The organism is Streptomyces sp. CNP082 (genome assembly GCF_059570535.1).
Genome location: NZ_JCANSZ010000011.1, coordinates 1 through 113,003, shown reverse-complemented (window position 1 = coordinate 113,003; position 113,003 = coordinate 1). Strand labels below are relative to the sequence as shown.

Genomic DNA, 113,003 nt, shown 5'->3' with positions numbered 1-113,003 from the left:
TCAACCTGCTCGGCGTGCCGAGCACCACGCTGGCCCTGGACGGGCTCGACGTGGCGCCGCTGGACGTGCGGATCGGCGACGAGACACCGCTTCCGGAGCTGATCGCCGCCATCGAGCCGCACAACGTCGACCTCTACCTGGTCGCCCGCGAGGTGGCGGGCGAACTGCGCGGCCTGTGGGTCTACTCGCCGGACTGCATCGCGCCGCCGGTGATGGGCGCGCTCGTACGCCAGTGGCCGCGGGTGCTGGAGCTGGTCACACGGCACCCGGAGCTCACCGTCTCGCAGCTCCGCGACCGGGTGCGGGCCGGCGGGAGCGGGGCGGCCGGCGACCAGTAGGTGCCCTCCACCCGGCTCGGCACCTGTCCATCGGAGCCGTCAGACCGACGGCGGAAGGAAGGCAGACATGACTGACGACGCGAGGTGCCCCATCCACAACGGGCTGCCCACCCTCCGGGAGCGGCCGTTCGACCCGCCGGACGTGCTGCGGGCCCAGGGCCCGGTCTCCCGCATGACCTTCCCGGACGGGTACGAGGGCACGCTCGTCACCGACTACAAGCTGGGCCGGTCGATCCTGTCGGACAAGCGGTTCAGCTCCGCCCCGACGAACAAGCACCTGGCCTTCCCGTCCAACCGCGCGGCGGACCTGGAGGCGGATATCCCGGGCCTGTTCGAGCACATGGACCCGCCGGAGCACACCCGCTTCCGGCGGCAGCTCACCGGCCAGTTCACCCTGCGCCGGATGCGCCTGCTCACGCCCCGGATCGAGGAGATCGCCGCGCACTATGCCGACGCGATGCTCGCCAAGGGGTCGCCCGCCGACCTGGTCGCGGACTACGCGATGCCGCTGTCCTCGCAGGTGATCTGCGAGCTGCTGGGTGTGCCGGTCGACGCCCGCGACCGCTTCGAGGGCGACTCGGAGAAGCTGCTGAGCCTGAACGTCGAGCCGCAGGAGGTCCAGCAGGCGCTGGGATCCCTCGTCGAGCTGACCGGCGAACTGCTCGCCCGGAAGAAGGCAGAGCCGGCGGACGACGTGCTGAGCGTGCTGGTCGCGGGGGAGGAGATCAGCCTGCCGGAGTCGATCGGCGCCACCCTGCTGCTGCTCGTCGCCGGGCACGAGACCACGGCGAACATGCTGTCGCTCGGTACGTACGCGCTGCTGAACAACCCGGATCAGCTGGAACGGCTGCGCGCGGACGAGTCGCTGATGGAGGGCGCGGTCGAGGAACTGCTGCGCTACCTCACCGTCGTGCACGTGGGCGTGCAGCGCACCGCCACCGAGGACGTCGAGTTCGACGGACTGAGCCTGCGCAAGGGCGACACGGTGCTGATCCACCTGCCCAGCGCGAACCGCGACCCGAACCAGTTCCCGGACCCGGACCGCCTCGACATCACCCACGGCGAGATCGGCCACCTCACCTTCAGCCACGGCATCCACCAGTGCCTCGGGCAGCAACTGGCCCGGCTGGAGCTGCGCATCGGCTACACCACGCTGCTCCGGCGGTTCCCGGGTCTGCGGCTGGACGCCAAGCCGGACGAGATCCCGATGCGCTCGGACATGACCGTCTACGGCGTGCACCGGCTGCCGGTGGCGTGGTGACGGGCAGCCGCTGCGGCACCGGCGGCCCGGCACGGGCCGCCCGGTGACCACGGCCGCGCCGGCGAAGCGCTCGCCACTGTGGAGCGGGCAGTTCCGCAGGGTCATCGTCGCGGAGTTCGTCTCCTCGATCGGCACCCAGATGACGACCCTCGCGCTGCCGTGGTTCGTCCTGATGACCACCGGTTCGCCGGCGCGGATGGGGCTGGTGTTCGTCGTCCAGATCCTGCCGGTGCCGCTGCTGAGCATGCCCGCAGGACTGCTGGTGGCCCGGTGGGGCGCCCGCCGGGTGTCCATCGTGGGCGACGCCGCCGGCGCGGTTCTGATCGCGACGGTGCCCACGCTGTATCTGGCGGGGGCGCTGCCGTTCTGGGCGCTGCTGGTCATCGTGGCCCTCCTCGGCTGCATCGCGTCGGCCTACCTGCCGTCGCAGCGGATGCTGCTGGTCGAGACCCTCGGGTCGGACGAGCGCGTCGTCACCGCGGCCAACGCCCTGTTCGAGACGGCGACGTCGACGGCCCGGCTGGTCGGCCCGGCGGCGGCCGGCTTCCTCATCGCCGGGTTCGGCCCGCTGCACGTGCTGTGGGTCGACGCCGCCACGTTCGCGGTGTCGGCACTGCTGCTGCTCGGGCTGGAGCGCCGCAAGCGGGTTCCGGAGCCGATGTCGGCGGGCAAGATGGGGGAGGGCCTGTCCTTCGTGCTCCGGGACCCGGTGCTGAAGCGGATGTCGATCGCCGCTTTCGGGTACGGCCTGCTCATGCCCGTGGTGCTGCTCGCGCTGCCGGTGCTGGCCAGGAGCCGCTACGACTCCGATCCGCACGTGGTCGGCTGGCTGATGGCAGCCTGGGGCGGCGGAACCGCGGTGGGCACCGTCGTCGTCGCCCGGCTGGCCGGCCGGATCTCACCGGTGCCCTTCGCGGCGTGCGGCGGCGTGGGCGCCGCCGTCATGCTGTGGCTGCTGCCGTGGGACCAGCCGGCCGCCACCGCGGCCCTCACGATCGGGGCCGGCTGCATGTTCCTGCCCGGGGTGACCGCGCCCGCCGTCGCCCTGCTGACGCTGCGCCCGCCGGAGCATCTGCGCCCGCACGTGATCCCGCTCTTCGGCGCCGCCGTCTTCGTGGCCAGCCCGCTCGCCTACGGGACGGCGGGCGTGCTGTTCGAGCACCTCGCGGTGGGCACCGTCCTCGCGGCGGTCGCCGCGGGGGCGACCCTGTGCGCGCTGGTCCTGCTGAGCCTGGTCCGCCACCCCGCGGCCGGGTCGCCCCCGCCCGGCGGGGGAGACGCGAGACCCCGCGAGCATGGAGATCACATCAGGGGTGCACCCGGAAGCAGTGAGGTCTAGCCGGCCGGTCCCGCTCTCAGATCGGCTCTTCGCGGGGGGTGTTGAGCTGGGGGAGGAGCCGGGCGCCCGCGCCGCGTCCGGGCCCGGTGGCGCTTGGCCTGCCGGGTCGGATTCCTGCTTCCCGGCAAGCCTGTTCCGCAGCGTCTCGTGCCGGAACTGGTAGTGGGGTCCCTCGGCGCGGAGGAGGCGGCGCTCCGCGTAGGCGTCGTGGAGGAACCTCATGCCGAGGGGCGGGGAGACGCCGAGCAGGAGCGGCGACCGGTGCCACCGCACCTCAATCTGACGGTCCGCCAGCGACCGGTTCTCCTTGGCCAACTCCTCCACCGCGGCCCGAAGGTCCCCGACGGGGAGGTTGACGAGCTTGGTCACCGCGAAGCCGCCGATCGCGGGATTCCCGAGCACGTCGTCCATGAGGCACACGTCCCCGGCCGGGGAGCGCAGCGGGGCGAATCCCGTGTCCGCGTAGTTACCCGTCCCGATCAGGAGGGCACTCCCCGTCCACCCCCAGTGCCCCTCCCGTCGGGCGGTGTCGAATGGCACAATCCTGCCACGCGGCAACAGACAGTGGAAGGGCGGCAACTCACCGTGGCCTTTACGTGCTGCTCGACTCCCGGAACCATGCGATGACGTGGGGCAGCGCGGCGATCTGGGAGCCGAAGTGGCGGGAGGGCTCCGCCACCTCCGCCGCGAGGTCGTACGTCGGCACCTCCGCTCCCTGCGCCGCGAAGTCGCGTACGCAGAACGCCGTGTTGGCGGTGGCGGACTGTTCGTCGCCGCCGGTGAGGTAGAGACGGACGGGTGCCTCCGGCCGCCAGCCGGGGCATGCGCTGTCCGTGTCCCGGAGCGCCGCGGCCATGGGGGCGTTCGGCTCGCGCAGGAGCCGCAACCCTCGCGGAGTGAGGAATTCCGCAAGGGTGTCCGGGGTGGCGAGCGCCAGCTCGTCCCAGGTGTGCGTGCCGTCCGTCAGCTCCTCGATCCCGTCGGCCCAGGGTGCCTGGAAGACCTCGTCCGGCGCACCGTAGACGTCGTAGGTGCGGTCGAAGGACGTGTAGGCGTACGCGGCGCTGAGCACCGCGGGCTTGACCGCGACCTCCTCCGCGAGCATGGCCGGGATCTGCGCGTCGCGCAGGTCGTACGCCCCGCTGACCGCCGCCACCGCGGCCGGCCGGAACCGGGTCCCGCCCGCCGTCTGCAGTGCCCGGCCCACCCCGAGGGCGACGCCGGCGCCCTGGGAGAAGCCCGTGACGAGCACCTCGCTCCGCAGCGTCCTGCCCATCCCCCGCACGAGGCCGTCGGCCGCGCGCAGCATGTCCAGCGCCGCGTCGGTCCCGGAGCGCACGTGCAGATACGGATGGGCGCCGCTGCCGGCGCCCATCCCCAGGTAGTCGGGGGTGACGGTGGCGAAACCGGCCGCGGCGTACGCCAGGGCGGACGTGCCGTCGAACCCGTGGGGATCCGTCGACGGCGCGTCCGCCCGGTGCAGCACGCTGCCGTGCCCGTACACCACGGCCGGGAGCGGGCCGTACCGGCCGTGCGGCAGAGTGAGGAGGCCGCTGGCCACCGCGGGCCGGCCGTGCGCGTCGACTGTCCGGTAGAGCACTTGGTAGGCGTCCACGCCGAACCGGGCCGAGCCGCCGTCGAAGCCCCGGCTCTCCAGGCCGGCGGCGGCTTCTTCCCCGGAGGGCAGGGTGTAGACGTGCTCCACGGAGACCACGGCGCCGCGCTCCGGGCCGCCCGTGGCGGCCACGGCGGGCGCCGCGCCCAGCAGCAGCGCCCACACGGCGACGACTGCTGTCCCGAACGACGTGGTCATGATGCCTTCTCCTTGCGGGCCGCGACCTCGCGCCGGACCACGGGGGCCACCTCGGTGCCCAGGATCTCCAGGGACCGCAGGACGTCCTTCTGCGGCATCCCGCCGAATCCGATCTGGATGAGTGCCCGGTCGAGGCCGTAGACCTCGTGGTAGGCCAGCAGCTTGTCGATGACTTCCTGCGGGCTCCCGACGACGAGGCCGGCGTTCGGAGACGTCTGGGCGTCGAACGCGCTGCGGGAGATCCGGAACCCGCGGCCCCGCTGGTGGTTGTTGTCCATCATGCCGCGTGCGAAGTAGGGGTACAAGGTGTCGCGTGCGCCCTGGCTGGTGGACCCGACGTAGCCGTGGAGGTTGATGCTGGTGCGCAGGAGGAGCCGGATTCACTCGCCCGGGACATCCACGAATTCGCCACCTCGCTCTCTGGCTGAGGGAGGAGCCCCCCGCTCCTGGACGGGCTCCTCAACGCGCTCAGATCTGCGGGCCGGGCACCCGGGCCGCCTGCGGGTACAGCGCCTCGGCCGGCTCGCCGAGGCGCGCGCGCCACTCGCGTGTCATCTCGTCGCCGTACACCTCCATCGCGCCGCTCTCGACGCCGTCGAGTGCCGCCCCGACCACGTCGGCCGGGTCGGCGAGCGACCACCCCTCCTCCTTCTTCGCCCACGCCGACATGTCCGTGTCCACCAGCGCCATGGCCAGGCCGGTGACCTGCGTGCCCTGTCCGGCCAGCTCCAGGCGGGCGCCGTTCGTCAGTTGCCACGCCGCGGCCTTCGCGGCGCCGTAGGTGTCGGCGAACCCGAACGCCCGGAACGAGGTCTGGGAGAGCACGTTGAGGATCGCGCCGCCTCCGTTGGCCTTGAGGATCGGCGCGAACGCACGGAGCATCCGCAGGCTGCCCCAGTAATTCACCTCCATCTCCTGCCGCGCGTCGGCAAGGTCGCCCCTGAGGAACGAACTGAGCGTCGCCACCCCGGCGTTGTTGATCAGCAGCGTCACGTCACCCGCCGCTGCCGCAGCCGCCTCGACAGCGCCGTCATCCGTCACGTCCAGGCGCAGCGGCACCGACCCGGGCACGTCGACCGATTCGGGCCTGCGGGCAGCCGCGTACACCTTCGCTGCTCCTCTCTCCAGCAGCTCCGTGACGAAGTGCCGCCCCAGCCCACGGTTCGCCCCGGTGACCAGGGCGATCTGATTCGTCATCTCCATGTCCACGACGCTAGGACCTGACGCTGACGTCAGGGTCAAGAGCGACCTGCGTCACGCAGGCCCCGCAACGCCTCGCAGGTGTCAGAAGGGATCGACCGCGCCTCCCGCATCCGACGCCGCTCAGCGCCAGGGGCGTACGTCCATGACCGTGCCGGCGCCGAGGTCGATCCGGCCCCACCGGTCGCCGACGGCAACTCCACGGCCTCGTCCGCCACGGTGCCGGCGCTGTCAGACGTTGATGACCTTGATGCCGACGTCGGTGAGGCGGGCGACCGTGTCGGCGGCGGCGGCCTTGTCGGTCACCAGGGTGTCGATGTGGTCGATGTCGCAGATCTTGGCGAACGCGCGCCGTTCCAGCTTCGAGGAGTCGGCGGCGACGATCACCCGGTGGGCACGTTCGGCCAGCAGACGGCTGACCTTGGCCTCGTCCTCGTGGTGGGTCATGAGGCCGGCCTGGGGGTCGACGCCGTCGGCGCCGAGGATCGCGAGGTCCAGCACGACCTGGCCGAGCACGCCGCCGGCCAGCGGGCCGACGAGCTCGAAGGTCTGCGGCCTTGCCACGCCCCCCGTCAGCACGATCTTGATGTGCGGCCGGACGGCCAGATCCCGGGCGATGTTCAAGGCGTTGGTGACCACGGTCAGGCTCGGCGCCGCGGGGGCCGTGAACTGCTCGGCTCCGGCGCCCGCGACGCGCACCGCCAGAGTGCGGGCGACCTCGGTCATCGTCGTGCCGCCGTTCATGCCGACGACGGCTCCTTCGCCGATCAGATCGACGACCGCCGCGGCGATGCGCTGCTTCTCCGTGGCGTGCTGGACGGAGCGGTAGCCAGCGGCAGTTCGTACGAGACGCCATGGCGTACCGCCCCGCCCCGGGTGCGGACGAGCAGCTTCTGGGCGGCTAGTTCGTCGAGGTCGCGCCGGATGGTCGCGGCGGAGACGTCCAGGGCCGAGGCGATGTCCTCGATCTCGATCCGGCCGTGCGTGGCCAGATAGTCCAGGAGCTCACCCCAGCGCTCGTGTTTTCCACTCATGCTGCACTCTGCTCGCAGGGTCCTGCACCTTCACGGCCCATTCACTGCATCTGTCATCAGATATGACGCAACATCACGGCAGCGCCACCGCGCCTCCCGGGCGCCGCAGGCGACTCTTGGAGGTTGACCGTGCACAGTGCTTCGACTCCCGCGCCGGTGAGGGCCCGCCCTCCCGGCCGGATGCATTGCTGGGCAGCGCTGCTCGCCCTGGCGGTGCTCTTCGTGGCGTCGCAGGGATGGCCCCGCGATGCGGCTGCCGCGGTCCCCGCGTACGACGGACAGCCGCGTTTCGACACGGCGCTGTTCAGCATCAAGGGCTCGAACAACGCCGCGGCGCAGGAGTTCGTCACGGCTGACAGCCGGGTGGACAAGGCGTCTCTCTACCTGGCCAGCGGCGCCACCACGGGCACCAGCACGGTGGCGGTGCGGACGGTGCGCGAGGATCCCGCGTCCGCGATCTCGTCCAGCACCCGGGACCTCGCGCAGCTCGGCGGCGGCGGAGCGCGGGTGGCTCGACTTCCCGTTCGGCGTCGACGTCACCCCCGGTGCGGCCTGCTACCTGTTCGCGCAGGCGACCACGACGGAGAACCGGCCGATCGCCTGGCACGGCACCACGTCACCGGTCGAGGGCTCGCTCACCAGTTGGAACTACGACCTCAAGGCTCTGGGAGGCTGGCGGGCGTACTCCACCCGTACCGCCTTCTTCGTCAACCCGGACGCCTACCGGATCCTGACGTACAACGTCTCCACCCAGCGCCCCGACGGCACCTGGGATGCACGCACCACCCTGGACGGCGCCGGGCCGCCCGACAACCGCCACTGGCAGCTCGACGCGAACGGCTGGGTCCCCTGGTCCGCATGGCAGTGGTACCAGGCCGCTCCGCCCGGAACCCGCGACGCGGACCTGGCGAGGCTGTACCCGGCGATCGCGAAGGCGGCCGACTACGCGGCCGGCTCGCTGGACGCACAGGGGCTGCCGCCGGCCTCCCCGGACTACTGGGAGCTCGGCACCGACACGCCGAACATCGGCACCGCCGCACCGCTGCTCAGCGGCTTGAACGCCGCCGCGGACCTTGCCCGGGGCCCTCGGCCATGACGACGACGCGGCGGCATGGGGAGACGCCGCACGCAAACTGTCCGACGCGATCGCCGAGCACTTCGCACCACTCGCCTACCAGCGCACCGTGGACGGCCTGCACGGGCGTGACAGCGCGGCTGCCTTCATGGCACCGCCCTTCAACGCCGCGCCCGCCGATCTGCCGGACGCGCTCGACTCCACCCATGACGCCCTGCTGCGCCCGAACGGCGGCGTCCTCCCGGGCGACGACCCGGGCCACGACTGGGGCACATCGACCTGGACACCGAGCACGTCGTTCTTCGGCCTGGCCTGGGCCGGTCTCGGCGAGCAGGACAAGGCGCACCGCGTGCTCGACTGGATGCTCTCCAAGCGCAACATCCTCGGCGAGCTGCCCGAGAAGGTCGACGACGACGGCAACCCGTCGTCGGTCGTCCCGCTCGGCTGGACGGACTCCCTGTTCGTCCTGACCCTGCTCCAACTCGACCGCGACGACGCCCTCCCGGTGCCGCCCCGCGCACGCTGACGGCCGCACGCCGCTGCCGGGCCGGCGCGCCGGCCCGCAGCAACACGGCGCGGGCGTACGGGAGTTGGCGTCCTGGCCGGTCCGGGCGCCGCCGGGCCGGCGTCAAGCACCCTTGCGAGCAGCCGTTCTTTCGTGGTCCGATGTTGACGACCTTGGTGGTCAAAAGCAGTTCAACCGTCGCAACCGAATCAGCGCCGCCCCAAAGCGAAGCAGAGGTTCGAATGCGCAACGAAAGGCTGGAGAGTCTCGTCCTCGGTGACGTACTCCGAGAGCGGGCCGCAACCCATCGAACAGAGACCTTCCTCAAATTCCGCGAGGGCGAGGTCACGTACGGCGAGGTCGACTCGATGGCCGACCGCGTGGCCCAGGGACTGGCCACCGCGGGCATCGACCGCGGTGACCACGTCGGCGTGATGCTCCCCAACTGCGCCGACTTCATCCACGTGATCTTCGCGCTGGCCCGGCTGGGAGCCGTCGCCGTGCCGATCAACATCAGCTACCGCGGCGAGTTGCTCCGCCATGTCCTGCACACCTCCGACGCCTCATCGCTGATCATCGACGCGCCGTACGCCGACAGGCTGCCGGCGGTGGCCCAGCGCCTGCCCGGGCTGGCCCGCCTCATCGTCCGTACCGAGAGCGCGTCCGACGTCCCGCTCGACCGGCTCGGCAAGCCCGCCGCGACGCTGTCCAGCCTCCTGTCCCACGACGCCGAGGCCCCCCGCGTCGACGTCGGCTTCGGCGACCTCCAGGCGATCATGTACACCTCGGGCACCACCGGCCCCTCCAAGGGCGCGATGATCCCGCACGCCCTGGCGCTGACGTGCGCGCTGGACTCGCTCGACTTCCTCGACCGCTGGGGCAAGACCATCTACTGCCCGCTGCCGCTGTTCCACGCTGCCGGGCTCTGGGACGGCGTGCTGTCGGCGCTCCTGGCCGGCGGGTCCATCGCCGTCGTCGAGCGCTTCAGCGCCTCCCGGTTCTGGGACGACGTGCGCAGGTTCGACGCGCAGGTCGCGATGAGCGTCTTCTCGATGATCCCGATCCTGCTCAACCAGCCGCGCACCGAGCGCGACAAGGAGCACCCGCTGCAGACCTTCTACATGGGCAAGTCGTCCCTCGACGAGCCGCTGATGGAGCGTTTCGGAGTCCGCTCGGTGGAGACCTACACCAGCACGGAGGTCGGGATCGCCACCGCCAGCCCGTACGGCGAGTGGCGGCTCGGGTCGTGCGGGCAGGCCCACGAGGAGCGGTTCGAGGTGGCGGTGGTCGACGAGTGGGACCGCGAGGTCGGGCCGGATGAGCCGGGGGAGCTGGTCGTACGGCCCAGGCAGCCGTTCGTGATCACGACCGGGTACTACGGGGCTCCCGGGGCCACGGCCGACTGCTTCCGCAACATGTGGTTCCACACCGGCGACCGCGTGTGGCGCGACGCCGACGGCTACTTCTACTTCCTCGACCGGATGAAGGACGCCATCCGGCGCCGCGGCGAGAACATCTCGGCCTTCGACCTGGAGTGCGAGGTCAACCTGCACCCGGCGATCCTGGAGTCGGCCGCCACCGGAGTGCCCTCGGAGCTGGAGGACGAGGACGTCAAGCTGTGGGTCGTGCTGCAGCCCGGAGCCTCCCTGGAGCCCGCCGAGCTGGTGGAGTTCTGCGCGGAGCGGCTGCCCCGCTCGATGGTCCCGCGCTACGTCGAGTTCATCGACGCGCTGCCGCGCACGCCCACCGACAAGGTCGCCAAGTACCGGCTGCGGGCCGAGGGCGAGCACGGCCTCACGCCCGCCACCTGGGACCGGGAGGAAACGCTGTGAACTGGGCGGACACTCCGGAGCAGGCGGCCTTCCGGGAAGAAGTGCGCGCCTTCGTACGCGACCGCTTCCCGTCGGCGTACGCGCCCGACCCCGAGGCCGAGCAGAGCCTCGAACCCGAGGACGTCTGGGGCTACAACTGGCCGGTCGACCGGCTCTCCGAGGACCCGGCACGCTGCGACGGGGCCCGCGCGTGGGCGGCGGCGCTCGCCGAGCGCGGCTGGATAGCGCCGCACTGGCCGGCCGAGTACGGCGGGGCGGGACTGTCCGCGCTGGAGGAGTTCATCCTCCAGGAGGAGATGATGCGCGCCCGCGTGCCCACCGTGAACGGGATCGGCGCCTTCCTGCTCGGCCCGACGCTCCTGGAGCACGGCACCGCCGCGCAGCGCGCCGCGCACCTGCCGCCGATCGCCCGCGGCGAGGTCACCTGGGCGCAGGGTTTCTCGGAGCCGGGCTCCGGCTCCGACCTGGCCTCGCTGCGCACCCGCGCGGTCCGCGAAGGCGACCGGGACACCGGCACGTACACGGTCAACGGGCAGAAGGTGTGGACCTCGCTCGGGCAGTACGCGGACTGGCTGTTCGTGCTCGTACGCACCGATCCGCAGGCCGCGCCGCCGCACCGCGGCATCACCTTCCTGCTCGTGGACGCGGCCTCTCCCGGCGTGACCATCCGCCCGATCACCGACATCCGCGGCGCGACGCCGTTCTGCGAGATCTTCTTCGAGGACGTACGGGTGCCGGCAGCCAACCGGGTCGGCGAGGAGAACCGCGGCTGGTACGTCGCGATGACCGCGCTGAGCTTCGAGCGGGCCGGCATCGGCGCCACCGTCAAATACCAGCAGGCACTCGCGGACCTCGTCGGCTACCTCCGCTCGGCGGAGGCCCGCGGGTTCCTCAGGGACGACACGAAGGCCGCGCTGCGCCAGGAGATCGCCCGCCGCCACACCGAGATCCGGGTGCAGTACAACCTCGCCCGGTACACGGTGTCCCAGCAGGCGGCCGGCGGCGTGCCCGGCTACGAGGCGTCGGTCAACCAGCTCTTCGGCGCCGAGCTGCACCAGCGCCTGGCCCGTACCGGCGCCTCGGCCTTCGGCCGGTCCGCCCAGCTCTGGCAGCGCCGCGACGCCCCGCTGGGGGGCGTCTTCACCCACATGTCGCGCGACTCCGTGGCCACCACCTTCCTCGGCGGTGCCTCGGAGATCCAGCGTGACGTCATCGCCACCCGGGGCCTGAAACTGCCTCGCAGCCGCTAACGACCGAGGAGGAAATCTCTCCATGTACGAAACCCTCGACCTGAAGATCGAGGAGCGGGTCGCCTGGCTCACCCTGAACCGGCCCGAGAAGCTCAACGCGCTCACCCCGACGACCATGCGCGAACTGCGCCACTTCTTCACCGAGGTGGACGACGACGAGAACGTCTGCGTCGTGGTGCTGCGGGGGGCCGGCGACCGCGCCTTCTGCGCGGGCATGGACCTCGGCTGGTCTGAGCAGCTCACGAAGCAGGAGCGGGTGGAGCAGGGGCGGCTCGGCGAGAAGACGTTCGCGATGATGGAGCGCCTGTCCGTCCCCGTCGTCGCGGCCGTACACGGCTACGCCGTCGGCGGCGGTCTTGAGCTGGCGCTGGCCGCCGACTTCATCGTCGCCGCCGACAACGCGAAGATGGGCCTGGTCGAGATCACGCTGTCGGCCCGCCCGCCGTACCGGCCGAAGATGACCGAGGACGGCGACCCCGACCAGCCGGAGTTCGGCGGGTCCGCGCCCGGGTGGGGCGGCGTCAAGCGGCTCCCGCGGCGGGTCGGCAAGGCGATGGCCAAGGAACTGCTGTTCACCGGCGTCCGGCTCGACGCCGCGCGGGCACAGCGGATCGGCCTGGTCAACGACGTGTATCCGGCCGATGAGTTCGACAAGCGGGTCGGCGGACTGGCCGAGCGGATCGCGGCGATGAACCGGTACAACCTGCGCCTCGTGAAGGAACTGGTGACCAACGAGTACGACTGGATCGAGCCGCACCCCAGCTGAGCCGCAACCCAGTTGAGCCACAGCCGAAGCGAACGAGGAGGATCTGTGCGGATTTACCGGATCGACCACATCGGACAGGTCGCGCCGGAACTGGAGCCGCAGGTGGCGCTGCTGGAGGGCCTGTTCGGGTTCCGGCGCACGCGGAGCTGGGACAACCCCGCCGAGGGATGCCGCGGCGTACGCCTGGCGCTGCCCGGGAACCCTGGGCACACCTGGGAGGTGCTGGCACCGGCGGGGGAGAGCTCCGCGATCCAGGAGTTCCTCGACGGCCAGGGCGGCCGGCCGGGGCTCCACCACGTCGCCGCCGAGGTGCCGGACATCGCCGCCGTACGGGCCGAGCTGGAGGCTCTCGGCGTCAAGGCGGTGGACGGCGGGGCCGGGGGCTGGCTGGAGGCGTCGCTCTCGCCGCCCCCGCGCGGTCCTGGCGTGCTGTTCCGGCTGCGCGGGCCGGGCGACCTCACCCTGTGCGGCGACGGGCCGGCCGTGCCGGTGACGGCCGACGTACCGGACGCACCCTCGCTCGGGATCGTCGCACTCGACCACGTGTGCCAGGCGTTCCCCGACCGCGACGAGCTGGCCCGGTGGTACGCGCGGCTCGCCGGCTTCGTGCAGGTCTGGCGGACGCCCGAGGACGAGCACCCGGACATGGCGGACCTCGTGCTGAACATCCCCGGATCGACGATCTGCTGGGAGGTCATCATGCCGCGCGGCGAGGACTCGTTCATCGAGCGGTTCTGGGACAAGAACGGCGCCGCCGCGCATCACGTGACGTTCGAGGTCGCCGACTGGGACCGGGCGCTGGCGGCCTGTGCGCACCACGGCGTGCCGACGTTCGGCGAGAACGAGGGCAGCACCGACGGTGCCGCCTGGCGCGACACTTTCATCCACCCGAAGCACACCGGAGGCGTGCTCGTGCAGCTCTTCTGGGAGGAGCGGCCCGGCGTGTGGGTGCGGTCCGACAAGATACCGCCGGGGGACTGAATGGACCTGACACTCACCGAGGACCAGGAGCTGATCAAGTCCACCGCCCGGGGGCTCCTGGCGTCGCGGAGCGCGAGCGCCGGGGCCCGGGCGATGGCGGAAGAGCCCGCCGGCTACTCCGCCGCGCTGTGGAAGGAGATGGCCGAACTCGGCTGGACCGGTCTTGCGCTGCCGGAGGCCCACGGCGGCGCCGGCGCCGGCTTCCTGGAACTGTGCCTGGTCGTGGAGGAGATGGGGCACTTCCAGGTGCCGAGCCCGCTCCTGTCCACGGTGGTGTGCTGCGCGCTGCCCCTCGCCCGCTTCGGGACCGAGGCGCAGCAGGCGCGGTGGCTCGCCGCGATCGTCCGCGGCCGGATCATGAGCGCCGTGCCGGGCCGCTGGGACGGCACCGGCGGCGAGATCGCCGCGGTCGAGCGGGACGACGGGTTCGTGCTGGACGGCACGGCCCTGTTCGTGCCGTACGCGCACGCCGCGGAAGATCTGCTCGTCGTGCCCGCCGAGGGGCCGGCGCTGCTGGTGGACGCCGCGTCGCCCGGCGTCGTGCGCGAGCCGCTCGACGCCATCGGCGCCGACCGGCCGCACCGGGTCCGCTTCGACGGCGTGACCGTACCCCGCGACCGCGCCCTGACCGCCGGCCGCCCCGTCGCGGAGGCGATCGACGCGTACGGCGCCGCCGCCACCTGCGCCGCGATGGTCGGCGCGGCCCAGCGGGTGCTGGACATGACGGTCGAGTACGCCGCGGAGCGCGAGCAGTTCGGCCGGCCGATCGGCGGCTTCCAGGCGGTCCAGCACCACTGCGCGAACATGGCCATCGACGTGATGAGTTCGCGCTTCATGGCGTACGAGGCGATCTGGCGGCTGTCGGCCGGCCTGGACGCCGCGGCGGAGGTGTCGATGGCCAAGGCGTGGGTGAGCGAAGCCTGCCGGCGGGTCTGCGACACGGGCCACCAGGTGCACGGCGCGATCGGCTTCACACACGAGCACGATCTGCATGTGTTCTCCGGCCAGATGGCGGCGTGGGCGCTGGCCTTCGGCGACGCGGACCACCACTGGGACCAGGTGGCCGGTCACCTGGGACTGCCCGTCTGAACACCGGCCGGCTCCCGCCCCCCTGCCCGGTGCGGGCGACGGGCGTTCCACCGCCGCGACCACGCGTGTGAAGGCCGCCGGGACGCGTGGGGTGTGTCTGTTCCGTGGTGTGCGTGCGCCGTCGGGTGAGCCTGTCGTGCGCCGGTGCACGGGGCCGCGCGGGCGTCTGCGGCGGTGTTCGTGGTGATTGCGGGGATCCGGGCATGACGACCCCGCCGCCAGCGGCGCTTACCGGGACGGTCCGGCCGGCGGCGTCGAGCGAGCTGCCGCAGGCAGCCTGTCCGGCCTGCTGAAGCCCGGCTAAACCTCAGCGCTCCCGCGAACACCCATCGTGTGATGTCCATGCTTGTGGGATCTAAGTGGCGGGCGGGGTGGGAACACCGACGTTGGTGCAGTGAGCCGGATGGGCCACCACCGGCTGCACCCGTCGCGCTTGTCCCTGCGCGGCGTACTCACTCCACTCCCTTCGCACTCCGCGAGGGGAAGACTCTTGGAGGCAAGATGTCCGTACAGACGACCCCGGTGCTTTGCCCCGTCCGGGCCGGAGTGGCCGAGAGGGCTGCGCTCACAGCGCTGGTCGACGAGCCGGAAGCCCCGTTCAGCGACGCACCCGTCTACTCCCCGCAGGGCGCCGGGGCCCTTCTGCTCGGCCTGCTCCTGTCCCCGAAGCTCCCGAAGGAGCCGCGCTCCTCGTAACGGTCTCCGGACCCCCGTCCGGAGAACAACGTCCGTAATCGACAGCGGAAGGTGAGCGCCCGATGCCGAATGCCGCACTGCGGGCCGACTACGCCCAAGCGGTGGAGCAACTGGCCGGGCGCGTCCTGGGTGCCCTTCGGGGCACCCGGGTTCCGCTGCCGGCCGTGTCCGAGTCGGACCGGCCGGCAGACACCGCCGCGCTGGCGGCCGTGCGGGTGCTGGGTCCCGACGTCTTCGCGCCCGCGCTCTTCCGCCGCCAGCCGCTGCCGCAGCCCGACAGGGAGACACTCGGCTCGGCCCCGCGGGTCTTCCCGCCCCGCCCGGGGGACAGCACCGAGGCCCGCTGGCGGGACCGCACCACCGCCGCGCTGCTCGCCCGCGGCGCGGCACAGACGCCGGCAGCAATGCCGTACGCCGGTGAAGACGCCGAGCACGACCGGATCGCCGAGGCGGCCGGGATCGACGGGATCGACGGGATCGACGGGATCGACGGGATCGACGGGATCGACGGGATCGCGGGGATCACCGGGATCGACGAGGACACGGAAGACACCGGACTGCCGTGGCAGGAGCGGTCGCTGCGCATGGCGCGGCTCGCCCCGCTGGCGCTTCCGGACGTGGACGGGCCCTACCAGCAGCGGGCCTGTCAGCACGTCCGGGAGCTCAGCCGGGGCGCCGCCCGCTCGGTGATGCGCCGCGACTACCCCACCGCGGCCCGGCTCGTACGCTGGCTCGCGCTGGCCCGAAGCCGCGGCGCCTCGCCCGCCCTCGACGTGCCCACGGTGCTGGACCACCTGCGCCTGTGGGGCGCGTCCAACGCCCGTACCGCGCTCGACCTCGCCATCGCCCGAAGACTTCTCGCCGCTACGCCGGGAGACCCGCGATGAGCGCCCCCACACCGGCGGAGCCGGTGCGTACCACCGCCTTCCGCACGGGCACCCGGGCGCTGGGCTGGCTGCACCGCAACCGCGCGTACGGCAGGTTCGCCGACGGTGCGACAGCCGAACTGGCCGAGCCCGACAGCGTCTACAAGCCCCTGGCCGAGCTGGCGCTGACCGCGTCCCTGGTGCTGCGCGACGCCGTGTTCCCCGCCGCCGAGTGCGACGCCGCCGGCGAACTGCTCGACTTCGCCTGGGACCAGCTCCGCGGCGGCGACCTGCTCTACGAGCGGCAGTTGCGGTTCCCGGCCATGACCGACCCCCTGGAGACGTACGTCCACTTCCACCGCGCCGGCTACCGCCACGAGCCGCTGCAGGCGCTGCTGGCCCACCTGACCACCCTCACGTCATTCCGCGAGTACAAGCACGCACCCAACCGCCGCATGGCGGTGGCCAACGCGACCCGGGCGATCGGGGTCGAGGACCGGACCGACTGGCCCGCGCGCACCGCGGCCACCTGGCTCGGAGCCACCCCCGACCCGTGGGCGATGGACTGGATGACGGCCTACCGCATGACGCACACCGTCTTCCACCTCACCGACTGGGGCGCCCAACCGCACGCCCTGCCGCCCCGCCTCCGCGACTACCTGGCCACCTGGCTGCCGGTGTGGACGGACGTGTGGCTGGAGATCGAGGAGTGGGACCTCGTCGCCGAACTCCTCGTCGTCGACGCCTGCCTGCCCGAGCCGGCCTGCGATCCGGCCGCCTGGCGGCGGCTGGCCGCGGCGCAGCACGAGGACGGGCTGCTCCCGCGCGACGGCCGTACCGCCACCGACGACGAGAGCCGGAACTTCCAGGACCACTACCACACCGCCGGGGTCGCCACGATCGCCTCGACCCTCGTCCTGACGCGCCTGGGCGCCTAGCCGGGCGGCGGCGACGTGAACCTCCGCGACGAGCCCCTCAAGGCGGTGGCCGCCACCGCGGAACGGCGCGCGGCGGTGGCCATCGCGGTGTCCGCGACCGGCACGTACCGCACGCTGTGCCGCGGCGGCATCGACCGCGCGGGCACCGCCTCGGTCACCGACCGCACGCGCTTCGAGGTCGGCTCGGTGACCAAGACCTTCACCGCGCTGCTCCTCGCCGACACGGTCGCGCGCGGCGAGGTGAGCCTGACGGGCCGGATCGCCGAACGCCTCCCCTACGCGGCCCTCCCGCGCGGCCACGGCCGGGCCATCACCTACGAGCACCTGGCGACCCACACCTCCGGCCTGCCCCGGCTCCCACCCGGGCTGATGGTCAGGAGCCTGACGTCCTGGTTCGCCAACCCGTACCGCTCGTTCACCCCCGACATGCTGCTGCCCGCCCTCGGCCGCGCCGTCGTGCACTACCCGCCCGGCACCCTCACGCGGTACTCCAACCTCGGCGTCGGGCTGCTCGGCCGGCTGCTGGCCGACGGCGCCGGCACCGACTACGGGTCGATGCTGCGCGAGCGTGTGCTCGACCCCCTGGAACTCACCGACACCGGCACCGCGTCCCCGGACGCCCCGGATACCCCGGACCCCGCCTACGCCGTCGGCTACTGGCACGGCCGCCGCCGCCCGCCCTGGTCCATCCCGGCGCTCCCCGGCGCCGGCGCGGTGCGCGCCAGCGCCCGCGACCTGATCCGCTTCCTGCGGGCCCACCTGGACCCGGCGGACTCCGACGTCCCCGGGGCACTGCGGGATCCGCTGGCGGAGGTCGTACGGATCCGCGAACTGCCGGAGCAGAACGAGGAGAAGTCGGGCCTGGCGTGGAGCGTACGCACCCTCGCGGGGGCGACGCTGTATTTCCACACCGGCGGCACCCGCGGCTGCACGGCGTTCGTGGGCCTGAGCCCGGAACGGGAGGTGTGCGTGGCGGCGCTGACGAACTCGGGGGCGACGCTGCGGGGGCGGTTCATCCAGTCGGCGTACATGCTGCTGCGGGGGCTGGCGTTGGGAGAGACGAAGTGACGCTGCGGGCGGCGGCGGGGTCAGGGGGTGCGGGGGCGGGGGGTGCGGGTGATGGTGCTTCGGGGAAGTGCTCGATGCCTGTGACGGTGGTGGCCTTGTGAATCCGGATGGAAGTCAGGCGCTGCATGTCCCGAAGAGGTGTGAGGTCAACCGTTCGGTGGTCGGAGGGGCAGTAGATGAGGAGGGATGTAAGTTCAGGCATTTTGGCGCACACCAGAGATAGATCACCAACGGCGCTCTGCGGGATCAGTGGGAACTGGCGGATCTGCGGATATGGTGACAGAAGTTCGAGCAGAGACAGGTTTGCGTCAAGCTGCACCGCGGACGGCCGCGTGGTGACGACGTACGCGGCCCGGGGGTAGACGGCCAGCAGGTCGTCCAGCCATTGGCGGGCCTCGCGCCGGCCTGGGGGACCTCGTCCAGGCCGTCGATCAGCAGCACCGCACGCCCCGCCCACAGCAGCCCGTCCGCCCAGCCGGACGGCTGCGACGCCGCGAGCGGGCAGCGAACTGCGGCCAAGTACTCCTCCGGGGCCGGCAGTTCGCCCCGGCGTACCAGCGTGCGCAGCGGCAGCCAGAAGGGTACGCCCCCGCTGAGCTGGTCCAGCCGGCCCGGCAGCGTGCCACCGGCGGTGGACACCGCCAGCCACTGCAGCAGCGCCGTCTTGCCGCACCCGGCCAGGCCCCGGACCAGCACCCGCCGCAGCCCCGCCAGCGCCTGCTCAGCCCGCTCCACCCGCACTTCTGTCCGGTGGCCCGGGCCGGCCGTCATGGCGCCGCCGTCGGTGACGGCGGCGTGCACGGGGGTGGCCAGTTCGAGGCTGAGGTAGGCGGCGTCCAGCGGCCAACGGGCCCGGTCTGGCCGCGACAGGTCCAGCCCGATCACCGAGAGCATGCCGTGCCGTTCGGACACGTACCGGCGGTAGCGCTCCTCGAATCCCGCCGCTTTGCCGCCCGAGCGGGTTGCCGGAGCCGTCCGTGGGGCGTGCGGCAGCGCCCTGGCGCGTAACTCCAGCAGCTCGTCCGCGTCCGCGCCCAGCGCCCGCGCCAGCTCCACCACCGTGGTCTCGCTCGGCACCCCGGAGCCGTTCAGCGCCCGGCTGACCGTCGTGTGGCCCAGCCCGGCACGCCGCTCCAGCCCGCCCATCGTCAGCCCCCGCTTGGCGCGCAAGACACGTAACCGGCGCGCCAGTTCCGCCAGCGCCTCGTGCTGCTCCCCGCCGTTCGCCCGCACGCTCTGTCCCTCCCTACGGCACGTACGCCCGCGTTCATCTTCGTACGCCCCGAACGCCGGTGTACGTCCCTCCGGCCATTTTCGGTCCCCGGATGCACGCTCCGTCCTGAAGGGACCACACCCATGTCCGCATCGCCGACCACCCTGACGATCCTCGCCCTCGCCCTGCTCGCCGCAGGTCTGGCTGCTCTCCTGGCCGCCGTCGTCACCGGGCTGCTGGCGCGCTGGGACGGCGCCTCGGCTCCCGCCGCCCTGCTGCGTGCCGGGGCCGCCTTCGGTACGGCCCTCACCGTGGCGACCGCGCTGCTCGCCCTCGCCGCCCGCGTGCTGACGTGACCGCTTCCGCTACGGCTCCGACGCCGCCGTCAGCCGTGCCCCTAGCGCCGCGACGGCCGCGCGGAGTTCCGGGCCGTCCTCGACGCGGAAGGCGAAGGGCATCCGCGCCAGCCAGTCCCGCGCGTACATCGTCGGGGTGCTGGTGCTGCCGACGAGCACGCAGCCGTCGCCCAACGGCGTCAGGCGGCCCATCGGGGGCCGCACCCACCGCGCGACTTCCGGCAGCGGGGCGTCGAACACCACGCGGGTGGGGTACTCCCAGCCCGTGCCGAGGTTCTCCTCCAGGACCGCGACCGGGTCGAGGCCGGCCGGCGGGGTGAAGGCGCGGGCCGTCCGGTGGACCGCGCCGATGCGGTCGACGCGGTACGTGCGGATCGCGTCCGCGCGGTGGGAGCGGCACAGCAGATACCAGCGCCCGTGGCGTACGACCACCGCCCACGGGTCGACCAGTCCCTCCGACTCCCGCCCCGACTCGCTGCGGTACGTCACCCGCACGCTCCGCCGCTCCGCGCACGCCGCGACCAGCGCGCCGGTGGTGGCTGGGTCGGGGCGGGCCGAGTCGGGGTCGGGGGCGGCCGAGGCGTGGTCGCGCAGCGTCGCCGCCTGCCGGCCGACGCTCTCCGGCAGCACCCGGATCACCTTGTTCAGCGCCTTGCCCACCAGTTCGTCCGCGTCGTCGAGCGCCGCCATGACCAGCGCCAGCGCCTCGGCCTCGGTGAAGACCACCGGCGGCAGCCGCGCGCCGCGCCCCAGCCGGTAGCCGCCGTACGGGCCGCGGGTCGATTCCACCGGGACGCCCGCCTCGCGGAGGATCCCGACGTAGCGGCGCGCCGCCCGCTCGGAGACGCCCAGGGCTTCGGCGAGTTCGCCGGCCGTCGCGCCGGGGCGGGACTGGAGGAACTCCATCGTGCGCAGGGCACGTGCGGTGGGGCTGAGGTCGGTCGGCACCCGGGCAGGGTAGGCGGCCGTTTCCGATTCCGGAAGTGGATTGTCCGGAACCGGTCGTAGCGTGTCGGGACACCCACCGCACGGATCACCGCACGGAAGAGGGAACCGATCATGAACGTCCCGCAGGCTTCGGCCGCGGCACGCCCGCGCGTGCTCGTCGTCGGCGGCAGGCCCGCGCTCGTGCGCAAGGCCCGGGCGCTCGGGCTGGACGTGGCGCACGTCCAGTACCCCGACGCGTACGACCGCGGCCACTGGCCGCACGTCGACCAGGCGCTGCTCCTCGACTACGGGGACACCGACCGCCTCCTGCCGCTGGTGCGGGCGCTGCACGCGGCGTATCCGCTGCGGGCGGCGGTGTCGCTGTTCGAGCTGGGGCTGCTGCCCGCGGCGCGGATCAACGAGGCGCTCGGCCTGGGCGGCGAGTCCGTCGAGACGGTGGAACTCCTGCTCGACAAGGGGCGGATGCGCCGGCGCCTGGCCGAGCGCGGCATCAGCCCGGTGGCCGCCGCGGTCGGCCGGTCGGCGGCGGACGTCCGGGAGTTCGCCGACGCGCACGGGCTGCCGGTCATCGTCAAGCCGGTCCGCGAGTCCGGCAGCCTGGGCGTGTTCCAGGTACGGGACCGGGCCGGCGTGGCCGCCGTCGCCGAACGGTTCCGGGCACTCGACGGCGCGTGGACGGCACGGGACCTGTCCGACGGCGGCCGGTTCGAGGAGTTCCTGATGGAGGAGTACCTCGACGGCCCGGAGATCAGCGTGGAGACCCTGAGCTTCGACGGCCGGCACGTGGTGGTCGCGGTGACCGACAAGGAGACCGGCGGCGCCGGCTTCGTGGAGGTCGGCCACACGCAGCCCAGCGCGGTGCCGGCCGGCACGCTGCGCGGGGCCACGCGGCTGGTGACGGACTTCCTCGACGCGGTCGGGCTGCGCAACGGCCCCGGGCACACCGAGGTCAAGCTGACCTCCCGCGGCCCGCGGATCGTCGAGTCCCACAACCGCGTCGGCGGCGACCGCATCAACGAGCTGACCGAGATCGCCTACGGCGTCGACATGGAGCGGTACGCGCTCGCCGCCGGGCTCGGCGTCCTGGCGCCCCTGACCGCCGCACCCGAGCCGCGCGGCGGTGCGGCCGTACGGTTCCTCACGCCCGAGCCCGGCCGCGTGGCGGAGGTGACCGGCGCCGACGAGGTGCGCGCGGACCCCGCCTGCGTCGAATTCCGGCTCGGGGTGCGCCCCGGCGCCGTGGTGTCCCCGCTGACCTGGAACGAGGACAAGGCCGGCCACGTCCTCACCCGCGGCGCCACCGCCGCCGAGGCCGCCGCCCACGCCCGCCGCCTCGCCGCGGCGGTCAGGATACGTACCGAGCCCGCGACGTGACCGCGGCCCCGCCGGGCCGGCCGGACGCCGCCGAGCAGCGGTTCCGCGACGCGCTGCGCGGCCTGCCCGGCCGGGTGTGGATCGTCAGCCTCGGCATCCTGGTCAACCGGGTCGGCAACTTCCTGCCCGTGTTCATCGTGCTCTACCTCACCGAGCGCGGCCACTCCGCCGCCGCCGCGTGCCTGCTGTTCGGCGTGGTCGTGGCGGCGCTGCTGCGCGACGCGCCCGGACCGCGGGAGGAGGGGGGAGCGGCGGGGCGAACGGGCCGCCGGATACCGGCAGGCGCTCGCCGACCGCACCCTGCTGCGCTTCCTGCTGATGACCGACATGGCCCTGCTGGCGGCGACAGTGGTGGTGTGGACGTGCGGGGAGATGATCACCAGCTCCGTCGCGTACGCCTGCCTCGGCAGCCTGACCCCGCCCGGCATGACCGGCCGCTACCAGGGCCTGCACGGCGCCGCGTACACCGTCGGCACCGGCGCGGGGCCGCTCCTCGGCGGCGCGGCGTACGCCGTCGGCCCCTGGGCGCTGTGGACCCTGGTCGCCGTTGCCGGCGTGCTGTCCGCCCGGCTCTGCCTGCCGCGCCGCCGCGCCCCGGCCGGCTGAGGAAGGGCGGCCGGCGTCAGGAGCGGCGGGGCGCGAACTCCGTCGTCGCGAAAGTCACCGCGTCCCGCGCCGAGGCGCCCTCGGTGATCCACCAGTACGAGGGCTGCTCGCCGTACAGCGCGAAGAGCGGGTCGGGCGCCCAGTTGAGGATCAGCTCGTCCTTGCCGTCGCCGTCGAAGTCCGCGGCCCCCGCGGGGCGGGCGTTGCGGTCCTTTGCGGGCGTCTTCTTGCCGTCCGCGGTACGTGCCGGGCCCTCGCGCAGGACGGAGGTGCGGGTGTCGCCGTCGAGGAGGGTGGCGTCCTCGTACGTGGAGACGAGCAGGGCGTCGCGGCCGTCGCCGTCCGGGTCGGCGGCGGTGAAGCCGCCGGGGCCGTAGTCGGTGGCCTCGCCGTCGGGCGGCTCGGGCAGGGTGAGGAGTTCGGCTTCCAGGCCGTTGCCGGGGTAGACCGTGGCCTTGCCGTCGACCTCCGGCTTCTCGGTCTCGTAGCCGGGCTCGTCGTTGCGCCCGCCGTCGTCCCCCACGGCGACGTCGCGCCACCCGTCGCCGTCGAAGTCCCCGAAGGCGTGGGCGTTGCCGAGGCGCAGCTCGCGGCCCTCGCCGGTCAGGCCGGTGCCCTTGCGGGCCGGATAGAACGTGTTGGCGGCCTGCTCGCCGTCGCTGAGACCGGTCAGCAGCAGCGAGGTCGCCCGCGGCTTGCCGGTGGGGTCGATCGCGTCCACGAGGAGGCTGCTGCTCTCCTCCAGCGGCAGGTTCGTGTCGATGCGCGCCGGCTCGCCCGCCCGGGAGAAGGGCCCGTACGCCACCACCAGTTGCGACGTGGTCTGCTCCTGCAGGACCAGGTCGTGGTGGCCGTCGGCGTCGAAGTCCCCGCGCACCGGCGAACCGAAGGCCACACCGGTCACGCCCGGCAGCCGCACCGCGACCGCCTCGGGCCCGGGCAGCGGATGCTCGGGGCCGCCGAAGCTCACGTAGACCTTCTCCGGCTTCGCCGCCTGGTCTTCCTGCCGCTTCGCGCCCTCGGTGGCGGTCGTGACGAAGTCGGGGAAGCCGTCGTCGTCCAGGTCGGCGGTGGTCAGGGAGGCCGCGCGGAGGACATCGGGCCCGGAGACGCCGGCGGACGGGGGCGGCAGGCCGAGGTCGCGGCGTCCGTAGACGGTGCGGGTCGCCGGGTCCAGGCCGTCGGCCGAGCCGAAGACGACCGCGGTGCGCTCCTCGGCGGTCTGCGGGTCGTCGCCGAGGAACACCGGTACGAGGAGGTCGCGGTGCCCGTCGCCGTTGATGTCGTCGGGGTCCTGCGAGCCCTCGCCCGGCTCCGGGGCCCGGCTCTCGGCCGGGGGCGCGGGCACGCCGCGGTCCGACGCACCGCCCGCCGACGGCGAAGGACCCCCGCTCGCGCCCTCGTCACCGCAGGCGGTCAGGGCGAGCAGGGGGCACAGGACGAGCGCGGGGAGCGTGGCGCGACGGGTCATGTGCGCCACTGTCGCAGCGCGCGGACGGCCGCCAGCGCCTCGAACGGGCAATCGTTGCACGTTCGTTGGCGTCCGCCGCCCGCGCGGGGGCGGGCCCTCAGCGCGGCAGGACGGACTCGACGGCGGCGATCAGCGCGGCGTCGTCCGGCGCGGTCTGCGGGCGGAACCGGGCGACCGGCTTGCCCGAGGTGTCCAGCAGGAACTTCTCGAAGTTCCACTGCACGTCGCCGGCCGTCCCGCCAGCGTCCGGCGTCTGCACCAGCTCCCGGTAGAGCGGGTGCCGGTCCGGGCCGTTGACCTCCAGCTTCTCGAACATCGGGAAGGTCACGCCGTACGTCGCCGAGCAGAACGTCGCGATCTCCTCGGCCGTGCCCGGCTCCTGGCCGCCGAACTGGTTGCACGGGAAGCCGGCGACCGTGAACCCCTGGGCCGCGTACTGCTCGTGCAGCTTCTCCAGGCCCGCGTACTGGGGCGTCAGCCCGCACTTCGACGCCACGTTGACGGCGAGCACCGCGGTGCCCCGGAATTGCCCCAGCGAGAAGGGTTCGCCGGCCAGAGTGCGCAGCTCGATGTCGTAGACGCTCATGGGCAGGCAGGTCCTCTCCGCGTTCGGTCATCGCCTCGGGTACGGCATCACCCGTACCCGCCGCAAGTCTGCCATCTGCGGGGGAACGGGAGGGCACCCGGTGGCCCTACGCTTCGGCTGATCGGCACGGCACGGCACGGCGACAGCAGATGGCACACGGCACCCGGCGGGCGGTCCGGACGCGGAGGGGGCGAGGCGCGTTGGCGGACCTGGAGCGCGGGGATCAGCGGGAGATCGGCGGATACCGCGTGCTCGACCGCCTCGGCGCCGGCGGGATGGGCGTCGTCTACCTCGGCCGCTCGCCCGCCGGGACGCTCGTCGCGGTCAAGGTCGTACGCCCCGGGCTCGTCGGCGACACCCGCTACCGCGCCCGCTTCCGCCGCGAGGTCGCCGCCGCCCGCACGGTCGCCGGCGCGTACACCGCGCCGCTCGTCGACGCCGACCCGGACGCGGAGCCGCCGTGGCTGGCGACCGCGTACCTGCCGGGACTCTCGCTCGAAGAGGCCGTCGGGAGGTTCGGCGCGCTGCCCGCCGCCGCGGTGCGCCTGCTCGCCGCGGCACTCGCGGAGGCGCTGGCCGGGATCCACCGCGCCGGTCTCGTGCACCGCGACTTCAAGCCCGGCAACATCATGCTCACCCCCGGCGGCCCGCGCGTCATCGACTTCGGCATCGCCCGTCCCGAGGACTCCGCGACCCTCACCCACGACGGCGCGCTGATCGGCACACCCGGGTTCATGTCGCCGGAGCAGGCCGCCGGCGGGCGCGCCGGGCCGCCGGCCGACGTGTTCGCCCTGGGGTCGGTGCTCGCGTACGCGACGGCGGGCAGGGCACCGTTCGACGCGGGCGACCGGATCGGCACCCTGCAGCGGATCCAGCGCGGGCAGGCCGACCTCGCTGGAGTGACGGACCGCCGGCTGCGGACCGTCGTCGCGGCCTGCCTGCGCGCGGAGCCGCGCCGCCGGCCGGCCGCCGCGGCACTGCTCGACCTGCTGGGGGAGCCCGCGGTGAGCGTGCACGGCACGCGGTGGCTGCCCGCCGCGCTCGCGGAGGAGATCGACGCCCGCACCGCCCGCGCGCCGTGGCCGCAGCCGGGTGCGGCCGGGGCGATACGGCCCGGGGAGGTGACCGCGGACCCCTTCGCCGAGACGGCCGCGACCGCGGGGACGGGGGAAGCGGAGGAGAACCAGGCGGCGCCGGACGGCCGCCGCGGCCCGGCCGGCGCCCCCGGCGACGACGCGCCCCGCACCCGCCGCCGCGCCGTGCTCGTCGCCCTGACCACCGCCGGCGTCGCCGGTGCGGCGGCCCTCGCCCGCCCGCTGCTGGACACGTTCGACGACTCCCCGCCCGGCGACCGCCGCCCCCGGCAGGACCCCGGCACCCGGTCCACGCCGCCCCCTCAGGCCCGGGAGGGCTGGCGGGTACGGGCCCGCTACCGCGGTGACAACCCCGTCGCCCTCCACGTCACCGGCGGCGTGCTGTTCGCCTACGGCGGCGACGAGGGCGGCGTGCAGGCTCTCGACGCCCGCACGGGCAAGGAGCTCTGGCGGCGCCGCTGGGGCTCCGGCGACGACGGCGGCGCCGGCGAGTTCGCCGCGTTCGACGGCACGGCCTACCTCGTCGGCCCCCCGGGGGCCGCGACCCAGCGCGTCCGGGCCGTCGACCCCGCCTCCGGCGACGAACGCTGGACGTACGGGCAGGAGTTCGGCGTCATCGACGCCGTGGCCGCCGCCGGCGGGCTCACCTACGTCGCCGGCACCGGCGTCGTCGCGCTGGACAGCGGCAGCGGCGAGCAGCGCTGGTCCGCCGAGACCACGGCCTTCTCCCTCACCACCGGCTCCGGGGTGGTCCTGGCCGACAACGGCGAGGAGGTCACCGCGCTCGACGCCGCCGGCGGCGAGCCCCGCTGGCGCCACCGCGCCGAGGACACCACCGCCGTACTCGCGGCCGGCGGGCTCGTCTTCGTCTGCGACGCCTACCTCCACCTGGCCGCGCTCGCCCCGGGGGACCGCGCCGTCGCCTGGCAGGACGATCTGACGTACCCCAGCACCGTGCACGCCGCCGGCGACGGCAGGCTCTACGTCAGCGGGAACCGCGGCCTGCGCGCCCTGCGCGCGGACGACGGCAGGCCCGTCTGGTCGTTTCCGGACGCGGAGTTCGCCGGCCTCGCCGGCGGCGCCGTCCACGTCTGGGGGAGCGGTCCGGAAGACGGCGCCACGGGCGGCCGGCGGCTGTACGCTCTGGATCCGGCCGACGGAGAGGTCCTGTGGACCTACGGCGGCGCCGAAGGCGTCCACGCCGTCAGCGCCGCCGCCGGGCTGGTGTTCGCCGTCCTCCCGGACGGGTACGTACAGGCACTCAGACCCCCCACCGCACGCCGGCCGAACGGAGGCACGAGTGGAGCCCCTTGAGCACGATGACCCCCGCTCCCTGGGCGGACACCGCATCCTGGCGCGCCTCGGCAGTGGCGCCACGGCCGTCGTCTACCTCGGCCGCTCCCGCGGCGGGCGGCTGGTGGCCGTGAAGGTCGTGCACGCCGAGCGGGCGCGCCGCCCGGAGGCGCGGGACCACTTCGTACGCGAGGTCGCGGCCACCGCCGCCGCGGGCGGCGTGCACAGCCCGCCGGTCGTCGGCGCGGACCCCGGCGGCCGGGTGCCGTGGATGGCGACGGAGTTCGTGCCGTCCGTCTCGCTGCACGAGGCGGTGGAGCGGTTCGGGCCGCTGCCCGCCCACTCCGTGCGCCGGCTGGCCGCCGGGCTGGCGGAGGCGCTGGCCGCGGTGCACCGCGCCGGGGTCGTCCACCGGGACGTCAAACCCGCCAACGTGCTGCTCACCGCGGAGGGCCCCAAGCTCGTGGACTTCGGCATCGCCGCCGCGGCGCAGCCCGCCCCGGTCGCGGGCACCCCCGGCTTCATGTCGCCCGAGCAGGTCGCCGGGGCCGAGGCCGGGCCGCCCACCGACGTGTACTCGCTCGGCTCCACGCTCGCCTACGCTTTCGCCCGCGGCGGCACCGAGTCCGACGCGGCGCCCGGGACCGGCGGCACCGGCGGCACCGGCGGCACCGAGGACGACACCGCCCTGCGTGAGCTGATCGCCGACTGCCGCCGCCTCGAACCCGCAGAACGCCCCACGCCCGCCGCGCTCGGCGCCCGGCTCGCCGCGGACCCCGGCGCGGACACCCCGCCGCCGGGTACCGGCTGGCTGCCCGCGCCGGTCCTCGCGGCGATCGACGCGCGCGCCGGCCAGGCCGCCAACCCGCCGCTTGCGCCGACCGGCTCCCCGCGCCGCCGCCTGCTCCTCGGCGGCGCGGCAGCCCTCGTGGCGGGTGCCGGCGCCGTCGTCCTGCTCGCCCTGCGCAAGGACACCGCGCCGGCTGAACCGCGGGACAACGCCCGCCCCGCGGACGAGAGTTCCGCCCCGCCCGCGAAGAAACCCGAGCCCGAGCCGCAGCCGCTGGAGCCGGTCGCGGTCGAGTTCGCCCTCACCGGCGACGGACCCGTCGAGGAGCTGACGTACGCCGTCAACCGCAAGCCCGAGACGCTCAAGGACGTCGCGCTGCCCTGGCGCAAGACCGTGGAAGTCCCCCGGGAGACCGGCTCGGTCGCCTGGAGCATCGACATGTCCCACTACGGCGAGGTGACCTACGAGATCCACGTCGACGGCCGCAGGACCATATCCCAGCGTTCGCCCGGCCCCGGCATCCCGGCCGCCGTGCGCGGCCCCGGCCCGTACAGCGCGGAAGGAGGCGGCGAGGTCGCCTTCGCCGTCCCGCCCGCCGATTCCAGCGCCTAGTCTCCCGGGCTCGGGACCCCTCCTGGGCGGGCATCGTTACGGTGAGGCGCAGTCACCCGGAGAAGGGGGTAACCGCCATGGCGAGCAAGATCATTCTGCTGCCGAAAGAAGTCGGCAGCCTCAGCCGCGGGCTGCCTCCCGCCGATGTGCCGCCGCAGCCGGAGACGCTGTTCGTGCTCGGCTCCAACGGCGGGATGAGCGTGGCCCCGGACGCCGGCTTCACACTGGTCTTCGGGCGCAACGAGCCCGAAGTCCACGTCTGCGTCGGCGGCGGCGACAAGCACGTCAGCCGCCGGCAGGGGATAGTCACCCGGCAGTATGCGCGCTGGGTGCTGACCAACACCGGGAAGCGCCCGATCCGCTTCCCCGACTCCCGCCTGGTGCACGGCGGCGACCAGGCGTTCCTGCCCGCCGGATACACCCCGCTGTTCGTCGTCTCGCCCCGCCAGGACCATCTGCTGGAGGTACGGGTCTCCGCGGGAAGGCCAGGCGTCACGGCCGGGGGGCCGACCATCCAGGAGGAGTCGACCCTCGGCGAGGAGCGCGACCTCGACGACGAGCAACTGCTCGTGCTCGTCTGCCTCGCCCAGCGCTATCTGCAGGGCGACCCGCAGCCGCAGCCGCTGACCTGGGCGCAGGTCGCGTACGAACTGAGGCGGCTGGACCCGGCGCGCAACTGGACGGAGAAGCGCGCCGCACACATCGTCGCCGGCGTGCGCAAGCAGCTCAGCCGCGACGGAGTGCCGGGGATGCTGGCCAAGGACGTGCCGCCGCCCGTGGGCAACGCCCTCAACCACAACCTCATCACCGACCTGCTGCTCACCGCGACGATCGAGAAGAAGCACCTGCGGCTGCTGGGGGAGTGAGCCGGCACCGGCCCCCGGGCTACGCCGCGCCGGGGTCGAACGGGATGCCCGGGGGCAGGGCCTTCTCCAGGTGGGAGACGTAGGAGGAGTCCTTCAGGCCGAAGTTGGCGCTGCCGAAGTCCGTCGTGACGAGCACGTCGCGCAGCCCCGGGGGATAGCCCTGCCAGCCCACCAGGTCGGGGAACTGCCAGGTGCCCTGGTGGTTCTCCGGCGGCTCGTCGTTGCCGGTGGCGGGGCGGAAGGCGTGGGTGCCGAGGCCGTCCTTGTGGTAGACGACCTTCGGGTGGGTGCCGTCCCAGCGGATCTGGTCGCGGGGGTAGGCGGCGAAGTCGCCGTGGGCGGAGGTCGAGACGTATTGCGCCTGGTCGTTCTGCACCCACACCACGACGTGCTCCCAGTCGTGCCGGTGCCCGAAGAGGCTGGTGCCGGGCAGCGCCTGGTCCTTCTCGAAGTACAGCCCGTAGACGATGGCGCACCAGCCGTTGTTGCACGTCGCGCGGGAGTAGCCGTTGGTGTTGTCCAGGTCCGCGGCGTCGTGGCAGTCGCCGTCGAGCGCGCCGCCGGGCTCCAGCCCCGGGTTGACCGTGCCGTCGGGGCCGATGGCCGGGGTGGGGTAACAGCCGTCGGTGTCGTAGTCGTACGCGGGCTGGAAGGTCTGCTCCAGGCCGTCCGCGTTCGCCGGCAGCGCCTGGGGCGGAGCGGCTGCCGCCGAGGCGGCGTGCGGTAAGGCGACGACGAGCGCGAACGCACAGCCGAGGACGGCGGATGCGCGGCGGATCGGGCTGCTCGACCTCATGTGGCCTCCGTAGGACGGCTTCGCGGAGCCCCGACGCCCGCCATCCTCCGGGTGCGGACACCGGCCGGGCAACAGTGCAAAGCAGCCCATGGGCGACATGTGACCGGGCACTTGGGAGGAGTCGGTGGCCGTGCTGAAGGGAGTTGCGTGGTCGCCGCGGTGCGCGCGGGTCAGCCGGCCAGCCGGACCAGACCCGCGGGCGTCGGCCGGAAGCCGCAGCCGTCGACGTAGAACGGGCGCAACCCGTCGTCGTAGTCGACGTGCAGCCACTCGCACCCGGCCGCGCGGGCCCCGGTCACCGCCTCCGCGACGAGCGCGGCACCGATGCCCTCGCGCCGCCGCGCCGACGCCACGACGGTGTCCAGGAGGAAGGCGTGCACGCCGCCGTCCCAGGCGACGTTGACGAAGCCGACGAGCGAGCCGCCGCCGCGGGCGCACACCCAGCCGAGGCTGTGGCGGTCCAGTCGGGCGCGCCAGTCGGTCTCCAGGACCCGGTGGCGGAACCCTTCCGCGTGCAGGGCGTTGACGTCGGCGTTGCCGAACTCGCCGCGCCACTCGTACGTGATCGTCATGGGGCGAGCGTACGGTCACCGGCCGGTGCCGGGCGCCGCGCGGTGACCGTACGCCCTCGTCACTCGGGTGTCAGAGCGCGCCGGTGTCGATCGCCCCGGCAATCGCCCGGTACCCCGCGTCGCTCGGGTGCAGATGGTCGCCGCTGTCGTAGGCGGGCAGCAGCCGGTCCGGGTCCGCGGGGTCGGCGAGCACCCGGTCCAGGTCCACGACCGTGTCGTACGCGCCGGAGGTGCGGATCCACTCGTTGAGCGCGTCGGGCTTGGCCTCGCCGCGCTCGGTGTAGTACCCCGCCCCCTTGAACGGCACCAGCGTCGCGCCGGCCACCGTCAGCCCCGCGGCCCGCGCCTGCCCGACGAGGTCCCGGTGCGCGGCGATCAGCTGCTCCACCGACACGTCGGAGATCTGGCCGCCGGCCGGGATCGTCACCGACTCCGCCCCCGTGACCGGGGCCGCCAGCGGGCGGCGGATCGCGCACGAGCCTCTCGCGTCGTACGGCACTACGTCCCCGCGGCGGCGTCCACAGCGCCTCGCCGGCGCGCGTCGCGAATCGGCCACGCACCGGCCGGGGCCGGCGCCCTCACCCGTGCGGGACGGCGGCGCCCTCCCGGGCCGGTGCGGGGCCGGGGGAGAGGCCCCGGGGGCGCGGCCGTAGGCTGCACGGGTGACTGGGAAGCTGTGGGAGATCGAGCCGTCCGGACCGCTGCGCGGTGACGTCACCGTGCGCGGGGCGAAGAACGCGGTCAGCAAGCACATGGTGGCCGCGATGCTCGGCTCCGGGCCGAGCACCATACGCAACGCGCCCGACGTCGGCGAGGTCGGCATCACCGCCCGGATGCTGGAGCACGTGGGCATGAAGGTCGAGCGCACCGACGGCGAGGTCACCGTCGTGCCGGGGCCGGTGGCGGACCCCAGCGTGGACAAGGCGTTCACCGGGCTCAACCGCATCCCGATCCTGCTGCTCGGGCCGCTGCTGCACCTGACCGGCGAGGCGTTCGTGCCGATGGTCGGCGGCGACCCCATCGGCCGCCGGCCGGTGGACTTCCACCTGGACGCGCTGCGCCGCTTCGGCGCCGAGGTGGAACTCGCCGAGGACGGCATCCACGCCCGCGCCGCGAGGCTGCGCGGCACCCGCATCGACCTGCCGTACCCCAGCGTCGGCGCCACCGAGACGGTGCTGCTGACCGCCGTACGGGCCGAGGGCCGCACCGTCATCCGCAACGCCGCGACCGAGCCGGAGATCGTCGAGCTGGCGCTGTTCCTCCAGCGGATGGGCGCGCGGATCTCCCTCTACCCGGACCGCCGCATCGTCGTCGAGGGCGTAGGCGCGCTCGGCGGCGCCACCACCCGGCTGGGCGGCGACCGCATCGAGGCGTTCTCCTATCTGGTCGCCGGGCTGGTCACCGGGGGAGAGGTGCGGGTGCACGGCTGCCCGCAGGACCGGCTGGTGACGCCGATCACCACGCTGGCGCGGATGGGCGCCCAGTTCGAGATCACCGACGAGTGGATCACGGCGTCGGCGCCGCGGACGCTGCGCGCCGCGGCCGTGCAGACCGACACCCACCCGGGGTTCGCCACCGACTGGCAGACGCCGCTGATGGTGCTCTTCACGCAGGCCGAGGGGATGTCGGTGCTGCACGAGACGGTGTACGAGAACCGGCTGGCGTACGTCTCCGCGCTGCAGGGCATGGGCGCCGAGATCGAGGTGTACGACACCTGCCTGGGCGGCCCCGCCTGCCGCTACCACGACACCGGCGCGCTGCACTCCGCCGTCGTGCGCGGCGTCAGCGGCCTGCGCGGCGGGGACGTCACGATGCCCGACATCCGCGCCGGGTTCTCCGCCGTGCTGGCGGCGGCCGTCGCCACCGGCGGGTCGACGCTGCGCGGGGTGCACCACATCGAGCGCGGCTACCACCGGCCGGTCGAGCAGTTCCGCGCGCTCGGCCTTGAGCTGCGCAGCCGCGAGGAGTAGCGCCCCGGGGCGGTGCGCGGACCGGGCGTGCGGTGTGCTGCGTCCGGTGGCCGGTGATCGCCGGCCGGAGGCCGCTGGCCGGCGGCCGGTGTTCAGTGTTCGGTGTTCGGGACGGGAACCGGGAGGGGACGGACGTGGAGTGGTGGTGGGTGGCCGCCGCCGTGCTGCTGGGCGGGGCAGGGGTGGTGGCCGCGGGCTTCCGGCAGGCAACCGACTCGCCGCGGCGGCTGTCGGGGCGCTCGCAGCGCGCGGCGCGCGGTCTTTCCGTGGTGCTGATCGGCGTCGCGGTGTTCTTCGGGCTGCTGGTGGCGGTGGGAAAGTTCCTGCTCACGACGGGGAACGGCGGGCTCTGAGGTCCGCCAGTATCCGCCGCTGGTGCCGGTGGCCGATCGTCTCGTAGCCGACGACGGTGACGAACGGGGCGAGCATCACCACCAGCAGGCACACCGCGACCGGCACCCCGGCCGCGGAGAGCAGTACCGCCGCGCCAAGCACGGCCAGCGTCAGGCAGATCAGCAGCAGGTGGAAGGGGTCCCTGGCGGACAGCAGCAGGGTGTGCAGGACGTAGACGACGAGCAGGTACAGGCCGACGGGCAGCGCCAGCGACAGCACCACGGCGAGTTCGCCGATGTCCGCGTGGTGCTCCAGGGACAGCCCCGCCACGTGCAGCCCGGCGCCGGCGCCCGCGATGCCGGCGAACACCGGGAAGTGCCCGTAGCCGAAGAGGTAACCGCGGGCGCGCCGGTGCACCAGGATGGCGCCGAAGGGGGTGCTGAAGTACACCCACCACATGCCGAAGGTCAGCCCGACGCCGGCGACGACGACGGCCACGGCGTCCGCCGTCCACTGTGTGCCGTGCGGGCCGCCGAGGAGGTCGCCCGAAGTGGCGACGGTGCCCACCACGCCCTCGCCCAGGGTGATGATCGCGAAGAGGCCGTAGCGCTCGGCGACATGGTGCGGGTGCCACGGTGTCCCGCCCGCGCCGCCCTGGGTCAGCACCGGCAGCAGCAGCTCCAGCACCGCGAACACCCCGAATGCGACGAGCACCGGCCCGAACGACAGATGGGTGAACGCCACCACGAGCCAGCCGGCCTGGGCGATGGCGGTCCAGCGGATGTTGCCCATAGCCACGGCGTGGTACTCCGGGGACTCCCGGGCGGCGCGCCACCACTGCGCCACCATCGCGATCCGTATCACGACATACCCGATCACCATCGCCCGGATCTCCAGGTGGTCGCCCTCCTCGACCGAGTGGAACATCGCCGGCAGGCCGAGTGCGAACACGACGACCCCGATCATCTGCACCATCGTCAGCGACCGGTAGAGCCAGTCGTCGGTGGCGAACGCGGACGCGAACCAGCTGTAGTTGATCCACGCGTTGGTGATCGCAAACATCGCCAGCGCGAACGCCACGACCGCCTTCCCGGCGTGGTCCGCGGCGACCATCTCGGCGAAGAACGACGCGGCGGTGCCGATGGCAACCACGAACGTCAGGTCGAACAGCAGCTCCAGCGGCGTGGCGGACCGGCCGCGCTCTTCGGGGTCGCGACCCCGCATCGGCACCCGTCCGTGCGCCACCCGCCTGCCGCCTGCCGCGGTGTGTTCCGAGTCGGTCATGGCTCTAGATGATGCCTGATCAGGCGGCGTCCGCCGAAGGGCTCGCGCGGGCTGCCCGCGGCCCGTACGCCCGCAGTACTACGGACCGCGGTGCACCCGGCCGCGTGCGGCGGGCCCGCCCCGGGAGGCCCGTGACACTCTGCGGGCACCATTGACACCAACCAGAGCCCCGCTAGCCTCGTTTCACGACCGCACGTGACAACGATGTCAGGCGCGTCGGGGGGCGCGTCCACACGCGAAGGGGCAGCATCGATGGGCACCGCCGCACACCTCCGCACCCCTCTCTCCCGCCGCGGGCTGCTGGCAGCCGCGGCCGCCACGTCCGCCGCCGGAGCCGGCGCGCTGGCGCAGGCCGCACCCGCGCGGGCCCTGCCGGGACCGGCCGCGCACCCCGCGGCCTCCGTACACGTGCCCGCCGGGCCGCAGGCGGCGCGCACCATCCGCGCGGAGTTCCTGCACGCCTGGAACGGCTACCGCGCCGCCGCCTGGGGCCACGACGAGGTACGGCCCGTCTCCGGCACGTCGCACGAGTTCTTCGCCGAGGGCCACCCCGTGGGCCTGTCGGTGATCGAGGCGCTGGACACGCTGTACGTGATGGAGCTGGACGACGACCTGACCCAGGCCGCCGACTGGCTGGAGCAGAACCTCGACTTCGACATCGACGCGGACTTCCACGTCTTCGAGGCGATCATCCGCGTCGTCGGCGGGCTGCTCGCCGGCCACCTCGTCACCGGCCGGCAGTCCCTGCTCGACCTGTGCGTGGACTTCACCGACCGGCTGCTGCCCGCGTTCACCAAGTCGCCCACCGGCATGCCGTACACCCGCGCCAACCTGCGCACCAGCGAGGTGCACGGCACCACCCCGCCGCTCGCCGAGATCGGCACGAACATCCTGGAGTTCGGGATGCTCTCGAAGCTCACGGGCGACGGCAGGTACTACGAGGCGGCCAAGCGCGCCTACCGCGCCGTGCTCGACCGGCGCTCCTCGCTCGACCTCCTCGGCACCCGGCTCGACGTCGAGACCGGCCGCTGGACCGACCCCGTGGACCAGGGTCCCAACCCGCCCGTCGACTCCTTCTACGAGTACCTGTGGGGCGCCTGGGAGCTCTTCGGCGACCGGGACTGCCTGCGCTGGTGGCGGCTGCTGAACGGCGCCATGACCGAGCACCTGGTGGAGGAGGTGGACGGCCACGTCTGGTACCGGCAGGCCGACTTCGCCACCGGCGAGACCACCGGGCGCCGCCAGTCCGAGCTGGCGTCGTTCTGGGGCGGCCTGGTCGCCAAGGGCGGCGACCGGCGCCTGGGCGAGGCGTATCACCGCTCGTGGGAGTCGGCCCTGCAGCGCTGGCCGGTGCTGCCCGAGGAGATCGACTACGGCACGATGATCCCGACCTCGCCCGGCAACCAGTTCCGGCCCGAGTACGTCAACGGCGCCTTCGACCTGTACTGGCTGACGAAGGACGACTTCTACCGCCGTACGGCGTGGCAGTACTTCGAGGGCATGATGGCGCACGCCCGCGTTCCCGGCGGCTATACGATCCTGGAGGACGTGACGACCTCGCCGATGCGCCAGGGCGACCTGTTCCCCGCGTACGCCTTCGCGGAGAACTTTAAGTACCTGTACCTGATGTTCGCGCGCACCGACCGCTTCGACGGGCGTGACTACGTGCTGTCGACGGAGGGCAAGATCCTGCGCGGCTTCTCCCGCGGGTGAACTGCCGGTGAGAGCAGCCGGTGAGCTGCCGGGGTCCGCCCTCCCGCGGGCGGGCCCCGGCGCGCCCGGCGGGGCGTCAGGCCGCGTAGCCCTTCGGTGGGATGAGCGTGGCGAGCTGGTCGAAGGAGAGCCAGTAGATCTGGTTGCCGCCGAAGGACGCCGGGTCGGCGATGAGGACGGTGCCCTGGGCGTCGTCGTAGCCGATCACCGTGAAGTAGTGGTAGATCGTCTGGTCCGGCGGATAGCCGGGCGGCTGGTTCCCGGGCGGGGCGACGATGTTCGCGACGACCGGGTAGCCGTTGTCGATGTCGAGTACGACGTCCTGCCACAGCAGGTCGCGCTGCGCCTGCGTGGGCGTGTCGTCCGGCATCTCCTTCGTCTCGTACCAGCCGGTGCCGAGGTTGGCGTTGAGCACACCGGTGACCTGGCTGATGTGGTCCGTCCCGGCCTCGGTGGTGCCGAGTTGGGCGGCGAGGCCGGCCTGGCTCGGCGGGGTGACGCGTGCGGACAGCGCGATGCGGGTCGCGGCGGGGCCGCACCAGTAACCGGTCTCCTGGACCTGGTAGTCGATGTCCAGGGTGCGGGCAGCCGCGGTCCTTTCGCCGTCCACGTGCAGCCGGGTGCCGGGGCGGTTCTGGCCGCTGACCACGGCGGTGCCGGAGGCCGTGCCGTGGTCCAGTACGGAGGCCACGGCCGGCCCCGGGGCCGGCTCGGCGGCGGCCGGGGCGGTGAGCAGGGCGCCGGCGGCGGTGGCCGCGAGGGCGGTGGCGATCGCACCCGGGACGAGTCCCGGGCGGCGGGAGCGGGGAGAGCGTGACGTGCGGGGTATGCGCATCGGGTCTCCTGGAGTGGGGGGTTGTGTGTGTGTGGGGGGGTCCGTACGGGAGTGCCCGCAGGGCGGTGGTGCCCCTACGCGGCCGTGCTGTGCCGTGCTGCGCCTCGCTACGCCTGGCGCAGCCGGGCGATGATGCCGTCGAGGTCCTGGCGGAACATCTCGGGGCGGAAGACGTGGCCGCCGGGCTCCTCGCGCCACTCGTGCGGGATGCCGGCGCCGGCGAGGGCGCCGCGGAACTCCCGCTGGCCGGCGAGGACCTGGGTCTCGTTGGCGGTGTCGAACCAGTTCACCGGGTCCGGGCTGGTGCCGGCCACCAGGAACACCCGCTTGCCGCGGTAGCTGCCGAGCCGCTCCACCGGGTTGTCGGCGCTGACCCGCGCCTCGTCCCACAGCGGCGCGCCGTAGACCGTGCCGCCGGCCAGCTCCACGGCCGCCGACGACAGGTTCGCCCAGTGCACGACGAGCCCGGCGTCCCGGCGCAGGCTCGCCGGGCCGGAGTGCGAGCTGACCGAGGCGAAGTGCCCGTAGTACTTGGCCGCGTACTTCAGCGCGCCGAAGCCGCCCATCGAGAAGCCGCCGACGGCGCGGCCGTCGTACTCAGCGTACGTGCGGAAGTTGGCGTCGATCCACGGCAGCAACTGGGCGATGTGGAACGTCTCCCAGTTGCGCGGCCCGGCGTTGGAGGCGACCGGGTTGGAGTACCAGCCCGCGTGCCCGCCGTCGGGCATCACGACGATGACGGGCTTGCCGGCGGTCAGTGAGCGGATGCCGAGCCGGTCGAACTGGACGAAGTCCGCGTCGGTGCCGCCCCCGTGCAGCAGGTAGAGCACGGGGTAGCGGAGCCCGCTGTCGTGGTAGCCGTCGGGGAGCAGGACGTTGACGCCGGGGTCCCAGCCGATCGCATCGGTCGCGAACCGGTAGTACCACATGCGCGGGTCGGACTCGTTGCGGTCGGTGATCCGCAGGCCGAAGCCGTCGTCCGCGGCGCCTGCCGGGGCAGCCGCGGCGAGGACGCCGGCGCCGCCGGCGGCCAGCGCCGCCGTGAGGCCGCCCGCGGCCTTGAGCACGCGTCGGCGGGTGGGACGGGTCTCGCTCACCATGACCTCCTGGGCCGTGTCGGTACGTGGCACCGGGCCGCGGTCCGCCGGCCCGGGCTCGTGCGCTCCCGTGTCAGGCCACGGATCGTAGGCGGCGGCCCGCCGGGCGGCGGGCGGGGCATTTCCGGCTGGGTCGAAAAGCGCACGGCGCGCACACCCGCGGGTGCCGCGGCGTCCGCCGTCGATCTCGCGTCGTCCGCCCGGAGGGCGGCGGCACGGCGCTCGTGCGGCCCGGTCCGGGCCCGCCCGGTCGTTCCGGCAACGCGGCGGGGGCGCGTGCGCGCAGCCCCCGGCACACGCGGGAGGCCGACGACAGCCTCTAGCCTTACGGGAATGGGCGGCACCCTGCGCATCCACTTCGGCGACCGCGACTTCCGGCACGTGCAGTTGACCGGGACCGCCGACCCCATGTGGGAAGCGATCCTCGGGCTGCACGTGCTGAGCACGCCCCCGTCCCGGCTGCCCGCCCGGCTGCGCCCGTGGCGGCGGCGCGCCGCCGCGCGGCTGCACGGCGGCGAACTGCTCGCCGCCTGCCGGCTGCTGCGCGACCTGGCGCCCGCCGACGCCGCGTACTTCCCCGACTTCCTCACCCCCGTCGAGTCCGAGGAGGGCCTGTCGGCGGCGCTGGAGACGCTGCTCGCCACGCCGGGCCGGCGGCTCGTCCGCGAGCTGCGCGAGGCCGCCCGGCACCGGCCGCTGCCCGCGTGGACCCGGCGGCTCGCGGCGGGGGACCGGGCGCAGCTCGGCCGGATCGCGGACGCCGTACGGCAGTTCCACGCGCGGCTGATCGTGCCGGAGTGGAGCGAGGTGGAGGCGACCATCGCCGCGGACCGCGAGTGGCGGATGGCCGCGCTGGACGGCGGGATGCCGGCGGTGCTGGGCACGCTGCGGCCGTTCCGGTGGCACGAGGGGGTGCTGACCGCGCCGTACCCGGTGGACTACGACCTGAGGCTGCGGGGCCGGGGCGTGCGGCTCATCCCGTCCTTCTTCTGCCACACCGCGCCGATCGCCATCGCCGACCCCGCCCTGCCGCCGGTGGTGGTCTATCCGGTACGCCGCCACCCGGCGGTGCCCGGCCCCGGCCGGCCGCCCGCCGCGCTTACCGCGCTGCTCGGCACGGCCCGCGCCCGGGTGCTCGACGCCCTGGCCGCCACCGCCACCACCGGGTCCGTCGCGGCCCGCCTCGGCATGCCGGCGTCCACCGTCAGCGGCCACCTGACGGTGCTGCGGAGCGCCGGGCTGGTGCACAGCGAGCGGGCGGGCGCGCACGTCGTCCACCGGCTGACCGGCGGCGGCCGGCACCTCCTCGGCCGCTGACCGCGGCCGTACTCACGCGGGACCCACCCGGGACTCACCCGGGTTCGTCGAGGACGTGGAAGCCGGGGGGCGGGTGCATGAGGAAGCCGTGGTGCGAGATGTTCCAGGCGTACGCGCCCGCCAGCGAGAACACCACCAGGTCCCCGGCGCCGAGACCCGCCGCCGCCACCCCCCGCGCCAGCACGTCCTTCGGCGTGCAGAGCTGTCCGGCGACGGTGGCCTCCGTCCCGTGCACCGCCGGCCGCGGCCACGGGTGCGGCCACGGGCGGGGCGCGGGGCGGAGGGTGCAGGGCTGGTCGTGGCCCTTGGCCGCCGGGGTGCGCAGGTGGTGGGTGCCGCCGCGGACCACGGCGAACTCCTCGCCGTGGCTGCGCTTGACGTCCAGCACCTCGGTCGCGTACCAGCCGCAGTACGCGGTCAGCGCCCTCCCCGGCTCGACGCGCAGCGTCAGCCCGGGGTGCGCCGCGGCCAGTTGCGCCAGCCCCGCGCCGTAGCCGGGCCAGTCGAACCGGTCTTCGGGGGCGGCGTAGTCGACGGCCATGCCCCCGCCGACGTTGACCTCCAGACCCCGGGCGCCGAGCCCGGCCCGCGCCGCGAGCCGCAGCGCCGCGGCCACCACCGCCCGTGCCACGCCCAGCAGCCGCGGCGCGTCGAGCCCGCTGGCCAGGTGCGCGTGCACGCCGCGCAGCCGAAGGCGCGGGTACGCGCCCCGGCCGAGCAGCCGCGCGGCCCGATCGGCGTCGGCGGGATCCAGGCCGAACGGGGACGGACGGCCGCCCATCGCCAGCGCGCTGCCCGCCAGCGAGCCGTCGGCGACGGGCAGGTTGACGCGCAGCAGCACGTCCACGCCCGCCTGCGGTGCGTCGCCCGCGGTCTGCTCGCCGAGCAGGGCCAGCTCGTGCAGGCTCTCGACGTGCACGCGGTGCACCCCCGCGGCGCGGGCGGCGGCCAGCTCCGCGGGCGTCTTGCCGGGTGCGCCGAAGGCGAGGCGCCGGCCGGGCACGGCGGCGGCCACGTGGGCGAGTTCGCCGCCCGAGGAGACCTCGTAGCCGTCGACGTGGGGCGCGAGGGCTGCCAGGACCGCCGGTTCGGGGTTGGCCTTGGCGGCGTAGTACAGCTCGACGGACGGCGGCAGGGCGGCGCGTACGGCCGCCGCGTGGGCGCGCAGGGCCGCCAGGTCGTAGAGGTAGGCGGGCAGTTCACCGGGAGTGAGGGAACCGAGGCGGGCCAGCACGGCGGGTGTCGGGGCGGTCAACGGGGGCTCCGGCGGGGCGGGTCGGCAGGTGGGCCGGCGGGCGGATCGGCGGACGGTTCGGTGAGTGGGGCGGCGAGGGGGTTCGGCAGGTGGACGTAGCCGGCCTCGCGGTCGGCGCGGCGGCCCCAGCGGGTCAGCAGGTTCGCCTTGGCGGGCAGCGGCGCCCCGCCGAGCAGGGCGCGCAGCCGGGGCGGGTCGCCGAGGTCGCGGGCGCAGTCCAGCAGCACGGCTCGTACCCGCGCCCACAGCGCCGCCTCAGCCCGCGGGTACAGGTCGGCGAGGGCGGCGAGCATGTCGGCGACGTGGTTGACCAGCAGGCAGTACACCACCCGTTGCCAGCCGCGGGTCGCGTCGTACGTCATCGGCCCCGCCACCTGGGCGGGCAGCGCGGCCAGGGCGTCGGCGTGCCGGTGGGGCAGCAGCTTGGTGCCCTCCAGGTCGCGGAAGACCACCTGCGCCGGCATGCCCTCGGCGTCCAGGCACACCAGCACGTTCTGCAGGTGCGGCTCCAGCACCACGCCGTGGTCGAAGTAGGCGGCGAGGACGGGCGGGAGCAGCAGCCGCAGATAGGCGGACCACCAGTCGAGAGCCGTCTGCGGACGGCGGGCGGGAGGCAGCCGGGAGAGGTGCGCGGGGCTCGTCGGGTACTCGTCCGCGACGGCGCCGGCGAGCAGCGGCGTGACGCCGGGGCGCAGCACGCCGGTCAGCCCGTCGCGGACGATCACCCCGAAGCCTTCGAGCAGCGCCGGGTCCGGGGTGCCCGCCGGTCCGGGGAGCGCCAGGCTGCGGTACGCCGGTTCGCGCAGCAGGGCGGCGGCGGGGTGGCGGGCCGCGAGGGCGTCGAGCACGGGGCGCAGCACCCGGGTCAGGGCGACCGCGCCGCTGAGCTCGTAGCGGGAGTTCTTGCGCACGCAGTTGGTGATGCGCACGTTGAGGCTGAACTTCAGGAACCCGGACCCGGTGTGCACCGTGCGCACGGAGGCGGTCGGGGTGCACGGCGGGCCACCGGTGCCGAGGTCGAGCACGTCGCCGCGGCCGAGGGCGGCGCGCAGCACCGGGTGGCCGGCGAGGAGTTCGTGCTGCCAGGGGTGGACGGGCAGCAGCCGGTAGCCGTCGGGGACCGGGCGGAGCCGGTCGAGCGGGGCGGCGGCGCCGGGCTGCGCGGTCTCCTCTGCGGTCAGGTGGGCGCGTACCGCGAGATGGCGCAGCGGGAAGGCGGCGCCGGCCTCGGGGGCGTAGGCGGACCAGGCCGCCGTGCCGCCGCCGCGGGCCTTGGGCGTGGGGTGGAAGCGGTGGCCGAGGGGGAGCGACTGCTCGGAGTCCAGATACGCGGCGAGCGGCCCGGAGCCGTCCGCGGGCGCGGGCCGTTCGCGTAGGGCGGCCAGCGCCGCCGCCGTACCGCGGCGGCTTTCGGCGACCTGCTCCAGGAACTCCTCGTTGTGCACTCCCGTACGCGCCGACAGCTCGTCCTGCACATGCTCGGCCAGCCGCCGCCAGCCGACCTCGGCCCAGGCGCCGTCGCGCCACTCGGCGACCGGCCCGCGGAAGCGGTGCGCGCCCAGCAGCGAGGTGCGGCGCAGCGCCACGCGCAGCAGCACGCCCCGGCGGGACAGGCGCAGCAGCAGCCGGCCGCCGTCGACGGTGGCCTGCCGCTCGGGTCCGCAGACCTCGCGCAGCAGGCAGTTGAGCAGGGTGTGGGCCACGGCCTCGTCGGCGGTGGGCGGCCGGGCGGGGGAGGGCGTCGCGGGCACGGTGGCGGGTGAGGCGGTGAGGGGCATCAACGGTTCCAGCCGGGGCGGGGGGAGGGGGCGGACGGGTACGGGGCGGTGTCGGGCGGTCGTGCGGGTGCTGCTGCGGTCAGGAGGTAGTTCGGGCCGGTGGTGTAGTGCTTGTTGACGTCGGCCGCCCCCGAGCGCTCCTTGGACAGCAGCGTCCCGGCGGTGACCATCGCCTTCACCGGCAGGTGCCGGGCGTGCAGCACGTGCGCGCGCAGCACTGCGCCCGGTTCGCCCGGGGCGGTGCCGAGCCGGGCGACGGCCTCGGTGAGGCGGTCGCGTACGAGGGTGAGCAGCACCGCGAGCGGGGCGCGGCCGTGCCGGGCGAGCCCGAACGCGTAGGCGCCGGCGCACAGATGGACGGTGATGGTGGCGAAGACGTCGGCCACCGGACCGTCGCCCGCGCACAGCGTGCGGGCGTCGGCGAAGTCGCCGGGGGCCGGCGCGTCCGGCCCGAGCGCGGCGCGCAGCCGGGCGTGGTGGATGCGCGGCCCGTCGTCGTCCTTCAGCAGCAGCCGGACACGCGGCCGGCCGTCGGCGGTGCGCTCGGGCGGGTCGAGGACGAGCGAGACGTTCTGCTGGTGCGACTCCAGAGCGATGCCGTAGCCGAAGAGCGTGGTCTGGTAGTCGAAGAGGAGGGTGAGGAGGTCGTCGAGCAGGGCGAGCGGGTCACCGCCGTGGCAGCGGTCGGCGAGGTGGTCGACGACGAGCCGGCCGCCGGGGGCGGGGGCCAGCAGGGCGGCCAGGGGCACGACCAGGGCGCCGTCGAGCCCGGCGGGCTGGCGGCGGTACAGCGCGGCGAGCAGGTCGTGGCCGGCGTGCGCGTAGGCGGTCTCGTCGGCGTGCAGCACGGTTTCGCGGAAGCGCGGCTCGCGCCGGACGACGGCCTCCAGCAGCCGCTGGACGGTGGCGCCGTCGGCCAGGGTGGCGGGCTTGATGGTGCGCCGGTTGCGCAGGCCCAGGGTGGCGGTGGGCAGCGGGAGCTTCAGGTGCAGCCCGGGGTCGGCGGCCGAGGCCACGGTGCGCATCGACAGCGTCGGCACCACGTCGAGGTACGGATCCGGGGCGAGCCGCGCCCGGCCGGTGAGGCCGGCGGCGGCGAGCGCGCCGTCCAGCGGGCCGCCGGCGGTCAGCGGGTGGACGGGCAGGGCGAGATGGGTGCGGTCCAGCGCGGCCGGCAGGCCCAGGGCCGAGGGGGCGGGCCACGCGGGCGGCGGACCCGGGGCGGCGGCCGGGTCGAGGGCGCCGTGCAGGGTGAGGGCGTCGTACGGCAGGGCGAGCCAGCGCAGGGCGAAGCGGGGGTGGAACTCCGGGGCACAGGCGCGCAGTCCGGCCTCGCCGAGGCCGGCGCGCCCGCGCGCCGCCGGGTAGACGGGGTGGTCGAGGCGGGCGGCGAGCGTGTCGTACGCGAGCGTGCCGGCGTGGCCGGTCCAGCGCGCCGGGTCAGGCCCGTACCGTCCGGTGAGCGCCGCCGCCGTCTCCTCCCAGGTGGCGGCGTGCAGCCGCGCCGTGGCCAGGGCCTGCCGGCACTCCGCGGCGAGGTCGGCGAAGCCGCCGCGGTCCTCGGGCCCGGCATGCCCGGCGAGGGCGGCGAGGATGGCGTCGAGCCGGGTGATCTCCGTTGCCGTCCCGCCGGTCTCGCGGCGCAGCAGCGGCCGGCGGGCACCGTGAAGGCCCTGGAAGCCGTCCGGCGTGACGGGCAGCAGCAGGGCGCCGGACCCGGCGGGTTCCGCGAGGCGCAGCCAGCGCCCGTCCGCCCGGTCACACGCCGTCGTACGGGTGCGCAGCCCCACCACGTCCTCGCGCAGCAGCGCGCTCAGCACGCGCAGCGTCAGCGCTGCCTCCTCGCCGTCCCCGCTGTCCCCGCGGCCCTCGCCGCCCGCGGTGTGCCCGGAGTCCTCGTCGCCCCCGGAGTCCGGCGCGGTCCCGCTCACGGCGTGATCTCCCAGTGCTGCGCGGCCAGGAAGTCCGCCACCACCCGGTCCACCCGCCGCTGGTCCGTGCCGATGCCCCGGGCCACGCCGAGGAAGTCACGGTTGGTGCGGTGCAGTTCGTGCCGTTCGCCCACCGCGCGCAGCGGCCGGTACGTCAGCTCCACCCCGTCCACCGCCAGCTCCGCCGGCCCCGGCGCGGCGGTCAGCGTCCCGGCGGAGCCGGCGCACGGGTACGCCAGCCGCGCTCGTCCGTCCGTACGCGCTCCCAGGTCCGCGGGCAGCGGCTCGCCGAGGTGCGTGCGCAGGACGTGCTCGAAGAGGGGGATGCCCAGCAGCCGGGCGAGCAGCAGGTCGCACTGGTCGCCGATGGCGCGGTAGTTGACCTCCACGAGCCGCGCCCGGCCCGCGCTCACCACGAACTCGGAGTGGCAGGCACCGAACCCGACGCCGAGCGTATCGAGCCGGGCGAGGACCTGGGCCGTGACGGGCCGGGGGTGCGCGGGCACGTAGGACATGCGCTCCTCGACGAAGTACGGGGGAGGCGACAGCTCGGTGCGGAAGCCGCCGAGGAGATGGCGTACGCGGCCGTCGCCCAGCGTCTCCAGCGTGTACAGCTCGCCGTCCAGGAACTCCTCGACCACCAGCGCCTCGCCCGGCCGCCGCGCCCGGATCTCGGCGCATCTGCGCACCAGCTCCGCCGCGTCGGCGGCCAGCACCACGTCCTCGCTGGCGACGCCCTCGCGCGGCTTGACCACGCACGGGTACGGCGCGTCCAGCGCGGCCGGGTCCGCTCCGGCGGGCAGCTCCGCCGCCCACACCGGGTCCGCACCGGCGGCGAGCCGGCGGCGCATCTCCGCCTTGTCCTTGGTGGCGTGGGCGGCCCGCCAGCTCTTGGCGGGCAGGCCGAAGTAGTCGGCGGCGAGCGCGGCCTGCGTCTGCAGGTGGTCGCTGTTGGTGAAGACGGCGTCCGGCCGGTGGTGGGCGGAGATGCGGCCGATCACGGCGCGGAAGTCGCGTACGTCGCAGCCGAGGGTCTCCGGGTCCGGGGCGCGCCGCCGGTGGGCGTCGGGCTGGTCGGTGAGCACGGTGACGTCGAGGCCGAGGCGGTGTGCGGCGGGGAGGAAGCCGTCCGTGACCGAGTCGGTGGGGTTGCGCGCCAGCAGATATAACCGCACGGAATCCTGACCTGACACCTTCCTGGACGCATCCGCCGACCGGCAGTTGAGGTAAGGCTTACCTTAGCCTGCCGATCACCCGTCGGTGCACGAGGCGCGAAATCCGGCCGCGCCCCTGCCCCGGCACCGTGCGGCCGTACGGTGCCGGCCGGAGTTCACGTACCGAAACGGGCTTGAGTCCGCGGCGGGGCCGGACGACACTGCGGGAGGAGCCGTGCCGCGACACGGTTCCCCCGCCATGCCCGCACGGCCGTCGCCCCGGCGCTGACGAGTCACCGAAGCGAAAGAGAGCCCCGATGGCCACCGCCTCGCGCCGCCGGCGCCTGTCGCTGTCCCTGATGTTCCTCATACCCGGGCTGGCGCTCTCATCGTGGGTGACGCGCACCCCGGACGTACGCGACGAACTGGGGGCGTCCACGGCCGAGATGGGCCTGATCCTCTTCGGCCTGTCCGTGGGCTCCACGATCGGCATCGTCAGCTCCGGGGCGCTGGTGTCCCGGATGGGCGCCCGCCCGGTGATCGGCGGCGGCACGGTGCTGATCGCGCTCGGGGTCGCGGGGGTCGGCACGGGGGCGCTCGCCTCGTCGGCGGCCCTCGTCACCGCCGGGCTGTTCGTGTTCGGCCTCGGCGGCGGCTCGGGCGAGGTCGCGCTGAACGTGGAGGGGGCGGAGGTCGAGCGGCTCCTCGGGCGGTCCGTGATGACGACGCTGCACGGGTTCTTCAGCCTCGGCACGGTGCTCGGCGCGAGCCTCGGCATGCTGGCCACGGCCGCCGGCTTCCCCGTGCGGTGGCACCTGCTCATCATGTCCGGCGTCGCGCTCACCCTCTTCCTTGCCTCCTTCGGCGCGATCCCGGGCGGTGTCGGCAAGCGGTCGGCCGGGGCTGCGGACGTGAACGGGGACGGCGCGGACGACGGGGGCGACGGGGCGCGGACCGGACGGCCGCTGTGGCGGGACACCCGGCTGCTGCTGATCGGCGCGGTCGTCCTGGCCATGGCGCTCGCGGAGGGTGCGGCGACCGACTGGCTGCCGCTGCTGATGGTCGACGGGCACGATCTGGACGCGGCGCTGGGCTCGCTGGTGTACGTGGGCTTCGCCACCGCGATGACCGTCGGGCGCTTCTGCGGCGGCTTCTTCATCGACCGCTTCGGGCGCTACCTCGTGATCAGGACCAGCGCGGTCTCCGCGGCGCTCGGGCTGGTCGTGGTGATCTTCGTCGACCACCCGGTGGCCGCCGGCGCCGCCGTCCTCCTGTGGGGACTGGGCGCCTCGCTGGGCTTCCCCGTCGCCATCTCGGCCGCCGGCGACTCCGGTCCGAACGCCACCGCCCGGGTGAGCCTGGTGGCGATGATCGCGTACGGGGCCTTCCTGGTCGGTCCGCCAGGACTCGGCTTCCTGGGCGACCACTTCGGGCTGCGCTCCGCGATGATCGCCGTCCTCGCACTGGTCGCCACGGCGATCTTCCTTGCGCCCGCGGTCGGCGAGCACCGCCGCGCGGTGGCGGACGTCAGGAACGAGCCGAAGCCGGCCCCCGGCCCCGCCCGGCCGCCGGTGGACGAGGCCGCGAGCGCCGACCGCGACCGCTGAGACTCCGCTGCGGCGGGAAGGCGGGAAGGCGGGAAGGCGGGAAAGCGAGGGGGCGTTCAGCGGTCGCCGAGCAGCCGCAGCAGCCGGGCGGCAGGCAGGGCGTGGCGGGTGCGCCCCCGCGGGCCCGTCGTCGTGGTGGCGGCGAGCAGAGAGTTGAGCACCGCCTCTTCCACGGCGTCCATGACCCCCTCGAAGACCGGGTCGAGGTCGGCGTCAGCCGGCGGCCGGCCACCGGGGTGTACGCCGAAGGCGATCGCGTAGTCCCCGCTGCCGTGCCCGTACGACGCGCCCGTCCGGGCCAGCGCGAAGACCGCGCGCCGCGCCACCCGGGTCAGTTGCCGGGCGTCCAGCGGTGCGTCGGTGGCCGCGACGACCATGCACGAGCCGGCCTCCGGCGCGGCCCCGGGGCCGGGGACGCCGACGTCGGCGGGGGAGACGGTACGGCCGAGTACACGCAGCGTGCCGCCGAAGTTCGCCTGGACGAGCACCCCGACGCACGCGCGGCGCCCGCCGACCGCCACCAGCCGCGACGCCGTGCCCACGCCCGCCTTGAAGCCCAGCGCCGCCACCCCGGTGCCCGCGCCCACGCATCCCTCCGCGACCGGCCCGCCGGCCGCCCCGTCGAGCGCGGCGCGCACGTGCTCCGCCCGTACGGGCCGGGCGCGGATGTCCGACAGCACGCCGTCGTTGCACTCGCCCACCACCGGGTTGAGGCTCGTCACCTCCCCGCACGCGGGCCGCGCCAGCATCCAGCCGACGAGCGCGTCGGCCGCCCGGAACGCCGACAGCGTCGAGGTCAGCAGCACCGGCGTCTCCAGCGCGCCCAGCTCGGCGAGCTGCGTGCTTCCGATCAGCTTGCCGTACCCGTTGCCGGCGAACACCCCGGCGGGCAGCGGCGCCCCCGGATGCACGTCCCCGGGCACGATCGCCGTGACGCCGCTGTGCAGCAGCGGCGGTTCGCGCAGCGTCACGTGCCCCACGCGCACGCCCGGCACGTCGGTGAGCGCACCGTACGGTCCGGACGTGAGCCGGCCGGGCGCCAGCCCCAGGTCCCGGGCGCGGCGCCCGGCCGGCTCGGCGAGTTCGTCCATGAAGCCGCAGGCTACCCGGGCGCCGGCGCCCCGGGCCGGCACGCGGGTCCGGGTGCCTCTCCCGCGACCGGATGGGTCAAGTGACGGTAAAATTTACGGCGATTGGTCCAGTCCTTTACGGCGGCCGGAGCGTGGGGGACTCGTCCGGTCGTCCGGATTGGTACGGTCCAATGCCCCCACCCGTCGCGTTGACATGTCCGCGCCCCGGGGCTCTCTTAGAGGTCTGTACCGCACGATTCGCGTCCGACCACCCGAGCACGTGGACGCCCCGGCGTGCGCGGGTGGACGCCGTCTTCCCCGCAAGGAGAGCCGTGTCCGTGCAGAGAGCCGCACCCTTACGCCTCAGATCGTTCCCCGCCTCCCGGCGCCTGCTCGCCGTCCTCGCCGTGCTGGCGCTGGCGCTCGCCGGCCTCACCGCGCTCGCCCCGGCCGCGCGCGCCGAGGCCGGGCTGACCGCGACGTTGACCAGCTCCGGCAGCGGCTCGTCGTGGACGGGCAAGTTCGTGGTCGCCAACGCCGGCACCGCCGGCACCCGCGGCTACGACGACCTGACCGCCATGGTGCCGAACATGACCGTGCACCACGACACCCAGTCGGTGGCCACCTACGGGTACACCGGCGAGAACGGGCAGTGGTGGTCCTTCGACGACACCTGGTCGATCGACCAGAAGACCGCGTACATCAGAGAGAAGGGGCTCCTCGGCGGGATGGTCTGGGAGATGTCCGGAGACCTGTCGAACGGCACCCTGTTCAACGCGCTGGACCGCGGACTCCCGTAAGTCAGGGAGGGGCCGTACGGTGACGCCACCGGCCGTACGGAACGGGCCCGGCCGCGGCCTTGCGGCCGGGCCCGACCGCCGGTGCCCGCGGCGCGCCGTCCGGGCGCCGCGGACACCGGCGCGTCCCGTGCCCGCGGCGCCCGGGGCGCGCGGTGGTTCCGGCGGGTGCGGCGAGGCCGGCGGCGCTGGTGTTCCCCGCTGTGCTCCCCGCGGTGTTCCCCGTGCCCGGGGCGTCAGCGCGCGAGCAGCGCGCAGTGCCGGCAGGCGCGGGCGGAGGCCGCGAGCCGGGTGTGCGCGACGAGCGTGACCGCGCCGGCGAGCGCGCCCGCAGGCCAGTCCCGCGCGAGCACCGCCCCGGCGGTCAGGGTGAACGCGCTGACCGCGAGCGCCACGGCCGCGGTGGTGCCGGTCCAGGCCACCAGCAGCGGCAGCCGCCGCGGGGCGGCGGTCCGCCGGGAGAGGGCCCCGGTGGCCGCCAGCGACCCGGCGGCGAGCAGCGCGGCCAGCGCGGCGATCCCCCCGAGGTTGGCGGCGAGCACCTGCACGGCCGCGGGCAGCCGCCCGCCGGCGTCCCCGGCGGTGGCGCCGACCACGTACCAGCAGGCCAGGAGGACCGGAACGGTGAGCGCGACGATCCGGGCGGTCTGCCGGGCCTGGACGACGGTCAGTTCGCGCTGGAAAGCGGGGCCGACGGCCGCCACGGTGCCGAACTCGCGCACCGCGCGGGCCGCCGCGGCAGCGCGGGACGGCGTGCCGGCCTCGGCATGCGCGGCGGCGGCGTCGGCGAGCCCGTCGCGAACCTCCGCCAGCATCCGGGACTTGACTCGGGCGGGACCGTGGAGCGCCGCGTCCAGAGCGGCGAGGTGGTCCTCGATGGCGTCGCGTCCCGGGCCGCCGGGAGGCATGCCGTCTCCGTGGCCCCCGCCGGCGGTGCCGGGGCGCGCCCCGCCGGGTCCGCCGGCCCTCACGTCGCCGGCCTCGGCGCCGGGCCCGGGTCCAGGACCGAGCTGATCGCGCTGGTGAACTCCCGCCAGGCGGTGCGCTCGTCGGCCAGCGCGCGGCGGCCCGCGTCTGTCAGCTCGTAGCAGCGCCGCCGCCGCTCGCCCACCGACTCCCACGCGCTGCGCAGCAGGCCCGTGCGCTCCAGCCGGTTCAGTGCCGGATAGACCGTGCCCGTACGCAGCTCCAGCGCGCCCGCGCTGCGCTGCTGCACGGCGGTGATGATCGCGTAGCCGTGCAGCGGGCCGCCTTCGAGGGCGGCGAGCAGCAGTCCGTCCAAGTGTCCGCGTACCGGATCGCCTCTCATGAACGCCCACCCTACCTCCTCTTGTTGGTGTGCTATGTATTGGTAGCCAACATATATTGACCCCAGGGAGGGTGCGATGGCGAAGTTCCTGCTGTCCGTACACGTGCTCGCGGCGATCCTGGCCGTCGGGCCGATCGCCGTGGCGGCCTCGGTGTTCCCGCGCATCGCGCGCCAGCAGGCCGCCGCCGACCCCGTGCACCGCGGCGGGACCGCCGCGTTCCTGCACCGCGTCTGCCGCGCGTACGCCGTGGTGGGCCTCGCCGTCCCCGTCTTCGGGGCGGCCACCGGCGCGCAGCTCGGAGTGCTGACCGACGCCTGGCTGCTCGCCTCGATCGTGCTGACGGCAGGCGCCGCGGGCCTGCTCGCGCTCGCGATCCTGCCGGGCCAGCAGCGCCTCCTTGCCCGGGCGGGCGGGGACGCCCCCGCGGTGGAGGGCGACGGGCTGCGCCCGGAGGCGAGCCGGCTGGCCATGCTCACCGGGGTCTTCAACCTGCTGTGGGCGGTCGTCGTCGTGCTGATGATCGTCCGCCCCGGCTCCACCACGGGGGTGTGAGCCGTGCGCCCGCTGCGGATCGCCGCCGCCGTCGAACTGGCCACGCTCGCGGCCTTGCTGGTCAACCTCCTCACCGTGCGCACCGACGCTGTCGGCACCCTCTGCGGGCCCGTGCACGGCACCGCCTACCTCGCGGTCATCGTCCTCACCTGGGCGACGACCCCGCCGCACACCATCCCCGGCACCCGCCCGCTTTCCGTCGTCCCGGGCGTCGGCGGCCTGCTGGTGCTGCGCCGGCTGCGCCGACTGCGCAGCGGCGTACGGCGTCCCGGCTGACACCGGATCCCGGGCAGTGGAGACGCGCTCGCCCTGGGGAACCCGGGCCGGACTGGATCCCGGCGGAGTGCGGCGCCCGGCGCCGTCGCCGCGGCAGAGCCCGCCGCCCGCGGGCCCACGTGTGCCGTCCGCCACCCCGGCCGCCCTAGAGTGCCCGGAAGATCCCGTCCGCGTCCGGGAAGGGGGTGACACCATGGCCGAGATCGTCCGGGGACTGCAGGAGCGGGCCGCGCGTGCGCTGCCCGCGGAGCTGGTGGAGCACGCGGACGGCTGGTGGCTGCGGCACGGCTCCGGCAGCTCGTGGTGGGTGGCCTCGGTGCTGCCGCACGGGCCCGCCGGGCCGGCGGAGCTGGCACGCCGGGTGGCCCGCGCCGAGGAGTTCTATGCCCGGCACGGGGGCGCGGCGCGGTTCCAGATCACCCCGGCCGCCTGCCCCGCCGGGCTCGACGGCCTGCTCGCCCGGCGCGGCTACCGCCGCGCGCACCCGGTGTCCCTGCAGGCCGCCGCGGTCGCCGAGGTGCCGGGGCAGCAGGCCGGAGGCCGGCTGCGGGCACGTGTCGAAGAACGCCCCGGCGACGCCTGGTCACAGGTCTGGCACGCCGTCCACGGCGGCGGCGCCGACCCCGCCGCGGCGTGGGGACTGCTCGACCGGGTCGCCGGCCCGTCCGCGTACGCACGCGTCCTGGACGGCGGCGAGACGGTGGCCGTGGGCCGTGCCGTCGCCGACACCGGCTGGGCCGGCGTCTTCGCCATGGCCACGCTGCCCGCGGCGCGGGGCAGGGGCGCCGGCGGGCGGGTGCTCGGCGCCCTGGCGGGCTGGGCCCGGGGGCAGGGTGCGGCGCACCTGTACCTTCAGGTGGAGCACGGCAACCCGGCGGCGCGGCGGCTGTACGCGCGCGCCGGCTTCCGCGAGCTGTGCACGTACCACTACCGCACCGCCGGCGCACAGCCCTGATCCGGCCGTGTGGCGACTCGCCCGGCGGGCACCCCATCGCCTGACAGCGGACGGGAGGGCACTGGACAATGGGGCCGGTGTTGTCAGGTGTGTCGACGAAGGAGCCGGCGATGAGCAGCAGTGAGAGTGACGGAGCAGGCCAGGGCAACACGGAGTACGGCAGGAAGCGCTTCAAGCGCTCCCGCAGCCACTTCGCCGACCGGATCACCGCGGCCGGCGAGGACGGCTGGCCCGTCGAGGCCGGGCGCTACCGGCTCGTGGTCAACCGCGCCTGCCCCTGGGCCAACCGCACGCTGATCTCGCGCCGGCTGCTCGGCCTGGAGCCCGCGATCTCCGTCGGCTACACCGACCCGATCCAGGACGACCGGAGCTGGCGCTTCACGCTCGACCCCGACGGCCGCGACCCGGTGCTGGGCATCCGTTTCCTCAGCGAGGCGTACGACGCGCGCGAGACCGGCTACCCGGGCGGCGTCAGCGTGCCCGCGATCGTCGACGTGCCCAGCGGCAAGCTCGTCACCAACGACTTCCAGCAGATCACCCTGGACTTCGCCACCGAGTGGACCGCCCTGCACCGCGACGGCGCGCCCGACCTGTACCCCGAGGCGCTGCGCGACGAGATCGACGAGGTGATCGACGGCGTCTACCGGAACGTCAACAACGGCGTCTACCGGGCCGGCTTCGCCACCACCCAGGGCGAGTACGAGACCGCGTACCACGACGTGTTCCGGCAACTGGACGAGCTGTCCGCCCGGCTGTCCGGCCGCCGCTACCTGGTGGGCGAGACCATCACCGAGGCCGACATCCGGCTGTTCACCACCCTGGTGCGCTTCGACCCCGTCTACCACGGCCACTTCAAGTGCAACCGCAACAAGATCGCGGAGGACCGGGTGCTGTGGGCGTACGCCCGCGACCTGTACCAGACGCCGGGCTTCGGCGACACGGTCGACTTCGACCACATCAAGCGCCACTACTACGAGGTCCACACGGGCATCAACCCCACCGGCGTCGTCCCCGCCGGGCCCGACCTGTCCGGCTGGCTGACGCCCCACCACCGCGAGCAGTTGGGCGGGTACCCCTTCGGCGACGGCACCGCGCCGGCCCCGCCGCCCGAGGCGGACCGCGTCCCCGTCACCGGCCGCCCCTGACCCGTGACGCCTTACCCCTGACCCTGACTCCGGCGCCCGGCCGGCACGCCCCGGCCGGGCGGCCGTCTGCCGGTCATCTTCCCGCCCGCGAAATGCCGTTGGCGGTACGGGGCCGCCTCCGCCATCCTGGGGCGGATGAGATTCCGGCTGGCAGACGGCGTGGTCACCACGGGACGGGCGGCGTGGGCGGCCCGCTCCGGCGCGCCCGTACGCCTCGCGGAGCAGACCGACGCCCCCGCGGGCGCACCCGTGGCGCTGGGCCCGCCGGAGGCGGGCCGGGAGCGGGCCGAAGCCGCCGTCGCCGAGCTGGAGCGGCTCGTCGCGGCCGGCGGCCCGGTCGCCGCGGGCGCGGGCGTCGACCTCGGCGGCGGCTTCCGCTCCGCGCGGCTCGCGGGCGCCCGCGGCGGGAAGCGCGACGCGGTCCTCGCCGCGCTGCGCGCGCTGGGTCCCGCGGACGCGGGGCGCCTCGGCGACCGGGCCGGGACCATGGTGGCGCTCTTCGGCCCCGCCGCGACCAAGCGCGTCGGCGCCGCCGCCGCGCGGGCCGTGGCCGAGGGGCGCTGGGCCGCCGTCCGGCTCGCGTCGGCCGCCAGCGACGTGCTGGGCCCCGAGCAGACCGAGCAGATCCTCTCCCTGCAGGCGCCCGACGGCATCGACCCCGTCGACGGCGCCGCCCCCTCCGTGCTCGCGGAGCACCTGACACGCGTGCTCGCGCCGCTGCCCCGCCCCCGCCGCCCGGCGCTGCTGACCGACCTGTGGGACCAGGTGCTCGACGGCCACGCCCGGCGGGCGCGCCGCGAGCGGCTGCTCGGTACCCAGGCCCGGCAGGACCGGGTGGCCGAGCTGCGCGCCCGGCGCGCCGGGCTCGAAGAGGAGCTGGTGCGCCACCGGTTGTCGTACGACGTGAAGGCCGACGGGATGCCGCTGCTGGCGGCGGCCCGGTGGACGCCGCCCGACGACTACTGGCACGGCGTGCTGAACCGGATCGTCCAGGACGCCCAGGCCGCCACCGTGCTGCTGCGCACCGCCGTCGCCGTCACCGACCACGGCCCGGCCGTCGGACTCGCCCACATGGAGCCGCAGTTGGCCGCCGCCGTCGCGGCCACCGGCGACGCCGCCGCGGCCCGTGCCGCCCGCCGCGTCCCGGGCCTGACCGGCCTGCCCGCCCGCCCCGCGAGTCACGCCCGGGAGCTGCACCGGCAGGTGGCCAAGCACGGCCCCGCGAAGGTCCCGTACGACACTCAGGTGCGCCCGCGCCTGGCCCGCGCCCGCGACTACGCGCAGGTCGTCATCGCGGAGCTCGACGGGCTGCTGGAGTGGGAACTGCCCGTCCCCGAAGGCGTGCTGCACGCGTGGGCGGCGGGCGGCCTGGAGGTATGGCGGCGCCACACCGGCTACACCCCCGTCCGCCCGCCGGAGGAGTGGTCCGAGAACCCGCCGTGGGTGCGCAACCGCTTCGGCACCGCCGACACCCTCGCCGACCGGCTGCGCGACCGGCGCGAGAAGGGCGGACCGGCCGCGCCGCGCGACGTCGAGGTGCTGGGCGACCTGCTCTGGTACGCCGATCTGGCCGACGCGCTCGCGCAGGTGCACGGGCACGAGGCCGCCGCCGTCTCCCCTGACGGCGGCCCCCTCGGTCTTGACTGCGATCCGCCGGTGACCGCCGAGCCGCTGGTGCCGCGGCTGGACTCGGTGAGCCTCGCCGTCTCCGGGGCCGCGCAGCTCGTCGCCCTCGGCGGCACGCCGGGCAGGGGCGCCAGGACCTGGGCGGGGCTGGTCGACAGCCTGCGCGCGGACGTCGACGTCGCCGAGGCGCTGAGCGGGGAGTTCCCCGTACCGCCGCCGCTGGCCGCGGTCGACGCCGTGCTCGTCCCCGGCACCCGCGCCCGCTTCCGGCTGGCCCGCAGCGCCCGCACGCTCGCCGAGTGGGCCGACTACATGGGCAACTGCATCGCCACCCCGCACTACGCCGACGCCGCGCTGAAGGGCCGCAGCGCCCTGGCCGCCCTCCACGACGACAAAGGGCACATCCTCCTCAACGCCGAGCTGCGCCCGGCCCGGCCCGCCGAACGCGGCTGGCTGATCGGCGAGATCGCCGGCCGCTTCAAACCCCCGACCAGAGGCTGGAGGAGCCGTTCCGCCGCTGGGTCGCCACCCTGCCCGGCACCGAGCCGCCCGAGCCCGTTGCCGCGCCGGCCGACGAGGCACCGGCCGGGCAGGCGACCCGACGGCGGCGGGCGGCGCCGCGGCTCGTGCAGGCCGCGGGACCGGAGCTGGCCCGGCTCGCGGAGCGGGCCTGGGCGGAGCAGGTCACCGGCCGGACGGCCGCGGTCTACGCGGCGCTGGCCGCCACCGTCCCCGACGCCCCGGCCGGGGCGGCCGCACGGGCGGGCGGCTCCGCAGGGCGACGTGGCGCGGACGGCGCCGTGCACGGCACCGGCACCCCGAGCGCCGCCCACGTCGGCCCCGACCCCGGCGCCGTGGCCGTGCCCGCCCTGACCCGGCTGCGCCGCCTCGGCCCCGCGTCGCTGGCCCACGCCTGCCGCCGCGTCCTGGACGACGGCAGCGTGAACCCCGCGGAGCTGTGGGCCGCCACCGGCGTACGCCCGCTGACCGCCGCGGTGGCGGCGCTGGACCCGGCGCCGCGCGGGCGTTTCGATCAGCTCGGACTCCTCGACGGCGCGGGGCCGCTGCCCAAGACCCTGCGCGGGCTGGTCCGGCGCCCCGCGATGGCGCCCGCGTACGCGATCGGGGTCGTGGGCCTGCGCGTCCGGGCGGCGCTCGGGCACCTGCTGTACGAGGACGACGCCGCCCTCGCCCGCGCGGTCTCCCGGCGCCCGCAGGCCGGGCTGCTGTGCGCGGCGGCCGTCGCCGTCACCTGCCGCGCTCCGGCGATACCCCTGGCCGCCGTCGCCGAGCCGCGCGCGGTGACCGTGCCGGGCTTCCCGGCGACCGGCCTCGACGACCCCGAAGGTCCCTGGCAGCGCGCCTTCCCCGCGGCCCGCGAACTGGGCGCGGACACCGAGGCGTTCTGGGACCGGGCCGCGGCCGACGGGCTGCGGCTCCCCGCCGCCTGGCTCGGCTCCGCCGACTGGCCCGCCCTGTGGGCCCGCGCCCACCGCTGACGCCACCCGCCCCGACGGGACACCGGCCCCGCGCCGCGGGCCCGGGAGGCGCTCAGGAAGCGATGAACCCCACGTGCGCGAGCGCCTGCTTGAGCAGGTGGCCCTGGCCGCCGGTCATCTCCTGCTGGACCACCGGCGACGCCGCCTCCTGCGGCGTGAACCAGACGAAGTCCAGCGCGTCCTGCCGTGGCCGGCAGTCGCCCGCCACCGGCACGATGTACGCCAGCGACACCGCGTGCTGCCGCGGGTCGTGGTACGGCGTGATGCCCTGCGTCGGGAAGTACTCGGCGATCGTGAAGGGCTGCGGCGACGACGGCACCCGCGGCAGTGCCACCGGCCCGAGGTCCTTCTCCAGATGCCGCAGCAGCGCGTCCCTGACCCGCTCGTGGTGCAGCACCCGGCCGGAGACCAGCGCCCTGCTCACCGCACCGTCCGGGCCGATCCGCCACAGCAGGCCGACGTGCGTGACCTCGCCCCGGTCGTCGACGCGGACGGGCACCGCGTCGACGTAGAGGACCGGCATCCGTGCGCGCGCCGACTCCAGCTCCTCGGGAGCCAGCCAGCCGGGTGTGGTTTCGGTCAAGTCAGCCATTGGCCGATCTTACGACGAACCCTCACCGGGCGTGGACGCCTACCTCATAGATCGAGTAGCCGTAGTCCGTACCCCGCTGAACTCCGGCGATACGGACATAGCGCGCCTCGGTGGCGTCGAACGTCGCGGTGTCGAGCCCGCCGTCGCCGTTCTCCGTCGCCCACACCGTGCGCCAGGCGTCACCGTCCCCGGAGACCTCGATCCGGTAGGCCCTGGCGTGGGCCTGCTCCCAGTCCACCGTGACGCGGCTGAGCGTGCGGGTCTCGCCGAGGTCGAGCCGCAGCCACTGGTCGTCGCTCCACTTGCTCGCCCAGCGGGTGGAGCGGTCGCCGTCCACGGCACGGCCGGGGGCGTAGCTCGTCAGCAGGCTGAACTCGGTGGAGCTCGCCGACGCGGCGGCGCCGGCGGCGAGGTTCTCCGGCCGCGCGTGGTCCTCGGTCGCGCCCCAGGTCGTCAGGTACGACTCGGCGCCGGCCATGAGGTCCTCGACCACGTCGCTGCCGCCGTGCAGCCGCATCTGCTCGATCCAGTCGGGTACGAGGCCCGCGTGCGCGCCGCCGTCGGTGTTGAAGTCCCAGGTGCGCTCGCCGGTGACCTGCCGGTCGAGGACCGAGCCGCCGTCGGCGCTGGTGAAGGGGTACTCGACCTTGTCCGGGGCGTCGTTGCCGCGGGGTGCGGGCCAGCCGCCGACGCCGTTCATGTCGGTGCCGTAGCCGTAACCGGCCCCGTACTTGTCGCGCAGCGCCGCGCCGCTGCGGCCCTGCTCGACGAAGTCCTCGGCCGGGTTCATGTACTGGGCGGAGAAGCCGCCGAGGCGGTACAGCCGCTCGGTCCAGTCCGGGTCCATCCAGCTATGGCTGGACAGGACGCCCGGATACGACTCCGACTCCAGGATGTCCAGCGCCCGGCCGGCGGCCTTGACGCTCATGTGGTCCAGCTCCAGCATCATGTTGCGGTCCATCATCCCGCGCAGCGCGTACTCGCCGAGTCCGCTCAGCCCCCGGGTGTTGCACCGGGCGTCCTGGTCGTACGAGGGGACGGACACCCCCGCGGGCAGCAGCTCGGAGGCCTCGGCGGGCGGGTCGGCCAGGCCGATGGGGTTGTCCTGCTGCGGTCCTGTGCACTTCTCGGTGGTCCAGAAGGTGCCGGTGGACAGGAACTGCCCGATGTTGACCGCCGCGCCGATGGTGCCGGAGTCGAAGCGCACGCCGCACAGCGCGTTGTCGAACTTGTGGCACAGGAACATGCTGCGCACGCCCATGCCGTACAGCTCGTCCAGGCCGCGGTCGATGTCGCCCCTGTCGCACTGCGCGATGCCCAGCACCTGCTTGCAGCCGAACGGCTCGGAGGTCTCCACGCCCAGCACCACGGCGAGCTTGCCCTCGGCGACCACCGCGCGCGCCTGTTCCGCATCGGTGACGATACGGAACCAGCCGCGGCCGGGGCCGCCGAACATCTCGTCGACGTAGTCCTGCATCTCGTAGGTCTTCTCGGCCTGCAGCCGGATCGAGTCCATCTCGTCGCAGCCGCGGTCCTTGGCCGGATAGACCGAGCAGAGCAGGCCGTTGGAGACCAGGTCCTGCACCAGGATCCGCTGTCCGCCGCGCCAGGCGCGCTCCAGCCAGGCGTAGTAGTTCTGCTGGTGGCTGAGCGAGTCGTGGGCCGGCCAGTGCCCGAACGTCGGCCAGCCGACCGGGTCGTGGTGGCCGTCGGCGCCGCCGGTGACGTTCTCGAACAGGGCGAGCGCGCCGTCCGGGTAGTGCTCGGGGCAGTCCTTCAGCGCCTCGGTGACGCCCTGCTGGGAGAACGGCTCGCCGCAGATGATCCGGCCGCCGAAGCCCTCGTTGGACATCACGTGGTTGTGCGCGTCGACGAAGCCGCGGACGTTGCCCTGGGCGTCGGTGCCGCGGAACGGCTCGCCGGTGACGTTCACCCCGGAGTCCGGGGCGGGCCGCGCGACGGGATCCCACCAGTCGTTCGCCGCGGCGGCGGTGCCCGGCCCGGTGCCGAGCGCCGTCAGCGCGGCGAAGAGGACCGTGACGAGGGTGATCAGGCCGGCCTTGCGCAGGTGCGGCTGTCGGGTCATGGGGTCCCGCCTCCGGTGGCGCGAAATCGCGGAATCGCAAAAAGTGAGGGACTTTTCTACGACTGAGTAACCAGAGGATCGCCGCGGATTGACACCCCGTCAAGACACGGGGGAGCGCTTTCCTGCCGCGTACACGTCACGCGCACACGAACGGGCGGGTCCGGGTGCGGCCGGGCCGGATCACGGCCGGGCCGCGGCTCTCAGGCGGCCTGCCAGAGCGCGGGCGCGTTCGGCGGTTCCCAGCCCGGGACGGCCGTGTGCGCCTGGAGGCAGCGGTAGGTGACGCCGTCGTACGTGGCGGTGTCGCCGGCCTGGTACGAGGTGCCGGACGCCCAGGTGCCGTCCGGCGGGTCCGGCGGGTCCGGGTTCTGCCGGACGTTGAGCACGAAGTCGAACACGGACCCTCGGTCTGCTGCATGGTCGGCGGGTCCCCGGGGTCGCATGCCTCCGGCGTCGGGGTCAGCTCCCCGCCCTGCCGCGCCTGGTCGCGGGCGAGGACCGGGGTGGTGCCGCCGACGAGCAGCGGCAGCGGCGCGGCGACGAGCGCGGCCTTGAGCAGGGACTTGCGGCGGATCCCGGACTTCTCCCGCGGCTGTGCGGCCTCGTCCGGCGAGGACCTGTCCTGGTCTGTCACGGCATCACGGCTCCTCGGTCGGGGGAGTGGGGTCGTGAACCCCGCGTCCGGACCGGCGCGGTGACGCCGCTCAGCGGGGCGCCAGTGACGCTATTCGGGCGCGCCGGGGCAGTCGGTGGACACGACGTGCGCAGCGGCAAGCCGACCGTGATCGGCGCGCTGGCGGTCGAGGGCCAGTCGATGGGCTCGCCGACCACGGCCACGTACGCCTGGGACGGCAGCACGGTCTACATGGTGTCGGAGAACGCCCAGGGCCGGGCGGTGCTGCGCGCGTTCCGCGGCACCGCCTGACCCCGCCGGCCCGTTCCGCTACGGCGTGCCCGCCGTGACCTCGGCCGCGGAGGCGTAGCTCCCGCCGCTGGCCGTGTGCGCCTCCAGGCGTACGTACCGGGCGTCGGCCGCCGCGAAGGAGGCCGTCTTCAGCCGCGCGTCGCGCTCCCAGGTGCCGGCCGCGACCTCGGTGAAGTCCCTGCCGTCGGCGGAGACGTACACCTTGTAGGTGAGGATCGTGCCGTCGAGGTTGCCGTCGACCCGCGGCTGGTACGCCACCTGGCTCACCGGCCGCACCTCGCCCAGGTTCAGCGTGAGCGACTGCGGCAGCGGCGTGACCGGGATGTACTCCGAGTGCCAGAAGGTGTTCGGGTCGCCGTCCACCGCGCGCTCCGGCTCGGAGCCGGCGTGCCAGCTCGTGGCGTACACCCGCGGCTCCGTGCACTCGGGGGTGACGGTGACGGGCACGGTGAACGCCTCGTCCCCGACGCGGACGCGCACCGGGTACTCGCCGGGCGGGGTGTCCTCGGGGGCGGTCAGCGAGATCCGCGCGGCGCGCGCCTGCTGGGCGGGCACCTCCACGCTCGCCGCGGCCGGCGTGACCGACAGCGGCGCGTCCGCGGCAGCCGTGACCTCGCGGACGGCGGTCTCGGCCGTGTAGTTGGCGACGCGGGCGGCCACGTCGCCGATCCGCTCGCCGAGCTCGCAGCGCGACATCTCGGCCCGGCCGGGGACGACGGCGGTCGCGATCTGCGGCGGGGCGCCGAGCCGGGCGAAGGAGAAGGGCTGGTCCGCGTAGTACGTCTCGCGGCACTGCGCCGGCGCGCTCGCGCCCTCGCCGCGGTCGAACGCCTCCTTGCACGCCCCGGGGTCGTCGATCGCCTGCCGGTAGGCGGCGTCGACGAAGCCGCCGCGCACGTCGCCGCGGGCGAAGAGGTAGTTGCGGTACGTCCCCCAGGGCTGCTCCCCGCGCTCGTACCCCGTGTCGCGGTACGCCCGCTGCGCGGTCAGGGCGTCCCAGAACGGCGCAGGCGTGCACCCGACCGCCTGGTACGCCAGCGGCTCCGCGCAGCGGCCGGCGCGGAAGTCGCCGCCGAGCACGTCGACCCGGGGTTCGGCGGTCTGCGGGGCGAGTTCACCGGCGACGAAGCCGGCGAGCGCCTCGGCGGCCGGCGCCGGGCTGCCGTTCACGTGCGCGCTGACCAGCGGCGCGCGCAGCGCCGGGCGGGCGCGGGTCTCCACGACGGCGTACGCCTGGTCCTCGCTCTGCACCCGGTGGAAACCGGGGGTGCCGACGGTGCGTACCGTGTCCGCGTTGACGACGATCGCCGACTCCCGGACGGCGCCGTCCGGCTGGTACGGGCTGTCGCCGGGCGCGACGGCGACGCGGTAGCGCCCGCCGGTCGCCTCGCTGAGCTGCTCGGCGACGTGCCGGGCGCCCGGGCCCAGCACCTCGGTCAGCAGCAGGGCGTCGGGCGGTGCGGGGGTGGCGGCGGCCAGCCGCTCGACGAAGTTGTCGAGGTCGGCGGTCTCGGCCGCGTCCGCGGGCCGTACCGCCTCCTGCAGGTTCGCCTGGACGATCAGCAACTCTCCGGCGGCGGCCGGCACCGGCCGCGCCGCGGCGCCGGCCGGCGCGGCCGGGCCGGTCAGCGGCGACAGCGCGGCGAAGGCGGCCAGCGCGGCGACGCCGGCCCCGGCTCGCTTACGGATCCGGTGCATGCTCACGCCTCCTGAAGATCGGGCCGGCCGGACTCCACGACGAAGGAGCGGCGGGTGCTCACCGTGCCGTCGGGCACGGAGACCCGGTCCACCACCAGGTAGTCCGCGCGCCACTCGGCTGGGGAGACGGTGCAGCGCAGGTAGCCGCGCTGGCCGTTGTAGAACGACAGGTGCGGGTTGGCGGCCAGCCACTCGGCGGCCTGCGTCCCGCCGGCGTCGGACCCGTTGCCGCCCGAGGTGATCGAGGTGGTGACGAACTCCGGGGCCACGGCGGGGGAGCCGGGGTCGGCGAAGTCGCGCTTGACGGTGCCGGCGAGGTTCACGTGCATGTCGCCGGTCAGGACGACCGGGTTGGCCGCGCCGCGCTGCGCGATGCCGTCGAGCAGGCGTGTACGGGTGGCGGTGTAGCCGTCCCAGGCGTCGCCGTTGAGCTGCTGCAGACCGGGGTCGGTGAGCCGGTCGAGCTGCATCATCTGCACCTGCTGGGTGAGCACGTTCCAGGTGGCGCCGGAGTCCGCCAGGCCGTCGAGCAGCCAGCGCTCCTGTGCGGCGCCGAGCAGGGAGCGGGCCGGGTCGTCGCGGCGGGAGATGTCGATCGGGTCGCGGAACTGGCGGGTGTCCAGGAGGTGGAAGCGCGCCAGCCGGCCGTAGTCGAGGCTGCGGTGCATCCGCATGTCGGGGCCCTGGGGCAGGGACGAGGCGCGCAGCGGCAGGTGCTCGTAGTACGCGCGGAAGGCGGCGGCGCGGCGGCGGAGCATGTCCTCGGGGGAGGCGCCGCTGAACGACGTCTCGTCGGCCCAGTTGTCCTCGACGTCGTGGTCGTCGACGGTGACGACCCACGGGGCGGCGGCGTGCGCGGCCTGCAGGGCGGGGTCGGTGCGGTAGAGCGCGTAGCGCAGCCGGTACTGGTCGAGGGTGACCGTCTCGGCGTTGTGCACGGCGGACAGGTCGGTGCCGCGGGGGCCGCTGGTGCGGCTGATCGGGTACTCGTAGATGTAGTCGCCGAGGTGCGCGACCAGGTCGAGGTCCTGCTCCGCCAGGTGGCGGTAGGCGGTGTAAAAGCCGTCCGACCAGCTCTGGCAGGTGGCGAGCGCCAGCGTCATGGGCGCGAGCGAGTCGGCGGGCGGTGCGGTCTTCGTCCGGCCCACTCTGCTCAGCTCACCGCCCGCCTTGAACCGGTACCAGTACTCGCGGCCGGGGCGCAGCCCCGTCACCTCGACGTGGACGGAGTGGGCGAAGTCCCGCTTGGCAGCGGCCGATCCGCGGCGTACCACCGTGCGCATCCCCGGGTCCTCGGCCACCTCCCAGCGCACCGCCACGTCCTCCGGCGGCATCCCGCCGAGCCCGTCCTCGGCCAGCGGCACCGGCGCCAGCCGGGTCCACAGCACGACGCCGTCGGGCAGCGGCTCGCCGGAGGCGACGCCGAGGGTGAAGGGGTTGCCGTCGAACCTGGGCGCGGCGGACGCGGGGGCGGGCGCGAGCTGGGCGACCGCGGCCATCCCGGCGAGGCCGCCGGTGAGCCGGAGGACGCTGCGCCGGCTGGGGCGGATGGGCCGCACGGGTCTTTCCGGGCGGCCGGAACGGGGGTGAAGAGGCGAGGAGGAAGACACTCGTGAAGTGTTCGTGCGGTCTGGATCAAGGTCAAGACCCCTGCCGCGAACGGGTGTTGGGCCCGCGGCGCGTACCGCAGAGTAGCTCTGAGCAGCGCAGCACGGCACTGTGCCCGGTGGCGTCCCGGCATGGGCCGGCCGGGACGCCTCCGGGCGGGGAGGATGGATCGTTCAGGCTCAGTGCTCGTGGTCCGCCGAGGTCGCGTCCGGGGGGTTCGCCCCCGGGTACCACTCGGTGGCCGCCTTGCCGTTGAGGTCCCAGACGACCTCGCCGGCGCGGACGGTCGTCTCGGCGACCAGCTTCTCGCTGCCGTCGATCCGGTAGCCGAAGCTGTCGACGAAGCCGAACGTGCCGCGCTCCAGCGAGAAGACCGCGACGTCCGCGGGCGCCCCGACGGACAGGTTGCCGAGCTCGGGCCGGTTGATGGTCTGCGCCGGGGTCCAGGTGGACGCCTCGACGACGTCCTCGAGCGGCATGCCGAGCGTCAGGAACTTCGACATGACGTTGGACATGTCCTTCATGCCGCTGTTCATGCTGGTGATGTGCAGGTCGGTGGAGATGACGTCGGGAGTGAAGCCCTCCTCCATCCCCGGCACCGCCACGTCCCACGAGAAGCTGCCGCCGCCGTGGCCGACCTCGAACACCACGCCGCGGTCGCGGCCCTGCTGCATGGCCGGGTTGAGCTTGCCGTCCGCGCCCAGCTCACCGCGGAGCCCGGAGAACATGTGCGAGTAGATGTCACCGGGGCGCAGCTTCTCGGTGAGCAGTTGCGACAGCGGGCGCTCCGGGGTGTTCGCACCGAAGTCGACCATGACCGGGATGCCGGCCTCCTCGCCGGCCGCGACGGAGTTGTCCACCGGGTCCCACTCGGGGCCGTTGAAGTGCGCCGTCTTGATGCCGACGACGGTCTCCGGGTTCGCCTTGGCGACCTCGGCCGCGGGCCCCGGCTCCATGTCCGCCAGGTCCTGCTCATACGGGTGACCGGCCATGCCCTTGCCGACGATGTTCAGGAACGACAGCACCCGGGTCTTGGACTTGTCGACGATCTCTTCCTTGAACTGGTCGAAGTTGCTCGCGCCCGACGAGCCGGTGTCCACGGCGGTGGTCACGCCGGCGCGGAGCGTGAAGCCGTCGGGCGCCACGCCGCTCCAGCCGTTGGCGTAGTCCTGCTTCGGCCCCGGGAACATGTGCGCGTGCATGTCGATCAGTCCGGGCGTGACGTACTCGCCGCGGGCGTCGATGGTCTTGGCCGCCCCGGAGGCGTCGATGCTCCGCGCCACCTCGGCGATCATGCCGTCCTTGACGGCGATGTCGCGGACGCCGTCGATGCCGTTCTTCGGGTCGATGACGTGGCCCCGCTGGATGACGAGGTCGTACGCGGCACCCTTGGCGCCCTCGCCCTCGGCCCGGGTGTCCGCGGGCGACGTGGCGCCGACGGTGGACGCGCCCAGTACGAGGGTCAGCGCCGCGGGAAGTACGGTCCAGGAAACTCGCGATCTCACGTGCATGCCGGCTCGATTCCCCATCTCTGTGTCAGGTGGTGCTGGCGCGTGCGCTACGGATCGTCAGATGACGGCGATGCAGTCGATCTCGACCAGGGAGTCGCCGGGGATGCCGGCGGCGGCGGCGATGGTGGTGCGGACGCCCGGCTCCTTGCCCCAGCGGCCGAGGAAGACCTCGTTCATGCCGTCGTAGTCGTCCAGGCTGTCGAGGTAGACGTTGACCTTGAGGACCTTCTCCATGGAGGAGCCGACCGACTCCAGACAGCGCTCGACCTCGTTCAGCACATGGTCGGTGTGGGCGCGGATGCCGCCCTCGAAATGCGCGCCGATGCCCGAGATGAAGACCATGTTCCCGTAGGTCACGATCGGGCTGAACAGTGGGTTCTCCGGCGGCTCGCCGCCGTCCGGGTAGTGGACCTCCTTGCGCGGCGGCCGGCCGTGGCCGTTGCCGGTGTCCTGGTCGCTGGCCACTGCCTGGCCGCCCGCGACCACCGGCACGGCGGCCACCGCGGCCACCGGCGCCGCCTTGCGGATGAAGTCCCTGCGGTTGGAGGACATGCGTTTACTCCTCGGTGAATGTTCGGTGCATGACACGTGTGGAGGCGGGGGGTGTGCGCCGGCCGCGGCCGGCGCACACCGGCCGTCAGGACCGGGTCGCGGTCCAGGAGCCCTTCAGGTACTCGCCCATGTCGAGTTCGCCGCTCATCCGGTCGCCGTCCACCGTGCCGGTGAAGGTGTAGCTCAGCGAGTCGCCGTGCTCCTCGCCGTAGCTGCTGCGCACGGAGACCTCCGCGCCGCTGACGCTGCCGGAGGCCGGGCGGCTGACGAACTCGCCGGCGTGCGTGCCGGTGACCTTCGCGCCGTCCTGGGCCAGTTCGAGCCTGTGGGCGCCCGACGTGCCCGCGGCGTACGTGATCTCCACGGACCAGGTGCCGCTGACGTCCACGGACGGCGGCTCGGGCTGCGCCGGCGCCGGCGGCGGGTCGCGCAGCAGCCGGACGATCTCGTCCGCCATGATCCGCCAGTCGCCGGGCTCCATCATGTACGGGGTGATGGAGACCCCGGTCCGGTCCGGGTCGGAGCCGCTGGTGGCGTTGAGCGCGATGCGCGGCTCACCCTCGTACAGCGTGTTCATCATGGTGGTGCCCGTGACCCCCGTGCGCTCCGCGCTCCACAGGATGCGCAGCGAGGGCGTCCGGTTCGACAGTCCCTCGGGCTGGGTGATCTCGGTGGTCACCCCGCTCACCGACGTCACGCGGCGGGAGATCTCCTTGAGCCAGTCCGTCCACTCGGCGTACTCGGCGTCGTGGTCGCGCTGGACCCACATCTCGACGGCCGCGAGCATGCCCATGGCCTCTTCCTTGCCGACCTTGAAGCCGCGCGCGTAGCCGTGGTGCGGGGCGCTGTGCACCCACGCGGCCCGTACGAGGTCCTCGCGGCCCAGGATCAGACCGGCCGTCTGCGGGCCCCGCATGCACTTGCCGCCGCTGTAGCCGACGAGGTCGGCGCCGCGCTGGATGTGCACGTTGGGGATGGTGAGGATCTCCGCGGCGGCGTCGACCAGCAGCGGGACCCCGGCGGGCCTGGTCACCGACGCGATCGTCTCGGTGTCCAGCTCGCTGTCGTCCACGCGCGGCCCGGCCATGAGGTAGACCAGCGCGGTCTGCGGGCCGATGGCGGCCTGCAGCTCCTCCTCCGTCTCGACCTGGACGACCTTGAGACCCACCGCGCTGATCGCGGCCTCGTAGACGTTCCGCGAGTGCCGCGGGATGATCGCCTCGGTCTTCTGGAATCCGGTCAGGTCCGGGATGTTGACGTGCAGGTCCGGGTTGCCGCCGGCGGTGCACGCCGCCGCCGCGTGGGTCAGGCCCGCCGAACACCCGGCGCTGACCAGCCCGAACTCCGTCTTGGTCAGCTCGCCGAGGCGGCGGCCGACGGCGTCGGCCAGTTCGTCGAGCTGGACGTACTGCCGCGCTGCCGCATCGATCGCGTCGCGCACCTCGGGCAGCATGAGCGAGCCGCTGAGCACGGTGAACGTACCGCGCCCGTTGATCAGCGGACGGACCCCGATGCGGCCGTAGACGTCCGTGGGGCGGCCCGTGGCCGGGCTCGCGGCGGACGACGCCCCGGACGTGGCCGCGAACGCTTCACCCGCCAGCGAAGGACCCAGCGCGAGTGCTCCCCCGGCCGCCGCGCCTCTCGCGAGCATGGTGCGACGAGAAAGTGCCTCAGCAGGCATTCCGGCCCCCTGTCACCTCGTATGTTGTGGTGCCGTAGACGTTAGAAAGATCGTGAGGCGGCGTTAAGGCCCTCTTTCCGATGCCGCTATTCGGAACCCGGATCCTGCCCAGTCAGCCGCGGCTTGGGTTTCTTCTGACGGTCCGTCCGCGGGGGGCACCGCCCGCCGCCTGCCGGCTGCCGGCCCGGCGAGACGCAGATCACATGTGACCGGCCATTGACGGCCAGGTGACGCGAGAGGACCATACGTAAACGTTTCCAGCGGCTGTAAACCTTTACAGGGGCGCCCTGTTGGGCCGGCCGCGTACGCGACGCGAAGGGGCGAGTGCGATGTCCTCCGGGGGACCACCCACGATCGTGTCGATCGCCGAGCGCGCCGGGGTGTCCATCGCCTCCGTCTCCCGCGTCCTCAACGGCCTGGGCGCCCGCCCCGAGACCGCGTACCGGGTCCGCCGCGCCGCCACCGAACTCGGCTACGTGCCCAACGCCGTGGCCCGGTCCCTCAAGGACGGCCACACCCGCCAACTGACCTTCGCCGTCCCCGACATCGGCAACCCCGTCTACGTCGCCATGGTCCGCGAGATCCAGGCCGTCGCGAAGTCCGCCGGCTACCGCCTGCTGCTGCACTCCACCGACGCCGACGTGGCGGACGAACTCGGCGTCGTACGCAGCCTCGCCGACCGCACCAGCGACGGCCTCGTCCTCGTGCCCATCCGCATCACCTCCGCGCACGTCGAGGCGCTGACCGCCGCGGCCGGCCCCGTCGTCGTCATCGGCTCGCTGCCCGACGACGTGCCCGTGGACGCCGTCCAGGCCGACTCCGTCACCGGCGCGGAACTCGCCGTACGCCACCTCGTCGAGACCGGCCGCCGCCGCATCGCCTTCGTCAACGGCCCCGTCGACACCGTCCCCGGCGGCAACCGCGGCCGGGGCTACCGCGCCGCGCTCGCCGCCTGCGGCATCCCCTACGACCCGGGCCTGGTCGCCGCCACCGACTTCGGCGTCGGCGCCGGCGCCCGCGCCACGGCCCACCTGCTGGACACCCGCCCCGGCCTGGACGCCGTGTTCTGCGCCAACGACCAGCTCGCCATCGGGGCCGCCCAGGCGCTGCACGCCCGCGGCCGGCGCATACCCGAGGACACCGCCGTCGCCGGCATGGACGACAGCGACCTGGCCGTCGCCGCCTGGCCCCCGCTGACCAGCGTCGACCTCGGCGCCGGCGAACGCGGCCGGCGCGCCGCCCGGATGCTCCTGGAACGGCTCGGGCCCGGGGCCGGCGAACCGATCCCCGCCCGCCGCACGACCGCCGCGCCACGGCTCGTCGTACGCGGCTCCACCTCCCCGGGCGCCGCGCCCGCGGGCTCCGACGAGCAGGAAGGCGCGAAGTCCGCATGAGCGTTGCCGCACCACCACCGAAGGCCGCCGGCCGCGGCACCCCGCCACCGCGCACACCACGCGCCCGCAAGGCCGCCCTCGGCCTCGACGGCGGCGCGTGGTTCCTGCTGCTGCCCGCGCTCATCCCCATCCTGGTGCTGAGCGTCGGCCCGCTGCTCTACGGCGCGTCGCTGGCGTTCACCGACGCGCAGGCCGGCCGGACGGAACCCACCGAGTTCATCGGCCTGGAGAACCTCGCCGACCTGCGGCACGACACCCTCTTCTGGGAGTCGTTCCGCATCGGGCTCATATGGGCGGTCTGCGTCACCGCCCTGCAGTTCCTGCTCGCGCTGGGCCTGGCCCTGCTGCTCAACCAGGACCTCCGCTTCCGCTGGTTCGCGCGCACCCTCGCGCTCGTGCCCTGGGCGATGCCCGAGGTCGTCGTCGGCATCATGTGGCGGCTGGTCTACCACCAGGACGCCGGCATCCTCAACGGGACGCTGAGCCAGCTCCATCTCATCGACGAGAACGTCGGCTGGCTCACCAGCCTGTCGCTGGCCCTGCCCGCGGTCATCGCGGTGGGCGTCTGGGCCGGCATGCCGCAGACCACGGTCGTGCTCCTCGCCGGGCTGCAGAACGTCCCGTACGAGCTGAAGGAGGCCGCGGCCCTCGACGGCGCCGGCGTCTGGCGCCGCTTCACCGCCGTCACCTGGCCGGCGATCAAGCCGGTGGTCATCGCCATCACCGCGCTCAACTTCATCTGGAACTTCAATTCGTTCTCCCTGGTCTTCGTGCTCACCCAGGGCGGCCCGGGCGGCGAGACCCGGCTGCCGATGCTCTTCGCGTACGAAGAGGCGTTCGCCTACGGCCAGTACGGCTACGCCGCGGCCATGGGGCTGGCGATGACCGCGGTCATCGCGGTGTTCCTCACCTTGTTCCTGCGGAAGCGACTGAAGGAGGAGGCAAGCTGATGAGCAGCCTCACGGGACTGCGCACCAAGCGCGCCGCCGGCCGCACCGGGCAGTACCTCGCCCTGCTGGCCTACCTGGTCTTCCTCGCCTTCCCGCTGGTCTGGCTGGTCTCCACGGCCTTCAAGTCGCCGCAGGAGCTGGGGAAGATCGACCCCACCTGGATCCCGCAGGACCCCACTCTGCAGAACTTCCGCGCCGCCTTCGACGCCCAGCCGCTCCTGCGCTCTGCCGCCAACAGCCTCCTGGTCGCCGGCAGCGCCGCCCTCATCGCCCTCGCCCTCGCCGTGCCCGCCGCGTACGCGATGGTCCGCCACCGCTCGAAGGTCACCACGGCGGCCACCGGCTGGATCCTGGTCAGCCAGATGTTCCCGTTCGTGCTCATCATCATCCCGCTGTTCATGCTGCTCAAGGAAGCGCGGATGATCGACTCTCTGCTCGGGCTGATCCTCGTCTACGTCGTGTGGAACCTGCCCTTCTCGCTCTGGATGCTCCAGGGCTACGTCAAGGCGGTGCCCGTTTCGCTGGAGGAGGCCGCCGCCGTGGACGGCGCGAGCCGGCTGCGCATCCTGCGCAGCGTGGTGCTCCCGCTGCTCACCCCGGGCCTGGTGGCGACGCTGATGTTCTCCTTCGTCACCGCCTGGAACGAGTTCTTCTTCGCCCTCGTGCTGCTCAAGTCCCCGGAGAATCAGACGATGTCGGTCATCCTCACCCAGTTCCTGGGGGCCGAGGGCGTCGTGGACCTCGGCCCGCTCGCCGCGGCTGCGACCCTCGCCACCATCCCCAGCCTGCTGTTCTTCGCGCTGCTCCAGCGCCGTCTGGTCAGCGGGATGCTCGCCGGGGCGGTGAAGGGATGAGGCCCGCGGCGCGTATCCGCCGTTCCGTCGCTCGGGCCGCCGCTCGGGCCGGCGCCGCCGCCCTGAGCCTGGCGCTGCTGGCCGGGCTCGCCGGCTGCAGCGGCGACGGCGGCTCGGACGACGGCACGGTGACCCTCGACTACCTCAGCCTCGCCTGGCAGGAGGAGTCGGTCGCGGCCAACAAGCGGCTCGTCGACCAGTGGAACGAGGAGCACCCCGAGGTCCAGGTCCGCTACGTGCAGGGCATCTGGGACACCGTGCACGACCAGTTGCTGACCTCCTTCGAGGGCGGCGAGGCGCCCGACGTCATCCACGACGCCGCCGACGACCTCACCGACTTCGCCTACGGCGGCTATCTCGCGGACCTCACCGGCCTGCTGCCCGAGTCGCTGCGCGCCGACATCCCGCGGCAGTCGTGGCAGACCACCACCATGAACGGCGGCATCTACGGCGTCCCCTTCCTGCAGGAGCCGCGGATGATGTTCGCCAACACCGCGCTGCTGGAGGAGTCGGGGGTGCGGGTGCCGACCACCCGGGACCCGTGGAGCTGGGAGGAGTTCGAGGACGCGGCGAAGGAGCTGACCGCGGACACCGACGGCGACGGCAGGACCGACCAGTACGGCGTCGCCTGGGGCATGAAGGAGCCCGTCAGCCAGTCGGTGAACCTCTCGCTGTCCACCGGCGGCGGACTGTTCTCCCGGGAGCAGACCGACGACGGCCCGAAGAACCGCATCGGCTACGGACCCGAGGACTCCGCCGTCGCCGAGACCATCGACCGCCAGGTCAGCGAGGACCGCACCGCCCCGCGCAGCAGCCTGGGGATGTCCGGCTCCGACACGCTGCCCGGCTTCTTCGCCGGGCGGTACGCGATGGTGCCGCTGAACTTCTCGTACCGCCAGCTCGTCACCCAGCAGGCGCCCGACGGCTTCGCGTGGTCGGTGCTCCCGATGCCCGCCGGCGACGGCCCCGCGGGCGGGCTTGCGCAGGGCGTCAGCCCGCAGACGCTGTCGGTCGCCGAGGACAGTGACCACCAGCAGGAGGCGGCCGACTTCATCGCCTTCATGACCCGCCCGGACCACATGGCCGAGCTGGCCGCGGGCGACTGGATGCTGCCCACGGGGAGGGAGGCGCTCAAGGATCCGGCGCTGAACACCGAGAAGTACGGGTGGCGTACGGGCGTGGAGGTGGCCCGCTCGCTGCGGCCCGCGCCGGTGCTCGGGGTCCGGGGGTACCGCGAGTGGTCGGACAAGATCGCCACCCCGGCGTTCCAGCGGTACTTCAACGGCGACACCGACCTGGACGAGCTGCGCGAGTCGCTGGTCGAGGACGGCAACCTCGTACTCGACCGGTACCAGAGATGACGGCGCCGGCCGGCCGGCGGGTATGGGCAGAAACACCAGGAATGACAGGCACCCGAGGCACCGAAGGCACCCGGCACACCCGACGCACCCGAGCATCCGCACCAGGAAAGAGCACGCACCGCACCATGAACCCCACACCATGAGCACAGCAGCCGGTTCCGCACCGTCCGTCCGTCCGGCACCCGCCGCACCCGCCACCCCCGTCCGCCTGCGTCCCGCCGGCCGCGCCGCCGGGCGGGCCGCCCCGACCGCCCGCGACCGGGCCCGCGGCGCCATGCTCGGCCTGGCGGTCGGCGACGCCCTCGGCGCGCCCGTAGAGAACATGAAGCCCTCGCAGATCCGCGAGCGCTGGGGGCGCATCGAGGACTTCGTGGCCGCCGTGCCGGCGGGCACCGACGACACCGAGTACGCGATCTTCTCCGGGTTACTGCTCGCCGAGCACGGCGCGCGCCTCAGCCTCGCGCACGTGGAGTCCGCCTGGCACGAGCGGATCGCCGACCTCGACGAGGGCCCGTTCCGCGGCGCCGGGTTCAGCGAGCGCGGCACCCTGGAGAACCTGCGCCGCGGGCTGGCCGCGCCGATCACCGCGCAGCACCGGCACGCCTGGAGCGACGGACTGGCCATGCGCGCCGCGCCGTTCGGCGTCTTCGCCGCCGGCCGCCCGGCGGAAGCCGCGCGGCTCGTGGCCGTCGACGGCACCGTCAGCCACGAGGGCGAGGGCATCTACGGCGGCCAGGCCGTCGCCGCCGGGGTGGCCGCCGCCATGGCCGGCGACTCCCCGGACGTCGTCGTGCAGGCCGCCCTGTCGGTCATCCCCGAGGACTCCTGGACCTCGCGCTCCCTGCAGCGCGCGGTCTCCGCCGGCCGCCGCGCGCGCCGCGCCCCCGGCGCCACGCCGCTGAGCGTCGAACGCGCCGTGCGCTCCTCGGTCGTCATCGGCGGCTACCCCTGGTCGGACCTGGCGCCGGAGGCCGTCGGTCTGGCGCTCGGCGCCTTCGCCGCCGCCCGCGGCGACTTCGCGGAATCCGTCCTCACCGCCGTCAACATGGGCCGCGACGCCGACACCACCGCGGCCGTCGCCGGAGCCCTGGCGGGCGCGCTGCGGGGGGAGCCGGCCATTCCCGCGGCCTGGGCCGCGGCCATCGGGCCCGTACGGGGCACGTGCCTGCCGTCTATGGCCGGCCACCACGTGCTCGACATCGCGGACCGGCTCGCCCCCGCAGACGAGGAGGCCGCGTCATGAGCGCGCCGCTGCCCGCCTCCCGCCGCGCCCCCAACGCCGGAGCGGCGCCCGGCGCGCCGGACACCCCGGACGGCGCCGCCCGGGGCGCGGGCCGTACGAACGCCGCGGCGGGTGCGCCCGCGAGCCCCGCCGAGGGCGCACAGCGCCCCGCCGTCGCCGCGCCGCGCGCGGAACGGCCCGCCGCGCCGCCGGGTCCGCAGGCCGCCGGGCGTCCCGTCGCTGCCGCCGGCTTCACCGAGGCGGGCGGCGACCTGCGGCGGGTGGAGGGGCTGCTCCTCGGCATCGCCGCCGGCGACGCCGCGGGCTGGCCCGCCGGCCGGCACCGCGCCGCGCGGATGCCCGAGTGGACCCGCCGGCTCACCCGCGAGCTGGACACCTTCGCCGAGCAGAACGCCACCACCACCCTGCCGGTGCCCATCGCGCTCAACCAGCCGCCGGAGCCGCTGCGCCTGGGCCCGTCCGACGACGCGGAGTGGGCCGCGTTCACCGCGTATGCCGTGCTCTCCGCCGGCAGCGGGCTGCACACCGACCTCACCTCGGACCGGCGCGTCCGCTCCGCGCTCACCCTGGCCTGGAGCGCGCTGGCCGACGAGGTCGCCGTCGCCGCGGAGCGCGCGGACGAGATCGAGTCGGCCGAGATCCCGCTGCGCGCCCGTATCTCCGTACGGGCCGGGCTCGGCAACCTCGCCGCCGGCCTGCGCCCGCCCGCCACCGGCCACGACAACCCGCACTACTTCGACGACGCCGCCTGCGTGCGGGCCGCTGTGCTCGCCGCCGTTCACCCGGGCGCGCCGCAACGAGCCGCCGACCTCGCCGAGTTCGACGCCCGCTACACCCAGGACGGCGACGGCGTGCACGGCGCCCGCGCCACGGCCGCCGCGATCGCCGCGGCGCTCGGCGGCCGGCCCGTCGACGCCTGCGTGGACGCCGCGCTCGCCCAGCTTCCCCAGGGCACCGAGATCCTGCGCAACGCCGAACGCGCCGTGGAGTTGGGCCGTACCGCCGTCGCCACCCGCCCGGGGCTGCCCGGCAACGCCTTCGCGCTCGTGCCCGTGCTGGAGCACGAGATCGTCGACCACGTCTACAGCTACGGCATCGCCGCCGCCGAGACCGTGCCCGTCGCGCTCGCCGTCGCCACCGCCGCGGCCGGCGCCATCTCCGAGGCCGTACCCGCCGCCGCGTGCCTGTCGCGCGTCGCGGACTCCGCGCCGGCGCTGGCCGGCGCGCTCACCGGGGCGCTCGGCGGCGCCGCCGGCCTCCCCGCCACCTGGCGGGACGCCTGCCGGATCCTCTCCGGCTGCGCGCTGCCCCAGTTCGCCGGCGCCGATCTCGTCGACCTCGCCCGGCAGTTGGCCGACAAGCAGTTCAGCACCCCCGCGGAAGGACCCCTCGCCTCATGACCCCCACGACCGCTTCCGCTGTGCCCGCAGCTTCGGGCCTGGCCGACCGCACCGCAGGATGCCTCGTCGGCGCGGCCGTCGGCGACGCCCTCGGCGGGCCCGTCGAAGGCTGGACCCCCGAGGCCATCGCCGAGCGCTACGGCGGCCGGGTGCGCGGCATCGTCGAGCCGTTCCACCGCGACGAGTGGCGCACCGCCCGGCCCATCGCCCCGTACCACAAGGGCGACGGGCACGTCACCGACGACACCCTCATGACCCACGCCCTCGTCCGCGTCTACGACAAGGTCCGCGACCACCTCGACGCCTACGCCGTCGCCGCCCACCTCGTGCCGGACCTGATGGGCACCCCGCGCTGGATCCCCGAGCTGGAGGCCGAGGCGCTGCCGCTGCAGCGGATCTTCCTCGCCGAGAAGTGGATCGTGGCGCGGCTGCACTACGGCCACGCCGACCCGCGCGAGGCGGGCGTCGGCAACATCGTCAACTGCGGCGCCGCGATGTACATGGCGCCCGTCGGCGCCGTGAACGCCGGCAACCCCGCGGCGGCCTACGCCGAGGCGCTGGACGTCGCCGGGGCGCACCAGTCGTCGTACGGGCGCGAGGCCGCCGGCGTCTTCGCCGCATGCGTCGCGGCGGCCTTCACTCCGGGCGCCACGCCGGAGTCGGTGGTCGAGGCGGCGCTGGCGCTGGCGAAGGACGGCACCCGTGCGGCCATCGAGGCCGTCTGCGAAGCGGCGGCCGGCTGCGCCGACTTCGAAGAGGCGCTGGCACCGCTGCGCGCGGCCGTCGAGCCGTTCGACACGGTCGGGCCCGAGTACCGCAACCCCTCGCTCGGCGCCCGGCGGCCCTCGCGGCTGCACGCCATAGAAGAACTGCCGGTGGCGCTGGGCATGCTGCTCGTCGGCCGCGGCGACTACCGGCACACGGTCCTCGGCGCCGTCAACTACGGCCGGGACTGCGACTCGATCGCCACCATGAGCGGCGCCGTCGTCGGCGCCCTGGGCGGCGCCGCGGCGGTGCCGGGGGAGTGGGCCGAGGAGGTCGCGCGCGCCAGCCGGCTGGACCTGCTCGCCCCTGCCGCCACGCTGACCGGGGTCGCGCGCGAGGTGTTCGTACGGGACGTGGCGCGCCGCCGCGCCCACGAGGCCGCGTTCGGCGCGCTGGCGGAGGCGTCGTGAGCGGGGCGCCGGCCACCGGGCACGGGGCGCCGCTCCGGCTGACCTGGGTGCAGCCCGAGGACCTCGTCGGCCACGAGCTGCGGCAGGCGGCGGAGGACGGCCGCGCCGCGGGGCCGCTGGCCCGCCGCTGGCTCGCCGCGGGCGGCCATCCGGCGCCGGACCGCGCGGGCGCCTCGCCGGGCCCGCCGAAGCCGCGGCTGCGGGCCCTGGCCGTGGAGCTGCTGGACGAGCTGGCCGCGCTGGAGAGCCCGTTGGCGGCGATCGAGCCCACGGACCTGGACGAGATCAAGGCGGCCTGCCCGCGCTGGCCCGCGCCGGCGCGGGCCGCGGACGGGGACGGGCCGGCCGAGCTGCGTGCCCGGCTGCACGCCGCGTGGCTCGGGCGCGCCGCCGGGTGCGTCCTGGGCAAGCCGGTGGAGAAGGTGACCCTGGCGGGCATCCGGGCCATCGCGCGTGACACCGGCAACTGGCCGGTGCACACCTGGTTCACCGCCGCCGGACTCGACCCCGCCATCGCCGCCGCGCACCCCTGGAACCGCCGCAGCGCCGCCACGTCCCTGGCCGAGAACCTCGACGGCGCACCCGAGGACGACGACCTCAACTACCCGCTGCTCGCCCTGCTCCTCCTCGACCGCCACGGCCACGCCTTCACCACCGCCGACGTCGGCCGGCTCTGGCTCGACGAGCTGCCCGCGGGCCGTACGTTCACCGCCGAGCGGGTCGCGTACCGCAACCTGCTCGACGGCGTCGAGCCCCCGCACACCGGCGCGTACCGCAACCCGTTCCGCGAGTGGATCGGCGCCCAGATCCGCGCCGACGTCCACGGCTGGACCCACCCCGGCGACCCGGCCGGCGCCGCCGCCTCCGCGCACCGCGACGCCGTGCTCACCCACACCGCCAACGGCGTCTACGGCGCCATGTTCGCCGCCGCCGTCATCTCCGCGGCGGCGGGCGGCACCGCGGCGGGCGGCACCGCCGGCGTGGACGAGGCGCTGCGCGCCGGCCTCGCCGTCGTGCCGCCCCGCTCCCGGCTGGCCCGCGCCGTACGGCACGGCATCGAGCTGGCCCGCAGCGAACCCACCGGCACCCCGGAGGGGTTCGCGGCCGTCGTCGACGAACTGCACGCCGTACACGCGGAACGGCACTGGGTCCACGTCGTGCCCAACGCCGCGCTGCTCGCCGCCGCGCTCACCCACGCCCGCGGCGACTTCACCGGCGCCATCTGCCGCGTCGTCTCCGGCGGTTGGGACACCGACTCCAACGGCGCCACCGCCGGGTCCGTCGCCGGGCTGCTCGCCGGGGCGCCGGAGGCGCTGCCGCGGCGGTGGACGGCGCCGCTGCGCAACCGGCTGGCGACCACGGTGGGCGGCATGGACGGCATCGGCTTCGACGAACTCGCCGCCCGCACCGCCGCCCACGCCCTCCCCCCTCCGGCCCGCGGCCTCGCCGGAGCCCGCGCCGGTGCCGCACCACCGCACTACCCCGGAAGGCCCCCCACATGACGACCACCCCCGCGCCGATCGCCGTGTTCGGCAGCGTCAACATGGACCTCGTCGCCTACGCCGCGACCGCCCCGCGCCGCGGCGAGACGGTCTCCGGCCGCGAGTTCCGCACCGTGCCCGGCGGCAAGGGCGCCAACCAGGCCGTCGCCGCCGCCCGCGCGGGCGGCGCGGTGACGATGATCGGCGCGGTCGGTGCCGACGTCTTCGGCGGCGAGCTGCGCGCCGCGCTCGGCGGCGCCGGCGTGGACACCGCGGGGCTGCGCACCGCGGCGGGTGCCAGCGGCACCGCGCACATCGTCGTCGACGACGACGGCGCCAACTCCATCGTCGTCGTCCCCGGCGCCAACGCCACCGTCACCGCCCTCGCCGCCGGCGACGCGGACCGCATCGCCGCCGCCGGCACGCTCCTCGTGCAACTGGAGCTGCCGATGGACGGCGTCGTGGCCGCCGTCGAGTCGGCCCGCGGGCACGGCGTACGCGCCGTGCTCACCCCCGCCCCCGCCCGTCCGCTGCCCGACCGGCTGCTCGCCGCCACCGACCTGCTCGTCCCCAACGAGCACGAGGCCGCCGCCCTGACGGGCCGGGCCGACCCGCGCCAGGCCGCGGCGGCGCTGCTGGAGCGGGTGCCGGAGGTCGTCGTCACCCTCGGCGGCGCGGGCAGCCTGTACGCGGCGCGCGGGCAGGAGCCGGTCGCCGTGCCGGCGCGCGCCGTCCGGGCCGTCGACACCACGGCCGCGGGGGACACCTTCGTCGGCGCGCTGTGCGTGGCGTACGCCGAGGGCCGGCCGATGCCGGCGGCGATGGCGTGGGCGGCAGCCGCCGCCGCGCTCGCCGTGCAGCGGCCGGGCGCGTCGTCGTCGATGCCGGCGCGCGCGGAGATCGACCGGCTGGCGGACGGGGGCCCGTGACCCGCGTACCGCCGCACGAACCCCGCGGGGCCACGGGCGTACGGCCCGCGCAGGCACCGCAACGCACCACCGAGGAAGGCGCGAGACCATGACCGACACCCCCGACGCCGCCGCTTGTGACACCCCCGCCCGTGCCGCCGACGACTCCGCCGCCGCCGGCGCCTCCGCCTCCCCGCCGCCGCAGGCCCCGCTCGCCGGACTGCGCGTCCTGGACCTCGCGACCCTCTTCGCCGGACCGCTCGCCGCGACCATGCTCGGCGACTTCGGCGCCGAGGTCGTCAAGGTCGAGCACCCCGCCAAGCCCGATCCCTCCCGCGGCCACGGCCCCGCCAAGGACGGTGTCGGCCTGTGGTGGAAGCTGCTCGGCCGCAACAAGAAGAACCTCACCCTCGACCTGTCCACCCCCGGCGGGCGGGACGTGCTGCTGCGGCTGGCCGCCGGATCCGACGTGATCATCGAGAACTTCCGCCCCGGCACCCTGGAGAAGTGGGGCCTGGGCTGGGCGGAGCTGTCCGCCGCCAACCCCCGGCTCGTACTGGCCCGGGTCACCGGCTTCGGCCAGTTCGGCCCGTACTCCCGCCGCCCCGGCTTCGGCACCCTCGCCGAGGCGATGAGCGGCTTCGCCGCGGTCACCGGCGAGCCGGACGGGCCGCCGACGCTGCCGCCGTTCGGCCTCGCGGACTCCGTCGCCGCGCTGTCCACCGCGTACGCCGTGATGACCGCGCTCGCCGGGCGGGAGCGCACCGGCCGCGGGCAGGTGGTCGACATGGCGATCATCGAGCCGATGCTGACCGTGCTCGGCCCGCAGCCCCTCTGGTACGACCAGCTCGGCTACGTCCAGCCGCGTACCGGCAACCGCTCCACCAACAACGCGCCGCGCAACACCTACCGCACCGCCGACGGCCGCTGGCTCGCCGTCTCCACTTCCGCGCAGTCCGTCGCCGAGCGGGTGATGCGGCTCGTGGGGCGGCCCGAGCTGGTCGACGAGCCGTGGTTCGGCACCGGTGCGGGCCGGGCGCGGCACGCCGACGAGCTGGACGAGGCGGTCGGCGGGTGGATCGCGCGGCACGACGCCGCGACGGTGGTGGCCGCGTTCGACAAGGCGCAGGCGGCGGTGGCGCCGGTGTACGACGTACGGGACGTGATGGCCGACGAGCAGTACCGGGCGCTCGGCTCGATCACCGAGGTCGAGGACGAGGAACTGGGCACCGTGAAGATGCAGAACGTGCTCTTCCGGCTCTCCGAGACCCCCGGCGCGATCCGCTGGGCGGGCCGGCCGCACGGCGCGGACACCGACGCGGTGCTGGCCGGTCTTGGCCTGACCGGCGCGGAGATAGCCGGGCTGCGGGACGAGGGGGCGGTGTGAGCGCCCCCGGCACGTCCGCGGCCCCGGCTCCGCCGGCGGGCGGGGACGCCCAGGACACGTATCTGACCTGGCTGTACGTGCCCGGGGACCGGCCCGCGACGGTCGCCAAGGCGCTGCGCAGCGGCGCGGACGTGGTGCTGGTCGACCTGGAGGACGCGGTGGCGCCCGAGCGCAAGGCGTACGCGCTGGCCGCGACCGCCGAGTTGCTGAGCGGCCCGCACCCCGGCCCGGTGCCGGTGCACGTGCGCGTCAACGCGCTCGCCGGGCCGCTGGCGGACGGCGAACTGCGAACGCTGGCGCCGCTGCCGGGCCTGGCCGGACTCCGGCTGCCGAAGACCGGCGGGCGCACGGAGGTGCGGCGGGTCGCGGCGGCCTGCGCCGGCGCGCCCGTACCCGCCGGCACGGCGTGCCGCCGCACACCGGACCCCGGCTCCGCCGCGCCCGGCGGCCGGCGCCGCCCCGCGGGCCCGGACGACGGCCCCGGCACCTCGGACCCCGGTCCCCGCTCCACACCCGGGGCCGCCGCACGGCCGGGTCCGGCGGGCGCGCACGGCGCTCCCGCGCCGCCGCCCGGCCATGCGGCCACCGGCGGCGTCCCGCCCCTGTACCCGCTCCTCGAAACCGCCCTCGGCATCGAGCGGGCCTACGAGATCGCCGCCGCGCACCCCGCCGTGCGCGGCATCGCGCTCGGCGAGGCCGACCTGCGGGCCGAGCTGGGCGTCGCCGACGACGCCGGGCTGGCCTGGCCGCGCAGCCGCGCCGTCGTCGCCGCCCGCGCCGCCGGGCTCGCCCCGCCCGCGCAGTCGGTCTACCCGGACGTCGCCGACCTCGACGGCCTCGCCAGCTCCTGCGCCGCCGGCCGGGCCCTGGGGTTCCTGGGCCGTACGGCGATCCACCCCCGGCAACTGCCCGTGATCGAGCGGGCGTTCCGGCCCTCCGGGCAGGAGGTCGAACGGGCCGAGGAGATCGTCGCCGCGGCGGCCACGGACGCGGGCGCGCTCGCGCTCCCGGACGGCCGCTTCGTCGACGCCGCCGTGGTGGCCGAAGCCCACCGCACCCTGCGCCTGGCCCGCCGGCTCACCGCCTGACACACGCCACCGCCCCGGCCGGACGGGAGTCCTCGGGCCGGGGCGGTGGCGGTGGTACGGGCCCGCGCCGGGGACCCCGCAGTCAGCCCAGCGCTCAGCTCAGCGTCGACAGCGCCTCGTTGAGCGTGTGCGACGGCCGCATGACCGCGGCGGCCTTCTCGGGGTCCGGCTGGTAGTAGCCGCCGATGTCGGCGGGCTTGCCCTGCACCGCCAGCAGCTCCTCGACGATCTTCTCCTCCTGCCCGGCCAGCGTCGCCGCCAGCGGCCCGAACGCCTCCGCGAGCTTCGCGTCGGCGCTCTGGCCCGCCAGCTCCTGCGCCCAGTACAGCGCCAGGTAGAAGTGGCTGCCCCGGTTGTCGATGCCGCCGACGCGGCGGGTGGGCGACTTGTTCTCGCTCAGGAACGTCGCCGTCGCCCGGTCCAGGGTGTCGGCGAGGATCTGGGCGCGGGCGTTGTCCGTGGTCTGCGCCAGGTGCTCGAAGGAGACGGCCAGCGCCAGGAACTCGCCGAGGCTGTCCCAGCGCAGGTAGTCCTCCTTGAGCAACTGCTGTACGTGCTTGGGCGCGGAGCCGCCGGCGCCGGTCTCGAACAGGCCGCCGCCGTTCATCAGCGGGACGACGGAGAGCATCTTGGCGCTGGTGCCCAGCTCCAGGATGGGGAAGAGGTCGGTGAGGTAGTCGCGCAGCACGTTGCCGGTGACCGAGATGGTGTTCTCGCCGCGGCGGATCCGCTCAAGCGACAGCGCCATCGCGTCGGCCGGGGCGAGGATCCGGATGTCCAGGCCCTCGGTGTCGTGCTCCGGCAGGTACGCCTGCACCTTGGCGATCAGGCGCGCGTCGTGCGCCCGGCCCTCGTCCAGCCAGAAGACCGCCGGGTCGCCGGTGGCGCGGGCGCGGGTGACGGCGAGCTTGACCCAGTCGCGGATCGGGGCGTCCTTGGCCTGGCACATGCGGAAGATGTCGCCCTCGGCGACCGGCTGCTCCAGCAGCACGGCGCCGTCCTGGTCGACGACGCGCACGGTGCCGGCCGTGCCGGCCTCGAAGGTCTTGTCGTGGCTGCCGTACTCCTCGGCCTTCTGCGCCATCAGGCCGACGTTGGACACCGAGCCCATGGTCGCCGGGTCGAAGGCGCCGTGGGCCCGGCAGTCGTCGATGACGACCTGGTAGATGCCCGCGTAGCTGCTGTCCGGGATGACGGCGAGGGTGTCGGCCTCGGCGCCGTCCGGCCCCCACATGTGGCCGGAGGTACGGATCATCGCGGGCATCGAAGCGTCCACGATGACGTCGCTGGGGACGTGCAGGTTGGTGATGCCGCGGTCGGAGTCGACCATCGCCAGCCGGGGGCCCTCGGCCAGCTCGTCGTCGAACGACGCCTTGATCTCGGCGCCCTCGGGCAGCGCGTCGAGGCCGGCGAGGATGGCGCCGAGCCCGTCATTCGGGGTCAGGCCGGCGGCGGCCAGCGTCGCGCCGTAGCGCGCGAACGTCCGGGGGAAGAAGGCCCGTACCCCGTGGCCGAAGATGACCGGGTCGGAGACCTTCATCATCGTGGCCTTCAGATGCAGCGAGAACAGCACGCCCTCGGTCTTCGCGCGGGCGACCTGCTCACCGAGGAACGCGCGCAGCGCCTCGACGTGCAGCACGGCGGCGTCGACCACCTCACCGGCCAGGACCGGCACCGACTCGCGCAGCACCTCGGTGGTGCCGTCCACGCCGGCCAGCTCGATGCGCAGGCTGCCGTCGCGCTCGACGACCGCGGACTTCTCGGTGGTGCGGAAGTCGTCGGCGATCATGTGCGCGACGTTGGTCTTCGACTCCGGGGACCAGGCGCCCATGCGGTGCGGGTGGTTGCGGGCGTAGTTCTTCACCGAAGCGGGGGCGCGGCGGTCGGAGTTGCCCTCGCGCAGCACGGGGTTGACGGCGCTGCCCTTGACCTTGTCGTAGCGGGCGCGGATGTCGCGCTCCTCGTCGGTCTTGGGCTCGTCCGGGTAGTCCGGCAGGTCGTAGCCGTGCGTGCGCAGCTCGGCGATGGCGGCCTTGAGCTGCGGAATGGACGCCGAGATGTTCGGCAGCTTGATGATGTTCGCCTGCGGGGTCTGCGCCAGCGCGCCCAGCTCGGCGAGCGCGTCGGACACCTGGCGGTCGGCCGGCAGCCGCTCGGGGAAGTGCGCGAGGATCCGTCCGGACAGGGAGATGTCACGGGTCTGGACCTCGACCCCGGCGGTCGCGGCGTACGCCTGGACCACCGGCAGGAACGAGTATGTGGCCAGGGCCGGGGCCTCGTCGGTGTGGGTGTAGATGATCGTCGATGCTGATTCAGTCACCGGGTGCTCCAGTCCGCGTCGCTGCTCTGCCGGATTGCTTGATATCAAGATATCCCGTGTGCTCCGCGCGCCGGACAGGGCCCTGGGCCGCGGCGGCGGTAGAGATGCGTCACACCTGCCCGGCGGTACGGAAGGCGCACAGGCGACCGGATAAGCTCCCGAAACCGATCTCCCGGGGGGGACCTGGCTCATGCGTGGACTGCGAATACTGCTCGTGGTGTGTCTCGTGCTCGGCGTGCTGTTCGTGGCCGCCGACCGGGTGGCCGTCCTCGTCGCGGAGGGGAAGGTCGCGGACAAGATCCAGGCCAGGCAGGGCCTGGAGGGCAGCACGGAGGTGTCCATCAACGGCTTCCCGTTCCTGACCCAGCTCCAGGGCAAGCACCTCGACGACGTCGACGTCACGATGACCGGCATCCGCGCGGACTCGGCCGCCGGCACCGGGGAGCGGCTGCTGATCTCCGAGTTCAGCGTGGAGCTGAGCGGTGTCGAACTCGACGGCGACTACGGCGGCGCGACCGCGGAGAGCGCCGAGGGCTCCGCCGTCATCGCGTACGAGGCACTGACGGCCGTGGCCGGGCAGCAGGGCGTCACCTTCGCCTACGGCGGCGAGGGCAAGGTGAAGGTCACCGCGAGCGCCGAGGTGCTCGGCGCGCCGGAGCCGGCCGAGGTGCTCTCCACGGTCGCCACCGAGGGCGGCGACACCATCCGGCTGCGGGCGGACGACGTCCCGGCCGCCGGCGTGCCCGGGGCGGAGGAGGCGGTGCGCCAGGCCGTCGATGTCGAGCGGCAGGTCGGCGGGCTGCCCGACGGCGTACGGCTCGACATGGTCACGGCCACCGCGGACGGCATCGTGGTCGACGTGGCGGGCCAGGGGATCCGCGTCGCGGGCTGAGCCGGCGCCGGGCCGCCGCTGGGCGCGCCCGGTTCAGCCGAGGTTCACCAGGAAGTCGCGGCACGCCTCCTCGCAGCGGCGGCACGCCTCGGCCCGCGCCGCCGCCCCCGGTGCCTCGGCGGCCAGCCGCTCGTAGTCCTCGGCGCACGCCGCGCACGTCGCGGCGCACAGCTCGACCTGCGCCCGCAGCCCCGGCGCGTCGTACCGGCCGTGCTGCGAGAGCATCCGGGAGGTCTGCTCGCACACGTCCGCGCACTGCAGGTCCAGCCGCTGCACCGCGCCGGGCTCCGCCGCGCCGGCGGGCTGCAGGCACGCCGTCGCGCACTCCGCGCACGCCTGGGCGCAGACGAAGCCGTTCTCGATGTAGCGGACGAGGGCCTCACGATCGAGCTCGTCGGCCGAAACAGCCACCGGGATCGCCTCCTTCACCGTCAACCGCCGTCCCTCGCGCGTCAGCTCATCGGACCCGGCTGCGGACTGGGCTCCGGCACCGGGTCGGGTCCTGGCGGCTTGGGAATCGGATCCGGCGCGGGCCCCGGCTCCGGCACGGGGCCGGGACCAGGACCAGGGCCGGGACCAGGGCCGGGACCAGGGCCGGGGCCGGGACCAGGGCCGGGGCCGGGACCAGGACCAGGACCAGGGCCGGGGCCGGGACCAGGACCGGGGCCAGGTCCGGGTTCGGGGCCGGGTTCGGGTTCGGGTCCAGGCCCGGGGCTGGGGCGCGGGTCCGGTCCCGGTGGTGCGGGCGGCGGCGGCATCGGCGGTACGGGGTCGGGCTCCCGGTCCGCCGCCGGGGACGGGCGGGTCCCGGTGTCCGCTGCCGGCACCCGGGTCGGCTGCGTCGGCATGTCGTCCTCCCGTGACGGGGCTTGCGCGTGTTTCCGTAGCGGTCAAGGGGGCGGGTGCCCCGCCGCACCCCGCTTCACGCCCCCGCGCCGCAAGATCCGCCCGATTGCCGCCCGGCGGCCCGGTGCCGGACCGGCCCGCCGCCGACGGCCCGCAGGGCGGTACGGCTGCCACGTGGGACACTGAAGTACGTGCGTTTCCTGAATGACTCTCCCGCCCCGTACGACCTGACGTACGACGACGTGTTCATGGTCCCCCGCCGCTCCGGCGTGGGCTCCCGCCAGGCCGTGGACCTGTCCTCCGCCGACGGCACCGGCACCACCATCCCGCTCGTCGTCGCCAACATGACGGCCATCGCCGGCCGCCGGATGGCCGAGACCGTGGCCCGCCGCGGCGGGCTCGTCGTCATCCCGCAGGACATCCCCATCGACGTCGTCACGGAGGTCGTCTCCTGGGTCAAGCGGCGCGACCTGGTGCTCGACACCCCCATCGTCCTCGGCCCCCACTCCACCGTCGCCGACGCGCTGGCGCTGCTGCCCAAGCGGGCGCACGGTGCCGCCGTCGTCGTCGAGGACGGCCGTCCGGTGGGCGTCGTCACCGAGGCCGACCTGACCGGCGTGGACCGCTTCACCCAGCTCGCCGAGGTCATGTCCCGCGAGCTGCTGACCCTCGACGCGGACATCGACCCGCGCGAGGCGTTCAACCGGCTGGACGCCGCCCACCGCCGGCTCGCCCCCGCCGTCGGCCCCGACGGGCGGCTCGTCGGCCTGCTCACCCGCAAGGGCGCCCTGCGGGCCACGCTGTACACCCCTGCCACCGACGCCCGCGGCCGGCTGCGCATCGCCGCCGCGGTGGGCATCAACGGCGACGTCGCCGGCCGCGCCGGGCAGCTCCTCGACGCCGGCATCGACACCCTCGTCGTGGACACCGCGCACGGCCACCAGGAGCAGATGGTCCACGCGCTGCGCGCCGTCCGCGCCCTGGACCCCGGGGTGCCGGTGGTGGCGGGCAACATCGTCGCCGCCGAGGGCGTACGCGACCTCGTCGAGGCGGGCGCCGACATCGTCAAGGTCGGCGTCGGGCCCGGCGCGATGTGCACCACCCGCATGATGACCGGCGTCGGCCGGCCGCAGTTCTCCGCCGTGCTGGAGTGCGCGGCCGAGGCGCGCCGGCTCGGCAGGCACGTGTGGGCCGACGGCGGCGTGCGCCACCCCCGCGACGTCGCCATGGCGCTGGCCGCCGGCGCCTCCAACGTCATGATCGGCTCCTGGTTCGCCGGCACCTACGAGTCCCCGGGTGACCTGCAGCAGACCGCGGACGGGCGGCTGTACAAGGAGAGCTTCGGCATGGCCTCGGCGCGCGCCGTCCGCGGCCGTACCGCCGTGGAGTCCGCGTACGACCGTGCCCGCAAGGGCCTCTTCGAGGAGGGCATCTCCACCTCGCGGATGTTCCTGGACCCGGCGCGGCCGGGCGTCGAGGACGTGATCGACGCCATCGTCGCGGGCGTGCGCAGCGCGTGCACCTACGCCGGGGCGGCGAACCTGGAGGAGTTCCACGAGCGGGCCGTGGTCGGCGTGCAGAGCGCCGCGGGGTACGCCGAGGGCAAGCCCCTGCACGCGAGCTGGCAGTAGCGCGCCCCCGCCGACCGCCCCGCCCGCCGGTCTCCCCCGGCGCCCGGCGTCCGGCAGCCGGGGGAGACCGGCCCGCTGAGCGCGGCTGGTCTCCCCTGATCTCCCCGGCCGGACCGCGCGGGAGCCGCCCGGCCGGCCGTGGTGTACTGCGGATATGCGACTCGACGAGCTGGACGAGCGGATCGTGCGCGCCCTCGCCGAGGACGCCCGCCGCACCTACGCCGACATCGGCGCCGAGGTCGGCCTGTCCGCGCCCGCGGTCAAGCGGCGCGTGGACAGGCTGCGCGCCGCCGGCGCCATCACCGGCTTCACCGTACGCGTCGACCCCGCCGCGCTCGGCTGGGCCACCGAGGGCTACGTCGAGCTGTACTGCCGCTCCAACACCGGCCCCGGCGACATCCGCCGAGCCCTGTCGGGCTACGCCGAGGTGGCCTCCGCCTCCACCGTCACCGGCGACGCCGACGCCGTCGTGCAGATCTTCGCCACCGACATGCGCCACTTCGAAGAAGTGCTGGAACGGATCGCGGGTGAGCCGTTCGTCGAGCGCACCAGATCGGTCCTCGTCCTCTCCCCGCTGGTACGCCGTTACGCCCCTGAGCCGCCGCTCTGAGCCGCCCTCGCGGGCCACGCAACGGATCGGCGCCGAAGCCGGAGAACACGCAACGAATCGCCTGGTCGGACGCAATCGACCGGCCTTGTTCCGGGCCGGTGGCCGGACGTACCGTCGGGAGCAACGACCGACCACCTGCTTAGCGAGGTTGCACATGGCGCCGCTGCGCATCGCCCTCCTCCAGGGGCCGGCCGGGGTGCCCCCCGACCCGCAGGAGGGCCTTATCGCCCTGGAGGCCGCCGCCCGGACCGCCGCCGTCGGCGGCGCGCGGCTGCTGGTGGCCTCCGAGCTGTTCCTCAGCGGGTACGCCAGCGACCCCGCCGGCCGCGCCGAGCCGGCCGACGGCCCCGGCGCCCGCGCCGTCGCCCGGATCGCCGCCGACCACGGCCTGTCCGTCGCCTACGGCTATCCGGAGCGGGACGGCCCCGACGTGTACAACGCCGTCCAGCTCGTCACCCCGTACGGCTATCCGGCGGCCAACTACCGCAAGACGCACCTCTTCGGTGACTTCGAGCGGAAGTTCTTCACCCCCGGGGACACCCCCGTGGTCCAGGCCGACGTCGACGGCATCCGCGTCGGCATCCTGATCTGCTACGACGTGGAGTTCCCCGAGCTGGTGCGGGCGCACGCCGTGGCCGGCACGGAAGTGCTGCTCGTGCCCACCGCGCTGATGCGCCCGTACGAGTTCGTGGCCCGCACCCTCGTCCCCGCGCGCGCCTACGAGAGCCAGCTCTACGTCGCGTACGCCAACCGCGTCGGCGCCGAGGGCGACTACCACTTCGCCGGGCTGAGCCGCCTGGTCGCGCCCGACGGGACGGTGCGCGCCAGCGCCGGGCACGACGGCGAGGACCTGGTGCTCGCCGAGGTCGACCCGGCGCGGATAGCCGCCGCCCGCGGGGAGAACACCTATCTCGCGGACCTGCGGCCCGAGCTGTACGCCTGACGCTCCCCTTCAGACCTCAGCCCTCATCAGCCCGGCCCGCCCGCGTTCCCGCACCCGCACCCGCACCCGCACTCCCTGAGCCCGTACCCCCGCACGCCCGGGCGGCGACCGCGCGCCGCCCTGCCCGCACGACCGAGGAGCCCCGCCCGATGACGTCCACCGTGCCCACCGCCGTCCACCCCGCGGGGGAGGAGACCGCCCGTCGGCCGATCACGATGTTCGGCCCCGACTTCCCCTTCGCGTACGACGACTACCTCGGCCACCCCGCCGGGCTCGGCCAGGTACCGGCGACCGAGCACGGCACCGAGGTCGCCGTCATCGGCGGCGGGCTCTCCGGCCTCGTCGCCGCGTACGAGCTGTTGAAGACGGGCCTGAAGCCGGTGGTCTACGAGGCGGACCGGATCGGCGGCCGGCTGCGCACCGAGACGTTCCCCGGCTGCGACCCCGCGCTCACCGCCGAGCTGGGCGCGATGCGCTTCCCGCCGTCGTCCACGGCGCTGCGGCACTACATCGACCTCACGGGGCTGCGGACCCGCCCGTTCCCCAACCCGCTGGCGCCCGGCACCCCCTCCACCGTCGTCGACCTCAAGGGCGTCTCCCACTACGCCCGCACCATCGACGACCTGCCGCAGGTCTACCGCGACGTCGCCGCCGCCTGGGCCGACTGCCTGGAGGAGGGCGCGGACTTCACCGCCATGAACAGCGCCATCCGCGAGCGCGACGTGCCGCGCATCCGCGAGCTGTGGGCCGCCCTGGTCGAGCGGCTCGACAACCAGACCTTCTACGGCTTCCTCTGCGACTCCGCGGCCTTCCGCTCCTTCACACACCGGGAGATCTTCGGCCAGGTCGGCTTCGGCACCGGCGGCTGGGACACCGACTTCCCCAACTCCATCCTGGAGATCCTGCGCGTCGTCTACACCGAGGCGGACGACGACCACCACGGCATCGTCGGCGGCAGCCGGCAGCTCCCGCTGCGGCTCTGGGACCGCGCGCCGGACAAGACCGTGCACTGGGCGCAGGGCACGTCGCTGGCCGCCCTGCACGACGGCGGCGCCCCGCGGCCCGCCGTCACCCGGCTCGCCCGCGCCGCCGGCGAGCGCATCACCGTCACCGACGCCTCCGGGGACGTACGCACCTACCGGGCCGCGGTCTTCACCGCCCAGTCGTGGATGCTGCTGTCGAAGATCGACTGCGCCGACGAACTGCTGCCCATCGACCACTGGACCGCCGTCGAACGCACCCACTACATGGGGTCCTCGAAGCTGTTCGTCCCCGTGGACCGGCCGTTCTGGCTGGACCGCGACGAGCGGACCGGGCGGGACGTGATGTCCATGACGCTCACCGACCGCATGACCCGCGGCACCTACCTCCTCGACGACGGCCCGGACCGGCCGGCGGCGATCTGCCTGTCGTACACCTGGTGCGACGACAGCCTCAAGTGGCTGCCGCTGCCGGCAGAGGAGCGGATGGAGGTCATGCTCAAGTCGCTCGGCGAGATCTACCCGGACGTCGACATCAGGAAGCACGTCATCGGCCCGCCGGTGACGGTGTCCTGGGAGGACGAGCCGTACTTCATGGGCGCGTTCAAGGCCAACCTGCCCGGCCACTACCGCTACCAGCGGCGGCTGTTCACCCACTTCATGCAGGACAGGCTGCCGGCGGGGAAGCGCGGGCTGTTCCTGGCCGGCGACGACATCTCCTGGACGGCGGGCTGGGCCGAGGGCGCGGTGCAGACCGCGCTGAACGCGGTGTGGGGCGTGATGCGGCACCTCGGCGGCGCCACCGACCCTGCCAACCCCGGGCCGGGCGACGTCTTCGACGCCATCGCCCCGGTGGAGCTGCCGGAGGACTGACGCGGGCGGCTCAGCCGTCGCCGCGCTGCCGGCCGGGCTGCCCGCGCAGCGGGACCAGCAGACAGCGCGAGACCAGCCCCACCGACTGATCCAGCCGCTCGGTGAACTCCTCGTCCACCTCCGGCAGTCCGCGCAGCCGCCACAGCACCCGGGCCGCCGCCCAGGCCGCGTCCCGGGCCCGGTCCAGGCTCCACGCCCCCGCGAGGTGGGTGAGCGGATCGGCCACGTCCAGCAGGTCGGGACCGGGCATGAGCTGTTCGCGGATCCGCTCCTCCAGCCGTACGAGGAGGTCGCCCACGCGCTCGTAGTCGCCCTCGACGTCGTCCGGTTCGCGCCCGAGCGCGCGGCAGGTCGCGACGACGGCGCGCGGGAGGTCGTAGCCGATGTGGGCGTTGATGCCGGCGAGGGCGAACTGCAGGGTGTGGACGCCGCGATGGCGGCGGGCCTGGAACAGCGGGCGCCAGCACGCGGGCGGGCGGCGGCCCGCCGCGGTGTCGTCCACCGCGGCCAGGAACCGGCCGGCGAAGTCCGCGGCGAGCCCGGCGGCAGCGGTCCGGTCGGCGAAGTCGCCGGCCGCCAGGCGCAGCCGTACCTCGTCGGTCACCTCGAGGTACACCGAGCTGAAGACCGCCACCCCGTCGCGCCGGGGCAGCTCGCACGTCAGCGCGCGCATCCGTTCAGCGGCGGCGTCGAGGGCCCCGCGGGCCGCCGTGTCCTGCACAGACATCATGGCCGTCACCCTGGCAGCCGGGAGACCGCGCGGCCACCACCGGCCGTGGCGAGGCCCCGAGTACCCCTCGTACGGGTGGTGCCCGCCGGCCCGCCGTGACCGCCCCGGGCCCCGCGGAGGTGATCCAGCCCACAGGACCAGGCGGGTTGGTCCGCGCCGGAGCGTGGCAGACTGGAGGAGTACCAGTGACGTACGCGCACTCCGGGGTCGGTGAAAATCCGAACCGGCGGTAACAGTCCGCGACCCGGCCGCTGCCAGCGGCCGGTTGACCAGGTGGAATTCCTGGACCGACGGTGAAAGTCCGGATGGGAGGCAGTGCGCGGCGGGATGCCACAGGTGCGCCGCCGGCGGCGGCCCGCTCCTTTCCGGGCGGCCCCCCGTCTCCCGGCCGGCGCCCCGGTGATCGCGTTCCGTAACTGTCGTCAAGACAGGCCCCGGAGTCCGTGCCCGACGAGGCAGGAGGACCCGGGTGGCCACCCCAGCCGAAGCGCAGGCCATGCGCCGCGCCATCGCGCTCGCCTCCCGAGCGCTCGGCGACACCAGCCCCAACCCCGTCGTCGGCTGCGTGATCCTGGACGCCGCCGGCCAGCCGGCCGGCGAGGGCTGCCACGCCCGCGCCGGCGGCCCGCACGCCGAGGTCGCCGCCCTCGCCGACGCGGGGGAGCGGGCCCGCGGCGGCACCGCCGTCGTCACCCTCGAACCCTGCAACCACACCGGTCGTACGGGCCCGTGCGTCCGCGCCCTCGCCGCCGCCGGCGTCGCCCGCGTCGTCTACGCCGTCACCGACCCCACCCCCGCGGGCGCCGGCGGTGCCGCCGCGCTCGCCGACGCCGGCGTCGAGGTCGAGGGCGGCCTGCTCGCCGACGAGGCCGCCGCCGGGAACGAGCCGTGGCTGACCGCCGTGCTCCGCGGGCGCCCCTTCGTGCTGTGGAAGTACGCCGCCACGCTCGACGGCCGCAGCGCCGCCGCCGACGGCTCCAGCCGCTGGATCACCTCGCCCGCCGCCCGCGCCGACGTCCACCGGCTGCGCGCCGAGGCCGACGCCGTGGTCGTCGGCTCCGGCACCGCGCGCGCCGACGACCCGCAGCTCGCCGTCCGCGGGGCGCGCGCCGAGGCGGGCGTCACCCAGCCGCTGCGGGTCGTCATCGACACCGAGGGCACCGCGCTCACCCCCGGGGCCCGGCTCCTCGACGGCACCGCCCCCACCCTCGTCGCCGTGGCCGCGGACGCCGCAGCCGCCGCCGTCGACGGCCTCACCGCGGTCCTCGAAGCCGCCGAGACCCACAGCGGCCAGCGCGCCGACGTGGTGCGCCTGCCGCGCGCCGCCGGCGGCCGGGGCCTGGACATCGGCGCGCTGCTCGCCGCGCTGTACGGGCGGGACGTGCGCTCCGTACTGCTGGAGGGCGGCCCGACCCTGGCCGGGGCGTTCCTCGCCGCCGGCGTCGTCGACCGGGTCGTCTGCTACCTCGCCCCCGTCCTGCTGGGCGCCGGGCCCGCCGCGCTCGCCGACGCCGGAATCGGGACGATCGGCGAAGCGTTGCGTCTCGATGTCACCGCCGTCGATCACCTCGGTCCCGACCTGCGGCTGACCGCCGTGCCGGGGCCCGCCCCCGAGCCGCCCGCCACCAAGGAGAGCTGACGTTGTTCACCGGAATCGTTGAAGAGCTCGGCGAGGTCGTCGCCGTCGAAGAGCTGCCCGACGCCGCCCGCTTCCGGCTGCGCGGCCCCGTCGTCACCGAGGGCGCCCGGCACGGCGACTCCGTCGCCGTCAACGGCGTCTGCCTGACCGTCGTCGACCACGAGGGCCCGGAGTTCACCGCCGACGTGATGGCCGAGACGCTCAACCGCTCCAGCCTCGGCGGCCTCGCCCCCGGCGACCGGGTCAACCTGGAGCGCCCCACCGCCGTCGGCGGGCGTCTCGGCGGGCATCTGGTGCAGGGCCACGTGGACGGCACCGGCGAGATCATGGAGCGCAAGACCTCCGAGAACTGGGAGGTCGTCACCGTCTCGCTGCCCGACGACCTCACCCGCTACGTCGTGGAGAAGGGCTCCATCACCGTGGACGGGGTGAGCCTCACCGTCGTGGACGCCGGCCCCGACTTCTTCACCGTGAGCCTCATCCCCACCACGCTCGCGCTGACCACCCTCGGCCGCAAACAGCCGGGGGACACGGTCAACCTGGAGGCCGACGTCGTCGCCAAGTACGTCGAGCGGATGCTCGCCCCGCACGCCGACCGCGCCCGGGGAGCGCGCGAATGAGCACCCTGGACTCCCTGAACGGGGTGGCCTTCTCGGTGTTCGGCGAGGACATCAAGTGGGCCGACATGACCGGCAACGTGCTGGGCGTCGCCGCCCTCGCCCTCGGCTGGCGCCGCCGGGTGGCGGTCTGGCCGGCCCAGTTGCTCTCCGGCGCGGTGCTCGTCGTCGCGTACGCCTCCGCCGGCCTCACCGGCGGCGTCGGCAAGCAGTTGCTGGTGGTCGGCGTCTCGGTGTGGGGCTGGACGCAGTGGACGCGCGGCCGGCGCGAGAGCGGGGCGGTGCAGGTGCGCTTCGCCACCTGGGCCGAGCGCGGCTGGCTCGTCGCCGCCACCGCGGCCGGCACCACCGCCGTCGCCCTGCTCTTCCTCGCCGTCCCGTCGCTGTCCTGGAACCCCTGGCCGGACGCCTACCTGTTCACCGGCTCGGTCGCCGCCATGGTCGCCATGGCCCGCGGCTGGGTCGAGTTCTGGTTCGCCTGGCTCGCCGTGGACGCCGTCGGCGTCCCCCTCGCGTACTCCAGCGACCTGAAGTTCTCCGCCCTCGTGTACGTCGTCTACGGCGTCGTCGTCCTCCTCGGCCTGCGCGCCTGGTGGACCGCGAGCCGCCGCATCACACCGCCCGCCGCCGGGCGGCCGGAGGCACTGGAAGGAGCCGTCGCATGACCGTTCTGCAGACCCGGCAGCCCACCGGGGACGCGGAGGACCTCCGCCTCGATTCCGTCGAGCGTGCGATAAAGGAGATCGCCGCCGGCCGGCCCGTGGTCGTCGTGGACGACGAGGACCGCGAGAACGAGGGCGACCTCATCGTCGCCGCCGAGCTGATCACGCCCGCGACCGTCGCGTTCATGATGCGCGAGTGCAGCGGCATGATCTGCATGCCGATGGCGGGCGAGGCGCTGGACCGGCTCGGCATCCCGCAGATGGTCCAGCGGAACACCGAGTCCAAGCGCACCGCCTTCACCGTCACCGTGGACGCCTCCGCGGCCCACGGTGTCAGCACCGGCATCTCCGCGTCCGACCGGACGAGGACGATCCGGCGGCTCGCCGACCCCGAAGCCGTCGCCGCGGACTTCGTCCGCCCCGGCCACATCTTCCCGCTGCGCGCCCGCGAGGGCGGCGTGCTCGCCCGCGACGGGCACACCGAGGCGGGCGTGGACCTGGCCCGGCTCGCCGGGCTGCGGCCCGCCGCGGCGATCGTGGAGATCGCCGGCGAGGACGGCGAGATGCTGCGGCTGCCGCAGCTCGTGCCGTTCGCCCGCAAGCACGGCTTCGCGATCATCTCCATCGCCGACCTCATCGCCTACCGCCGTGCCACGGAGCCCGCCACCGGCCCCGCCCCGGCCGCTCCCCGGCGCCCCGCGGACTCCGCCGCCGAGCCGGCCGCCGCGCCCGGGGACGGCCCCGCAGCAGCCCCCGCCGTACGCCGCGAGGCCGAGACCCGGCTGCCCACCGCGTACGGCGACTTCACCGCGTACGGCTACCGCTCGACCGCCGACGGCGTCGAGCACATCGCCCTGGTCATGGGCGACGTCAGCGCGGCCGACCCCGGCGGGGAAGTGCTCGTACGCCTCCACTCCGAGTGCCTGACCGGCGACGTCTTCGGCTCCCAGCGGTGCGACTGCGGGCCGCAGCTCCACGCCTCGCTGCGCCGCGTCGCCGCCGAGGGCCGCGGCGTCGTGATCTACCTGCGCGGCCACGAGGGCCGCGGCATCGGCCTGCTGTCCAAGCTGCGCGCCTACGAACTGCAGGAGCGCGGGCGCGACACCCTCGACGCCAATCTGGAGCTGGGCCTGCCCGCCGATGCCCGCGACTACGCCGCGGGCGCCCGCATGCTCGCCGACCTCGGCGTCACCTCGGTGCGCCTGCTGACCAACAACCCGGAGAAGGTCGACGCCCTGCTGCGCCACGGCCTTGCCGTCACCGGCCGCGAGCCCACCCCCGTCGAGGCCGGCGAGCACAATCTGCGCTACCTGCGCACCAAGCGTGACCGCATGGGCCACGACCTGCCGTGGCTGGACGCCGCGCCCGTGGCGGTGTGCAGCAACCAGTGACCCCGTAACCACCCTGCGGCACTCATGTCGCAGACCCCACCTTCCGTACACCCGCACAGCACGACGAACGAGGAGAGCCGTGAGCGGCAAGGGCGCCCCCGAACTGACCGTGAAGAACTGCGAGGACCTGCGGGTCGCCGTCGTCGCCGCGCTCTGGCACGAGCAGGTGATGGACGGGCTCGTCGACGGTGCCCTGCGCGCCCTCGGCGAGCTGGGCATCGTCGAGCCCACCCTGCTGCGCGTCCCCGGCAGCTTCGAGCTGCCGGTGGTCGCCAAGGCGATGGCCGACCGCGGCTACGACGCCGTCGTTGCCCTCGGCGTCGTCATCCGCGGCGGCACCCCGCACTTCGACTACGTCTGCCAGGGCGTCACCCAGGGCCTGACCGGGGTCAGCGTGGAGACCGGCGTGCCCGTCGGCTTCGGCGTGCTCACCTGCGACACCGAGGAGCAGGCGCTCGCCCGCGCCGGGCTCGCCGACTCCGTGGAGGACAAGGGCCACGAGGCGGCCACCGCCGCCGTCGCCACCGCCGCGGCGCTGCGCACCGTCGCCGAGCCCTGGCGCTGAGCGCCCCCGCGGACCCCGTAGACTTGGGCCCACCATGGCCAGCAAGACATTCGAGGAGCTCTTCACCGAGCTCCGGCAGAAGGCAGCCACCGGCGACCCCGCCACCTCCCGTACCGCCCAGCTCGTCGAGCAGGGCGTGCACGCCATCGGCAAGAAGGTCGTCGAGGAGGCCGCGGAGGTCTGGATGGCCGCCGAGCACGAGGGCGAGGACCGCACCGCGGAGGAGATCTCCCAACTCCTCTACCACCTGCAGGTGATGATGGTCGCCCGGGGCATCTCCCTGGACGACGTCTACGCCCGCCTCTGACGCCCGTACGCACCCCTGAAGCCGACCCGCAGAACAGGAAGAGATACGACCATGCTGCGCATCGCCGTCCCCAACAAGGGTTCCCTCGCCGAGCCTGCGTCGGCGATGCTCCATGAGGCCGGTTACCGGCAGCGCACGGACCGCCACGAGCTGGTGCTCACCGACGCCGCCAACGACGTCGAGTTCTTCTTCCTGCGCCCCCGCGACATCGCCGTCTACGTCGGCTCCGGCCGCCTCGACGTCGGCATCACCGGCCGCGACCTGCTGCTCGACTCCGGCGCCGGCGCCGAGGAGATCATGCAGCTCGGCTTCGGCGCCTCCACCTTCCGCTTCGCCACCCGCCCCGGCACCGCCGCCGGCGTCGCCGACTTCGGCGGCATGACCGTGGCCACGTCCTTCTCCGGGCTGGTCGCCAAGCACCTCGCGGACAACGGCGTGGACGCGGAGGTCGTGCACCTCGACGGCGCCGTGGAGACCGCGATCAAGCTCGGCGTCGCCGAGGTCATCGCCGATGTCGTCGAGACCGGCACCACGCTGCGGCAGGCCGGGCTGGAGATCATCGGGGAGCCGATCCTCACCTCCGAGGCGATCGTGATCCGCGGCACCGCCTCGCCGCGGGAGGAGCCGAAGGTACGGCAGTTCCTGCGCCGGATGCAGGGCGTCCTCGTCGCCCGCCGGTACGTGATGATGGACTACGATATCCGCGCCGAGCACCTGGAACAGGCCGTGGCCCTCACCCCGGGGCTGGAGTCGCCCACCGTCTCGCCGCTGCACCACGAGGGGTGGGTCGCCGTCCGCTCGATGGTGCCCACGGCGGAGGCCCAGCAGATCATGGACGAGCTGTACGAGCTGGGGGCCCGCGCCATCCTCACCACCACGATCCACGCCTGCCGCCTGTGACCGCCGCCGGGCTGCCGGTCACCTTCCGGCCACGCCGCACCCAGGTGGTGCTCGTCACCTGCGGCCTCGCGCTCTTCGGCGTGCTCACCGCGCTCGGGCTGACGCTGAGCATGAACGTGGGGGAGCGGATCAGCTTCATCGTGGTCGGGCTGCTCTTCCTCGGCGGGCTGCTGCTGCTCGGCCGGCCCAAGGTGGTCGCGGCCGACGACGGCGTCACCGTCACCAACCTGACCAACCGCCGGCATCTGGCCTGGGCCGAGATCCTCCGCGTCAACCTGGGGCCCGGCGACCCCTGGGTCTCCCTCGACCTCGCCGACGGCACGAGCCTGCCGGCGATGGGCATCCAGCCGGGCATCGCCCGGGAGCAGGCCGAGCAGGACGCACGGGCGCTCGCCGCGCTGGCCGCCGAACGCGGCACGGGCGTGTCCGGCACCTGAGGCCGCCCTGCGCCTGAGGCTGCCCTGCGCCCCGGGGTCGTGTTTACTGTGGTGCCCAAGGCCCCCCGAGGGACCTTCCCGGAGCCGCGCGCACCGGGTCACCCGGCGACCCGAGGAGTGAGCCCCCCAGGGCGATGGACGGATCCTCCTGCAGTACCGGCGCCGCCCCCCGCGCGGAGGCGGCGCGATGATCACCTCACTGGCCCTGCTCGGCCTGGCGTTCCTGCTGGTCCTGGCCAACGGCTTCTTCGTGGCGGCGGAGTTCGGGCTCGTCGCCGTGGAGCGCCCGCAGGCGGAACGGGCCGCCGCGGCCGGCGACCGGCGCGCCGCCCGCGTCGTGGCCGCGCTGCGGGAGCTGTCGTTCCAGCTCTCCGGCACCCAGCTCGGCATCACCCTCACCTCACTGGTCGTCGGCATGCTCGCCGAGCCCGCGCTGGGCCGGCTGCTGCGCGGCCCGCTGACCGCCGCGGGGCTGCCCGCGGGTGCCGTGCCCGGCACGGCGCTGGCCGCCGGGGTGCTGCTCGCCTCCGCGGCGCAGATGGTCCTCGGCGAGCTGGTGCCGAAGAACTGGGCGGTGTCCCGGCCCTTGGCCGTCGCCCGCTTCGTCGCCGGGCCGCAGACCGCGTTCGCGCGCTTCTTCCGCCCCCTCATCGCGCTGCTCAACGCCGCCGCCAACCGGCTGGTGCGGCTGCTGGGCGTGGAGCCGGCCGAGGAGCTGGCGTCGGCCCGTACGCCGACGGAGCTCGGGTCGCTGGCACGCAGCTCGGCGCAGGCCGGGATGATCGAGCCGGACGCCGCGGACCTGTTCGTGCGCACCCTCTCGCTCGGCGAGCTGACCGCACAGCACGTGATGACACCGCGGGTACGGGTGGTCGCGCTGCAGTCCTCCGCGACCGCCGCGGACGTCCTCAACCTCACCCGCGCCACCGGCCTGTCCCGCTTCCCCGTCTACGCCGGCCGGCTCGACGAGGTCACCGGCGTCGTCCACCTCAAGGACGCCCTCGCCGTCCCCGCCGGGCACCGGACGCGCACCCCCGTCGCGCGGATCGCCGTGCCGCCGCTGCTGGTGCCGGGCACGCTGCCGGCGCAGCCGCTGCTGGAGAAGCTGCGCGGCGGGCAGCCGATAGCCGTGGTCGTCGACGAGTACGGCGGCACCGCCGGCGTCGTCACGCTGGAGGACATCGTCGAGGAACTGGTCGGCGAGGTCCGCGACGAGCACGACCGGGAGGTCGACGGCATCCCCGACCTGCGGTCCGCGCCGGCCGTGGACGGGCGCCCGGCGTGGGACGCCGACGGCGGCTGCCGCCTCGACGCGCTGCGCCGGATCGGGCTGGCGGCGCCGGAGGGCCCGTACGAGACGGTGGCGGGGCTCGTCGCCACGCTGCTCGGCCGGATCCCGGCGGCCGGGGACACGGCGGCGCTGCCGGGCTGGCGCCTTGCCGTACGGCATGTCGACCACCACCGGGCGGCGCTGGTGCGGCTGGTGCGCACCGCGGACGCCGCGCCTGCCGCGCCGGCCCGGGGCGGGGCACGGGGGACGGCCGCGTGAGCGCACTCCAACTGGTCTTCGCCGCGCTGCTGGTGCTCGCGAACGGCTTCTTCGTCGGCGCCGAGTTCGCGCTCGTCTCCGTACGGCGCAGCCAGATCGAGCCGTACGCCGCCGCCGGCTCAGCGCGCGCCCGCCGGGTGCTCCACGGTCTTGAGCACCTGCCGCAGATGATGGCCGCCGCGCAGTTCGGCATCACGGTGTGCTCGCTGACCCTCGGCGCGCTCGCCGAACCCGCCGTCGCCTCGCTGCTGGAACCCGCCTTCCACGCCGCCCACGTGCCCCACGGCTTCGTCCACCCGCTCGGCTACGCCGTCTCGCTGGCCGTCGTCGTCTGCCTGCACCTCGTCGTCGGCGAGATGGTGCCCAAGAACCTGGCGCTGGCCGCTCCCGCCGCCGCGGCGCTGTGGCTCGCGCCCGCGCTCGTCACCTTCGCCCGGCTGTGCCGCCCCGCCACGGCGCTGCTCGGCGCCCTGGCCCGGCACCTGCTGCGGCTCGTGAGGGTGGAGCCGCGCTCCGAGCTCACCAGCACGTACACCACCGAGCAACTGACCGACCTGATCGCCGACTCCCGCGAGGCCGGACTGCTCGGCGACGGCGAGCAGCGCCGGCTCAACGACGCGCTCGGCCTCGGCTCGCGGCCGGTGACCGACGTGCTGCTCGACCCGGAGTCGATGGTCGCCGTCACCGCCTCCGCCACCCCGCGGCAGGTCGAGGAGCTGACGGTACGCACCGGCTACTCGCGCTTCCCGGTGCGCGGCAACGGCGGCGCCGGCACCGGCGGGACGGCCGGCGCCGCCGGGCCGACATACCTCGGCTATCTGCACGTGAAGGACGTCCTCGACCTGGAGGAGCGCGAACGGGCCGTGCCCGCCCGCCTGTTCCGGCCGATGACCGTGCTGCGCCCGGAGCTGCCGCTGGACGACGCGCTGGCCGCGATGCGGCGCGGCGCCTCCCACCTGGCGGCGGTCGCGGACCCGGCCGCGCCGGGCCGGGTGCTGGGTCTGGTGGCGCTGGAGGACGTGCTGGAGCTGCTGGTCGGCGAGGTGCGGGATCCGGCGCACCGGCTGACGGTACGTCAGCGTACGGCGGACGGGAGCACCGGGCAGTCCGTGCCCACCTCGGTCGGCTGACCTGCCAGCCGGGTCAGCCGGGTCAGCCGGGTCAGCCGGGCTCCGGCTCCGCGTCCGGCTCGCGGCCGGAGAGGATCTCGCCGTACGCCTGCATCAGGTCCGGCAGCCGGAGCGTCGCCAGGTCCTCGCGGCCCGGCGGCCCGGGGTAGGCCGACAGCCGCAGGTCGCGGTAGGCGCAGCTCTTCTCGTACAGCGTGCGCAGGAAGCGGCCGTTGCCCAGCTCGTCGATCCAGCCCTGGTCGACGACGTGCCCGCAGATGCTGCGCAGCTCCTCGACCGACTCCTCGTCCCACGTGTCGCCGTTCTGCGCGGCCAGCACCTCGCCGATGGCCGTCAGCTCCAGCGGGCGGTAGCTGGGGAAGTCGACGCGCGTCGTGAAGCGGGACGTCAGGCCCGGGTTGCTGGAGAGCAGGCGGTCCATGCCCTTGGGGTAGCCGGCGAGGATGACGACGAGCCGGTCGCGGTTGTCCTCGGCGCGCTTGAGCAGCACCTGGAGGGCCTCGTCGCCGTACGCGTCGCCGCGGGAGTAGCCGACGCCGGCGAGGCTGTAGGCCTCGTCGATGAAGAGCACGCCGCCGAGCGCGGAGTCGATGAGGTCGTTGGCCTTCACCGCGGTCTGGCCGAGGAACTCCCCGACGAGATCGGCCCGTCCGGCTTCCACCAGCCGGTCGCTGGCGAGCAGCCCGAGCGCGTAGAAGACGCGGCCCAGGATGCGCGCCACGGTGGTCTTGCCCGTACCGGACGGGCCGGAGAAGACGAAGTGCCGCTTCGGCGGCTGCACCGGCAGGCCCTCGCCGGCCCGCAGCCGCGCCATGTTGAGCTGCGCCGACAGCGCCCGCACCTGCCGCTTGACGGGGTCGAGGCCGACCATCCGGTCGAGGTCGGCCAGCGCCTCGGCGAGCATCGCGGGGTCGGCGGCGGCCGGCTGGTGCGCGGAGCCCGCGTGCAGCGGGGCCCGCTCGCGCAGCACGCCCGGGCCCCCAGCCGGGGGCGGCGGGCGCAGCACCTCGTCGGCGGGCACCAGCTCCCGGCCGTCCGGCGCGGGGGGCGCGGGGTCGCCCGGCGCGGTCTCCTGCTCGGCGCCGGCCAGGGACACCGACGCCAGGCCCGGCACCGGGTCGAGACCGTCGAAGTCGTCGAGGCCGTCGATGGCGGCGATCCGGGCCGCGGTGTCCATGAAGGAGGGGTCTATCCGGTGCACCGCCCGGTACAGCGGCAGCGCGGCGGCGCTGCGGCCGGAGCCCTCCTGGGCCCGCGCCAGCCAGTAGCGCAGCTCCTTGCGCTGCGGCTGCTCGCTGCGGCAGCGCATCAGCGCGGCGGAGAGCATCGGCACGGCCTGCCCGTACATCTCCAGCCGCACCCGCGCCATGCCGGCGAAGAGCCCCGCCTCGATGCCCAGCAGCGGGTCGTCCGTCAGCGGCACGGTCAGCCGGACGAGCTGCTCCCAGTCCTTGACCAGATACGCGCGGCAGGCGTGCAGGAAGCGCACCTGCGGGTCGGCCTCGGCCGGGGGACAGGCGGCGAGCGCCTGCTCCAGCTCGGCGACGTGCCGGCCGTCCAGCCAGTGCGAGGCGTGGGCGAGCAGCAGGTCGCGGCCGGAGTCGAGCACGGGCTGCACCCACCAGCCCAGCCAGTACCAGGAGTTGAGGGGACGGCGGTGCCGGGCGCGCTGCTCGCCGAAGCGGTCGCGGTGCCGGTACATCTCCAGCAGCGCCGTTGCCGTGTCCGCCCGCAGTGCGTGCAGCCCGAGCCAGGCGTCGGCCATCTGCGGGTCCAGCCGCACCGCGGACCTGAACTCCTCCTCGGCCCTGGTGTAGGCGCCCATCGTGTAGGCGTCCACGCCCCGCAGCCAGGCGAGCTCCGCGGGGGCCTCGGGCCCGCGCGCGCCGTTGTCCATCACGTAGCCACCAACCGTTCCCCCGCGGATCTCCTCGGGTCGCTGGTCGGCCGTCCACCGCGAACTCCCCGGCGAAACAGGGGAGTTGCGGTGAAGACGGCCTGCTCGCATGGTACCCGCGGCGGCGATGCGGGCCGACGGCACGTATCGGACGCACACGCGGGGGACCCGGCCGCCCGACGCGGTGATCGTGGGTGAGGGGCACCAGGTCCGTAAGTCATCCCATTGTTCCCTCTTTGGACAGAACGAAGCCCCCGATCACGGGGGAACAATCGGGGGCTTCGCGCGTGAGGCGGTGCCGGTGGGGCCCGCTCACTGAGAACGTAAGTCCTGTACTGCCCCCGGGTCAAGCGGAGTTGGGGCGTGGAGGGGTCTATTCCGGCCGGTCCCGGGACCGGCTGCGCACGGTGTGCGCCCCGCGTGGTCACCGGGCGTGCGCAGGCCCCGGGACCAGCCGGTACGCGTCCCCGCGGCGCACCACCAGAAGGCCGGCGTACGGGCGGGACGGGTCGGCCGAGAAGTGCGCCCGCTCCGCCCGCTCCCAGCCGTCCCAGAACTCCGCGAGCCCCGGCCCGTCGCGCCGCCGCCCGCGCGCCCACGCCGCGGCGGCGGGCACGTCCATCCACAGCAGCCGGGCGAGGTGCGGGCGCAGTTCCCGGCGGCCCGCGCCGACCCCCTCGACGAGCACCACGGGCGCCGGCGGCAGGGTGCGGCGCGCGGTGAAGGCGCGGGCCTGCCAGTCGTACGCGTCGTAGACCGCCGGGCGCCCCGCGGCCAGCGGGGCGAGCACCTGGCGCCGCAGCCGCCCCGTCCAGCCGAAGAAGTCCCGGTGCGTCGCGAGGTCGTCAAGCCTGAGGACAGGCGCCCCGCCCAGCGCCGCGGCGAGCCGGCCGGCGAACGTCGTCTTGCCGGACCCCGCGTGGCCGTCCACGGCCACCAGCCGCACGGGTCCGCAGGACGGCGCCAGCCCGCGCAGCTCGCGGGCCAGGGCGGCCAGCGAGGGGTCGGACGCCGGGGCGTGGGTGGCGCTCATCGCCGCAAGGCTACGGCGACCGCCCCGCCGGTCCTTCCTCCACCCCAGGTCACACCAGTGGTATGAACCAATATTCACCCATCTCGTAGTACGGATTGACTTCCTAACGGCAGAGCGAGGGTGAATAGTTGTGGCCTGCCCCCCAGCATGCGCCGCAATCGTCTGGAGAGTCCGCCATGCCCCGAAGTGCGTCACGGCGCGCCGTGCTGGCCGCCGCCCTGGCCGCCGCAGCGGCCGGTGCCGCCCCGGCCGCCCCCGCCGCAGCGGCTGCCTCTGCCGCTGCGCCCGCCACGCCCGCCGCCGCCGGCGGTGCGGCCGGCCGGCCGCCGCTCGGCAGCTCCCTCGTCGACTACCGAGGCTGGGCCTCCGCGCCGGCGTGGCGCGGCGGCAGCGCCCGCGGGACGAAGGTCGTCTCCGGCCCTCGCCCCGGCATCGTGATCGGCCGGCCCGCGGGCCGTACCGACTACGCCGACCCGCACACCGGGGCGACCGCCTCCTGGGAGTACGCCACCTGGACCTCCCCGGTCCACCGGCTGGCCCCGCCCGCCACCGAGGTCATCGCCTCCTGGAACGCCGCCACCCCGGCCGGCACCTGGCTGATGGTCGAGCTGCGCGGCACGTACAACGACGGCGGTCGCACGCCCTGGTACGTGATGGGCCGCTGGGCCGCGGGCGACGCGGACATCCGCCGCACCACGGTCGACGACCAGTCCGACGGCAAGAGCAGCATCTGGACCGACACGTTCTCGATCGACGACGCGGCGAGCGGACTGCGCCTGGTCGACTACCAGTTGCGGGTGACCCTCTACCGCAAGCCCGGCAGCGACCTGACGCCGCAGGTGTGGCGGGCCGGCGCGATGGGCTCCGACGTCCCGGACCGCTTCGAGGTGCCGGCCAGCGCACCGCGGCTCTCCCGCGAGCTGGCCGTCCCGCGCTACTCGCAGAACATCCACGCCGGCCGCTACCCGGAGTACGACAACGGCGGCGAGGCGTGGTGCAGCCCCACCTCCTCGCAGATGATCATCGAGTACTGGGGCCGCAAGCCGACCGCCGGGGACCTGGAGTGGGTCAACCCCGACTACGACGACCCGCAGGTCTGCCACGCCGCCCGCTTCACGTACGACTACCAGTACGAGGGCTGCGGCAACTGGCCGTTCAACACCGCCTACGCGAGCACGTACCGCGACATGCACGGCGTCGTCACCCGGCTCGGCTCGCTGGCCGACGCCGAACTGCTCGTGGCCGCCGGCATCCCGCTGATAACGTCCCAGTCCTTCATCGAGTCGGAGCTGGACGGGGCGGGCTACGGCACCTCGGGTCACCTGATGACCGTCGTCGGCTTCACCAAGGACGGCGACGTCGTCGCCAACGACCCGGCCTCGCCCGACAACCCGGCAGTGCGCCACGTCTACAAGCGCCGCCAGTGGGAGAACATTTGGCTGCGCACCAAGCGCTACGACGCCAACGGCGCGGTCCGCTCCGGCACCGGCGGCATCTGCTACGTGCTGTGGGGCAGCGAGATCACCGCAGCCCAGAAGGCCGCACTCGCCGCCGTGGGGATCGAGTAGAAACCCGCCCGCGCCCCTCCCTGAAAGCGGGGGAGGGGCGCGGACTCTCGAAGCTGTCGAACTCGATCAGGACGGCACGCTCGGGTTGGTCCCGGGCGGGCGTCGGCGGGCGAGAGCGAGGCTTGCCAGCGTCGTGATCGCAGCCGCGCCTCGGAACGCGCCACCGGGAACGCCTTCGCCGCGACCCCGCCGGCCGGCTGACCGGTCACCGCTTCGGCCCTTCGCGGTCCCGGCTGTCGAGCTCTGCCAGATGCTTCAGCGCCGGAAGGGCCGCCACCAGCGCGTCGACCTCGTCGCCGGTGGGCTCGCCGATCAACCGCTCGAACGCGTGGACGCCCGCCTGGCGCCGCGTCCGGACATAGGAGGCGCCGGCCTCGGTCAGGCACACCAGCGTGACCCGCTTGTCGGACGCGTCGCCCCGCCGCGCGACCAGGCCGGAATTCAGGCCGGGGGCGGGCCTTCGGTGTACGCGCGGCATGCCCGGCAGAGCCGGGGTGAGTCCAGGCGGCTGCCGGCCGGGCTACCGCCGGAACCGGAACCGCCGCCGCGCGGACCTCGTGATGGGAGTCGTGCGAGGTGACGCGCATCGCCTCCTCGTACGCGGCCAGTGCGCCCCGCATCGCCGAGCCGGCGAGCCCGCGGCGGCGTACGACCCCCTTGAGCCAGGTGAAGAAGCCCAGCACCACGGCCAGGCAGCCGACCAGGACCAGATACGGCACGACACCACCCATGCCGGGGCAACTCCCGCCGCCCCCGCGGGGTTCCGCGCGCTCAGCCCTCGATGAACTTCAGGCCGATGACGCCCGCGAGGATCAGCCCCAGGCACGCCAGCCTGGCCGGCGACGCGCTCTCGCCCAGCGCGAGGACGCCCACGGCGGCCACCCCCAGCGAGCCCAGCCCGACCCAGACGGCGTACGCCGTGCCCACGGGCAGGCTGCGCAGCGCCATGGTGAGCACGATGACGCTCACCATGGCCGTCACCAGCCCGAACGTCGAGGGCCAGAGGTGGGTCAGGCCGTCGGAGTGCTTCAGGGCGGTGGCCCAGACGAGTTCGAGGCCGGCGGCGATGAGCAGGAATATCCAGGGCACGGTGTCTCCCGGGGTCTGTCGTTCCGGTGGTACGGGGGTGGCGTGCGGGGCCGCGGACGGCCGCGCTACGCGGCGAAGCCGCCGTCGACGGCGATCGCCGCGCCGGTGATCTGTGCGCCGCTGGGGCCGGCGAGGTGGGCCACGGTGGCGGCGACGTCCTCGGGGCGCCCGTAGCGGCCCAGCGCGCTGAGGGCGCGGGCGGCGTCGGCGTCGGGAGAGTCGGCGGGGTTCATCTCGGTGTCGGTGTCGCCGGGGTGGACGACGGTGACGGAGATGCCCTGCGGGCCCAGGTCGCGGGCGAGCCCGCGGGTGAGGCCCGTCAGCGCGGACTTGCTGGCGGCGTAGAGCGTCCAGCCGGGTATCGGCACCCGCTCGGCGAAGCTGCTGCCGATGCTGATGATCCGGCCGCCGGGGCCGAGGTGCCGGACGGCCGCCTGGGAGGCGAGGAAGGCCGCGCGGACGTGGATGGCGAGCGCCGCGTCCACGTCCTCCCGGCGCACCTCGGCCAGCGGCCCGTACGGCGCGATGCCCGCGTTGTTCACCAGGATGTCCAGCCGGCCCAGCGCGGCGGCGGCGCGGTCCACCGCGGCGACGACGGCGTCCGGGTCGGCGGCGTCGGCCGGGATGGCCAGGCCCCGCCGGCCGGTCCGCTCCACGGCGCGTACGACCTCCGCGGCCCGTGCGGCCGAGCGGTGGTACGTCAGCGCCACGTCGGCACCCTCTTCCGCCAGCCGCCGTGCGATCGCGGCACCGATGCCGCGGCTGCCGCCCGTGACCAGGGCCGTCCGGCCCGCAAGCTGCCCCATGTCTGCTCCCTTCAACATCCGGAGAACTCTCCGGTTGACTCTCCGAAGGGTAACCGGAGAACTCTCCGGATGCCAGTGAGAACCGGAGAGCTCTCCTGTTCGCTATCCTCCGGACAGGAGGGAGCGCAGGTGACAGACGAAGACGCGACCGGCCGACGGCGCCTTCCCGGCGGGGAGCTGCACGTGGTCGGCGGCCCGCCGGCGGAGCGCGCGGACGCCGCGCAGAACCGCCGCAGGATCCTCGCCGCCGCCGCCGCGCTGGTCGCCGAGCGCGGCCCCGACGCCCTGTCCATGGACGAGGTGGCCAGGGCCGCGGGCGTCGGCGTCGGCACCGTCTACCGCCGCTTCGGCGACCGCGCGGGACTGGCGTACGCGGTCATCGACGACCGCGAAGTGCAGTTCCAGACCGCGTTCCTCAAGGGGCCGCCGCCGCTCGGGCCCGGCGCCGGCGCACCGGAGCGCATCCGCGCCTTCCTGCACGCCCTCGTCGACCGGACAGAGGACCAGCTCGGGCTGCTGCTCGTGGCCGAGATGGACTCCGCCGACGCCCGGTTCACCGAGGGCTCGTACGAGCTGTACCGGCAGCACCTCTCGCTGCTTGTCGGCCGGATCCGGCCGGAGGCCGACGTGCGCTGGCTCGCCGACGCCCTGCTCGCGCCGCTGGCCGCCAACCTCTACGGCTACCAGCGCCGCGCCGACGGCATGAGCGTCGCCCGCGTGAAGGCCGGTTACGACGACCTGATCGCCGGGCTGCTGCCCGACGGCGGCTCCGCCGCCCCCTGACGTACCCGGAACCCGCCCCGTGAACTGGCCGGTTCCGTGCGTCCCCCGTTTGTCTCGGCGTACCGCCGATCGGGCATACTCCCCTTCACCGCAGCCGCACATGCCGGCCCGCCGTAATCCGGCGGGGCAGCATCGATCTGCAGCAACACAACGGGCGGCGCCGGCATATCCCGGCCGGAGCCGCCCCCGACCGCGCCGTACGCGCGCCCGGCGAAGAGGAGTGCACCGCATGGCCGTACGTGGTCCGCTGCCCGTGGAACGCGAGCTGCCCACCGAGGAGTCACGCGACCTGCTGGCCCTCGTCCGCGAGCTCATCCGGCGGGAGATCGCCCCCCACGCGGCCGAAGAGGAGGAAGCCGGCCGCTTCCCCCGCGAGTTGTTCACCACACTGTCGCACTCGGGACTGCTCGCGCTGCCCTACGCGGCCGAATACGGCGGCGGGGAGCAGCCGTACACGGTCTATCTGCAGGTGCTGGAGGAGCTCGCCGCCGCGCGGCTGACCGTCGGCCTCGGCACCTCGGTGCACACCCTCGCCGCCCACGCGGTCGCCGGCTACGGCACGGAGGAGCAGCGCAAGGAGTTCCTTCCGGCCATCCTCGGCGGCGGCCTGCTCGGCGCCTACTGCCTCTCCGAGCCCGCCTCCGGCTCCGACGCCGCCGCCCTGACCACCCGGGCCGTACGCGACGGCGACACCTGGACCCTCGACGGGACCAAGGCGTGGATCACCCACGCCGGGGTCGCCGACTTCTACACCGTCCTGGCCCGCACCGGCGGCCCCGGCCCCGGCGGCATCACCGCCTTCCTCGTCCCCGGCGACGCCCCCGGGCTCAAGGCCGCGCCGCCCGAGAAGAAGATGGGCATGAAGGGCTCGCCGACCGGACTGCTGCACCTCGACGGGGTGCGCGTCCCCGACGCGCGCCGCGTCGGCGAGGAGGGCCAGGGCCTCACCATCGCCCTCGACGCCCTCGACTCCGGCCGCCTCGGCATCGCGGCCTGTGCGATCGGGGTGGCGCAGGGGGCACTGGACACGGCGCACGGCTATGCGCTGGAGCGGCAGCAGTTCGGCCGGCCGGTCGCCGACTTCCAGGGGCTGCGGTTCATGCTCGCCGACATGGCGACGCAGATCGCGGCCGGGCGCGCGCTGTACCTCGCCGCCGCCCGGCGGCGCGACGCGGGCCTGCCCTTCGCCAAGGACGCCGCGATGGCCAAGCTCTTCTGCTCGGACGCGGCGATGCGGGTGACGACCGACGCCGTGCAGGTCCTCGGCGGCTACGGCTACACGGCGGACTTCCCCGCCGAGCGCTACCTGCGCGAGGCGAAGGTGCTGCAGATCGTGGAGGGCACCAACCAGATCCAGCGCGTGGTCGTCGCGCGGCACCTGCTGGGCGCCGAGAAGGAGCGGTCGTAGCGGCCGGCTCCTACGCGTCAGGGGCGCGGGCCGGCGGGTGCGGTCGGGCCGGCGGCGGGCGTCACCTGCGCCGGCGCATCCCCGGCAGCCGCCGCCGCGCCGGCTCGTTGCCCGGGCCGCCGACGTGGGAGAAGGGCTGGCGGCGCCAGTCGAGGCCCTCGGGCAGCGTGAGCAGCGCCGCCGGGTCCTCCGCGCGCGCGTCCAGGCGGGCGTCCTGCGGCACCGCGGCCGACAGCGGGCTGCCGGAGCCGGTGCACACGGTCAGCCCGAACGGGTTCGCCGGCGTGACGCGGGCGTGCTCGGGCAGCACGTCCTCGCCCTCCAGCAGGGCGATGGGCTGGACGCAGTCCGGGCAGAGCACCCGGAAGATCAGCGAGGTCTCGGCGTAACCGCCGTCCTCGTCATCGACGGCATCAGGCTCGACGAGCTCGACATGCTCGGAACGGCGCATGCTGCTCCCCCTCAGGTTGGGCCACCTGGACGGTCACGTGGTGGTCACGACCACAGCAAGGATTTCCCTCGCTGTCATCCGAATAATCGTCCGCAGCGTCACCCTCGCTCCCGGTTGGACTGTGGCCTTCATCACACGCCACCGAGTGCGCCCTGCGCGCCCCCACCGTGCGCCCGGCCCCGGCCCCGGCGGCCCCGGATGTACCCGACCGCCGCAAACGAAGTAAGTTGATGCGTTGTGGAGGAGTTGGACAGGCACATCGTGGAGCTGCTCGTCAGGGACGGGCGCATGAGCTATACGGACCTGGGCAAGGCCACCGGCCTGTCCACCTCGGCCGTGCACCAGCGGGTGCGGCGCCTGGAGCAGCGCGGCGTGATCCGCGGCTACGGCGCCATCGTCGACCCGGAGGCCATCGGCCTGCCGATAACCGCGTTCATCTCGGTCAAGCCCTTCGACCCCAGCGCCCCCGACGACATCGCGGACCGGCTCGCCGACGTCCCCGAGATCGAGGCGTGCCACAGCGTGGCGGGGGAGGAGAACTACATCCTCAAAGTGCGCGTCGCCGCCCCGGCGGAGCTGGAGGACTTGCTCGCCCGCATCCGCTCCCTCGCGGGGGTCTCCACCCGCACCACGGTCGTGCTCTCCACGCCGTACGAAGCCAGGCCGCCGCGCATCTGACGGCGCGGCGCCCCCGAACCGAATCCGAGGCACCGCAGCCGTGACCGCCGAGGGCCCCGCCGCCCGACCCCGCACTCCCGCCGACTCAGCCGACTCCGCGCCCGGCAGGGCCGGTTCCGCCCCCCGCACCGTGCTGCTGCGCGGCGGCACCGTCCACAGCCCCGCCGACCCGTTCGCCACCGCCATGGTCGTCGATGGCGACCGCGTCGCCTGGGTCGGCTCCGAGGGCGCGGCCGACGGCTTCGCCGACGCCGGCACCGTCGACGAAGTCGTCCAGCTCGAAGGCGCCCTCGTCACACCGGCGTTCACCGACGCGCACGTACATCTGACCGCCACCGGCCTCGCGCTGACCGGCCTGGACCTGTCCGGCGCCACCGGACTGGCCGACGCCCTCGCCCGGATCCGCGCCTACGCCGCCGCACACCCCGCGGACCGGGTGCTGATCGGCCAGGGGTACGACGAGACCGGCTGGCCCGAGGGCCGCCCCCCGGCCCGCGCCGAGCTGGACGAGGCCGCCGGCGGCCGGCCGCTCTACCTCACCCGCGTCGACGTCCACTCCGCCGCCGTCAGCACGGCCCTGCTCGACCTGGTGCCCGGCATCGCGGGCCGCGACGGCTTCGCCGCCGACGAGCCGCTGACCCGCGACGCCCACCACGCCGTGCGCCGCGCCGCGTACGCCGCCATGTCACCGGCGCAGCGCGCCGCCGCGCAGGGCGCCGCCCTCGACCGGGCCGCGGCCGTCGGCATCGGCTCCGTCCACGAGTGCGCGGGGCCCGACATCAGCGGCGCCGACGACTTCACGGCGCTCCTGGCGCTGGCCGCCGAGCGGCCGGGGCCGCGGGTGACCGGCTACTGGGGCGAGGCCGTCGCCGGCCCCGAGGACGCCCGGCGCGTACGCGAACTCGGCGCCTTCGGCGCGGCCGGGGACCTCTGCGCCGACGGCTCCCTCGGCTCCCGCACCGCCCACCTGACGCAGCCGTACGCCGACCGCCCCGGGCACCGCGGCAACGGCTACCTCGACGCCGCCGCTGTGGCCGCCCACGTCGCCGCCTGCACCGAGGCGGGGCTCCAGGCGGGGTTCCACGCCATCGGGGACGCCGCCGTCGCGGCCGTGGTCGACGGCGTACGGGCGGCGGCCGACCAGGTCGGCCTGGACCGCGTACGGGCGCTGCGGCACCGCGTGGAGCACGCGGAGATGCTCACCGCCGAGACCGTCGCCGGGTTCGCGGAGCTGGCGCTCACGGCGTCCGTACAACCGGCCTTCGACGCCGCCTGGGGCGGCGAGGAGGGCATGTACGCGCGCCGGCTGGGGACGGAGCGGGCGCGGACCCTCAACCCGTACGCGGCCCTCCTGCGCGCCGGGGTGCCGCTCGCCCTCGGCTCCGACGCCCCGGTGACCCCGCCCGACCCCTGGCGCACCGTCCAGGCCGCCGCGTTCCACCGCACGCCGGAGCACCGCGTCTCCGCCCGCGCCGCGTTCACCGCCCACACCCGCGGCGGCTGGCGGGCCGTCGGCCGCGACGACGCCGGCGTGCTCGTGCCGGGCGCGCCCGCCGACTACGCCGTCTGGGCGGCCGGCGACCTGGTCGTACAGGTGCCCGACGAGCGCATCGCGAACTGGTCGACCGACCCGCGCTCCGGCACCCCGGGCCTGCCCGACCTCACGCCCGGCGCAGAACTGCCCGTGTGCCTGCGTACGGTCGTGGCCGGAAACACCGTCTACCCGGGGCCGATCGGGTGAGTTAACGATCTTCGATAGGCCGAACGAAGGCCGTCCCGGACGTCGGACCGCGGCCTGATCTCGGGACTGACCAGCCGCTTCGGCAAAACGCCACAGGTGACACGGCTGTTGACACGAAGCGGGCAACGGCGGGTAGTTTCGGCCGAGTCCACCACAGGACGTCCGGCCGGATCACCTCCGCGCAGTCGTGGAACGCTCTGGGCCACGGATGGTGTGCCGCACCGGCGCCCCATCGCAGGCAGCCAGGTCCAGGACTCCGGCACGGGGGCGAGGGAGGATGGCATCCGTCGGGCTGGTGTGACCCCGGGTGGGGCCCGGACGCTCAGTAGACAACGGCCCTCGGTCGATCCGCAGCCAGCGGGTCCCAGGTCGGACCGAAGGGCGCCGGGCCCGACTCGCAGCGGTATCGGGCCGCCTGCCACGGCTGCCCCGAGCTGCCGCCCGTCCCCTCTTCTCCTTTCCCCTTTTCCGGTTTTCCGGTTTTCCACCGCTTGCCCGCTGCCGCGCCCCCGCGGATCCGTGGCACCATCACGGCCACGGCACGGCCACGGCACGGCCACGGCACGGCCACGGGCATGCCGCGGGACGTCTTCTCCCCGGCTGTCCGCGGACCGCCCGGTACCCCGCGCGCCGTCCCGGGGTACCGTTGCGGACCGCCTCGGTGCCGGACCGCAGAGGGCTCTGGCTATCGTGGGCGTCCTGTCCCGCGCGGCCGTGTGCGCGCGAGGACGGCTCAAGCGGGAATTGCGGAAGGGACGGCAGTGACAGACGGGGTTCAGGGGCGCTACGGCCCGCTGGGCGGGATCCTGGTGATCATCCCGACGTACAACGAGGCCCTGAACCTCGAGTCGATCGTCTCCAGGGTGCGGGACGCGGTGCCGGACGCCGGCATCCTGGTCGTCGACGACAACAGCCCGGACGGCACCGGCAAGCTCGCCGACGAGCTGAGCGGCGACGACGCGCACGTGCACGTGCTGCACCGGGCCGGCAAGGAGGGCCTGGGTGCCGCCTATCTCGCCGGCTTCGGCTGGGGCCTGGAGCGGGGCTACGGCGTGCTGGTCGAGATGGACGCCGACGGCTCCCACCGGCCGGAGGAGCTGCCCCGGCTGCTCACCGCGCTGAAGGGCGCCGACCTGGTGCTCGGCTCCCGGTGGGTGCCCGGCGGCCGGGTGGTCAACTGGCCCAGGTCCCGGGAGTTCATCTCCCGCGGCGGCAGCGCGTACTCGCGGATCTGGCTCGGGCTGCGCATCCGGGACGTCACCGGCGGGTACCGGGCCTTCCGCCGGGAGACGCTTCAGGGCATCGGGCTGGAGAACATCGCCTCGCAGGGGTACTGCTTCCAGGTGGACCTGGCCCGGCGGGTGGCCGACGCCGGCTACCACGTCGTCGAGGTCCCGATCACCTTCGTCGAGCGGGAGCGCGGTGACTCCAAGATGAGCAAGGACATCATCGCCGAGGCGGCGTGGCGGGTTCCGGCCTGGGGCGTACGGTCCCGGCTGGGGCGGATTCTCGGCCGCAGGCACACTTGAGTCATGAGCGATCGCAATCCGCAGCCGTACGAGCACCCGGCAGGCTCCGACGACCGGGCGGCGGGCCCCGGCGGCTCCGGCCGCCGCCCACGCCGGCGCCGCTCGCTCGCCCGCACCCTGACGCCCCTGGGCGTCGCCGCCTGGGCGCTGCTGGAGCTGTGGCTGCTGATCGTGCTCGGGTCCGAGATCGGCGTCCTGGGCGTCTTCGCCGTGCTGGCGGGCGGGGTGGTCCTGGGCGCGGTCGTCATCAAGCGGGCGGGCCGGCGGGCCTGGCGGTCGCTCGCCGAGCAGGTCCAGCGGCAGCAGTCCGGCGCCGCGCCGGAGCCGGAGGCCGACCGCGGGCGCGGGTCGGGCAACGGGCTGACGATGCTCGCCGGGCTGCTGCTGATGGTGCCCGGCCTGGTCACCGACGCCGCGGGGCTCCTTCTGCTGCTGCCGCCGGTACGGGCGCTGGTGCGCCGGGGGCTGACCGGCGTGATCGAGCGGTCGGCCGCCGGGCAGGACCTGGGCCGGGCGTACACGCAGGCGCGTATCCACCGCCCCGACGGCAAGGTCGTCCAGGGCGAGGTCATACGGGACGAAGACGAGGACCGGCCGCCGGGCCGCTGACCCCCGGCCCCGCCCGGCCGGCCGTCACCCCCGGGCCGCGGCGCCCTTCAGGGCGTACGGCTTCAGGGTGTACGGACCGGGGGACGCGGCGCGGCCGTTTTCGGGCACCCGGAAGGGCCCGTCCCACTGTGCGGGTTCTAGTGATCCCCGCAACACCCTGGAGTTCAGGGAGTTGCGGGGATCGTGGGTTTTGAGGAGCTGAGGGCGAGGTTCTTCGTGGCGCTGGACCGCGAGGACGGCAGTGTCGCGGGTGCTGCTCGGGCGGTCGGGGTGAATCGGCACACGGCGGCTGGGTGGGCGCGGAAGGCCGGGGTGCGTGGTCGTGGGAAGTCGGGCAGGGGCGGGCATCCGGGGCGGGCGGAG

General features: G+C 74.7%; 101 protein-coding genes, 4 pseudogenes and 1 riboswitch (1 of these 106 running past the window's edge). Of the genes and pseudogenes, 67 read left to right on the top strand and 38 right to left on the bottom strand.

Translation table 11 applies throughout. The annotated features are described in order from the left end of the window. From B124_RS12575 to B124_RS12565, 3 genes are all read left to right on the top strand, one after another. A protein-coding gene (locus tag B124_RS12575) for an amino acid adenylation domain-containing protein (RefSeq protein WP_496502857.1) crosses the window boundary here: on the top strand, positions 1-338 show its end. It extends 8,989 nt beyond the left edge of the window; 338 of the gene's 9,327 nt are visible here — the last part of the coding sequence; its start codon lies off the left edge, out of view; it ends in the stop codon at positions 336-338. Between the two features lie 67 nt (positions 339-405). Continuing rightward, a complete protein-coding gene (locus B124_RS12570; protein ID WP_496502856.1) occupies positions 406-1,599 on the top strand; it encodes a cytochrome P450 in 1,194 nt (397 codons plus the stop codon). Positions 1,600-1,642: 43 nt separating this feature from the next. Continuing rightward, on the top strand, positions 1,643-2,938 hold the full coding sequence (locus B124_RS12565) for an MFS transporter (protein WP_496502855.1): 1,296 nt from the start codon (positions 1,643-1,645) through the stop codon (positions 2,936-2,938). 592 nt (positions 2,939-3,530) lie between these two features. Here the strand turns inward: B124_RS12565 and B124_RS12560 are convergent. The 4 genes and pseudogenes from B124_RS12560 to B124_RS12545 all read right to left on the bottom strand — a co-directional run bounded on the left by B124_RS12560 (position 3,531) and on the right by B124_RS12545 (position 6,985). Next, a complete protein-coding gene (locus B124_RS12560) occupies positions 3,531-4,751 on the bottom strand; it encodes an alpha/beta hydrolase family protein (protein WP_496502854.1) in 1,221 nt (406 codons plus the stop codon). Further along, entirely contained in the window at positions 4,748-5,032 is a 285-nt protein-coding gene (locus tag B124_RS12555; protein ID WP_496502853.1) for a hypothetical protein, read from the bottom strand. The genes B124_RS12560 and B124_RS12555 overlap by 4 nt, the downstream gene beginning before the upstream one ends. A 187-nt stretch (positions 5,033-5,219) precedes the next feature. After that, the gene (locus B124_RS12550) at positions 5,220-5,954 is read right to left on the bottom strand and encodes an SDR family oxidoreductase (RefSeq protein ID WP_496502852.1); all 735 of its coding nucleotides are present in this window, start codon (positions 5,952-5,954) and stop codon (positions 5,220-5,222) included. 228 nt (positions 5,955-6,182) lie between these two features. Beyond that, positions 6,183-6,985: pseudogene (locus B124_RS12545) on the bottom strand (DeoR/GlpR family DNA-binding transcription regulator). Positions 6,986-7,232: 247 nt separating this feature from the next. Here B124_RS12545 and B124_RS12540 point away from each other — a divergent pair. From B124_RS12540 to B124_RS12490, 11 genes are all read left to right on the top strand, one after another. Further along, entirely contained in the window at positions 7,233-8,081 is an 849-nt protein-coding gene (locus B124_RS12540; RefSeq protein ID WP_496502851.1) for a hypothetical protein, read from the top strand. After that, positions 8,059-8,586, top strand: coding sequence for a hypothetical protein (locus B124_RS12535; RefSeq protein WP_496502850.1), 528 nt, complete (start codon positions 8,059-8,061; stop codon positions 8,584-8,586). Before B124_RS12540 ends, B124_RS12535 begins: the two co-directional genes overlap by 23 nt. 221 nt (positions 8,587-8,807) lie before the next feature. Next, a complete protein-coding gene (locus B124_RS12530; protein ID WP_496502849.1) occupies positions 8,808-10,397 on the top strand; it encodes an AMP-binding protein in 1,590 nt (529 codons plus the stop codon). Continuing rightward, complete coding sequence (locus B124_RS12525; protein WP_496502848.1) at positions 10,394-11,647, top strand: acyl-CoA dehydrogenase family protein; 1,254 nt, start codon at positions 10,394-10,396, stop codon at positions 11,645-11,647. The genes B124_RS12530 and B124_RS12525 overlap by 4 nt, the downstream gene beginning before the upstream one ends. A gap of 22 nt (positions 11,648-11,669) precedes the next feature. Further along, positions 11,670-12,413, top strand: coding sequence for an enoyl-CoA hydratase/isomerase family protein (locus B124_RS12520; RefSeq protein WP_496502847.1), 744 nt, complete (start codon positions 11,670-11,672; stop codon positions 12,411-12,413). Positions 12,414-12,458: 45 nt separating this feature from the next. Then, the gene (locus B124_RS12515; protein ID WP_496502846.1) at positions 12,459-13,394 is read left to right on the top strand and encodes a VOC family protein; all 936 of its coding nucleotides are present in this window, start codon (positions 12,459-12,461) and stop codon (positions 13,392-13,394) included. Next, complete coding sequence (locus B124_RS12510; RefSeq protein WP_496502845.1) at positions 13,395-14,483, top strand: acyl-CoA dehydrogenase family protein; 1,089 nt, start codon at positions 13,395-13,397, stop codon at positions 14,481-14,483. It begins immediately after the preceding gene. Between the two features lie 501 nt (positions 14,484-14,984). Next, complete coding sequence (locus tag B124_RS12505; protein WP_496502844.1) at positions 14,985-15,179, top strand: hypothetical protein; 195 nt, start codon at positions 14,985-14,987, stop codon at positions 15,177-15,179. Positions 15,180-15,241: 62 nt separating this feature from the next. Then, positions 15,242-16,066 carry a hypothetical protein gene (locus B124_RS12500; RefSeq protein ID WP_496502843.1) on the top strand — a complete coding sequence of 275 codons (825 nt, stop codon included), beginning with the start codon at positions 15,242-15,244 and terminating at the stop codon, positions 16,064-16,066. Beyond that, positions 16,063-16,983: a DUF6895 family protein gene (locus B124_RS12495; protein ID WP_496502842.1), complete on the top strand. Its 921-nt coding sequence runs from the start codon at positions 16,063-16,065 to the stop codon at positions 16,981-16,983. The genes B124_RS12500 and B124_RS12495 overlap by 4 nt, the downstream gene beginning before the upstream one ends. Positions 16,984-16,998: 15 nt before the next feature. Next, positions 16,999-18,051, top strand: coding sequence for a serine hydrolase domain-containing protein (locus B124_RS12490; protein WP_496502841.1), 1,053 nt, complete (start codon positions 16,999-17,001; stop codon positions 18,049-18,051). Positions 18,052-18,297: 246 nt separating this feature from the next. Here B124_RS12490 and B124_RS12485 read toward each other — a convergent pair whose 3' ends face one another. Then, a complete protein-coding gene (locus tag B124_RS12485; protein ID WP_496502840.1) occupies positions 18,298-19,284 on the bottom strand; it encodes an NACHT domain-containing protein in 987 nt (328 codons plus the stop codon). 123 nt (positions 19,285-19,407) lie between these two features. Between B124_RS12485 and B124_RS12480 the strand changes: the two genes are divergently transcribed. Further along, positions 19,408-19,620 (top strand): hypothetical protein, encoded by a 213-nt coding sequence (locus tag B124_RS12480; protein ID WP_496502839.1) that lies wholly within the window; start codon positions 19,408-19,410, stop codon positions 19,618-19,620. Positions 19,621-19,629: 9 nt separating this feature from the next. On the opposite strand, the gene B124_RS12475 is transcribed toward B124_RS12480, so the two are convergent. Next, complete coding sequence (locus B124_RS12475) at positions 19,630-20,568, bottom strand: helix-turn-helix transcriptional regulator (protein WP_496502838.1); 939 nt, start codon at positions 20,566-20,568, stop codon at positions 19,630-19,632. Positions 20,569-20,679: 111 nt separating this feature from the next. Here B124_RS12475 and B124_RS12470 point away from each other — a divergent pair, with 111 nt between their 5' ends. Both B124_RS12470 and B124_RS12465 read left to right on the top strand, forming a co-directional pair. Next, a complete protein-coding gene (locus B124_RS12470) occupies positions 20,680-21,942 on the top strand; it encodes an ATP-grasp domain-containing protein (protein WP_496502837.1) in 1,263 nt (420 codons plus the stop codon). Positions 21,943-22,260: 318 nt separating this feature from the next. After that, a complete protein-coding gene (locus tag B124_RS12465; protein ID WP_496502836.1) occupies positions 22,261-22,548 on the top strand; it encodes a hypothetical protein in 288 nt (95 codons plus the stop codon). A 16-nt stretch (positions 22,549-22,564) separates the two neighbouring features. On the opposite strand, the gene B124_RS12460 is transcribed toward B124_RS12465, so the two are convergent. Next, a complete protein-coding gene (locus B124_RS12460) occupies positions 22,565-24,019 on the bottom strand; it encodes a hypothetical protein (RefSeq protein WP_496502835.1) in 1,455 nt (484 codons plus the stop codon). Between the two features lie 97 nt (positions 24,020-24,116). Next, on the bottom strand, positions 24,117-24,605 hold the full coding sequence (locus tag B124_RS12455) for a glutathione peroxidase (protein WP_496502834.1): 489 nt from the start codon (positions 24,603-24,605) through the stop codon (positions 24,117-24,119). Positions 24,606-24,805: 200 nt separating this feature from the next. Here B124_RS12455 and B124_RS12450 point away from each other — a divergent pair, with 200 nt between their 5' ends. The 3 genes from B124_RS12450 (at position 24,806) to B124_RS12440 (ending at position 29,260) form a co-directional block, all read left to right on the top strand. Next, positions 24,806-27,013, top strand: a complete 2,208-nt coding sequence (locus B124_RS12450; protein ID WP_496502833.1) for a protein kinase domain-containing protein — start codon at positions 24,806-24,808, stop codon at positions 27,011-27,013. Then, complete coding sequence (locus B124_RS12445; RefSeq protein ID WP_496502832.1) at positions 27,000-28,394, top strand: serine/threonine-protein kinase; 1,395 nt, start codon at positions 27,000-27,002, stop codon at positions 28,392-28,394. The genes B124_RS12450 and B124_RS12445 overlap by 14 nt, the downstream gene beginning before the upstream one ends. Before the next feature lie 77 nt (positions 28,395-28,471). Continuing rightward, a complete protein-coding gene (locus B124_RS12440) occupies positions 28,472-29,260 on the top strand; it encodes a hypothetical protein (RefSeq protein WP_496502831.1) in 789 nt (262 codons plus the stop codon). A gap of 19 nt (positions 29,261-29,279) precedes the next feature. On the opposite strand, the gene B124_RS12435 is transcribed toward B124_RS12440, so the two are convergent. From B124_RS12435 to B124_RS12425, 3 genes are all read right to left on the bottom strand, one after another. Beyond that, positions 29,280-30,056, bottom strand: coding sequence for an NPP1 family protein (locus tag B124_RS12435; RefSeq protein WP_496502830.1), 777 nt, complete (start codon positions 30,054-30,056; stop codon positions 29,280-29,282). 170 nt (positions 30,057-30,226) lie between these two features. Then, positions 30,227-30,628, bottom strand: coding sequence for a GNAT family N-acetyltransferase (locus B124_RS12430; protein ID WP_496502829.1), 402 nt, complete (start codon positions 30,626-30,628; stop codon positions 30,227-30,229). A gap of 70 nt (positions 30,629-30,698) precedes the next feature. Further along, complete coding sequence (locus B124_RS12425) at positions 30,699-31,055, bottom strand: GDSL-type esterase/lipase family protein (protein WP_496502828.1); 357 nt, start codon at positions 31,053-31,055, stop codon at positions 30,699-30,701. A gap of 235 nt (positions 31,056-31,290) precedes the next feature. Here B124_RS12425 and murA point away from each other — a divergent pair, with 235 nt between their 5' ends. Next, the gene (murA, locus tag B124_RS12420; protein WP_496502827.1) at positions 31,291-32,598 is read left to right on the top strand and encodes a UDP-N-acetylglucosamine 1-carboxyvinyltransferase; all 1,308 of its coding nucleotides are present in this window, start codon (positions 31,291-31,293) and stop codon (positions 32,596-32,598) included. Between the two features lie 134 nt (positions 32,599-32,732). Next, complete coding sequence (locus tag B124_RS12415) at positions 32,733-32,951, top strand: hypothetical protein (protein ID WP_496502826.1); 219 nt, start codon at positions 32,733-32,735, stop codon at positions 32,949-32,951. On the opposite strand, the gene B124_RS12410 is transcribed toward B124_RS12415, so the two are convergent. Further along, positions 32,926-34,215: a low temperature requirement protein A gene (locus B124_RS12410; protein ID WP_496502825.1), complete on the bottom strand. Its 1,290-nt coding sequence runs from the start codon at positions 34,213-34,215 to the stop codon at positions 32,926-32,928. The two genes, B124_RS12415 and B124_RS12410, sit on opposite strands and share 26 nt — an antisense overlap. A 252-nt stretch (positions 34,216-34,467) precedes the next feature. On the opposite strand from B124_RS12410, the gene B124_RS12405 reads away from it, so the two are divergent. Then, on the top strand, positions 34,468-35,928 hold the full coding sequence (locus B124_RS12405; RefSeq protein WP_496502824.1) for a glycoside hydrolase family 47 protein: 1,461 nt from the start codon (positions 34,468-34,470) through the stop codon (positions 35,926-35,928). A 76-nt stretch (positions 35,929-36,004) separates the two neighbouring features. On the opposite strand, the gene B124_RS12400 is transcribed toward B124_RS12405, so the two are convergent. Together B124_RS12400 and B124_RS12395 are read right to left on the bottom strand one after the other, a co-directional pair. Then, positions 36,005-36,763, bottom strand: a complete 759-nt coding sequence (locus tag B124_RS12400) for a C39 family peptidase (protein WP_496502823.1) — start codon at positions 36,761-36,763, stop codon at positions 36,005-36,007. 107 nt (positions 36,764-36,870) lie between these two features. Beyond that, positions 36,871-37,863, bottom strand: coding sequence for an alpha/beta hydrolase (locus B124_RS12395; protein WP_496502822.1), 993 nt, complete (start codon positions 37,861-37,863; stop codon positions 36,871-36,873). Positions 37,864-38,193: 330 nt separating this feature from the next. Here B124_RS12395 and B124_RS12390 point away from each other — a divergent pair, with 330 nt between their 5' ends. Beyond that, on the top strand, positions 38,194-39,177 hold the full coding sequence (locus tag B124_RS12390; RefSeq protein WP_496502821.1) for an ArsR/SmtB family transcription factor: 984 nt from the start codon (positions 38,194-38,196) through the stop codon (positions 39,175-39,177). Positions 39,178-39,211: 34 nt separating this feature from the next. On the opposite strand, the gene B124_RS12385 is transcribed toward B124_RS12390, so the two are convergent. Genes B124_RS12385 through B124_RS12370 form a run of 4 tightly spaced genes read right to left on the bottom strand, consistent with a single transcriptional unit; the run spans position 39,212 to position 45,316 of the window. After that, the gene (locus B124_RS12385; protein WP_496502820.1) at positions 39,212-40,432 is read right to left on the bottom strand and encodes a type III PLP-dependent enzyme domain-containing protein; all 1,221 of its coding nucleotides are present in this window, start codon (positions 40,430-40,432) and stop codon (positions 39,212-39,214) included. Next, positions 40,429-42,210: an IucA/IucC family protein gene (locus tag B124_RS12380; RefSeq protein ID WP_496502819.1), complete on the bottom strand. Its 1,782-nt coding sequence runs from the start codon at positions 42,208-42,210 to the stop codon at positions 40,429-40,431. Before B124_RS12380 ends, B124_RS12385 begins: the two co-directional genes overlap by 4 nt. Beyond that, entirely contained in the window at positions 42,210-44,141 is a 1,932-nt protein-coding gene (locus B124_RS12375) for an IucA/IucC family protein (RefSeq protein ID WP_496502818.1), read from the bottom strand. The genes B124_RS12380 and B124_RS12375 overlap by 1 nt, the downstream gene beginning before the upstream one ends. Then, a complete protein-coding gene (locus B124_RS12370; protein ID WP_496502817.1) occupies positions 44,138-45,316 on the bottom strand; it encodes an ATP-grasp domain-containing protein in 1,179 nt (392 codons plus the stop codon). The genes B124_RS12375 and B124_RS12370 overlap by 4 nt, the downstream gene beginning before the upstream one ends. A gap of 296 nt (positions 45,317-45,612) precedes the next feature. On the opposite strand from B124_RS12370, the gene B124_RS12365 reads away from it, so the two are divergent. Beyond that, a complete protein-coding gene (locus B124_RS12365; RefSeq protein WP_496502816.1) occupies positions 45,613-46,902 on the top strand; it encodes an MFS transporter in 1,290 nt (429 codons plus the stop codon). A 56-nt stretch (positions 46,903-46,958) separates the two neighbouring features. Here B124_RS12365 and B124_RS12360 read toward each other — a convergent pair whose 3' ends face one another. Continuing rightward, on the bottom strand, positions 46,959-47,993 hold the full coding sequence (locus B124_RS12360) for a P1 family peptidase (RefSeq protein WP_496502815.1): 1,035 nt from the start codon (positions 47,991-47,993) through the stop codon (positions 46,959-46,961). Between the two features lie 524 nt (positions 47,994-48,517). Between B124_RS12360 and B124_RS12355 the strand changes: the two are divergent. Then, a pseudogene (locus tag B124_RS12355) lies at positions 48,518-48,772 on the top strand (glycosyl hydrolase family 18 protein); the annotation flags it as partial. A gap of 233 nt (positions 48,773-49,005) precedes the next feature. Here B124_RS12355 and B124_RS12350 read toward each other — a convergent pair. Further along, positions 49,006-49,677, bottom strand: coding sequence for a permease prefix domain 1-containing protein (locus B124_RS12350; RefSeq protein ID WP_496502814.1), 672 nt, complete (start codon positions 49,675-49,677; stop codon positions 49,006-49,008). A gap of 59 nt (positions 49,678-49,736) precedes the next feature. After that, positions 49,737-50,078: a PadR family transcriptional regulator gene (locus B124_RS12345; RefSeq protein ID WP_496502813.1), complete on the bottom strand. Its 342-nt coding sequence runs from the start codon at positions 50,076-50,078 to the stop codon at positions 49,737-49,739. A 76-nt stretch (positions 50,079-50,154) separates the two neighbouring features. On the opposite strand from B124_RS12345, the gene B124_RS12340 reads away from it, so the two are divergent. The 6 genes from B124_RS12340 to B124_RS12315 all read left to right on the top strand — a co-directional run bounded on the left by B124_RS12340 (position 50,155) and on the right by B124_RS12315 (position 56,132). Beyond that, entirely contained in the window at positions 50,155-50,631 is a 477-nt protein-coding gene (locus B124_RS12340) for a hypothetical protein (protein ID WP_496502812.1), read from the top strand. Between the two features lie 3 nt (positions 50,632-50,634). Continuing rightward, positions 50,635-50,907 (top strand): hypothetical protein, encoded by a 273-nt coding sequence (locus tag B124_RS12335; protein WP_496502811.1) that lies wholly within the window; start codon positions 50,635-50,637, stop codon positions 50,905-50,907. Between the two features lie 193 nt (positions 50,908-51,100). Further along, a complete protein-coding gene (locus B124_RS12330; protein WP_496502810.1) occupies positions 51,101-51,862 on the top strand; it encodes a GNAT family N-acetyltransferase in 762 nt (253 codons plus the stop codon). A gap of 110 nt (positions 51,863-51,972) precedes the next feature. Further along, on the top strand, positions 51,973-53,007 hold the full coding sequence (locus B124_RS12325) for a glutathione S-transferase family protein (RefSeq protein ID WP_496502809.1): 1,035 nt from the start codon (positions 51,973-51,975) through the stop codon (positions 53,005-53,007). A 135-nt stretch (positions 53,008-53,142) separates the two neighbouring features. Beyond that, positions 53,143-55,506, top strand: a complete 2,364-nt coding sequence (locus B124_RS12320) for a hypothetical protein (RefSeq protein ID WP_496502808.1) — start codon at positions 53,143-53,145, stop codon at positions 55,504-55,506. After that, a complete protein-coding gene (locus B124_RS12315; RefSeq protein WP_496502807.1) occupies positions 55,434-56,132 on the top strand; it encodes a hypothetical protein in 699 nt (232 codons plus the stop codon). The genes B124_RS12320 and B124_RS12315 overlap by 73 nt, the downstream gene beginning before the upstream one ends. Positions 56,133-56,184: 52 nt before the next feature. Here the strand turns inward: B124_RS12315 and B124_RS12310 are convergent, their stop codons facing one another. From B124_RS12310 to B124_RS12300, 3 genes and pseudogenes are all read right to left on the bottom strand, one after another. Continuing rightward, complete coding sequence (locus B124_RS12310) at positions 56,185-56,724, bottom strand: NUDIX hydrolase family protein (RefSeq protein ID WP_496502806.1); 540 nt, start codon at positions 56,722-56,724, stop codon at positions 56,185-56,187. A gap of 22 nt (positions 56,725-56,746) precedes the next feature. Beyond that, positions 56,747-58,810 (bottom strand): galactose-binding domain-containing protein, encoded by a 2,064-nt coding sequence (locus B124_RS12305; protein ID WP_496502805.1) that lies wholly within the window; start codon positions 58,808-58,810, stop codon positions 56,747-56,749. Positions 58,811-59,010: 200 nt separating this feature from the next. Continuing rightward, a pseudogene (locus tag B124_RS12300) lies at positions 59,011-59,217 on the bottom strand (carbohydrate-binding protein); the annotation flags it as partial. Between the two features lie 353 nt (positions 59,218-59,570). On the opposite strand from B124_RS12300, the gene B124_RS12295 reads away from it, so the two are divergent. Further along, complete coding sequence (locus B124_RS12295; RefSeq protein ID WP_496502804.1) at positions 59,571-59,735, top strand: hypothetical protein; 165 nt, start codon at positions 59,571-59,573, stop codon at positions 59,733-59,735. Between the two features lie 18 nt (positions 59,736-59,753). Here B124_RS12295 and B124_RS12290 read toward each other — a convergent pair whose 3' ends face one another. From B124_RS12290 to B124_RS12270, 5 genes are all read right to left on the bottom strand, one after another. Beyond that, positions 59,754-61,433, bottom strand: a complete 1,680-nt coding sequence (locus tag B124_RS12290; protein WP_496502803.1) for a discoidin domain-containing protein — start codon at positions 61,431-61,433, stop codon at positions 59,754-59,756. A 2-nt stretch (positions 61,434-61,435) separates the two neighbouring features. After that, positions 61,436-62,932: an alkaline phosphatase D family protein gene (locus B124_RS12285; RefSeq protein WP_496502893.1), complete on the bottom strand. Its 1,497-nt coding sequence runs from the start codon at positions 62,930-62,932 to the stop codon at positions 61,436-61,438. Positions 62,933-63,220: 288 nt separating this feature from the next. Then, positions 63,221-64,552, bottom strand: a complete 1,332-nt coding sequence (locus tag B124_RS12280) for an amidohydrolase/deacetylase family metallohydrolase (protein WP_496502802.1) — start codon at positions 64,550-64,552, stop codon at positions 63,221-63,223. Between the two features lie 57 nt (positions 64,553-64,609). Then, on the bottom strand, positions 64,610-65,104 hold the full coding sequence (locus B124_RS12275; protein WP_496502801.1) for a RidA family protein: 495 nt from the start codon (positions 65,102-65,104) through the stop codon (positions 64,610-64,612). Between the two features lie 85 nt (positions 65,105-65,189). Then, entirely contained in the window at positions 65,190-66,755 is a 1,566-nt protein-coding gene (locus B124_RS12270; protein WP_496502800.1) for an aminotransferase class V-fold PLP-dependent enzyme, read from the bottom strand. A 359-nt stretch (positions 66,756-67,114) separates the two neighbouring features. Here B124_RS12270 and B124_RS12265 point away from each other — a divergent pair, with 359 nt between their 5' ends. The 11 genes from B124_RS12265 (at position 67,115) to B124_RS12215 (ending at position 80,026) form a co-directional block, all read left to right on the top strand. After that, entirely contained in the window at positions 67,115-68,179 is a 1,065-nt protein-coding gene (locus B124_RS12265) for a LacI family DNA-binding transcriptional regulator (protein WP_496502799.1), read from the top strand. Beyond that, entirely contained in the window at positions 68,176-69,129 is a 954-nt protein-coding gene (locus tag B124_RS12260) for a carbohydrate ABC transporter permease (RefSeq protein ID WP_496502798.1), read from the top strand. The genes B124_RS12265 and B124_RS12260 overlap by 4 nt, the downstream gene beginning before the upstream one ends. Beyond that, positions 69,129-69,983, top strand: coding sequence for a carbohydrate ABC transporter permease (locus B124_RS12255; RefSeq protein ID WP_496502797.1), 855 nt, complete (start codon positions 69,129-69,131; stop codon positions 69,981-69,983). The genes B124_RS12260 and B124_RS12255 overlap by 1 nt, the downstream gene beginning before the upstream one ends. After that, on the top strand, positions 69,980-71,344 hold the full coding sequence (locus B124_RS12250; RefSeq protein WP_496502796.1) for an ABC transporter substrate-binding protein: 1,365 nt from the start codon (positions 69,980-69,982) through the stop codon (positions 71,342-71,344). The genes B124_RS12255 and B124_RS12250 overlap by 4 nt, the downstream gene beginning before the upstream one ends. A 139-nt stretch (positions 71,345-71,483) precedes the next feature. Further along, the gene (locus B124_RS12245) at positions 71,484-72,587 is read left to right on the top strand and encodes an ADP-ribosylglycohydrolase family protein (RefSeq protein ID WP_496502795.1); all 1,104 of its coding nucleotides are present in this window, start codon (positions 71,484-71,486) and stop codon (positions 72,585-72,587) included. Next, complete coding sequence (locus tag B124_RS12240; RefSeq protein WP_496502794.1) at positions 72,584-73,987, top strand: ADP-ribosylglycohydrolase family protein; 1,404 nt, start codon at positions 72,584-72,586, stop codon at positions 73,985-73,987. The genes B124_RS12245 and B124_RS12240 overlap by 4 nt, the downstream gene beginning before the upstream one ends. Beyond that, positions 73,984-75,162 (top strand): ADP-ribosylglycohydrolase family protein, encoded by a 1,179-nt coding sequence (locus tag B124_RS12235; RefSeq protein WP_496502793.1) that lies wholly within the window; start codon positions 73,984-73,986, stop codon positions 75,160-75,162. Before B124_RS12240 ends, B124_RS12235 begins: the two co-directional genes overlap by 4 nt. Then, positions 75,159-76,664, top strand: a complete 1,506-nt coding sequence (locus tag B124_RS12230; RefSeq protein WP_496502792.1) for an ADP-ribosylglycohydrolase family protein — start codon at positions 75,159-75,161, stop codon at positions 76,662-76,664. Before B124_RS12235 ends, B124_RS12230 begins: the two co-directional genes overlap by 4 nt. Further along, positions 76,661-77,572, top strand: a complete 912-nt coding sequence (locus B124_RS12225; RefSeq protein ID WP_496502791.1) for a ribokinase — start codon at positions 76,661-76,663, stop codon at positions 77,570-77,572. Before B124_RS12230 ends, B124_RS12225 begins: the two co-directional genes overlap by 4 nt. An 88-nt stretch (positions 77,573-77,660) precedes the next feature. Beyond that, positions 77,661-78,938, top strand: a complete 1,278-nt coding sequence (locus B124_RS12220; RefSeq protein WP_496502790.1) for a CaiB/BaiF CoA transferase family protein — start codon at positions 77,661-77,663, stop codon at positions 78,936-78,938. 62 nt (positions 78,939-79,000) lie between these two features. Further along, positions 79,001-80,026 (top strand): HpcH/HpaI aldolase/citrate lyase family protein, encoded by a 1,026-nt coding sequence (locus B124_RS12215; RefSeq protein ID WP_496502892.1) that lies wholly within the window; start codon positions 79,001-79,003, stop codon positions 80,024-80,026. A gap of 94 nt (positions 80,027-80,120) precedes the next feature. Here B124_RS12215 and B124_RS12210 read toward each other — a convergent pair whose 3' ends face one another. Beyond that, complete coding sequence (locus B124_RS12210) at positions 80,121-82,346, bottom strand: NADP-dependent isocitrate dehydrogenase (protein ID WP_496502789.1); 2,226 nt, start codon at positions 82,344-82,346, stop codon at positions 80,121-80,123. A gap of 190 nt (positions 82,347-82,536) precedes the next feature. Between B124_RS12210 and B124_RS12205 the strand changes: the two genes are divergently transcribed. After that, a complete protein-coding gene (locus tag B124_RS12205) occupies positions 82,537-83,238 on the top strand; it encodes an LmeA family phospholipid-binding protein (RefSeq protein ID WP_496502788.1) in 702 nt (233 codons plus the stop codon). A 33-nt stretch (positions 83,239-83,271) separates the two neighbouring features. Here B124_RS12205 and B124_RS12200 read toward each other — a convergent pair whose 3' ends face one another. Then, entirely contained in the window at positions 83,272-83,649 is a 378-nt protein-coding gene (locus tag B124_RS12200) for a four-helix bundle copper-binding protein (protein ID WP_496502787.1), read from the bottom strand. 626 nt (positions 83,650-84,275) lie between these two features. On the opposite strand from B124_RS12200, the gene B124_RS12195 reads away from it, so the two are divergent. From B124_RS12195 to B124_RS12180, 4 genes are all read left to right on the top strand, one after another. Next, on the top strand, positions 84,276-85,715 hold the full coding sequence (locus B124_RS12195; RefSeq protein ID WP_496502786.1) for a GuaB1 family IMP dehydrogenase-related protein: 1,440 nt from the start codon (positions 84,276-84,278) through the stop codon (positions 85,713-85,715). 154 nt (positions 85,716-85,869) lie between these two features. Further along, positions 85,870-86,325, top strand: coding sequence for an Lrp/AsnC family transcriptional regulator (locus tag B124_RS12190; protein ID WP_496502785.1), 456 nt, complete (start codon positions 85,870-85,872; stop codon positions 86,323-86,325). Between the two features lie 154 nt (positions 86,326-86,479). Then, complete coding sequence (locus tag B124_RS12185; protein WP_496502784.1) at positions 86,480-87,268, top strand: carbon-nitrogen hydrolase family protein; 789 nt, start codon at positions 86,480-86,482, stop codon at positions 87,266-87,268. 149 nt (positions 87,269-87,417) lie between these two features. Then, the gene (locus B124_RS12180) at positions 87,418-89,121 is read left to right on the top strand and encodes a flavin monoamine oxidase family protein (protein ID WP_496502783.1); all 1,704 of its coding nucleotides are present in this window, start codon (positions 87,418-87,420) and stop codon (positions 89,119-89,121) included. A 10-nt stretch (positions 89,122-89,131) separates the two neighbouring features. Here B124_RS12180 and B124_RS12175 read toward each other — a convergent pair whose 3' ends face one another. Next, positions 89,132-89,851, bottom strand: a complete 720-nt coding sequence (locus tag B124_RS12175; protein WP_496502782.1) for a DUF5995 family protein — start codon at positions 89,849-89,851, stop codon at positions 89,132-89,134. 192 nt (positions 89,852-90,043) lie between these two features. After that, positions 90,044-90,174, top strand: a riboswitch (FMN riboswitch). A 173-nt stretch (positions 90,175-90,347) separates the two neighbouring features. Between B124_RS12175 and ribD the strand changes: the two genes are divergently transcribed. The 10 genes from ribD (at position 90,348) to B124_RS12125 (ending at position 99,048) form a co-directional block, all read left to right on the top strand. After that, positions 90,348-91,490: a bifunctional diaminohydroxyphosphoribosylaminopyrimidine deaminase/5-amino-6-(5-phosphoribosylamino)uracil reductase RibD gene (gene ribD / locus B124_RS12170; protein WP_496502891.1), complete on the top strand. Its 1,143-nt coding sequence runs from the start codon at positions 90,348-90,350 to the stop codon at positions 91,488-91,490. Between the two features lie 2 nt (positions 91,491-91,492). Further along, positions 91,493-92,110, top strand: a complete 618-nt coding sequence (locus B124_RS12165; protein WP_496502781.1) for a riboflavin synthase — start codon at positions 91,493-91,495, stop codon at positions 92,108-92,110. Continuing rightward, positions 92,107-92,772: a nicotinamide mononucleotide transporter family protein gene (locus B124_RS12160; protein WP_496502780.1), complete on the top strand. Its 666-nt coding sequence runs from the start codon at positions 92,107-92,109 to the stop codon at positions 92,770-92,772. Before B124_RS12165 ends, B124_RS12160 begins: the two co-directional genes overlap by 4 nt. After that, positions 92,769-94,160, top strand: a complete 1,392-nt coding sequence (gene ribA / locus B124_RS12155) for a GTP cyclohydrolase II (RefSeq protein ID WP_496502779.1) — start codon at positions 92,769-92,771, stop codon at positions 94,158-94,160. The genes B124_RS12160 and ribA overlap by 4 nt, the downstream gene beginning before the upstream one ends. A 79-nt stretch (positions 94,161-94,239) precedes the next feature. Beyond that, entirely contained in the window at positions 94,240-94,725 is a 486-nt protein-coding gene (ribH, locus tag B124_RS12150) for a 6,7-dimethyl-8-ribityllumazine synthase (protein ID WP_496502778.1), read from the top strand. Between the two features lie 34 nt (positions 94,726-94,759). Further along, complete coding sequence (locus B124_RS12145; protein WP_496502777.1) at positions 94,760-95,032, top strand: phosphoribosyl-ATP diphosphatase; 273 nt, start codon at positions 94,760-94,762, stop codon at positions 95,030-95,032. A gap of 51 nt (positions 95,033-95,083) precedes the next feature. Next, entirely contained in the window at positions 95,084-95,932 is an 849-nt protein-coding gene (gene hisG, locus B124_RS12140; RefSeq protein WP_496502776.1) for an ATP phosphoribosyltransferase, read from the top strand. Continuing rightward, positions 95,929-96,369, top strand: coding sequence for a PH domain-containing protein (locus B124_RS12135; protein WP_496502775.1), 441 nt, complete (start codon positions 95,929-95,931; stop codon positions 96,367-96,369). The genes hisG and B124_RS12135 overlap by 4 nt, the downstream gene beginning before the upstream one ends. Before the next feature lie 187 nt (positions 96,370-96,556). After that, positions 96,557-97,918 carry a hemolysin family protein gene (locus tag B124_RS12130; protein ID WP_496502774.1) on the top strand — a complete coding sequence of 454 codons (1,362 nt, stop codon included), beginning with the start codon at positions 96,557-96,559 and terminating at the stop codon, positions 97,916-97,918. Further along, positions 97,915-99,048: a hemolysin family protein gene (locus B124_RS12125; RefSeq protein WP_496502773.1), complete on the top strand. Its 1,134-nt coding sequence runs from the start codon at positions 97,915-97,917 to the stop codon at positions 99,046-99,048. Before B124_RS12130 ends, B124_RS12125 begins: the two co-directional genes overlap by 4 nt. A gap of 31 nt (positions 99,049-99,079) precedes the next feature. On the opposite strand, the gene B124_RS12120 is transcribed toward B124_RS12125, so the two are convergent. Both B124_RS12120 and B124_RS12115 read right to left on the bottom strand, forming a co-directional pair. Continuing rightward, positions 99,080-100,945, bottom strand: coding sequence for an AAA family ATPase (locus B124_RS12120; protein WP_496502772.1), 1,866 nt, complete (start codon positions 100,943-100,945; stop codon positions 99,080-99,082). A gap of 424 nt (positions 100,946-101,369) precedes the next feature. Then, positions 101,370-101,978 carry a uridine kinase family protein gene (locus B124_RS12115; RefSeq protein WP_496502771.1) on the bottom strand — a complete coding sequence of 203 codons (609 nt, stop codon included), beginning with the start codon at positions 101,976-101,978 and terminating at the stop codon, positions 101,370-101,372. Between the two features lie 176 nt (positions 101,979-102,154). On the opposite strand from B124_RS12115, the gene B124_RS12110 reads away from it, so the two are divergent. Beyond that, entirely contained in the window at positions 102,155-103,546 is a 1,392-nt protein-coding gene (locus B124_RS12110; RefSeq protein ID WP_496502770.1) for a C39 family peptidase, read from the top strand. A 205-nt stretch (positions 103,547-103,751) separates the two neighbouring features. On the opposite strand, the pseudogene B124_RS12105 reads toward B124_RS12110, so the two are convergent. Beyond that, positions 103,752-103,988: pseudogene (locus tag B124_RS12105) on the bottom strand (winged helix DNA-binding protein); the annotation flags it as partial. A 118-nt stretch (positions 103,989-104,106) separates the two neighbouring features. Here B124_RS12105 and B124_RS12100 point away from each other — a divergent pair. Then, complete coding sequence (locus B124_RS12100) at positions 104,107-104,331, top strand: hypothetical protein (RefSeq protein WP_496502769.1); 225 nt, start codon at positions 104,107-104,109, stop codon at positions 104,329-104,331. On the opposite strand, the gene B124_RS12095 is transcribed toward B124_RS12100, so the two are convergent. Then, entirely contained in the window at positions 104,318-104,635 is a 318-nt protein-coding gene (locus B124_RS12095; protein ID WP_496502768.1) for a DMT family transporter, read from the bottom strand. The genes B124_RS12100 and B124_RS12095 overlap by 14 nt on opposite strands. A 65-nt stretch (positions 104,636-104,700) precedes the next feature. After that, a complete protein-coding gene (locus B124_RS12090; protein WP_496502767.1) occupies positions 104,701-105,441 on the bottom strand; it encodes an SDR family oxidoreductase in 741 nt (246 codons plus the stop codon). 129 nt (positions 105,442-105,570) lie between these two features. Between B124_RS12090 and B124_RS12085 the strand changes: the two genes are divergently transcribed. Together B124_RS12085 and B124_RS12080 are read left to right on the top strand one after the other, a co-directional pair. Then, positions 105,571-106,224 (top strand): TetR/AcrR family transcriptional regulator, encoded by a 654-nt coding sequence (locus tag B124_RS12085; RefSeq protein WP_496502766.1) that lies wholly within the window; start codon positions 105,571-105,573, stop codon positions 106,222-106,224. A gap of 229 nt (positions 106,225-106,453) precedes the next feature. Continuing rightward, positions 106,454-107,632: an acyl-CoA dehydrogenase family protein gene (locus B124_RS12080; RefSeq protein WP_496502765.1), complete on the top strand. Its 1,179-nt coding sequence runs from the start codon at positions 106,454-106,456 to the stop codon at positions 107,630-107,632. A gap of 61 nt (positions 107,633-107,693) precedes the next feature. Here B124_RS12080 and B124_RS12075 read toward each other — a convergent pair whose 3' ends face one another. After that, complete coding sequence (locus B124_RS12075) at positions 107,694-108,083, bottom strand: hypothetical protein (protein WP_496502764.1); 390 nt, start codon at positions 108,081-108,083, stop codon at positions 107,694-107,696. A gap of 237 nt (positions 108,084-108,320) precedes the next feature. On the opposite strand from B124_RS12075, the gene B124_RS12070 reads away from it, so the two are divergent. The 4 genes from B124_RS12070 (at position 108,321) to fxsA (ending at position 112,640) form a co-directional block, all read left to right on the top strand. Continuing rightward, positions 108,321-108,761: an Lrp/AsnC family transcriptional regulator gene (locus B124_RS12070; protein ID WP_496502763.1), complete on the top strand. Its 441-nt coding sequence runs from the start codon at positions 108,321-108,323 to the stop codon at positions 108,759-108,761. 40 nt (positions 108,762-108,801) lie between these two features. Continuing rightward, entirely contained in the window at positions 108,802-110,502 is a 1,701-nt protein-coding gene (locus tag B124_RS12065; protein ID WP_496502762.1) for an amidohydrolase, read from the top strand. Between the two features lie 761 nt (positions 110,503-111,263). After that, the gene (locus B124_RS12060) at positions 111,264-112,031 is read left to right on the top strand and encodes a polyprenol monophosphomannose synthase (RefSeq protein WP_496502761.1); all 768 of its coding nucleotides are present in this window, start codon (positions 111,264-111,266) and stop codon (positions 112,029-112,031) included. Between the two features lie 3 nt (positions 112,032-112,034). Further along, complete coding sequence (gene fxsA / locus B124_RS12055) at positions 112,035-112,640, top strand: FxsA family membrane protein (RefSeq protein WP_496502760.1); 606 nt, start codon at positions 112,035-112,037, stop codon at positions 112,638-112,640. Positions 112,641-113,003: the final 363 nt, after the last annotated feature.

Excerpts from the sequence above, each read along its gene's own strand:
- B124_RS12570 (WP_496502856.1), top strand. The coding sequence starts at position 406 with ATGACTGACGACGCGAGGTGCCCCATCCACAACGGGCTGCCCACCCTC.
- B124_RS12560 (WP_496502854.1), bottom strand. The coding sequence starts at position 4,751 with ATGACCACGTCGTTCGGGACAGCAGTCGTCGCCGTGTGGGCGCTGCTG.
- B124_RS12555 (WP_496502853.1), bottom strand. The coding sequence starts at position 5,032 with ATGATGGACAACAACCACCAGCGGGGCCGCGGGTTCCGGATCTCCCGC.
- B124_RS12550 (WP_496502852.1), bottom strand. The coding sequence starts at position 5,954 with ATGGAGATGACGAATCAGATCGCCCTGGTCACCGGGGCGAACCGTGGG.
- B124_RS12540 (WP_496502851.1), top strand. The coding sequence starts at position 7,233 with ATGCGGCTGCCGCGGTCCCCGCGTACGACGGACAGCCGCGTTTCGACA.
- B124_RS12530 (WP_496502849.1), top strand. The coding sequence starts at position 8,808 with ATGCGCAACGAAAGGCTGGAGAGTCTCGTCCTCGGTGACGTACTCCGA.
- B124_RS12520 (WP_496502847.1), top strand. The coding sequence starts at position 11,670 with ATGTACGAAACCCTCGACCTGAAGATCGAGGAGCGGGTCGCCTGGCTC.
- B124_RS12510 (WP_496502845.1), top strand. The coding sequence starts at position 13,395 with ATGGACCTGACACTCACCGAGGACCAGGAGCTGATCAAGTCCACCGCC.
- B124_RS12505 (WP_496502844.1), top strand. The coding sequence starts at position 14,985 with ATGTCCGTACAGACGACCCCGGTGCTTTGCCCCGTCCGGGCCGGAGTG.
- B124_RS12500 (WP_496502843.1), top strand. The coding sequence starts at position 15,242 with ATGCCGAATGCCGCACTGCGGGCCGACTACGCCCAAGCGGTGGAGCAA.
- B124_RS12495 (WP_496502842.1), top strand. The coding sequence starts at position 16,063 with ATGAGCGCCCCCACACCGGCGGAGCCGGTGCGTACCACCGCCTTCCGC.
- B124_RS12480 (WP_496502839.1), top strand. The coding sequence starts at position 19,408 with ATGTCCGCATCGCCGACCACCCTGACGATCCTCGCCCTCGCCCTGCTC.
- B124_RS12470 (WP_496502837.1), top strand. The coding sequence starts at position 20,680 with ATGAACGTCCCGCAGGCTTCGGCCGCGGCACGCCCGCGCGTGCTCGTC.
- B124_RS12465 (WP_496502836.1), top strand. The coding sequence starts at position 22,261 with ATGACCGACATGGCCCTGCTGGCGGCGACAGTGGTGGTGTGGACGTGC.
- B124_RS12460 (WP_496502835.1), bottom strand. The coding sequence starts at position 24,019 with ATGACCCGTCGCGCCACGCTCCCCGCGCTCGTCCTGTGCCCCCTGCTC.
- B124_RS12455 (WP_496502834.1), bottom strand. The coding sequence starts at position 24,605 with ATGAGCGTCTACGACATCGAGCTGCGCACTCTGGCCGGCGAACCCTTC.
- B124_RS12440 (WP_496502831.1), top strand. The coding sequence starts at position 28,472 with ATGGCGAGCAAGATCATTCTGCTGCCGAAAGAAGTCGGCAGCCTCAGC.
- B124_RS12435 (WP_496502830.1), bottom strand. The coding sequence starts at position 30,056 with ATGAGGTCGAGCAGCCCGATCCGCCGCGCATCCGCCGTCCTCGGCTGT.
- B124_RS12430 (WP_496502829.1), bottom strand. The coding sequence starts at position 30,628 with ATGACGATCACGTACGAGTGGCGCGGCGAGTTCGGCAACGCCGACGTC.
- B124_RS12410 (WP_496502825.1), bottom strand. The coding sequence starts at position 34,215 with ATGACCGACTCGGAACACACCGCGGCAGGCGGCAGGCGGGTGGCGCAC.
- B124_RS12405 (WP_496502824.1), top strand. The coding sequence starts at position 34,468 with ATGGGCACCGCCGCACACCTCCGCACCCCTCTCTCCCGCCGCGGGCTG.
- B124_RS12400 (WP_496502823.1), bottom strand. The coding sequence starts at position 36,763 with ATGCGCATACCCCGCACGTCACGCTCTCCCCGCTCCCGCCGCCCGGGA.
- B124_RS12395 (WP_496502822.1), bottom strand. The coding sequence starts at position 37,863 with ATGGTGAGCGAGACCCGTCCCACCCGCCGACGCGTGCTCAAGGCCGCG.
- B124_RS12390 (WP_496502821.1), top strand. The coding sequence starts at position 38,194 with ATGGGCGGCACCCTGCGCATCCACTTCGGCGACCGCGACTTCCGGCAC.
- B124_RS12380 (WP_496502819.1), bottom strand. The coding sequence starts at position 42,210 with ATGCCCCTCACCGCCTCACCCGCCACCGTGCCCGCGACGCCCTCCCCC.
- B124_RS12365 (WP_496502816.1), top strand. The coding sequence starts at position 45,613 with ATGGCCACCGCCTCGCGCCGCCGGCGCCTGTCGCTGTCCCTGATGTTC.
- B124_RS12360 (WP_496502815.1), bottom strand. The coding sequence starts at position 47,993 with ATGGACGAACTCGCCGAGCCGGCCGGGCGCCGCGCCCGGGACCTGGGG.
- B124_RS12350 (WP_496502814.1), bottom strand. The coding sequence starts at position 49,677 with ATGCCTCCCGGCGGCCCGGGACGCGACGCCATCGAGGACCACCTCGCC.
- B124_RS12345 (WP_496502813.1), bottom strand. The coding sequence starts at position 50,078 with ATGAGAGGCGATCCGGTACGCGGACACTTGGACGGACTGCTGCTCGCC.
- B124_RS12340 (WP_496502812.1), top strand. The coding sequence starts at position 50,155 with ATGGCGAAGTTCCTGCTGTCCGTACACGTGCTCGCGGCGATCCTGGCC.
- B124_RS12330 (WP_496502810.1), top strand. The coding sequence starts at position 51,101 with ATGGCCGAGATCGTCCGGGGACTGCAGGAGCGGGCCGCGCGTGCGCTG.
- B124_RS12325 (WP_496502809.1), top strand. The coding sequence starts at position 51,973 with ATGAGCAGCAGTGAGAGTGACGGAGCAGGCCAGGGCAACACGGAGTAC.
- B124_RS12320 (WP_496502808.1), top strand. The coding sequence starts at position 53,143 with ATGAGATTCCGGCTGGCAGACGGCGTGGTCACCACGGGACGGGCGGCG.
- B124_RS12310 (WP_496502806.1), bottom strand. The coding sequence starts at position 56,724 with ATGGCTGACTTGACCGAAACCACACCCGGCTGGCTGGCTCCCGAGGAG.
- B124_RS12305 (WP_496502805.1), bottom strand. The coding sequence starts at position 58,810 with ATGACCCGACAGCCGCACCTGCGCAAGGCCGGCCTGATCACCCTCGTC.
- B124_RS12290 (WP_496502803.1), bottom strand. The coding sequence starts at position 61,433 with ATGCACCGGATCCGTAAGCGAGCCGGGGCCGGCGTCGCCGCGCTGGCC.
- B124_RS12285 (WP_496502893.1), bottom strand. The coding sequence starts at position 62,932 with ATGGCCGCGGTCGCCCAGCTCGCGCCCGCCCCCGCGTCCGCCGCGCCC.
- B124_RS12280 (WP_496502802.1), bottom strand. The coding sequence starts at position 64,552 with ATGCACGTGAGATCGCGAGTTTCCTGGACCGTACTTCCCGCGGCGCTG.
- B124_RS12275 (WP_496502801.1), bottom strand. The coding sequence starts at position 65,104 with ATGTCCTCCAACCGCAGGGACTTCATCCGCAAGGCGGCGCCGGTGGCC.
- B124_RS12270 (WP_496502800.1), bottom strand. The coding sequence starts at position 66,755 with ATGCTCGCGAGAGGCGCGGCGGCCGGGGGAGCACTCGCGCTGGGTCCT.
- B124_RS12265 (WP_496502799.1), top strand. The coding sequence starts at position 67,115 with ATGTCCTCCGGGGGACCACCCACGATCGTGTCGATCGCCGAGCGCGCC.
- B124_RS12260 (WP_496502798.1), top strand. The coding sequence starts at position 68,176 with ATGAGCGTTGCCGCACCACCACCGAAGGCCGCCGGCCGCGGCACCCCG.
- B124_RS12255 (WP_496502797.1), top strand. The coding sequence starts at position 69,129 with ATGAGCAGCCTCACGGGACTGCGCACCAAGCGCGCCGCCGGCCGCACC.
- B124_RS12250 (WP_496502796.1), top strand. The coding sequence starts at position 69,980 with ATGAGGCCCGCGGCGCGTATCCGCCGTTCCGTCGCTCGGGCCGCCGCT.
- B124_RS12245 (WP_496502795.1), top strand. The coding sequence starts at position 71,484 with ATGAGCACAGCAGCCGGTTCCGCACCGTCCGTCCGTCCGGCACCCGCC.
- B124_RS12240 (WP_496502794.1), top strand. The coding sequence starts at position 72,584 with ATGAGCGCGCCGCTGCCCGCCTCCCGCCGCGCCCCCAACGCCGGAGCG.
- B124_RS12235 (WP_496502793.1), top strand. The coding sequence starts at position 73,984 with ATGACCCCCACGACCGCTTCCGCTGTGCCCGCAGCTTCGGGCCTGGCC.
- B124_RS12225 (WP_496502791.1), top strand. The coding sequence starts at position 76,661 with ATGACGACCACCCCCGCGCCGATCGCCGTGTTCGGCAGCGTCAACATG.
- B124_RS12220 (WP_496502790.1), top strand. The coding sequence starts at position 77,661 with ATGACCGACACCCCCGACGCCGCCGCTTGTGACACCCCCGCCCGTGCC.
- B124_RS12205 (WP_496502788.1), top strand. The coding sequence starts at position 82,537 with ATGCGTGGACTGCGAATACTGCTCGTGGTGTGTCTCGTGCTCGGCGTG.
- B124_RS12190 (WP_496502785.1), top strand. The coding sequence starts at position 85,870 with ATGCGACTCGACGAGCTGGACGAGCGGATCGTGCGCGCCCTCGCCGAG.
- B124_RS12185 (WP_496502784.1), top strand. The coding sequence starts at position 86,480 with ATGGCGCCGCTGCGCATCGCCCTCCTCCAGGGGCCGGCCGGGGTGCCC.
- B124_RS12180 (WP_496502783.1), top strand. The coding sequence starts at position 87,418 with ATGACGTCCACCGTGCCCACCGCCGTCCACCCCGCGGGGGAGGAGACC.
- B124_RS12175 (WP_496502782.1), bottom strand. The coding sequence starts at position 89,851 with ATGATGTCTGTGCAGGACACGGCGGCCCGCGGGGCCCTCGACGCCGCC.
- ribD (WP_496502891.1), top strand. The coding sequence starts at position 90,348 with ATGCGCCGCGCCATCGCGCTCGCCTCCCGAGCGCTCGGCGACACCAGC.
- B124_RS12160 (WP_496502780.1), top strand. The coding sequence starts at position 92,107 with ATGAGCACCCTGGACTCCCTGAACGGGGTGGCCTTCTCGGTGTTCGGC.
- ribA (WP_496502779.1), top strand. The coding sequence starts at position 92,769 with ATGACCGTTCTGCAGACCCGGCAGCCCACCGGGGACGCGGAGGACCTC.
- B124_RS12145 (WP_496502777.1), top strand. The coding sequence starts at position 94,760 with ATGGCCAGCAAGACATTCGAGGAGCTCTTCACCGAGCTCCGGCAGAAG.
- hisG (WP_496502776.1), top strand. The coding sequence starts at position 95,084 with ATGCTGCGCATCGCCGTCCCCAACAAGGGTTCCCTCGCCGAGCCTGCG.
- B124_RS12130 (WP_496502774.1), top strand. The coding sequence starts at position 96,557 with ATGATCACCTCACTGGCCCTGCTCGGCCTGGCGTTCCTGCTGGTCCTG.
- B124_RS12120 (WP_496502772.1), bottom strand. The coding sequence starts at position 100,945 with ATGGACAACGGCGCGCGCGGGCCCGAGGCCCCCGCGGAGCTCGCCTGG.
- B124_RS12115 (WP_496502771.1), bottom strand. The coding sequence starts at position 101,978 with ATGAGCGCCACCCACGCCCCGGCGTCCGACCCCTCGCTGGCCGCCCTG.
- B124_RS12110 (WP_496502770.1), top strand. The coding sequence starts at position 102,155 with ATGCCCCGAAGTGCGTCACGGCGCGCCGTGCTGGCCGCCGCCCTGGCC.
- B124_RS12100 (WP_496502769.1), top strand. The coding sequence starts at position 104,107 with ATGGGAGTCGTGCGAGGTGACGCGCATCGCCTCCTCGTACGCGGCCAG.
- B124_RS12090 (WP_496502767.1), bottom strand. The coding sequence starts at position 105,441 with ATGGGGCAGCTTGCGGGCCGGACGGCCCTGGTCACGGGCGGCAGCCGC.
- B124_RS12080 (WP_496502765.1), top strand. The coding sequence starts at position 106,454 with ATGGCCGTACGTGGTCCGCTGCCCGTGGAACGCGAGCTGCCCACCGAG.
- B124_RS12075 (WP_496502764.1), bottom strand. The coding sequence starts at position 108,083 with ATGCGCCGTTCCGAGCATGTCGAGCTCGTCGAGCCTGATGCCGTCGAT.
- fxsA (WP_496502760.1), top strand. The coding sequence starts at position 112,035 with ATGAGCGATCGCAATCCGCAGCCGTACGAGCACCCGGCAGGCTCCGAC.